This is a genomic window from Vibrio ostreae (genome assembly GCF_019226825.1).
Lineage (GTDB): Bacteria > Pseudomonadota > Gammaproteobacteria > Enterobacterales > Vibrionaceae > Vibrio > Vibrio ostreae.
Map to the genome: position 1 here is coordinate 2,651,449 of NZ_CP076643.1, position 115,343 is coordinate 2,766,791.

The 115,343-nt window shown below is 51.0% G+C and carries 95 protein-coding genes, 9 tRNA genes, 3 rRNA genes and 4 pseudogenes (2 of these 111 only partly in view); 54 read left to right on the forward strand and 57 right to left on the reverse strand.

Annotated elements, in window-relative coordinates:
- The 6 genes and pseudogenes from KNV97_RS18290 to KNV97_RS18315 form a co-directional block, all read left to right on the forward strand.
- A pseudogene (locus KNV97_RS18290) lies at window positions 1–773 on the forward strand (efflux RND transporter permease subunit); it begins 2,357 nt to the left of the window's first position.
- 177 nt (window positions 774–950) lie between these two features.
- Entirely contained in the window at window positions 951–2,288 is a 1,338-nt protein-coding gene (locus KNV97_RS18295) for a serine/threonine-protein kinase (RefSeq protein ID WP_136487244.1), read from the forward strand.
- On the forward strand, window positions 2,285–3,730 hold the full coding sequence (locus KNV97_RS18300) for a chromosome partitioning protein ParA (RefSeq protein WP_218562533.1): 1,446 nt from the start codon (window positions 2,285–2,287) through the stop codon (window positions 3,728–3,730). The genes KNV97_RS18295 and KNV97_RS18300 overlap by 4 nt, the downstream gene beginning before the upstream one ends.
- The gene (locus tag KNV97_RS18305) at window positions 3,730–4,299 is read left to right on the forward strand and encodes an ECF-type sigma factor (RefSeq protein WP_136487246.1); all 570 of its coding nucleotides are present in this window, start codon (window positions 3,730–3,732) and stop codon (window positions 4,297–4,299) included. Before KNV97_RS18300 ends, KNV97_RS18305 begins: the two co-directional genes overlap by 1 nt.
- A gap of 1 nt (window position 4,300) precedes the next feature.
- A complete protein-coding gene (locus KNV97_RS18310; protein ID WP_218562534.1) occupies window positions 4,301–5,866 on the forward strand; it encodes a hypothetical protein in 1,566 nt (521 codons plus the stop codon).
- Window positions 5,867–6,089: 223 nt separating this feature from the next.
- Window positions 6,090–8,426, forward strand: a complete 2,337-nt coding sequence (locus KNV97_RS18315) for a hypothetical protein (protein ID WP_218562535.1) — start codon at window positions 6,090–6,092, stop codon at window positions 8,424–8,426.
- 54 nt (window positions 8,427–8,480) lie between these two features.
- Here the strand turns inward: KNV97_RS18315 and KNV97_RS18320 are convergent, their stop codons facing one another.
- From KNV97_RS18320 to KNV97_RS18365, 10 genes are all read right to left on the reverse strand, one after another.
- Window positions 8,481–9,398, reverse strand: a complete 918-nt coding sequence (locus KNV97_RS18320) for an SPOR domain-containing protein (RefSeq protein WP_256613003.1) — start codon at window positions 9,396–9,398, stop codon at window positions 8,481–8,483.
- Window positions 9,399–9,544: 146 nt separating this feature from the next.
- Window positions 9,545–10,483 carry an ABC transporter permease gene (locus tag KNV97_RS18325; RefSeq protein ID WP_136487250.1) on the reverse strand — a complete coding sequence of 313 codons (939 nt, stop codon included), beginning with the start codon at window positions 10,481–10,483 and terminating at the stop codon, window positions 9,545–9,547.
- Between the two features lie 2 nt (window positions 10,484–10,485).
- The gene (locus KNV97_RS18330) at window positions 10,486–11,463 is read right to left on the reverse strand and encodes an ABC transporter permease (RefSeq protein ID WP_218562537.1); all 978 of its coding nucleotides are present in this window, start codon (window positions 11,461–11,463) and stop codon (window positions 10,486–10,488) included.
- Between the two features lie 172 nt (window positions 11,464–11,635).
- Window positions 11,636–13,192 carry an ABC transporter substrate-binding protein gene (locus KNV97_RS18335; RefSeq protein ID WP_218562538.1) on the reverse strand — a complete coding sequence of 519 codons (1,557 nt, stop codon included), beginning with the start codon at window positions 13,190–13,192 and terminating at the stop codon, window positions 11,636–11,638.
- A 92-nt stretch (window positions 13,193–13,284) separates the two neighbouring features.
- The gene (locus KNV97_RS18340) at window positions 13,285–15,000 is read right to left on the reverse strand and encodes a dipeptide ABC transporter ATP-binding protein (protein ID WP_136487253.1); all 1,716 of its coding nucleotides are present in this window, start codon (window positions 14,998–15,000) and stop codon (window positions 13,285–13,287) included.
- 1,588 nt (window positions 15,001–16,588) lie between these two features.
- A tRNA-Pro gene (locus KNV97_RS18345) sits at window positions 16,589–16,665 on the reverse strand.
- 5 nt (window positions 16,666–16,670) lie between these two features.
- Window positions 16,671–16,746 (reverse strand) — tRNA-His (locus KNV97_RS18350).
- A 72-nt stretch (window positions 16,747–16,818) separates the two neighbouring features.
- Window positions 16,819–16,895: transfer RNA gene (locus KNV97_RS18355), tRNA-Pro, on the reverse strand.
- Between the two features lie 5 nt (window positions 16,896–16,900).
- A tRNA-His gene (locus KNV97_RS18360) sits at window positions 16,901–16,976 on the reverse strand.
- A 33-nt stretch (window positions 16,977–17,009) separates the two neighbouring features.
- Window positions 17,010–17,086: transfer RNA gene (locus KNV97_RS18365), tRNA-Arg, on the reverse strand.
- 292 nt (window positions 17,087–17,378) lie between these two features.
- On the opposite strand from KNV97_RS18365, the gene KNV97_RS18370 reads away from it, so the two are divergent.
- A complete protein-coding gene (locus KNV97_RS18370) occupies window positions 17,379–17,786 on the forward strand; it encodes a c-type cytochrome (protein ID WP_136487957.1) in 408 nt (135 codons plus the stop codon).
- Window positions 17,787–17,924: 138 nt separating this feature from the next.
- Here KNV97_RS18370 and rep read toward each other — a convergent pair whose 3' ends face one another.
- Window positions 17,925–19,940 (reverse strand): DNA helicase Rep, encoded by a 2,016-nt coding sequence (gene rep, locus KNV97_RS18375; RefSeq protein ID WP_136487956.1) that lies wholly within the window; start codon window positions 19,938–19,940, stop codon window positions 17,925–17,927.
- 289 nt (window positions 19,941–20,229) lie between these two features.
- Between rep and ubiK the strand changes: the two genes are divergently transcribed.
- Complete coding sequence (ubiK, locus tag KNV97_RS18380) at window positions 20,230–20,481, forward strand: ubiquinone biosynthesis accessory factor UbiK (protein WP_136487955.1); 252 nt, start codon at window positions 20,230–20,232, stop codon at window positions 20,479–20,481.
- 138 nt (window positions 20,482–20,619) lie between these two features.
- On the opposite strand, the gene ilvC is transcribed toward ubiK, so the two are convergent.
- Window positions 20,620–22,104, reverse strand: a complete 1,485-nt coding sequence (ilvC, locus tag KNV97_RS18385) for a ketol-acid reductoisomerase (RefSeq protein ID WP_136487954.1) — start codon at window positions 22,102–22,104, stop codon at window positions 20,620–20,622.
- Between the two features lie 137 nt (window positions 22,105–22,241).
- Between ilvC and ilvY the strand changes: the two genes are divergently transcribed.
- Entirely contained in the window at window positions 22,242–23,135 is an 894-nt protein-coding gene (gene ilvY, locus KNV97_RS18390; protein ID WP_136487953.1) for an HTH-type transcriptional activator IlvY, read from the forward strand.
- A gap of 155 nt (window positions 23,136–23,290) precedes the next feature.
- Here ilvY and KNV97_RS18395 read toward each other — a convergent pair.
- The 7 genes from KNV97_RS18395 to KNV97_RS18425 form a co-directional block, all read right to left on the reverse strand.
- Window positions 23,291–23,381, reverse strand: a tRNA-Ser gene (locus KNV97_RS18395).
- Window positions 23,382–23,485: 104 nt separating this feature from the next.
- Window positions 23,486–23,601, reverse strand: a 5S ribosomal RNA gene (gene rrf / locus KNV97_RS18400).
- Between the two features lie 150 nt (window positions 23,602–23,751).
- Window positions 23,752–26,642, reverse strand: a 23S ribosomal RNA gene (locus tag KNV97_RS18405).
- Window positions 26,643–27,020: 378 nt separating this feature from the next.
- A tRNA-Val gene (locus KNV97_RS18410) sits at window positions 27,021–27,096 on the reverse strand.
- Between the two features lie 27 nt (window positions 27,097–27,123).
- Window positions 27,124–27,199, reverse strand: a tRNA-Lys gene (locus tag KNV97_RS18415).
- Window positions 27,200–27,219: 20 nt separating this feature from the next.
- Window positions 27,220–27,295: transfer RNA gene (locus KNV97_RS18420), tRNA-Glu, on the reverse strand.
- Between the two features lie 68 nt (window positions 27,296–27,363).
- Window positions 27,364–28,916: ribosomal RNA gene (locus tag KNV97_RS18425) — 16S ribosomal RNA — on the reverse strand.
- Together the 16S, 23S and 5S rRNA genes with 4 tRNA genes alongside form the textbook arrangement of a ribosomal RNA operon.
- 535 nt (window positions 28,917–29,451) lie before the next feature.
- Between KNV97_RS18425 and KNV97_RS18430 the strand changes: the two genes are divergently transcribed.
- Window positions 29,452–30,000 (forward strand): gamma carbonic anhydrase family protein, encoded by a 549-nt coding sequence (locus KNV97_RS18430; protein WP_218562539.1) that lies wholly within the window; start codon window positions 29,452–29,454, stop codon window positions 29,998–30,000.
- Here KNV97_RS18430 and KNV97_RS18435 read toward each other — a convergent pair.
- From KNV97_RS18435 to KNV97_RS18450, 4 genes are all read right to left on the reverse strand, one after another.
- Entirely contained in the window at window positions 29,993–30,259 is a 267-nt protein-coding gene (locus KNV97_RS18435; RefSeq protein ID WP_218562540.1) for a DUF1488 family protein, read from the reverse strand. The two genes, KNV97_RS18430 and KNV97_RS18435, sit on opposite strands and share 8 nt — an antisense overlap.
- Before the next feature lies 1 nt (window position 30,260).
- Entirely contained in the window at window positions 30,261–31,091 is an 831-nt protein-coding gene (gene aroE / locus KNV97_RS18440) for a shikimate dehydrogenase (RefSeq protein WP_218562541.1), read from the reverse strand.
- A gap of 83 nt (window positions 31,092–31,174) precedes the next feature.
- Entirely contained in the window at window positions 31,175–32,089 is a 915-nt protein-coding gene (gene hemF, locus KNV97_RS18445; RefSeq protein WP_218562542.1) for an oxygen-dependent coproporphyrinogen oxidase, read from the reverse strand.
- A 15-nt stretch (window positions 32,090–32,104) separates the two neighbouring features.
- The gene (locus KNV97_RS18450; protein ID WP_218562543.1) at window positions 32,105–32,662 is read right to left on the reverse strand and encodes an L-threonylcarbamoyladenylate synthase; all 558 of its coding nucleotides are present in this window, start codon (window positions 32,660–32,662) and stop codon (window positions 32,105–32,107) included.
- Between the two features lie 226 nt (window positions 32,663–32,888).
- Between KNV97_RS18450 and purE the strand changes: the two genes are divergently transcribed.
- Both purE and KNV97_RS18460 read left to right on the forward strand, forming a co-directional pair.
- Window positions 32,889–33,374: a 5-(carboxyamino)imidazole ribonucleotide mutase gene (gene purE, locus KNV97_RS18455; RefSeq protein WP_218562544.1), complete on the forward strand. Its 486-nt coding sequence runs from the start codon at window positions 32,889–32,891 to the stop codon at window positions 33,372–33,374.
- 4 nt (window positions 33,375–33,378) lie between these two features.
- Window positions 33,379–34,515: a 5-(carboxyamino)imidazole ribonucleotide synthase gene (locus KNV97_RS18460; protein WP_218562545.1), complete on the forward strand. Its 1,137-nt coding sequence runs from the start codon at window positions 33,379–33,381 to the stop codon at window positions 34,513–34,515.
- A 65-nt stretch (window positions 34,516–34,580) separates the two neighbouring features.
- Here the strand turns inward: KNV97_RS18460 and KNV97_RS18465 are convergent, their stop codons facing one another.
- From KNV97_RS18465 to KNV97_RS18480, 4 genes are read right to left on the reverse strand one after another with little or no spacing between them, the layout of a single operon-like run.
- The gene (locus tag KNV97_RS18465; protein ID WP_218562546.1) at window positions 34,581–35,168 is read right to left on the reverse strand and encodes a DNA topoisomerase family protein; all 588 of its coding nucleotides are present in this window, start codon (window positions 35,166–35,168) and stop codon (window positions 34,581–34,583) included.
- A gap of 40 nt (window positions 35,169–35,208) precedes the next feature.
- Window positions 35,209–35,685 (reverse strand): DUF494 family protein, encoded by a 477-nt coding sequence (locus tag KNV97_RS18470; RefSeq protein ID WP_322972707.1) that lies wholly within the window; start codon window positions 35,683–35,685, stop codon window positions 35,209–35,211.
- A gap of 2 nt (window positions 35,686–35,687) precedes the next feature.
- Window positions 35,688–36,821, reverse strand: a complete 1,134-nt coding sequence (gene dprA, locus KNV97_RS18475; RefSeq protein WP_218562547.1) for a DNA-processing protein DprA — start codon at window positions 36,819–36,821, stop codon at window positions 35,688–35,690.
- The gene (locus tag KNV97_RS18480; RefSeq protein ID WP_218562548.1) at window positions 36,808–37,590 is read right to left on the reverse strand and encodes a hypothetical protein; all 783 of its coding nucleotides are present in this window, start codon (window positions 37,588–37,590) and stop codon (window positions 36,808–36,810) included. Before KNV97_RS18480 ends, dprA begins: the two co-directional genes overlap by 14 nt.
- Window positions 37,591–37,728: 138 nt before the next feature.
- On the opposite strand from KNV97_RS18480, the gene def reads away from it, so the two are divergent.
- The 6 genes and pseudogenes from def to KNV97_RS18510 all read left to right on the forward strand — a co-directional run bounded on the left by def (window position 37,729) and on the right by KNV97_RS18510 (window position 44,094).
- On the forward strand, window positions 37,729–38,241 hold the full coding sequence (def, locus tag KNV97_RS18485; RefSeq protein WP_218562549.1) for a peptide deformylase: 513 nt from the start codon (window positions 37,729–37,731) through the stop codon (window positions 38,239–38,241).
- A 15-nt stretch (window positions 38,242–38,256) separates the two neighbouring features.
- On the forward strand, window positions 38,257–39,204 hold the full coding sequence (fmt, locus tag KNV97_RS18490) for a methionyl-tRNA formyltransferase (RefSeq protein WP_218562550.1): 948 nt from the start codon (window positions 38,257–38,259) through the stop codon (window positions 39,202–39,204).
- A gap of 69 nt (window positions 39,205–39,273) precedes the next feature.
- On the forward strand, window positions 39,274–40,569 hold the full coding sequence (rsmB, locus tag KNV97_RS18495) for a 16S rRNA (cytosine(967)-C(5))-methyltransferase RsmB (protein ID WP_218562551.1): 1,296 nt from the start codon (window positions 39,274–39,276) through the stop codon (window positions 40,567–40,569).
- A 62-nt stretch (window positions 40,570–40,631) separates the two neighbouring features.
- Window positions 40,632–42,008: a Trk system potassium transporter TrkA gene (gene trkA / locus KNV97_RS18500; RefSeq protein WP_136487760.1), complete on the forward strand. Its 1,377-nt coding sequence runs from the start codon at window positions 40,632–40,634 to the stop codon at window positions 42,006–42,008.
- A gap of 12 nt (window positions 42,009–42,020) precedes the next feature.
- Window positions 42,021–43,465, forward strand: a pseudogene (locus KNV97_RS18505) (TrkH family potassium uptake protein).
- 5 nt (window positions 43,466–43,470) lie between these two features.
- Window positions 43,471–44,094: a DUF3157 family protein gene (locus KNV97_RS18510; protein WP_322972709.1), complete on the forward strand. Its 624-nt coding sequence runs from the start codon at window positions 43,471–43,473 to the stop codon at window positions 44,092–44,094.
- A gap of 156 nt (window positions 44,095–44,250) precedes the next feature.
- On the opposite strand, the gene trhA is transcribed toward KNV97_RS18510, so the two are convergent.
- A complete protein-coding gene (gene trhA / locus KNV97_RS18515; protein ID WP_218562552.1) occupies window positions 44,251–44,895 on the reverse strand; it encodes a PAQR family membrane homeostasis protein TrhA in 645 nt (214 codons plus the stop codon).
- A 71-nt stretch (window positions 44,896–44,966) separates the two neighbouring features.
- Entirely contained in the window at window positions 44,967–45,758 is a 792-nt protein-coding gene (locus KNV97_RS18520; RefSeq protein ID WP_136487757.1) for a sporulation protein, read from the reverse strand.
- Window positions 45,759–46,441: 683 nt separating this feature from the next.
- On the opposite strand from KNV97_RS18520, the gene KNV97_RS18525 reads away from it, so the two are divergent.
- The 4 genes from KNV97_RS18525 (at window position 46,442) to KNV97_RS18540 (ending at window position 50,060) form a co-directional block, all read left to right on the forward strand.
- On the forward strand, window positions 46,442–46,708 hold the full coding sequence (locus KNV97_RS18525; RefSeq protein ID WP_168797067.1) for a YihD family protein: 267 nt from the start codon (window positions 46,442–46,444) through the stop codon (window positions 46,706–46,708).
- A gap of 249 nt (window positions 46,709–46,957) precedes the next feature.
- Complete coding sequence (ccoG, locus tag KNV97_RS18530) at window positions 46,958–48,382, forward strand: cytochrome c oxidase accessory protein CcoG (RefSeq protein ID WP_218562553.1); 1,425 nt, start codon at window positions 46,958–46,960, stop codon at window positions 48,380–48,382.
- A gap of 59 nt (window positions 48,383–48,441) precedes the next feature.
- Entirely contained in the window at window positions 48,442–49,428 is a 987-nt protein-coding gene (locus KNV97_RS18535; RefSeq protein ID WP_136487753.1) for a serine/threonine protein kinase, read from the forward strand.
- A gap of 32 nt (window positions 49,429–49,460) precedes the next feature.
- On the forward strand, window positions 49,461–50,060 hold the full coding sequence (locus tag KNV97_RS18540; RefSeq protein ID WP_136487752.1) for a thiol:disulfide interchange protein DsbA/DsbL: 600 nt from the start codon (window positions 49,461–49,463) through the stop codon (window positions 50,058–50,060).
- Between the two features lie 164 nt (window positions 50,061–50,224).
- On the opposite strand, the gene KNV97_RS18545 is transcribed toward KNV97_RS18540, so the two are convergent.
- Together KNV97_RS18545 and KNV97_RS18550 are read right to left on the reverse strand one after the other, a co-directional pair.
- The gene (locus tag KNV97_RS18545; protein ID WP_218562554.1) at window positions 50,225–51,163 is read right to left on the reverse strand and encodes an acyltransferase; all 939 of its coding nucleotides are present in this window, start codon (window positions 51,161–51,163) and stop codon (window positions 50,225–50,227) included.
- Between the two features lie 113 nt (window positions 51,164–51,276).
- Window positions 51,277–52,800 (reverse strand): YifB family Mg chelatase-like AAA ATPase, encoded by a 1,524-nt coding sequence (locus tag KNV97_RS18550; protein WP_218562555.1) that lies wholly within the window; start codon window positions 52,798–52,800, stop codon window positions 51,277–51,279.
- 486 nt (window positions 52,801–53,286) lie between these two features.
- On the opposite strand from KNV97_RS18550, the gene ilvG reads away from it, so the two are divergent.
- The 5 genes from ilvG (at window position 53,287) to acuI (ending at window position 59,823) form a co-directional block, all read left to right on the forward strand.
- Window positions 53,287–54,933, forward strand: a complete 1,647-nt coding sequence (ilvG, locus tag KNV97_RS18555) for an acetolactate synthase 2 catalytic subunit (RefSeq protein WP_136487749.1) — start codon at window positions 53,287–53,289, stop codon at window positions 54,931–54,933.
- A 12-nt stretch (window positions 54,934–54,945) separates the two neighbouring features.
- Window positions 54,946–55,230 (forward strand): acetolactate synthase 2 small subunit, encoded by a 285-nt coding sequence (gene ilvM / locus KNV97_RS18560; protein ID WP_136487748.1) that lies wholly within the window; start codon window positions 54,946–54,948, stop codon window positions 55,228–55,230.
- A 12-nt stretch (window positions 55,231–55,242) separates the two neighbouring features.
- The gene (ilvD, locus tag KNV97_RS18565; RefSeq protein ID WP_218562556.1) at window positions 55,243–57,084 is read left to right on the forward strand and encodes a dihydroxy-acid dehydratase; all 1,842 of its coding nucleotides are present in this window, start codon (window positions 55,243–55,245) and stop codon (window positions 57,082–57,084) included.
- 3 nt (window positions 57,085–57,087) lie between these two features.
- Window positions 57,088–58,620: a threonine ammonia-lyase, biosynthetic gene (ilvA, locus tag KNV97_RS18570; RefSeq protein WP_136487746.1), complete on the forward strand. Its 1,533-nt coding sequence runs from the start codon at window positions 57,088–57,090 to the stop codon at window positions 58,618–58,620.
- 222 nt (window positions 58,621–58,842) lie between these two features.
- Window positions 58,843–59,823, forward strand: a complete 981-nt coding sequence (gene acuI, locus KNV97_RS18575; RefSeq protein ID WP_218562557.1) for an acrylyl-CoA reductase (NADPH) — start codon at window positions 58,843–58,845, stop codon at window positions 59,821–59,823.
- Window positions 59,824–59,843: 20 nt separating this feature from the next.
- Here the strand turns inward: acuI and KNV97_RS18580 are convergent, their stop codons facing one another.
- Window positions 59,844–60,797, reverse strand: a complete 954-nt coding sequence (locus tag KNV97_RS18580) for a LysR family transcriptional regulator (protein ID WP_136487744.1) — start codon at window positions 60,795–60,797, stop codon at window positions 59,844–59,846.
- 134 nt (window positions 60,798–60,931) lie between these two features.
- Window positions 60,932–61,117, reverse strand: a complete 186-nt coding sequence (locus KNV97_RS18585) for a hypothetical protein (RefSeq protein ID WP_136487743.1) — start codon at window positions 61,115–61,117, stop codon at window positions 60,932–60,934.
- Window positions 61,118–61,254: 137 nt separating this feature from the next.
- Between KNV97_RS18585 and tusA the strand changes: the two genes are divergently transcribed.
- On the forward strand, window positions 61,255–61,503 hold the full coding sequence (gene tusA, locus KNV97_RS18590) for a sulfurtransferase TusA (RefSeq protein WP_136487742.1): 249 nt from the start codon (window positions 61,255–61,257) through the stop codon (window positions 61,501–61,503).
- Window positions 61,504–61,632: 129 nt separating this feature from the next.
- On the opposite strand, the gene KNV97_RS18595 is transcribed toward tusA, so the two are convergent.
- On the reverse strand, window positions 61,633–61,893 hold the full coding sequence (locus tag KNV97_RS18595; RefSeq protein ID WP_136487741.1) for a hypothetical protein: 261 nt from the start codon (window positions 61,891–61,893) through the stop codon (window positions 61,633–61,635).
- Window positions 61,894–61,990: 97 nt separating this feature from the next.
- Window positions 61,991–62,545: a TMEM165/GDT1 family protein gene (locus KNV97_RS18600; protein ID WP_136487740.1), complete on the reverse strand. Its 555-nt coding sequence runs from the start codon at window positions 62,543–62,545 to the stop codon at window positions 61,991–61,993.
- A gap of 415 nt (window positions 62,546–62,960) precedes the next feature.
- Between KNV97_RS18600 and glyQ the strand changes: the two genes are divergently transcribed.
- From glyQ to KNV97_RS18615, 3 genes are all read left to right on the forward strand, one after another.
- Window positions 62,961–63,878: a glycine--tRNA ligase subunit alpha gene (gene glyQ / locus KNV97_RS18605; RefSeq protein ID WP_218562558.1), complete on the forward strand. Its 918-nt coding sequence runs from the start codon at window positions 62,961–62,963 to the stop codon at window positions 63,876–63,878.
- A 14-nt stretch (window positions 63,879–63,892) separates the two neighbouring features.
- Window positions 63,893–65,959, forward strand: a complete 2,067-nt coding sequence (glyS, locus tag KNV97_RS18610; RefSeq protein WP_136487738.1) for a glycine--tRNA ligase subunit beta — start codon at window positions 63,893–63,895, stop codon at window positions 65,957–65,959.
- Between the two features lie 185 nt (window positions 65,960–66,144).
- Complete coding sequence (locus KNV97_RS18615; RefSeq protein WP_136487737.1) at window positions 66,145–67,395, forward strand: valine--pyruvate transaminase; 1,251 nt, start codon at window positions 66,145–66,147, stop codon at window positions 67,393–67,395.
- A 91-nt stretch (window positions 67,396–67,486) separates the two neighbouring features.
- On the opposite strand, the gene KNV97_RS18620 is transcribed toward KNV97_RS18615, so the two are convergent.
- The 5 genes from KNV97_RS18620 to dnaA form a co-directional block, all read right to left on the reverse strand.
- The gene (locus tag KNV97_RS18620; RefSeq protein WP_136487736.1) at window positions 67,487–67,924 is read right to left on the reverse strand and encodes an Hsp20 family protein; all 438 of its coding nucleotides are present in this window, start codon (window positions 67,922–67,924) and stop codon (window positions 67,487–67,489) included.
- Between the two features lie 420 nt (window positions 67,925–68,344).
- Window positions 68,345–70,759: a DNA topoisomerase (ATP-hydrolyzing) subunit B gene (gyrB, locus tag KNV97_RS18625; protein ID WP_136487735.1), complete on the reverse strand. Its 2,415-nt coding sequence runs from the start codon at window positions 70,757–70,759 to the stop codon at window positions 68,345–68,347.
- 18 nt (window positions 70,760–70,777) lie between these two features.
- Window positions 70,778–71,857 (reverse strand): DNA replication/repair protein RecF, encoded by a 1,080-nt coding sequence (gene recF, locus KNV97_RS18630; protein WP_136487734.1) that lies wholly within the window; start codon window positions 71,855–71,857, stop codon window positions 70,778–70,780.
- Between the two features lie 19 nt (window positions 71,858–71,876).
- Window positions 71,877–72,977, reverse strand: coding sequence for a DNA polymerase III subunit beta (gene dnaN, locus KNV97_RS18635; protein WP_136487733.1), 1,101 nt, complete (start codon window positions 72,975–72,977; stop codon window positions 71,877–71,879).
- 62 nt (window positions 72,978–73,039) lie between these two features.
- Window positions 73,040–74,446 carry a chromosomal replication initiator protein DnaA gene (gene dnaA / locus KNV97_RS18640; protein ID WP_136487732.1) on the reverse strand — a complete coding sequence of 469 codons (1,407 nt, stop codon included), beginning with the start codon at window positions 74,444–74,446 and terminating at the stop codon, window positions 73,040–73,042.
- Window positions 74,447–74,756: 310 nt separating this feature from the next.
- Between dnaA and KNV97_RS18645 the strand changes: the two genes are divergently transcribed.
- The 9 genes and pseudogenes from KNV97_RS18645 to KNV97_RS18685 all read left to right on the forward strand — a co-directional run bounded on the left by KNV97_RS18645 (window position 74,757) and on the right by KNV97_RS18685 (window position 82,378).
- Window positions 74,757–75,503 (forward strand): amino acid ABC transporter substrate-binding protein, encoded by a 747-nt coding sequence (locus tag KNV97_RS18645; RefSeq protein WP_136487731.1) that lies wholly within the window; start codon window positions 74,757–74,759, stop codon window positions 75,501–75,503.
- Between the two features lie 73 nt (window positions 75,504–75,576).
- The gene (locus KNV97_RS18650) at window positions 75,577–76,248 is read left to right on the forward strand and encodes an amino acid ABC transporter permease (RefSeq protein WP_136487730.1); all 672 of its coding nucleotides are present in this window, start codon (window positions 75,577–75,579) and stop codon (window positions 76,246–76,248) included.
- Window positions 76,245–76,981 (forward strand): annotated as a pseudogene (locus tag KNV97_RS18655) (amino acid ABC transporter ATP-binding protein). Before KNV97_RS18650 ends, KNV97_RS18655 begins: the two are co-directional and overlap by 4 nt.
- A 250-nt stretch (window positions 76,982–77,231) precedes the next feature.
- Window positions 77,232–77,366 carry a 50S ribosomal protein L34 gene (rpmH, locus tag KNV97_RS18660; protein ID WP_136487728.1) on the forward strand — a complete coding sequence of 45 codons (135 nt, stop codon included), beginning with the start codon at window positions 77,232–77,234 and terminating at the stop codon, window positions 77,364–77,366.
- Window positions 77,367–77,412: 46 nt separating this feature from the next.
- Window positions 77,413–77,736 (forward strand): ribonuclease P protein component, encoded by a 324-nt coding sequence (gene rnpA, locus KNV97_RS18665; protein WP_240798226.1) that lies wholly within the window; start codon window positions 77,413–77,415, stop codon window positions 77,734–77,736.
- Entirely contained in the window at window positions 77,703–77,960 is a 258-nt protein-coding gene (yidD, locus tag KNV97_RS18670) for a membrane protein insertion efficiency factor YidD (protein WP_136487726.1), read from the forward strand. Before rnpA ends, yidD begins: the two co-directional genes overlap by 34 nt.
- A 2-nt stretch (window positions 77,961–77,962) precedes the next feature.
- On the forward strand, window positions 77,963–79,591 hold the full coding sequence (yidC, locus tag KNV97_RS18675) for a membrane protein insertase YidC (RefSeq protein WP_136487725.1): 1,629 nt from the start codon (window positions 77,963–77,965) through the stop codon (window positions 79,589–79,591).
- Window positions 79,592–79,683: 92 nt separating this feature from the next.
- Window positions 79,684–81,045, forward strand: a complete 1,362-nt coding sequence (mnmE, locus tag KNV97_RS18680; RefSeq protein ID WP_136487724.1) for a tRNA uridine-5-carboxymethylaminomethyl(34) synthesis GTPase MnmE — start codon at window positions 79,684–79,686, stop codon at window positions 81,043–81,045.
- A 163-nt stretch (window positions 81,046–81,208) separates the two neighbouring features.
- Window positions 81,209–82,378, forward strand: coding sequence for a site-specific integrase (locus tag KNV97_RS18685; RefSeq protein ID WP_218562559.1), 1,170 nt, complete (start codon window positions 81,209–81,211; stop codon window positions 82,376–82,378).
- Window positions 82,379–82,460: 82 nt separating this feature from the next.
- On the opposite strand, the gene KNV97_RS18690 is transcribed toward KNV97_RS18685, so the two are convergent.
- Entirely contained in the window at window positions 82,461–82,610 is a 150-nt protein-coding gene (locus KNV97_RS18690) for a hypothetical protein (protein WP_014611895.1), read from the reverse strand.
- A gap of 238 nt (window positions 82,611–82,848) precedes the next feature.
- Here KNV97_RS18690 and KNV97_RS18695 point away from each other — a divergent pair, with 238 nt between their 5' ends.
- Both KNV97_RS18695 and KNV97_RS18700 read left to right on the forward strand, forming a co-directional pair.
- A complete protein-coding gene (locus KNV97_RS18695; protein WP_218562560.1) occupies window positions 82,849–85,155 on the forward strand; it encodes an AAA family ATPase in 2,307 nt (768 codons plus the stop codon).
- Window positions 85,152–87,107, forward strand: a complete 1,956-nt coding sequence (locus KNV97_RS18700) for a UvrD-helicase domain-containing protein (RefSeq protein WP_189618266.1) — start codon at window positions 85,152–85,154, stop codon at window positions 87,105–87,107. The genes KNV97_RS18695 and KNV97_RS18700 overlap by 4 nt, the downstream gene beginning before the upstream one ends.
- Before the next feature lie 92 nt (window positions 87,108–87,199).
- Here KNV97_RS18700 and KNV97_RS18705 read toward each other — a convergent pair whose 3' ends face one another.
- From KNV97_RS18705 to KNV97_RS18715, 3 genes are read right to left on the reverse strand one after another with little or no spacing between them, the layout of a single operon-like run.
- On the reverse strand, window positions 87,200–87,544 hold the full coding sequence (locus tag KNV97_RS18705) for a helix-turn-helix transcriptional regulator (protein WP_000136520.1): 345 nt from the start codon (window positions 87,542–87,544) through the stop codon (window positions 87,200–87,202).
- A gap of 59 nt (window positions 87,545–87,603) precedes the next feature.
- Window positions 87,604–89,280, reverse strand: a complete 1,677-nt coding sequence (locus KNV97_RS18710; protein ID WP_218562561.1) for a DUF927 domain-containing protein — start codon at window positions 89,278–89,280, stop codon at window positions 87,604–87,606.
- A gap of 12 nt (window positions 89,281–89,292) precedes the next feature.
- A complete protein-coding gene (locus KNV97_RS18715; RefSeq protein WP_000147416.1) occupies window positions 89,293–89,493 on the reverse strand; it encodes a helix-turn-helix transcriptional regulator in 201 nt (66 codons plus the stop codon).
- A gap of 530 nt (window positions 89,494–90,023) precedes the next feature.
- On the opposite strand from KNV97_RS18715, the gene mobI reads away from it, so the two are divergent.
- Entirely contained in the window at window positions 90,024–90,617 is a 594-nt protein-coding gene (gene mobI / locus KNV97_RS18720) for a conjugative transfer protein MobI(A/C) (RefSeq protein ID WP_218562562.1), read from the forward strand.
- Between the two features lie 262 nt (window positions 90,618–90,879).
- On the opposite strand, the gene KNV97_RS18725 is transcribed toward mobI, so the two are convergent.
- From KNV97_RS18725 to KNV97_RS18785, 13 genes are all read right to left on the reverse strand, one after another.
- Window positions 90,880–91,749 (reverse strand): HNH endonuclease, encoded by an 870-nt coding sequence (locus tag KNV97_RS18725; protein ID WP_218562563.1) that lies wholly within the window; start codon window positions 91,747–91,749, stop codon window positions 90,880–90,882.
- The gene (locus KNV97_RS18730) at window positions 91,742–93,316 is read right to left on the reverse strand and encodes an AAA family ATPase (protein WP_218562564.1); all 1,575 of its coding nucleotides are present in this window, start codon (window positions 93,314–93,316) and stop codon (window positions 91,742–91,744) included. Before KNV97_RS18730 ends, KNV97_RS18725 begins: the two co-directional genes overlap by 8 nt.
- A 1-nt stretch (window position 93,317) precedes the next feature.
- Window positions 93,318–96,380: a type I restriction endonuclease subunit R gene (locus KNV97_RS18735; protein WP_218562565.1), complete on the reverse strand. Its 3,063-nt coding sequence runs from the start codon at window positions 96,378–96,380 to the stop codon at window positions 93,318–93,320.
- 1 nt (window position 96,381) lies between these two features.
- Window positions 96,382–97,518 carry a restriction endonuclease subunit S gene (locus KNV97_RS18740; protein ID WP_218562566.1) on the reverse strand — a complete coding sequence of 379 codons (1,137 nt, stop codon included), beginning with the start codon at window positions 97,516–97,518 and terminating at the stop codon, window positions 96,382–96,384.
- Window positions 97,518–98,993 carry a type I restriction-modification system subunit M gene (locus KNV97_RS18745; protein ID WP_218562567.1) on the reverse strand — a complete coding sequence of 492 codons (1,476 nt, stop codon included), beginning with the start codon at window positions 98,991–98,993 and terminating at the stop codon, window positions 97,518–97,520. The genes KNV97_RS18740 and KNV97_RS18745 overlap by 1 nt, the downstream gene beginning before the upstream one ends.
- Window positions 98,990–100,444: an RNA-binding domain-containing protein gene (locus KNV97_RS18750; RefSeq protein ID WP_218562568.1), complete on the reverse strand. Its 1,455-nt coding sequence runs from the start codon at window positions 100,442–100,444 to the stop codon at window positions 98,990–98,992. Before KNV97_RS18750 ends, KNV97_RS18745 begins: the two co-directional genes overlap by 4 nt.
- Entirely contained in the window at window positions 100,437–101,066 is a 630-nt protein-coding gene (locus KNV97_RS18755; RefSeq protein WP_218562569.1) for a DUF4062 domain-containing protein, read from the reverse strand. Before KNV97_RS18755 ends, KNV97_RS18750 begins: the two co-directional genes overlap by 8 nt.
- Window positions 101,063–102,562 carry a type I restriction-modification system subunit M gene (locus KNV97_RS18760; RefSeq protein ID WP_000172631.1) on the reverse strand — a complete coding sequence of 500 codons (1,500 nt, stop codon included), beginning with the start codon at window positions 102,560–102,562 and terminating at the stop codon, window positions 101,063–101,065. The genes KNV97_RS18755 and KNV97_RS18760 overlap by 4 nt, the downstream gene beginning before the upstream one ends.
- Complete coding sequence (locus KNV97_RS18765; protein ID WP_001931646.1) at window positions 102,559–102,816, reverse strand: helix-turn-helix domain-containing protein; 258 nt, start codon at window positions 102,814–102,816, stop codon at window positions 102,559–102,561. Before KNV97_RS18765 ends, KNV97_RS18760 begins: the two co-directional genes overlap by 4 nt.
- Before the next feature lie 161 nt (window positions 102,817–102,977).
- A complete protein-coding gene (locus KNV97_RS18770) occupies window positions 102,978–103,604 on the reverse strand; it encodes a recombinase family protein (RefSeq protein ID WP_218562570.1) in 627 nt (208 codons plus the stop codon).
- Between the two features lie 133 nt (window positions 103,605–103,737).
- The gene (locus KNV97_RS18775; RefSeq protein WP_060579508.1) at window positions 103,738–104,151 is read right to left on the reverse strand and encodes a hypothetical protein; all 414 of its coding nucleotides are present in this window, start codon (window positions 104,149–104,151) and stop codon (window positions 103,738–103,740) included.
- 161 nt (window positions 104,152–104,312) lie between these two features.
- Window positions 104,313–104,744, reverse strand: a complete 432-nt coding sequence (locus tag KNV97_RS18780; RefSeq protein ID WP_186265182.1) for a hypothetical protein — start codon at window positions 104,742–104,744, stop codon at window positions 104,313–104,315.
- Window positions 104,741–105,583 (reverse strand): hypothetical protein, encoded by an 843-nt coding sequence (locus KNV97_RS18785; protein ID WP_186265180.1) that lies wholly within the window; start codon window positions 105,581–105,583, stop codon window positions 104,741–104,743. The genes KNV97_RS18780 and KNV97_RS18785 overlap by 4 nt, the downstream gene beginning before the upstream one ends.
- A gap of 534 nt (window positions 105,584–106,117) precedes the next feature.
- Here KNV97_RS18785 and mioC point away from each other — a divergent pair.
- The 11 genes and pseudogenes from mioC to atpA form a co-directional block, all read left to right on the forward strand.
- Entirely contained in the window at window positions 106,118–106,552 is a 435-nt protein-coding gene (gene mioC / locus KNV97_RS18790; protein WP_136487723.1) for an FMN-binding protein MioC, read from the forward strand.
- A gap of 488 nt (window positions 106,553–107,040) precedes the next feature.
- Window positions 107,041–108,935, forward strand: a pseudogene (gene mnmG / locus KNV97_RS18795) (tRNA uridine-5-carboxymethylaminomethyl(34) synthesis enzyme MnmG).
- Complete coding sequence (rsmG, locus tag KNV97_RS18800; protein ID WP_218562571.1) at window positions 108,935–109,567, forward strand: 16S rRNA (guanine(527)-N(7))-methyltransferase RsmG; 633 nt, start codon at window positions 108,935–108,937, stop codon at window positions 109,565–109,567. Before mnmG ends, rsmG begins: the two are co-directional and overlap by 1 nt.
- A 15-nt stretch (window positions 109,568–109,582) precedes the next feature.
- On the forward strand, window positions 109,583–110,356 hold the full coding sequence (locus KNV97_RS18805) for a ParA family protein (protein WP_136487720.1): 774 nt from the start codon (window positions 109,583–109,585) through the stop codon (window positions 110,354–110,356).
- A 23-nt stretch (window positions 110,357–110,379) separates the two neighbouring features.
- Window positions 110,380–111,261 (forward strand): ParB/RepB/Spo0J family partition protein, encoded by an 882-nt coding sequence (locus tag KNV97_RS18810; RefSeq protein WP_136487719.1) that lies wholly within the window; start codon window positions 110,380–110,382, stop codon window positions 111,259–111,261.
- A gap of 184 nt (window positions 111,262–111,445) precedes the next feature.
- A complete protein-coding gene (locus KNV97_RS18815; protein ID WP_136487718.1) occupies window positions 111,446–111,835 on the forward strand; it encodes a F0F1 ATP synthase subunit I in 390 nt (129 codons plus the stop codon).
- A gap of 8 nt (window positions 111,836–111,843) precedes the next feature.
- Window positions 111,844–112,656 (forward strand): F0F1 ATP synthase subunit A, encoded by an 813-nt coding sequence (gene atpB, locus KNV97_RS18820; RefSeq protein WP_136487717.1) that lies wholly within the window; start codon window positions 111,844–111,846, stop codon window positions 112,654–112,656.
- 58 nt (window positions 112,657–112,714) lie between these two features.
- The gene (gene atpE, locus KNV97_RS18825; protein WP_002540812.1) at window positions 112,715–112,969 is read left to right on the forward strand and encodes a F0F1 ATP synthase subunit C; all 255 of its coding nucleotides are present in this window, start codon (window positions 112,715–112,717) and stop codon (window positions 112,967–112,969) included.
- 78 nt (window positions 112,970–113,047) lie between these two features.
- A complete protein-coding gene (gene atpF, locus KNV97_RS18830; protein ID WP_136487716.1) occupies window positions 113,048–113,518 on the forward strand; it encodes a F0F1 ATP synthase subunit B in 471 nt (156 codons plus the stop codon).
- Between the two features lie 15 nt (window positions 113,519–113,533).
- Window positions 113,534–114,067: a F0F1 ATP synthase subunit delta gene (atpH, locus tag KNV97_RS18835; protein ID WP_136487715.1), complete on the forward strand. Its 534-nt coding sequence runs from the start codon at window positions 113,534–113,536 to the stop codon at window positions 114,065–114,067.
- Between the two features lie 13 nt (window positions 114,068–114,080).
- Window positions 114,081–115,343, forward strand: the 5' portion of a protein-coding gene (gene atpA, locus KNV97_RS18840) for a F0F1 ATP synthase subunit alpha (protein WP_136487714.1). Its footprint extends 279 nt past the window's final position; the window shows 1,263 of its 1,542 coding nt (coding positions 1–1,263); the start codon lies at window positions 114,081–114,083; its stop codon lies beyond the right edge, outside the window.

A 115,343-nucleotide genomic window follows, 5' to 3' on the forward strand; every position in this document is an offset into this window, starting at 1 on the left:
CCTGTGGCACGTGCGTAACGCCGATGGTGATATGGTGCCGTTCGATGCCTTCGCTACTACGCGCTGGTCGTTCGGTTCACCTCGTCTGGAGCGCTTTAACGGCGTACCGGCCGTCAACATTCAGGGCTCGGCGGCACCGGGTAAGAGTACCGGTGATGCGATGCAGGCGATTCTGGAAATTGTTGATCAGCTGCCGGAAGGCATTGGCCTGGAATGGACGGGGGCCTCGTACCAGGAAATTCAGACCGGTTCACAAGCGCCGTTCCTGTACGCCCTGTCTATCTTAATCGTATTCCTCAGCCTGGCTGCGTTGTACGAAAGCTGGAGTGTGCCGTTCTCCATTATCCTGGTCGTTCCGCTGGGGGGTATTTGGTGCGATTCTGGCGGCAACCACCAAGTCGCTGTCGAACGATATTTACTTCCAGGTTGGCCTGCTGACCACCATTGGTCTGTCAGCGAAAAACGCCATCCTGATCGTGGAATTCGCCAAAGACCTGTATGACGATGGCATGGATCTGGTGAAAGCGACCGTTGAAGCGTGTCGTATGCGTCTGCGTCCGATCATGATGACCTCGTTCGCGTTTATTCTTGGCGTACTGCCACTGGCTCTGAGTACCGGTGCCGGTGCCGCGAGCCGTAACGCGATCGGTTGGGGTGTTGTGGGTGGTATGCTGGCAGCAACTATCCTGGCGATTTTCTTCGTCCCGGTGTTCTTTGTGATGGTGATGAAACTATTCGGCACCAAACCGCATAAGATTCCGACCGACGCTTAATCGAGTGAACAGCCTCCAAATGCCCACCCGCCTCCGGCCGGTGGGCATTTTTTTATTCCGGTCATCCAATAATGCTTAACTCACATTCAGCAGATGTAGCAATAGTAAGAAAAGTTTCACTTTGCACATACATTTTGGATACACTACCAACGTGGTTATTCATACGATAAAAAATCCGTGCAAGCACCTGACTCTTCAACACAATTTTTTTACGACTGGCTGGATCTGAGCGAATCGGAGCAACAAGATGCGATCGCGCGTTTACAGGTCGAGCAACCCGATCTTTATCAGGAAGTGCTGCCGCTGCTGACTGCCTCAGCCGCCACCAGTTTGCATCAGGTTCTGGCCCATCATGCCTTGGCGTGGGCCGCAGACAGCGCAGATTACTCACAGCAACTGATCGACAAATACCAGCTGCACGACGAAATCGGCCGCGGCGGTATCGGCATCGTTTATGCCGCAACCCGCGCCGACAACACCTATGAACAGCAACTCGCTGTCAAGCTGATTCAGCCACACATCATTGAACAACTGGGCCAGCGAGCGCTGTTTGCCGAGGCGCAGATCCTGGCCCGCCTCAACCATCCCGGGATTGCCAAAGTGTACGATGGCGGCCTGTTTCACGACCAGGTCTATATCGTGATGGAATACATTCACGGTCCGACGCTGGACAGTTATCTGCAACAGCAGGAGTTAACCCGTCAGGACAAGCTGCGGCTGTTTATCCGTATCTGTCAGGCAGTCGAACACGCCCATGACCACCAGGTGCTGCATGCCGATCTCAAACCGGCTAACATCCTCATCTCCAGCGGAGATCAGCCCAAGCTAATCGACTTCAACCTGACCCAGAAATTCAAACCGCAGTCCGCTCAGTTGCATGACTCCTCTCTGCTCGCGTTCAGTAATCAGTACGCCAGTCCGGAGCAAAAACAAGGGGAATACCTCACCCAACAAAGTGACGTCTACTCACTGGGTAAGATATTACACGCTGTATTTCCGACGCCTAAAGCGGGCTCAGATCTGGCGTGTATCATAGCTAAAGCGACCGAGTCAGATACCGGGCAGCGCTATCTCAGCGTGGGTGACCTGCGGCATGATGTAGAGCATCTGCTCGCTCTGCGGCCGATTTCGCTACGCCAGCATCTGCCGTTTTACCTGCTCAAACGTCTGGTGCAAAGACGGCCTTTTTACTGCTTGTTACTCTCGTTACTCCTGGCATCAGCGACCAGTTTTACCATCGCGGTGATCGAGAAAAACCGCCAATTGTCGGCGGAAAAGAAGATCTCGGACAACATGTTGTTCGAGCTGACCCAACTGCTGTTTCACAGTAAGAATTCGCTCGAACAACCACTGAGTATTGATGCCATGCTTGAGATCACCCGGCGGCGGATTTTATCCAACCCGGATATCCCGCAACACATTAAACAAAAAATGTTACTGGCACTGCTTACGCCGACACCACCAAAACAGCACAATCGACCAACGGCTCAGCCAGCGACCCCGAATCAACCATGACCATCCTACGTAATCTGATCCTGACTACCGCCAGCCTGCTGGCCACCAGCCCGCTGGCCGCCGCGCCTGATACACAGCAGGGCTATTTTATTGATGCGCCGGTCACCGGCCTGTTTTACACCACCAGCTCCGGACTGAGCGGCACAACCCAGAAAGGGTCCTTTTCCTATCATCCCGGCGATGTGATCCGCTTCTATCTCGGCCTGGATGAACATGGCTATCTGCTCACCACCCTGAGTGGTCAGGAAGTGGTGACCCCAACCCTGGCCAGTACCCAGGTCAGCCGCAGTGTAAACATGACCCGTTTACTGCTGTCGCTGGATTCGACCCCACAAAACCGCGAAGAGATCACGCTGCTCAGCCAGGCACTGACTGACCAGGATTTTATTCAGCAGCTTAAACAGCTGGACTTGTCATTTCTTGACGATCATCTTGCGGCACTTAACCTGCCGCTGGTCTCGACTCAGCAAGCGGTCGAACACCTCAATCAGAGCCAGCACTATATTGAGCAGAATTTTGTATCCGACCAGGTTATTTACCGGCCAAAAGGCGTAATGTACGAAACCAGCCTGGTACCCAAAAAAGACTGGCAGGGAAAAATCTGCGCGTACAATCTCGATCGCGCTGCTCATCCCAATTACTTTGCCCCGATAGGTAAAACGCGCTTTTCAGTCGGAGCGGAAACACTGACCGAGTATCCGGCTATCGGTGATCACTTTAACGGCTGCCAGCTCAGACCTGAGCACGGGCTCACCCAGGCAGTAGAGCATCCGCTGAGCCAATTTGCCTATGAGGCCGGCCTGATTGGCTGCGCCCGGCACGGCTGTACCCGTAACGATCTCAATGGCTTCTATGTCGAGGACTTTGACGACGAAGGCGACTGGAAATACCGCACCATCGCGATGAACTTTGACCCGCTCACTGAGCTGTTTATGGAGAAATCGCAGGGACTGGGCCATAAAGCCGGCGTCAGCCACAACAACCGCAGTGAGATGATGTGGTTTACCTACCCGAACGGTAAGGGCGACCACATTCCATTACCGGGCATCTGGTTACGTACTCGCTACCTGGTCTCAGGCATTCAGCATCAGTGCCTGCACATCACCACCAACCAGGTCCTGCTCGGGCCTGAGTCGGTCAGTGAGTGTCCTTCCGAGCCACAAAACTACACCCGGGACGTCACTGCACAATACCGCGATATGTGGTGGCTGCAAAAACCGGATAACAGGATCAATGTGGGCGATCTCAATATTACCGTGACCTGGTTTGACCCGGAGCGTGGCCCACAATTTACCAGCTGGGAATACCTGCCGGCCGGCCACCACTGGGATCAGGGCATTTTGTATCGCTATCAGCAACGCAAACAGCGCGCCGTTGACGGCCAGGAATCAATGCAAACCCTGAGTGTCGATGAATTCACCAAACAGCATAAGGACAGCTAATGGTCTCTTCTCCCTTTACGCAAGTACTGCATAACTGGAAGCAGGGTGATAAGCCCGCAGAAAGTGAACTCTATCATATTGCTTACGCGCAACTGCGCCGCCTGGCGGAACAGGAACAGGCGCGTAACGCAGGCAAATATGGCGACAGTAATCCAATTCTCAATGACAGTATCCACAGCACCACCGCCCTGGTGCACGAGGCTTATCTTCGCTTATCACAAGCGGATCTGGATGATGTGCATCATCGGCGCGATTTTTATCTCAAAGCGGCCAAAATCATGCGTCAGATTTTGATCGACCATGCGCGGCATAAACAGGCACAGAAGCGCCAGCCGGTGACATCGTTACCGGATGCAGAGCCCGCCGCATCATTTGAACAACTGATCATCATGGATAAAACTCTGGATACCTTCAGTGCCCGCTATCCGCGCCAGTCGAACGCGCTAAAGCTCAAGTATCTGATCGGCATGAAAGTCGATGAGATAAGCGAGCTGCTGGAGTGCAGCCGCAGCCTGATTGAAAAGGATCTCAAATTCGCCCTGTGCTGGTTCCAGTCGAGGCTAAGTTAAGATGCGCGTTCTTGTTTCACTGAGTGCCGCAGTACTGGGGGCCTGGCTGTTGTGGCCCGCCGACTCGCGCACCGAGCAATTGGCAGTGGATGAAACCGCTCAGCGCGGGTTAACACCGGGCCATGCTTGGTGGCCGGACAGTCACAGCGCATCGCGCGCCGCAGCGTCCGCTCCCTCTCTCTCTGCAGGTACACATAGTGCCGATAACAACGCAAGCCGATCACCAGCCGACTCCACCGATGAGACGGAAAGCAGTGACGGTGAACCTGAGACAGGGCAACCATCTGAGGAAACAGCGCCTGACAGCGCGGGCGCGGAGGTGAAGACAGTCACGACGGCAGAGAGTGATACGGCCAGCGCCGCAGAAGAGAACCAGCCGCCGCAACTCAACAGCGAAGCCTATCAACGCATCAGTGACGAAATTGCGACCTGGCAACTCAGCCCGGGCAATGCTGTGCGTTATCAGGTTGATATCAGTGACCTGTTCACCGATCCGGAAGGCGACCTGATCTCCTACCGGGTATCGGTCACCAGCGCAGCCCTGCGACTCAACCTTGCTCAACTGCTGACCGTAAGCGGCACACCGGAGCCGGATAGTGGCGCCCCGACGCTGCTGATTGAAGCCAGTGACGATGCTCATGCCGAGGAGACCTGGCCAAGCACCAGTTTTGTGTTGCCGGTTGCACAGGATGACAACGAGCAGGATACCCGAGAGCTGGAAGATACCCGTTTATACCGTATCCAGACTACGCGCCAGCTGGGTGGCCAACACTATGATTATGACGTGCTGTATTGTGAACTGTTCTACCTCAGTAAAGGGGTGGTTTATTATGCCATGGGACAAACCCGCCTCGACTGCCCTGACAGCGCAGCGCTGCAGCGCGCCGGAACCTATCAGCGCAAGACGCAGCAAATCGACTTCAGCCTTGATTCTAACCATCTCTACAGCTGGATTTTTCGCCACAGCTATCCGTCACGCATCTATAACAGCAACAATTTTCTCGTCACCAGCTATGACGGTGACGAATATCAAACCGATACTCTCTCCGACACCCGCGAGGCAGCACAAGCACGTCTGAACGGTGATACCGGCCAGTACCTCTATCAAGGCGGTAACTTTGACTACCTGCTGATGGACGAGCAACAGAACTATTACTGGGTCAGCATGGGCAACTACATTTACGACCGCCGCTTCGACAACCCTAACTATTATCAACCGGCAGACTCAGATCTGAACATCGTGACCGATCAGGGCGACCTCTCCTGTCGTCAGTTTGAACCTTATTTCGCCTTTTCCTCCCTGACCGGCCCGACCCTGTATCAGCAAACCATGATGGTGTTTTCCGGCGATTATTATGGCAACTATCCGCCAGCCTGTTATGAATTTGACTCCCATCAGCGTCCGATCAGCCTTTCTTCGGATTTGGAATACTCCGAGTATGACATCCCGCTTGAGGGAGAAATTTATACCTATATTTTGCGCCCGCGTCCGGAGTACACCCAGTGGCTGGAAACCCTGAAAATCAATTTAATTTATCACCATCCGGATCCAAACATCACACCGTAAACCGCATGACTACTGGTTTCCAGCCACTAATGATAAAAAAATTAAATTAATTTACGGGTTTTATGCTGCTTTCCGTATATTGCCAGCAGGTATGGCAACAGGTAGAACGTGGCTCAGATTTGGTATTTTACGCTTTAACTCTATTTTTGCGCCGGGACAGCATACAACAGGCGCAGCAAATAAAGCATCCACGTTCTCGTTTGCAATCGACAGGGAAATAATAATGAAGAAAATGACTTTTCTGGCAGTGTCTGTGGCTTTGGCATTAACCGGCTGTGGCGGCGGTGGCGGCTCAGACAGCAGCGGACAAACCGCGGCTCAGAGCACCACCATCACAGGTTTCGACGGCTACTTTAATCAGGCTGTACTGTTTGACGATACCAACAACAACGGCCTGCTGGATATTGGTACAGATACCTTGTTTGGCCTGACCAACGAGAACGGCCAGCGGGTTCTGCCTGCCGGTACCGAGATTGCAGGCTCACTGGCGCTGCAAACCCTGACTCCGGGCGGTGCAATGCAGACCGCTCTGGCGAACCTGGAACCGGAAACCTACGCCGGTAAATACACCATCGATATGGATAACCCGGGTCAGGCTATGGCGCATGAGCTGGTGTTCCGCGCGCCGGGCTCATCGCAGGTGATCTCCCCGGTCACTGACCTGGTTGCGATTGCGATGAGCAACGACAGCACGCTGAGCGAAGATGACGCCAAACAGAGTGTGGCACTGAGTTTGGGTCTGACCGAAGAGCAGGCGGATGATGTGTACAGCGACTTTGTCGATGGTAACAAAGCTAACCGTAAGCTGCATAAAGTAGCCCAGATTCTGACCGAATCAAAAGCGGATGCCCAAACCAAAGGCAACGACTACAGTACGCACGCCAGCCAAATCGCTCTGACGGCACAAAGTACGGTCTACAACATGGATGATGCGCAGTTAGCTTCTAACACCTATAAGCCGGTGATACCGGTTAATGGTGACAGCGTCGGCACTGTCATCAGCAATAACCAGTTAATCACAGACACAGCAACCGTCGATAACATTCAGACACGCCTGACCGAACTGAACGTTGCCGAAGGTGAAAATTTTAGCGGTGCGACCCTCGATCTTAGCGGCCTGTTCCGCGACACCGACCTGGCTGACGGCATCGCACCCGTTATCACAGTCAAAGAGTCCAGCCTGGGTACCACAGGGATTGCACTCAGTATCAGCGACCAAATCCTAAGCCTGGCCGCGGTCAATCCGGTTGCGAGCGGCGGTGAGTATACGATCACTCTGCAGGCCAGCGATCGCGATGCTAATGGCGACAAGATTGGTGCGCCTGTTGCTGTAGTGCTCAACGTGACCATCGTATCCGCCAATCTGGCCCCGGTTGTCGAGTCGGGCGAGCTGAGCCGGATTCAGTCGATCATCGATGGCTGGCAACTGCAGCAGGGGACACCGTTTAACCAGACTCTGTCACTGGTCAACCTATTCAGCGATGCGGACGGTGATATCACCGAATACGAATCCGGTACCATTGCGGTCGACGGTCTGACCCTGAGTATCGATCAAAGCCAGGCCATTGCCACCATCTCAGGCACACCCACTCAGGCCTATCCGTCAGGCGTCAAGTTGCGTATCTCAGCACGTGATGATCAGGGCAGCGCTTCTGCAGCCGCCGTATTTACCCTGCCAGCAGTGCAGGAAGGTGTAGCACCACCAGCCAGCGATTTGCACACTCTGGAAGGCAAAACCTGGTACCGCCTGGAACACGGCTCTTCTAACGGCATCAACGAGCAAAACTACAGCAGCGTATGGTGTGACGCATTCCGCTTTGAAGACGGCCTGGTGTACGAAAACGTGCGAACTCCGGACAATTTAACCCAGTGTAGTGAAGCCACCCAGCAGGCTAGTGGTGCAAGCTATGTGGTAGACGGCGATAACCTGGTTGCAACCTTCTACGATCCGGATGAAGGCGGCAACGTGGACGTCACCTTAAGTGTCAGCGATGCGAGCGTTATCTCAAGCGGTGCCCAGACTCTGCTGTGGACGGTAGAGGATGACGGAGAAGCGGAGACTGAACGTTACACCTTCTTCAGCAATAAAGCTGATGCCGAAGCGCGTATTCAATTGCAGTCTGATGATGATGGCGACACCCGCTACTTCCCGATGATTCTGCCAACCCAGAACGGTGGTGAAGCGGTCGGCAAGGTTGGCCTGTCAATCAACGATCAGCCGTCAATTGGTGATGATGGCGCCATGGATGCCAACGTGGTAATGGAATTTGCCGATGAGAATTTTACCTGTAAAGATGCTCAGAACCTTTACCGCCACATGCTGTTTACCGGTGCCGACCTGAGCTGGGAATACTCATCCGGTGGCAATTATGACGATAACTTCGAGTGTTACAACAATACCCAAGACAATATCATCCATGCCAACATCGACTTTGATTTACCGTCACTGACCGCTGGCAACGTGTACAGCTTTATCGGCCGGGTGAAAGAATCCCAGGGCGCTTATGTCGAAGCCGTTAAGTTCAACATGCAATGGACAGGCGTGAGCGATAACGATTAATAACACGTCAAATCAGGCTAGGTAACCATAACCCCGCAATGCGGGGTTATTTTTTTATCCTTTCACACACAACACATTCAGCAGTGAGGTACCTTTCAGATTTGTCGTCCTGCCATTGGTAAACAGCCCTTTACGCCCCTCTCCCCAGTACGGCAGATACACCGGCCACTGTTCACGCTCCATCACTTTTGAATTGAGTAACTGCTTCCACTCCTGCTCATTAGCCAGGCGCATATTCTGGCTGCGGCACATTTTTTCCGCGCCGTCATAGCTGAGCCGGTTCCAGGCTTTGTTATGCTCCATATAAAACTGCACATTGTCGGCCAGGGTGTAAGGCACCACATAACTCACTCCGTTGAGTGACGTCTGATGGCGGAAACTGACATCGGCCCCCTGAGACGCAACGGTTGCAGGTAAAGCGCGGGTTTCGGTCAACGCAGCGGCTGGTTTAGGTTGCGGGGCTGATGTCTGAGCTTTAGCAGGCTTTGGGGCAGCTTGTAGTGCGGCTGGAGCACGCTTTACCGGCGCAGCCGTTGTCACTGACGTCGCCGTGCTTTTTGCGACTTCACGAATAAAGGCTTCCTTGTAGCCGCCCACAGTACGCACGCCGCGCAAATCTTTGCGCGCCTTGGCGAAATCATCGTAAGGCCCGATCAGACAGCGGGTGCCTTTGTCTTCCGGTTTCATCCAGACATGGGTTGAGATATGTTGATACAAACCCTGGGCCTGGGCTAACGATAAAGGCTTGGTCAACAAGCCGCACTGAATCCAGAAATCAGAATCCTTTCTTTTCGGGGCCGAGTTACCCCATAAACCTTGTCCTATCGGACACGTCTTATCCAGGACCGGCAACTGATTGCTGGCGGCCTGAGTCGCATCACAAAGAAACTCCTGAGCATGTACCGGTAATGAAAACAGGGGTACAGCGCAGCAGGACAGGCTCAACAGAACTCGATGGGTGATTTTAGGCATCACGACCACTCTCATCTCCATAGTTATCCTACTCATAGTGACAATGGTTACTGCTCAACGTTCGATTACAGATGCAAAAAAAGAGCCGCAATCACTTACGGCTCTTAGTTTAGGTATATTATTCGAACAAAATCAATCGACTCCGCTCAACCTTTGTAGATTTTCGGGTTAAACACATCGCGTAACCAGTCGCCCAGCAGGTTAATCACCAACACCAGGGTAACCAGCACCAAACCTGGGAAAATGGTAATCCACCACGAGCCGGAGAAAATGTAGTTAAAACCGATACTGATCAGTGAGCCCAGTGATGGCTGGTCCACCGGCAAACCCAGACCGAGGAAAGAAAGTGCCGCCTCCGACATGATGGCATTCGCTACCTGCACGGTTGAGATCACCAGAATCGGCGACAGACAGTTCGGCAGAATATGACGGAACATGATACGCAGTGATTTAAAGCCCATCACCCGCGCCGCTTCAACATACTCTTTTTTCTTCTCAGCCAGCACCGAGGCACGAATGGTACGCGCATATTGCGGCCATTCCGCCACACCGATGATCACCACCAGCATCAAAACCGCGTATTCACTGTAGAACTCGCTGCCAAAGCTGGCTTTAAAGATGGCCGATACAATGATAGCGACCATCATGGTCGAAAACGACAGCTGCACATCCGCAAAGCGCATCAGGAAGCTGTCGATACGGCCACCGAAATAACCGGCTGACAGGCCGATCACGATGCCAAAAAGCAGCTGCAAGGCAACGGCAAGAAAGCCGATCGTCAGTGACAAGCGGGAGCCATACAAAATGGTCGATAAAATATCGCGCCCCTGGTTATCGGTGCCGAGCAGGAAGCGCTCATCGCCGCCATCCAGCCAGGATGGCGGTAACTCCGAATCCATAATATCGATTGACGTTAAATCATACGGGTTGCTCGGGGCAATCAACGGGGACACCAGTGACGTGACCAGCACCACCATAAAGATAACAAAGCTGACCATCGCCACTTTGTCACGCAGGAAATAGTAAAGAAAATCGGACTGCTTAAAACGCTCCCAGCGTGAAGGAGCTGCGACTACCTGGCTCATGATTATGCTCCTTTTCCGGTCAGGTTAACGGTTGGGTTGATCAGACCATACATCAGATCCACGATGGTATTGGTCACGACGAAAATCAGGCCGACAAAAATCACGTACGCCGTGATAAGCGGCGTATCCACCCGGTTAATCGCCTCAAGGAACAAAAAGCCGGTACCCGGCCACTGGAACACCGTCTCGGTCAGAATGGTGTAGGCCACCATAGTCCCGATCTGCACACCACCGACGGTCAGCACCGGCAGCATGGTGTTTTTCAGCGCATGCTGGTAATAAATCTTGTTCATCGCCAGGCCCTTCGCCTTGGCAAACTTAATGTACTCCGAGCTGAGCACTTCGAGCATCTCAGACCGTACCAGACGGATAAACAGTGGCAGCATGATAGAGGCCAGCGAGACACAAGGCAGAATCAGGTGCGCGAGACCATCAAGGGTAAAGAACCCCGACTCCCAGCCGAGCCAGTTTGCGGTTTCACCGCGGCCATAGGATGGCAACCAGCCAAGCTCAATCGAGAACACATACATCAGCATAATCGCGGTCAGAAACACCGGGATCGAAATACCAATACTACTGCCGGCCATGACCAGCTTGGTAAACACGCTTTTCGGATGTATCGCTGAATACACCCCAAGCGGAATGGAACAGACAATAATGATCAGCGAGGCACCGAACACCAGTTCCAGTGTCGCGACCAGTTTGTCGAGAATCACTTCAACCGCAGGACGCTTGAAGAAATAGGAGGTACCCAGGTCGCCCTGCACCGCGGCAGTGACAAAACGGGTGTATTTAGTGACGAAGGGATCGTTGAGGCCCAGTTCATCACGCAGCGCCTGGCGCTCCGTCTCTGAAACCGACTGACCGACAAGCTCGCGCAGCGGGTCGCCCAGGTTATCCTGAATGGCAAACGCCACCAAACTGATCACAAACATCACTATCAGTGCCTGAAACAGGCGCTTGACCAGAAACGAAAACATTCCTTGCCCCTTAACTTTCCATGCTAAATCCATCCGGGTTAATGCCCTGCGATGGACCCTATTCAGCCTTTAAAACAGTCACTAACCCGACTGAAACAAGATTAATGACCTAAGGTGAGAAAAGCCCCCGCAACCGGGTTACGGAGGCTCCTGTTACCAGTTAATGCGCAACTTACTCTTTGACCACCAGATCACCGAAGTATGGGAACTCCATCGGGTTAACGATTGGTTTGACGCCCAGCGTTGATTTCGCACCCCAGGCCAGGTTCTGCCAGTGCAGAGGAACGAACGCGGCATCGTTGTACAGGGTCGTTTCTACCTGCTGCAGCATCTGGGCACGTTTAGCCGGATCGGTTTCGACGTTTGACGCTTCCACCAGTTTATCGACTTCAGGGTTTGAGTAGTGACCACAGTTGTACTGACCTTTACCGCTCTCTTCGTTACGGGTCATGGTCAGGAATTCAGAGAAGTTGGCTGAATCCTCGGTATCCGCGTGCCAGCCGATCATCAGCATGTCTGCCGCACATTTATCAAACTCAGGCCAGTACTGCGCTTTTGGCATGGTTTTCAGATCAACTTTGATGCCGATCTTCGACAGCATTGCCGCTGCAGCCTGAGCCACTTTAGCATCATTCACATAGCGGTTATTCGGTGCGATCATGGTCAGGTTAAAGCCCTTCTCATAACCCGCTTCCTTCATCAGCTCTTTGGCTTTGTTCAGGTCATAACGCGGCACCAGTTCAGGATTGTAGCCAGCATAACCTTGCGGGCTCTGCTGGCCGGCAGCCGTTGCAAAACCTTTCATGATTTTGTCCACGATACCCTGATTATTGATGGCGTAAACAATCGCCTGACGCACACGCACATCTTTCAGCGCTTCATTGCTCGACTGGTTCATTTGCAGCGTAATAATGCGGGTACCTGGCAATGTTACCAGATCGACACCTTTGGCTTCTTCGACACGTTTGTGGTCATTCGGCGCAACTGGCGCAATCATATCCACATCGCCGGACAGCAGAGCCGCAACACGGGTCGCATCTTCTTTGATAGGCACCAGAGTCAGATGGTCAACATTGCCCTTCGAGTCCTTGTCCCAATAATCTTTGAAACGTTCGAATTCAACTTTTACGCCCTGTTCACGTTGCGTAACGATAAAAGGACCGGTACCGGAAAGGTGGGTAGACGCAAATGAGTTACCGTGTTTCACGACTTCGCTTTTGTCTTTGCCGTCTTCAGTTTTACCTGAGTAGAACTTACTGTCCATCGGGAAAATGTAGGTCGCGGTTTGCAGTACCAGCGGGTAAGCGCCCTTCGATACCAGGTCAACCGTGTAGTCGTCAACTTTGACCATTTTCTCATATGGTTCAAAAATCGCTTTGAAATCCGGCGAGCTTTGCAGACGGTCAAACGTCCACACCACATCGTCGGCTGTCATCATATTACCGGAGTGGAATTTCACCCCTTCACGCAGGTGGAAACGCACGGTTTTGTCATCCAGACGTTCCCAGCTGCTCGCCAGGCGGGGTTCAAAGTCCAGATCCTGGGTGTAGCGAACCAACGGATCAAACACCATGTGAGACAGTTGCAGCGTACCACCTGACAGTTGTTCATGCGGGTCCAGTGATACCGGATCAGCGTCGTAAGCCACTGTAATATCAGCCGCGCTGGCGGCAAAGCTGAGGCCAGCTGCCATTAAAGCCACTGCAAGTTTGCTTTTCATGGTTTTCATTGCATAACTCCTTATGCGGGAATCCAAATCCCTAGTTGTTGTATTTGCTTCTGTTTCAAAACCCGGCCCCGGAAGGCCGGCAATCGGTGCGGCTAGGCCGCGCTTACACCGTCTCTCAAGCCGGTAAACTCCGGCATCAAGGAAATCAGTTGCTGGCTGTATTCATGCTGCGGCGAGGTGAACAGTTGCTCGGTCGGCGCCACTTCCAGCAAGGTACCCATTTTCATTACCCCGACCCGATCACACATCTGACGAATCACCGGCAAGTCATGACTGATGAACATCATGGTCAGGCTTAATTCATCCTGTAAATCTTTCAGCAGGTTAAGGATTTGCGCCTGAACGGAAACGTCCAGTGCCGAAGTCGGCTCATCACAGATCAGCAGGCGCGGGCGGGTAGCCAGCGCGCGCGCAATCGAAATACGCTGACGCTGACCACCGGAAAATTCATGCGGATACTTCACCCCGGCCATTTTACCCAGGCCAACATAATCGAGCAGGTCATTGACGATTTGGCGGGTTTCCCCTTCCCCACTGGTCAGTTTATGGAAGCGGATCGGCTCGGCAATAATGTCGAAAACCTTCATACGCGGGTTCATTGACGTATAAGGGTTCTGGAACACCATCTGCATCTGGCGACGCACCGGACGGCGCTCTTTCTCTGACTTCATCGCCGTCAGATCAAGACCTTCAAACGTCACCCGGCCTTCATTCGGCTGGTACAAACCGGCAATCACCCGGGCAATGGTCGATTTACCCGAACCAGACTCGCCCACCAGGCCGAAAGTCTCTCCTTCCTGCACCTCGAAGCTGACATTATTAGAAGCCTGCACGTACTCGCGGCGACTTTCAAACAGTGAATCTTTGGTCACAAAGCGCAGACTGACGTTTTCCACATTGAGCAGCGGGCCGGTGTACTCACGCTGATCCTGACTCTGTCCCAGCCAGTGATTCTTAATATCCAGCGTTTTGTGCTCAGCGGCATCTTCGATATAAGTGACCAGCGGGAAGCGATCCAGTTTGATGTCGGAGCGCGGTACTGCGGAAATCAGGCTGCGGGTATACGGATGATCCGGATCACCCAGTACTTTCGCCGTCGGACCGAATTCAACCAGATCGCCGCGGTACATCACCGCGACACGATCAGTCACGTTGGACACCACGCCCATGTCGTGGGTCACCAGCATACAGCCGACATTATTTTTAATGCACAGCTCGCGGATCAGACTCAGGATCTGGTCCTGAATGGACACATCCAGGGCCGTGGTCGGTTCATCGGCAATGATCAAATCCGGTTCGCCCGCCAGAGCGATAGCAATCACGACACGCTGACGCATACCACCGGAGAATTGGTGCGGATATTGTTTGAGACGGTTTTCCGGTTGCGGAATACCGACCTGCTTCATCAATGATAATGCGCGCTGGTAGGCTTCATCATCACTGACCTTCATGTTGGCATGAATGGTCTCTTTCAGTTGCTGCTCTACGGTGAACAGCGGATTGAGAGAGGTCATCGGGTCCTGGAAGATAAAGCCAATTTTAGACCCGCGCACGGCACGCATTTTTTCCGGAGACAGGCCAGAGATTTTCTCGCCATCCAGAAAGACTTCACCGCCGGCTATCGTGCCCGGAGGACTCAGCAAATCAATAATCGCGTTACCCACTGTCGATTTACCGGCACCGGACTCACCGACTACGCCGACAATCTCGCCGCGCTCAATGCTGAAAGACAACGATTTAACCGCTGCATGCACACCGTGGCGTGACGGATATTCAATACGAAGGTTTTTTACTTCTAAAAGTGACATCTAAACCAGACCTCTACTGCTGCGGCAGTTTTCTGCCCTGTCTGCGGCCCGCGGCGATCGATACCATCAGCGGTCGACCAACGCATGCCCAAGTGAATCCATTCAAACCAGTATAATATTCTGGCAATTTATAAGGCCATCAATATGGCGAAAACTTCACACAAAAGCAACATTAAAAGGATAAAAAATCGATAACGCACCACTTTAAAGCAGCATAATCGAATTTATATGCACTAAAACTAGATATTAGTGTGGTCCGATGTTTCGCCACATTCGGTAGATTAACTCAAACTCATAGCGTTAAACACTGATATAGCGCAAATATTACGGATATTGTAAAAAACGAGCAGATGCATATTTTAGCAAGTGTCAAGTCAAGACATCCATTAACAATAAAGAAACAATCTCACATGAAATCCATTACCTAAACCATAAAAACCAGACATTCAGCCATTAACCAGCAATTAAACCCAATAATGTAAAATTATGCAGAGCATTAAACTTATCATTTTTGTGAGCTAACTCAACTCAGATCCAAACGGACACTGAGCAGATAAATTGTTCACGTGCAAAACGTCTGTTTAAAGACTAGAAGAGGAATTGCGCACCAATCCGCATAAAAATAAAAAAAGTGATAGTACGCACACAAATGGTGAGAGAGGGCAATAAAGGTTCTAGGTTCTGGCAGAGTGGCTTAGGCAACAGGGACAGAATCAAGCCTAAAAACAGTACAAGCGATTGATAGATTATCCGAAGCTCAGGGAACCAGGCCCTAGCTCCTCGGATCCTAGGGGCATTCTCCCTGCATCACTCAGACGAAAAAGCCCCGTCATTACTGACGAGGCTTTAAATGATAGTCGGTGAAGAGGGATTCGATCGGACTGGCGCTCCAGCCCACGACCCGCGATGCTAGGGGCATTCTCCCTGCATTACTCAGATAAAAAAGCCCCGTCATTACTGACGAGACTTTAAATAGTGGTCGGTGAAGAGGGATTCGATCGGACTGGCGCTCCAGCCCACGACCCTCGATGCTAGGGGCATTCTCCCTGCATTACTCAGACGAAAAAGCCCCGTCATTACTGACGAGGCTTTAAATGGTGGTCGGTGAAGAGGGATTCGATCGGACTGGCGCTCCAGCCCACGACCCGCGATGCTAGGGGCATTCTCCCTGCATCACTCAAACGAAAAGCCCCGTCATTACTGACGAGGCTTTAAATAGTGGTCGGAGAAGAGGGACTCGATCGGACTGGCGCTCCAGCCCACGACCCGCGATGCTATGCGGCATTCTCCCTGCATTACTCAGACGAAAAAGCCCCGTCATTACTGACGAGGCTTTAAATGGTGGTCGGCGAAGAGGGATTCGATCGGACTGGCGCTCCAGCCCACGACCCGCGATGCTATGCGGCATTCTCCCTGCATTACTCAGACGAAAAAGCCCCGTCATTACTGACGAGGCTTTAAATGGTGGTCGGTGAAGAGGGATTCGATCGGACTGGCGCTCCAGCCCACGACCCACGATGCTAGGGGGCATTCTCCCTGCATCACTCAGACGAAAAAGCCCCGTCATTACTGACGAGGCTTTAAATGGTGGTCGGTGAAGAGGGATTCGAACCCCCGACCCTCTGGTCCCAAACCAGATGCGCTACCAAACTGCGCTATTCACCGACAAATGGGGTGGCTAACGGGATTCGAACCCGCGACAACCGGAATCACAATCCGGGACTCTACCAACTGAGCTATAGCCACCGCTGAATTTTGTGATAACCGCTTATCTGCCGTTATCTCAGTCTCACGCTTTACGCCTGACACTTAAATAAGTGGTCGGTGAAGAGGGATTCGAACCCCCGACCCTCTGGTCCCAAACCAGATGCGCTACCAAACTGCGCTATTCACCGACGAATGGGGTGGCTAACGGGATTCGAACCCGCGACAACCGGAATCACAATCCGGGACTCTACCAACTGAGCTATAGCCACCACTAAATTTTTACCGATATTGCTTCCGGGAATTGGCGCGCCCGAAAGGATTCGAACCTTCGACCTTTGGCTCCGGAGGCCAACGCTCTATCCAGCTGAGCTACGGGCGCATGCCCTATCGGCGGATGGGAATAATACGTAGATCCCCATGGGCCGTCTAGTACTTTTTCAACTTTTTTTGTTCGGTTGGCGTCTTTTTCATCAGATAAGGCAAATTAACGCTATTTCAAGGATGTGACTCACCCCCTGAAGATCGCAACTTGTTGTTTATTGCACCATGTTATCGATCTATAATCACCCACAGTTTACATTGATTTAACAGCCAGTCCGGCCGATAAGTCACCCTACGCTAAATAATAATTGGGTAAGCAGCACTTACCTTTGGAATGTAAAGTGAGTTAAATGGATATGTCTCGATCAGTCTTAAGCGTATTGTTCGCTGCACTAACCTTTTCTACCGCCTCCTTCGCAACCAGTTCCGCCGATGCTGATGCCATTGCAGAACGCATCAAACCTGTGGGTAATGTGTATCTGGCAGGCAGTGAACCGGTCGCTGCAGAACCAACCGGCCCGCGTGATGGCGCCTCTGTTTACGGCACATTTTGTATCGCTTGTCACGCATCCGGAGTCAGTGGCGCACCCAAAATCGGTAATGCCGCTGATTGGGCTCCGCGCATTGCCCAGGGTAAAGATGTCCTGCAGCAGCACGCCATTAACGGTCTGAATATGATGCCACCACGTGGTACTTGTATGGACTGTTCAGACGATGAAATCATGGCCGCGATTGAGCATATGATAGAAGGTCTGTGATCAGCCCGCAATGCAGTGACAGCTTGGATAATTTAATCAAAGCGTTACTAAAGCAAGAAAGGTTTGGATAAAAGAAGAAAGGCTTGGATCAACCAAGCCTTTTTCCTCTCTGCCGTCAAAGGCAGACAAGCACGCATGCTATTTTTTAAACATCGCCTTGAGATTGGCGATATGCGCCTGACCTTTAACCATTCGCTCTTCCTGTGATAGCGGCTTCTTCTTTACTTCCCATTCGACATCATCGTAAGGCAGTTCATCGAGAAAACGGCTCTGGGTCGGCTTGAGCAGCTCACCATACTGTCGGCGCTCTTTACACATCACAAAGGTCATTTCACGCTGGGCACGGGTAATCCCCACATACATCAGACGCCGCTCTTCTTCGACATTGTCTTCATCAATACTGGTCTGGTGCGGCAGAATGCCCTCTTCCGTACCAAGCATGTATACGTAGGGAAACTCGAGACCTTTAGAAGCGTGCAACGTCATCAGCTGCACCGCATCACTGTCGTCCTCATCTTCACCACGCTCCATCATGTCACGTAGCGTCAGGCGCTGCACCACCTCTTTGAGGGTTTTCTCTTCCTGATCATAATTATCTCCCTCTAGGTCAGAGACAATCCAGGAATAGAGCTCAGAGACGTTCTTCATCCGCATCTCGGCCGCTTTCGCACTGGATGAGGTTTCATACAACCAGTCTTCATAGTGAATATCGCGTACCAGAGAGCGCACAGCCTCTACGGTGTTGCCGCGCTCGGCATTATCGGAAATCGCAACCAGCCACTGGGTAAAACGGCGCAGGTTGTCCAGGCCGCGCCCGGACAGATGCTGTTCCAGCCCGAGTTCAAAACTGGACTCAAACAGGCTCTTACCACGCATATTGGCGTAACTGCCCAGTTTCTCCATGGTCGCCGGGCCGATTTCCCGTTTCGGTGTGTTAACGATACGCAGAAACGCATTGTCGTCGTCCGGGTTCACCAGCACGCGCAGGTAGGCCATGATGTCTTTGATTTCCGCGCGGGCAAAAAATGACGTCCCCCCGGAAATTTTGTACGGCACCCGGTTCTGCATCAGGGATTTTTCAATCAGACGAGACTGATGGTTACCACGATACAGAATCGCATAATCACGATAATGAGTGCGATTGAGGAATTTATGCGCCACGATTTCCGCGGTCACCCTTTCGGCTTCATGGTCATCATTCTTGGCCATGATCACTTTGAGTTTTTCACCATCCGGGATCTCGGAAAACAGCGATTTCTCGTACACGTGCGGGTTATTGGCAATCAAAATGTTGGCCGCACGCAGAATACGACTGGTCGAACGATAGTTCTGCTCCAGCTTAATCAGGCGCAGGTTGGGGAAATCCTGCCCCAGCAGCACCAGGTTTTGTGGTTTGGCGCCACGCCAGGAGTAGATCGACTGGTCATCGTCACCGACCACCGTCAGACGGCCGCGTTCACCAACCAGCAATTTCACCAGCTCATACTGACTTGAGTTGGTGTCCTGATATTCATCGACCAGCAGGTAACGAATCCTGTTCTGCCAACGCTGTCGCACCTCTTGCTGGCCACGTAACAAAAGGACTGGCAGCAGGATCAGATCATCAAAGTCGAGCGCGTTATAGGCTCGCATCTGGGTGTGGTACATCTCGTAGCAGAAGGCAAACAGCTGCTGTTGCTCGCCCTGCGCCTGTGCTTTGGCCTGATCCGGCGACAACATGTCGTTTTTCCAGTTTGAGATGGTGCTCATCAACTGACGCAATAGATCTTTATCGCCGTCGAGCTGCTTTTCGGTCAGCTCTTTCAGCAAGGCGAGCTGGTCCTGGTCATCAAACAGAGAAAAGCCGGCTTTGAGACCCAGCTGCTTGTACTCACGACGAATAATATTCAGCCCCAGGGTATGGAAGGTCGATACCATCAGACCACGGGACTCGGCTTTACCCAAAGTCTGGCCGACACGTTCTTTCATTTCACGCGCGGCTTTATTGGTAAAGGTCACCGCCGCGATATTCCGCGCTTTGTACCCACACTGCTGAACCAAATAGGCAATTTTATTGGTGATCACCCGGGTTTTGCCCGAGCCTGCACCCGCCAGTACCAGGCAGGGGCCAGATACGTATTTCACGGCTTCATCTTGTCTTGGGTTCAGCTTCATAGTGCTCTCTGATCTGCGTATTGAAGGCGCTCATGATAATGCCGCAAGCGGACACTTTCCACTCCGATACCATCCCAGCGCTAAAAATCATCCTGCAGGTCAGCGCCTGATCTTAAGCAGCGCACACGGCATCGAGCAAGGTCTGGGTGCCGCAGCAGCGTGTCTGATACCGTACTCCTTTGATCTGAGTGACAAAAGTATGCTTTCGCGCTTTTTTGTCATCGCAATTAACGACTTTCGACACTGAATTGCATAGAATGAAAGACATAAATACAGGAGTGCATAACCAATGTTTGATCCAAAGAAACTTGAGCAAATCGCGAAACAGATTCACGAATCCATGCCGCAGCCGGTCAAAGACCTGGGTACCGATGTCGAGCAGAAAGTGCGCCAGGTGATTCAGGGCCAGCTCAACAAGCTGGATGTGGTCAGCCGTGAAGAATTCGACGTGCAGACCCAGGTGCTGCTGCGCACACGTCAGAAACTGACAGAAATGGAACAGAAGCTGGCTGAGCTGGAAGCCAAACTGGCTGACAAATAATAGCGTGTTCCGGACGGCCCGGACTGGCTGGCAACACCGGTCAGCACAAATTATAAAGGGCTTAGTCTTGCGACTAAGCCCTTTTTGTTTTTATGTTGTGTTGTGTTTGCTTTTATTCTGCTTTTTAAGCCGACTTAATTAGTCACCTACCGCGATGCGCTTCATGTCTTTCATGTAGCCACGCAGCTCTTCACCGATGAACTCAACCGGGTGGTTACGGATGATGCTGTTCACTTCAATCAGAGTCGCGTTATCAACCTGGTTAGATGTTTCGCCCAGGCCTTTACCAATTACGTCAGTACCGACTTTAGGCATGAATTTCTCGCGCAGTAGCGGAGTCGCTACGTTTGCGAACAGGTAGTTACCGTATTCTGCAGTGTCAGAGATAACCACGTTCATTTCGTACAGACGCTTACGTGCGATAGTGTTGGCGATCAGTGGCAGTTCGTGCAGTGATTCATAGTAAGCCGACTCATCGATGATGCCTGACGCTGTCATGGCTTCGAATGCCAGCTCAACCCCGGCGCGAACCATAGCGATCATCAGGATACCGTTGTCGAAGTACTCTTGCTCTGCAATCTTCACATCTGACTCTGGGTAGTTCTCAAAGGCAGTTTCTGCAGTCTCTGCACGCCAGCCCAGCAGGTTCACGTCGTCGTTCGCCCAGTCAGCCATCATGGTGCTTGAGAAGTGGCCAGAGATGATGTCATCCATGTGCTTGTTGTACAGTGGACGCATCAGATCTTTCAGCTCTTCAGAAAGTTCAAACGCTTTGATTTTCGCCGGGTTAGACAGACGATCCATCATGTGCGTGATGCCACCGAATTTCAGTGCTTCCGTCACTGTTTCCCAACCGAACTGCAGCAGTTTACCGGCGTAACCCGCATCGATACCGTCAGCAATCATCTTCTCGTAACATACGATAGAGCCCGCTTGCAGCATACCACACAGGATAGTCTGCTCGCCCATCAGGTCAGATTTCACTTCAGCAACGAATGAAGACTCAAGACAACCTGCACGGTGACCGCCAGTGGCTGCTGCCCATGCTTTTGCGATTTCCAGACCGTCACCTTGAGGATCGTTCTCCGGGTGTACCGCAATCAGAGTAGGAACACCGAAACCGCGCTTGTATTCTTCACGTACTTCAGTACCTGGACACTTAGGGGCAACCATCACTACGGTCAGGTCTTTACGGATTTGCATGCCTTCTTCAACAATGTTGAAGCCGTGTGAGTAACCCAGAGCGGCACCCTGTTTCATCAGAGGCATTACTGTTTCAACAACGTTTGAGTGCTGTTTATCCGGAGTCAGGTTCACAACCAGATCAGCTTGTGGAATCAGGTCTTCATAGCTGCCTACCACAAAACCATTGTCTTTGGCGTTTTTGTAAGACTGACGCTTCTCGTCAATCGCTGCCTGGCGCAGTGCGTAAGATACGTCCAGACCAGAATCACGCATGTTCAGGCCTTGGTTCAGACCTTGAGCACCACAACCTACGATGACCACTTTTTTGCCTTTCAGGTAATCTGCTTCAGTTGCAAATTCTTCACGTGCCATAAAACGGCAACGGCCTAGTTGGTCCAGTTGCTCACGCAGGTTCAGGGTATTGAAATAGTTCGCCATGAGGGTGCTCTCCTTTAATTTGTTCCATCAGGTCGGTGGCTGTGCACCGAATGAATTCATACTAAAACAGACATTCAGTTGCTCAAAGTGATATATTCACAATTAGTTATTGCAATTAATGCAACATGGGTCCGCTTATGAACATTAAAACCTTACAACTGTTTCTCCATCTTTGCGACAGTATGAATTTCAGCAAAACCGCGACCGCGATGCATGTCAGTCCGTCGGCACTGAGCCGACAGATTCAGAAACTGGAAGATGAGGTCGGTCATCCTCTGTTCGTGCGTGATAACCGCAGTGTCGAGCTGACTCCGGCCGGCAGCAAGCTACTGCCGGTCGCCATGCGCATCACCAGTGAATGGCGCCAGTTCCACACCTTGCTCAATGAGCAGGAAGCCGAGCTGAAAGGTGAAATCCGCCTGTTTTGCTCAGTGACAGCCAGCTACAGCCATTTACCGGAGCTACTCAACGCGTTCCGGCTTAAACATCCGTCGATTGAATTTAAACTGTTGACCGGGGATCCGGCCCAGGCGATCGATAAAATATTGAATGATGAAGCGGATATTGCGATTTCCGCAATGCCGGAGCATCTGCCATCCCGGGTGGAATTCACCACCATCAGCGAATTGCCGCTGTCAGTGATTGCACCGATAGGGATCAGCAGTTTTGTCGAAGAGGTACAGAAAGAGCATCCGGACTGGTCTCAGGTGCCGTTTATCGTGCCTGAAGTCGGCACGGCGCGCGACCGAGCCAACAGCTGGTTTAAGCGTATGAAGATCAAACCTAACATCTACGCTCAGATTGCCGGTCATGAGGCGATTGTCAGCATGGTCGCGCTGGGTTGCGGGGTGGGCATCGCTCCCGATGTGGTGATCAATAACAGTCCGGTGCGGGAAAAAGTACAACGCCTCTCTTTCTCACCGATTAAGCCATTTAAACTTGGGGTGTGCTGCAAACGCTCGCAGCTGGATGATCCGCTGGTCAGAGCGCTATGGCGAGTGGTATCGGCCAAACGCAGTATTGTTGATTAAACTCTGGGGTCTAGGGTCTAGGGTCTAGGGTCTAGGGTCTAGGGTCTAGGGTCTAGGGTCTAGGGTCTAGGGTCTAGGGTCTAGGGTCTATAATTCTAGGCCTTGATCCTATAAACGCAAAAAACCCGCTGATTGCTCAGCGGGTTTTTTAATAGTGGCGGAGAGATAGGGATTTGAACCCTAGGTACGCTATTAACGTACGCCGGTTTTCAAGACCGGTGCTTTCAACCACTCAGCCATCTCTCCGCAAATTGTCACTAAAAATCGAGTCTTACACTTACGACGCTGGATATTTAGCTGTGTTTCCAGGATCTTCTCTCAACAAAGAGAGTTCTGAAAACGATATTAAAGCCTGGCGATGTTCTACTCTCACATGGGGAGGCCCCACACTACCATCGACGCTGTTTCGTTTCACTTCTGAGTTCGGAATGGAATCAGGTGGGTCCAAAACGCTATGGTCGCCAAGCAAATTCTGTTTAACTACCGCATTACGCAGTAATTACCTTTTATTTTCACTTTTTTAAAAGTGAAGACAAAAGATTGGAAAGCTGTTTTCGTTCTCACACACATTCAATGTACTGGTCATTGAGTCCAATCAAAACCCCTTGGGTGTTGTATGGTTAAGCCTCACGGGCAATTAGTACAGGTTAGCTCAACGCCTCACAACGCTTACACACCCTGCCTATCAACGTTCTAGTCTCGAACAACCCTTTAGGACACTTAAAGTGTCAGGGAAGACTCATCTCAGGGCTCGCTTCCCGCTTAGATGCTTTCAGCGGTTATCGATTCCGAACTTAGCTACCGGGCAATGCGTCTGGCGACACAACCCGAACACCAGAGGTTCGTCCACTCCGGTCCTCTCGTACTAGGAGCAGCCCCCTTCAATCTTCCAACGCCCACGGCAGATAGGGACCGAACTGTCTCACGACGTTCTAAACCCAGCTCGCGTACCACTTTAAATGGCGAACAGCCATACCCTTGGGACCGACTTCAGCCCCAGGATGTGATGAGCCGACATCGAGGTGCCAAACACCGCCGTCGATATGAACTCTTGGGCGGTATCAGCCTGTTATCCCCGGAGTACCTTTTATCCGTTGAGCGATGGCCCTTCCATTCAGAACCACCGGATCACTATGACCTGCTTTCGCACCTGCTCGAATTGTCATTCTCGCAGTCAAGCGGGCTTATGCCATTGCACTAACCTCACGATGTCCAACCGTGATTAGCCCACCTTCGTGCTCCTCCGTTACTCTTTGGGAGGAGACCGCCCCAGTCAAACTACCCACCAGGCACTGTCCTCGAACCGGATAACGGTCCAGAGTTAGAACATCAAACATACAAGGGTGGTATTTCAAGGACGGCTCCAACGCAACTGGCGTCACGTCTTCAAAGCCTCCCACCTATCCTACACATGTAGGTTCAATGTTCAGTGCCAAGCTGTAGTAAAGGTTCACGGGGTCTTTCCGTCTAGCCGCGGGTACACTGCATCTTCACAGCGATTTCAATTTCACTGAGTCTCGGGTGGAGACAGCGTGGCCATCATTACGCCATTCGTGCAGGTCGGAACTTACCCGACAAGGAATTTCGCTACCTTAGGACCGTTATAGTTACGGCCGCCGTTTACCGGGGCTTCGATCAAGAGCGTCGACCGAAGTCTAACCCCATCAATTAACCTTCCGGCACCGGGCAGGCGTCACACCGTATACGTCATCTTACGATTTTGCACAGTGCTGTGTTTTTAATAAACAGTTGCAGCCACCTGGTATCTGCGACTTCCAATAGCTCCATCCGCGAGGGACTTCACCGTCAGAAGCGTACCTTCTCCCGAAGTTACGGTACCATTTTGCCTAGTTCCTTCACCCGAGTTCTCTCAAGCGCCTTGGTATTCTCTACCCGACCACCTGTGTCGGTTTGGGGTACGATTCCTTACAATCTGAAGCTTAGAGGCTTTTCCTGGAAGCATGGCATCAATGACTTCATCACCGTAGTGACTCGACATCGTGTCTCAGCCTTATAGAGAGCCGGATTTACCTAACTCTCAAGCCTACGCACTTGAACCTGGACAACCGTCGCCAGGCCCACCTAGCCTTCTCCGTCCCCCCCATCGCAATTGTAAGAAGTACGGGAATATTAACCCGTTTCCCATCGACTACGCCTTTCGGCCTCGCCTTAGGGGTCGACTTACCCTGCCCCGATTAACGTTGGACAGGAACCCTTGGTCTTCCGGCGAGGAGGTTTTTCACCCCCTTTATCGTTACTCATGTCAGCATTCGCACTTCTGATACCTCCAGCATGCCTTACAGCACACCTTCAACGGCTTACAGAACGCTCCCCTACCCAATGCGATAAATCGCATTGCCGCAGCTTCGGTTTACAGCTTAGCCCCGTTACATCTTCCGCGCAGGCCGACTCGACTAGTGAGCTATTACGCTTTCTTTAAATGATGGCTGCTTCTAAGCCAACATCCTAGCTGTCTGAGCCTTCCCACATCGTTTCCCACTTAGCTGTAATTTGGGACCTTAGCTGGCGGTCTGGGTTGTTTCCCTCTCCACGACGGACGTTAGCACCCGCCGTGTGTCTCCCGGATAGTACTTACTGGTATTCGGAGTTTGCAAAGGGTTGGTAAGTCGGGATGACCCCCTAGCCTTAACAGTGCTCTACCCCCAGTAGAATTCGTCCGAGGCGCTACCTAAATAGCTTTCGGGGAGAACCAGCTATCTCCGAGTTTGATTGGCCTTTCACCCCTAGCCACAAGTCATCCGCTAATTTTTCAACATTAGTCGGTTCGGTCCTCCAATTGATGTTACTCAATCTTCAACCTGCCCATGGCTAGATCACTCGGTTTCGGGTCTATATCCAGAGACTGTGCGCCCAGTTAAGACTCGGTTTCCCTACGGCTCCCCTAAATGGTTAACCTTGCCACTGAATATAAGTCGCTGACCCATTATACAAAAGGTACGCAGTCACACCACGAAGGTGCTCCTACTGCTTGTACGTACACGGTTTCAGGTTCTATTTCACTCCCCTCACAGGGGTTCTTTTCGCCTTTCCCTCACGGTACTGGTTCACTATCGGTCAGTCAGGAGTATTTAGCCTTGGAGGATGGTCCCCCCATGTTCAGACAGGATAACACGTGTCCCGCCCTACTCGATTTCACTGAACATACGCTGCCGGTTACGGGGCTATCACCCTGTTTCGCGGTCCTTTCCAGAACCTTCACCTGACGCATATAAAGCTTAAGGGCTAATCCAATTTCGCTCGCCGCTACTTTCGGAATCTCAATTGATTTCTTTTCCTCGGGGTACTTAGATGTTTCAGTTCCCCCGGTTCGCCTCATTAACCTATGTATTCAGTTAATGATACCTGCTTATGCAGGTGGGTTTCCCCATTCGGAAATCGTAGACTCAAGTGGCTCTTACTGCCTCATCTACGCTTATCGCAAGTTAGTACGTCCTTCATCGCCTCTGACTGCCAAGGCATCCACCGTGTACGCTTAGTCACTTAACCATACAACCCGAAGGAGTTTCGAGTTGATGAACCAAGTCACCAAGGTTTCGTTGTCTCTCATTATTTGAATGAGCGAGAGACTTTTCGATTTTGCCGGACTCAATTTTGAAACTTGTTAAACAAGTTTCTACCAAGCACACTTGAATGTGTTGTTGGTGTATTCCATTTCGGAATACATTGAGAACTTTACAAATAATGTTTCGTTTACGAATAAACAAAAGATTATTTTGTCAGCTTTCCAAATTGTTAAAGAGCGTTGTTTCTTTCGAAACAGAGTACCTGTTTGGCACTTTCTAAAGATTCTCAGCGTCAGAAATCCGAACCACGTACGTTTTACTGAAGTGGTTTGGAATTTGAAATCCAAAAATACTTAGAGAGTGGTGGGCGATACCGGGTTCGAACCAGTGACCCCCTGCTTGTAAGGCAGGTGCTCTCCCAACTGAGCTAATCGCCCATCTTATTTTAATTCCCATGGAAGGAATGGTGGGTCGTGCAGGATTCGAACCTGCGACCAATTGATTAAAAGTCAACTGCTCTACCAACTGAGCTAACGACCCCTTTTTATTTCACAAGGAAATGGTATCCCGTAGGGGAGTCGAACCCCTGTTACCGCCGTGAAAGGGCGGTGTCCTAGGCCTCTAGACGAACGGGACACTATGATACTCTTCTTTATCTAAACCGTATCAATCTGTGTGAACACTCATCGCAATAATCATTCGTATAAGGAGGTGATCCAGCGCCAGGTTCCCCTAGCGCTACCTTGTTACGACTTCACCCCAGTCATGAACCACAAAGTGGCAAGCGTCCTCCCGAAGGTTAAACTACCTGCTTCTTTTGCAGCCCACTCCCATGGTGTGACGGGCGGTGTGTACAAGGCCCGGGAACGTATTCACCGTGGCATTCTGATCCACGATTACTAGCGATTCCGACTTCATGGAGTCGAGTTGCAGACTCCAATCCGGACTACGACGCACTTTTTGGGATTCGCTCACTTTCGCAAGTTGGCCGCCCTCTGTATGCGCCATTGTAGCACGTGTGTAGCCCTACTCGTAAGGGCCATGATGACTTGACGTCGTCCCCACCTTCCTCCGGTTTATCACCGGCAGTCTCCCTGGAGTTCCCGACTTTACTCGCTGGCAAACAAGGATAAGGGTTGCGCTCGTTGCGGGACTTAACCCAACATTTCACAACACGAGCTGACGACAGCCATGCAGCACCTGTCTCAGAGTTCCCGAAGGCACCAAAGCATCTCTGCTAAGTTCTCTGGATGTCAAGAGTAGGTAAGGTTCTTCGCGTTGCATCGAATTAAACCACATGCTCCACCGCTTGTGCGGGCCCCCGTCAATTCATTTGAGTTTTAATCTTGCGACCGTACTCCCCAGGCGGTCTACTTAACGCGTTAGCTCCGAAAGCCACGGCTCAAGGCCACAACCTCCAAGTAGACATCGTTGACGGCGTGGACTACCAGGGTATCTAATCCTGTTTGCTCCCCACGCTTTCGCATCTGAGTGTCAGTATCTGTCCAGGGGGCCGCCTTCGCCACCGGTATTCCTTCAGATCTCTACGCATTTCACCGCTACACCTGAAATTCTACCCCCCTCTACAGTACTCTAGCCTGCCAGTTTCAAATGCAATTCCGAGGTTGAGCCCCGGGCTTTCACATCTGACTTAACAAACCACCTGCATGCGCTTTACGCCCAGTAATTCCGATTAACGCTCGCACCCTCCGTATTACCGCGGCTGCTGGCACGGAGTTAGCCGGTGCTTCTTCTGCAGCTAACGTCAAACGAATGTGCTATTAACACACCCGCCTTCCTCACTGCTGAAAGTACTTTACAACCCGAAGGCCTTCTTCATACACGCGGCATGGCTGCATCAGGCTTGCGCCCATTGTGCAATATTCCCCACTGCTGCCTCCCGTAGGAGTCTGGACCGTGTCTCAGTTCCAGTGTGGCTGATCATCCTCTCAGACCAGCTAGGGATCGTCGCCTTGGTGAGCCCTTACCTCACCAACTAGCTAATCCCACCTGGGCATATCCTGACGCGAGAGGCCCGAAGGTCCCCCTCTTTGAGCCGAAGCTATTATGCGGTATTAGCCATCGTTTCCAATGGTTATCCCCCACATCAGGGCAATTTCCCAGGCATTACTCACCCGTCCGCCGCTCGCCGCCCTTAACGTTCCCCGAAGGTTCAGTTAAGTCGCTGCCGCTCGACTTGCATGTGTTAGGCCTGCCGCCAGCGTTCAATCTGAGCCATGATCAAACTCTTCAATTTAAGATTTTGTGGCTCAATGAATACTGACTTCAAATTACCTTAGTAATTCAAAGCTATTATCATTCCAACAGAATGATAATGAATTGACTGTGCTCGATACCGAAGTATCAAATTGGTCACTCAGTTCATTGATACCTAAGTTGATTCTCTAGAATCATCTTCGATTATCATCAACGAGTGCCCACACAGATTGATAGGTTTATATTGTTAAAGAGCTTCTCTTCCGACTGCAGTGACTGAGTCACCGTGGAAGAGGCGGCCATTTTAGCGAGATAAATTTTCGTGTCAAACACTTTTTAAATTTATTTTCGCAAGCTTTTCAGCTTTTAAAATGAACCTGACTGACCGCTTGGTTTCTTTCGAAGCTTTGCCGTGTCAGCGAGGGGGCATTATAGAGATCGCGTTCACGTTGGCAAGGGCTTTTTGTCGTTTTTTTCGTTTTTTTTGTCGTTTGACGTTTTTTTACTCACAAAGGGCTATTTCTTACACTCTTTCACTTCTAAACTGGCCTTTACAGCCTAAATAAGGAGGCGTCATGAGCGCAATTCGTAGTTATAAAGGAATCATTCCCCAATTGGGAGAGCGGGTTTATGTCGATAGCAGCGCCGTCATTGTCGGCGATATCACCTTAGGTGACGACGCCAGTGTCTGGCCACTGGTCGCAGCACGCGGCGATGTTAACCATATACAGATCGGCGCCCGATCCAATATTCAGGACGGCAGCGTATTGCATGTGACCCATAAAAACGCGGAGAACCCGGATGGCTATCCGCTTTTGATTGGTGATGATGTGACTGTCGGCCATAAAGTGATGCTGCACGGCTGCACCATAGGCGACCGGGTACTGGTCGGCATGGGGGCGATTGTCTTAGACGGCGTGGTAGTAGAAAGCGATGTCATGATCGGGGCCGGTAGTCTGGTACCGCCAGGCAAAGTCTTACAAAGTGGCTATTTGTATGTCGGCAGCCCGGTTAAACAAGCCCGCGAACTGACCGACAAAGAGAAAGCCTTTTTAGTCAAATCTGCCCAAAACTATGTGCAGAACAAAAATGACTATATGAATGAAGTCGAAGTCGTCAGCTGACGACTTCAATTTGTCCGTACTGATTGAAGGCTTCATCTTCAATCAGTGCCTCAGCACTCTCTTCAAGATCAAAGCGCAACTCGGCAAAAGTATCCAGCGCTTGCTGGCTATCCTCGACCACCCGGCCGCTTAAACGACTCAGTTCAGTTAATGGCACCACACATTGGATCAGAGCACCGGACTGCTGAGCCGGAAAAACCACCGCCTGCAGCGCTTCATCCCAACTTTGTATATCAGGAAATAAAATTGACTGATTCATTTTACGCTTCCAGGTTGTTACGTAACTCGCGCAGAATTTGCTTTGTTCCGGGACGTAAACCGCGCCATAACATAAAGCTCTCCGCCGCCTGACCAACCAGCATACCCAGCCCGTCGTAAACATGAGCAGCACTGTTGTCCAGCGCCCATTGGTTAAAGACGGTCAGACCTTTGCCATACATCATGTCATACGCCACGCTGTGCGAACCGAAGATCGCACCACTGACCTCAGGCAGTTTGCCTTCCAGACTGGCCGAGGTGGAGTTGATGACCACATCGTAACCGCTGGCGACCTGATCCATCGCTACCGCCTGCACCCGCTCATCACCGGCAAAATTCGCCACCAGCTGCTCAGCTTTACTCAGCGTCCGGTTAGTCACAGTAATAGAACGAGGATTTTTATCCAGCAAAGGTTTGATCACCCCGCGTGCGGCACCACCGGCACCAATCAGTAAAATGTTGGCATCCTGCAGTACCACCTGATGCAGCATCAGATCCTGAACCAGACCTTCACCATCGGTGTTGTCCCCGAGGATAATGCCGTCATCGAGCTTTTTCAGCGTATTGACCGCGCCCGCCAGACGGGCACGCTCAGTGAGCCGGGTGGCAAAGTGAAATGCCTCTTCTTTAAAAGGGACAGTCACATTACAGCCTTTACCGCCAGTGGCGAAAAACTGTGTGGCTGCCGTAACAAAACCATCGACCGGTGCAAGCTGCGCCGTGTACGTCATTGACTGGTTAGTCTGACGGGCAAACAGAGTGTGTATAAAAGGGGATTTGCTGTGCCCGATAGGGTTGCCGAACACTGCATAATGATCGTTTTGAAAAGCCATATCCATGCCTGAAGTATTTTTGCCTGAATCCTGAATAGAAAATAGGGTCGCTGATGCGACCCTACCACCGACACGAAATTCTGTCACCACTCACGCGGTACTAAAAACTCACCCAGTTGTGCCTCGGCGCTGCCTTCCTGAGGCTGATAGCGATATTCCCAGCGAGCCAGGGGAGGCATCGACATCAGAATCGACTCAGTACGGCCTCCTGACTGCAGGCCAAACAAGGTGCCGCGGTCAAAGACCAGATTGAATTCGACGTAACGGCCGCGACGATAGAGCTGGAAGTCACGCTCACGCTCGCCGTAGGGTGTCTGCTTACGACGTTCAACAATCGGCAGATAGGCCTGGGTATAGCCTTCTCCCACTGCTTTAATATAATCGAAGCACTGCGCGAAACTCCACTGATTCAGATCATCGAAAAACAGACCGCCAATACCACGCGTCTCTTCACGGTGCGGCAGGTAGAAATAGTCATCACACCAGGCTTTATGCTCACGATAGACATCCGGACCAAATGGCTGACACAGATCCTTTGCCGTCTGGTGCCAGTGCTGACAGTCTTGTTCAAACGGATAAAACGGCGTTAAGTCAAAGCCACCACCAAACCACCAGATCGGTGCTTCACCCTCTTTCTCGGCGATAAAGAAACGCACATTAGCATGCGAAGTCGGCACATAAGGGTTGTTAGGATGCATCACCAGTGACACCCCCATGGCCTCAAAGCGACGCCCGGCCAATTCAGGACGATGCGCCGTTGCAGAGGCCGGCATTTGTTTACCCGCAACATGAGAAAAGTTCACGCCGCCCTGCTCAAACACCTGACCATTGCGCATCACCCGGGTACGGCCACCACCGCCCAGACGTTCACCCTGCTCACGCTGCCAGGCATCTTCTTCAAATAGGGCCGCGCCATCGACGGCTTCCAGCTGCTGACAGATAGAGTCCTGTAATTCGAGCAGGAACTGTTTGACCGCTTCTTTATCTATACTCGGCATGGTGGTGTCCTTGTGTTAACCCTGTCTTAATACCTGAAGTGTTTTCGCGTCACGAATTTCGCTTGGCTTGTTACGTCCGCCGGTTTCACCGTGCAGAATCGCCACCAGCTTGTCGCCAAGTTGCTGCTCGACTTCTGCCGTCGTCATACATGGTGGCAGCCCGGACAAGTTAGCACTGGTTGATGTCAGCGGTTTACCATACGCCTGGCACAGCTGCTGCACCAGCGGATGATCGGTCACCCGTACCGCGATGGTATCGAACTGGCCGCTGACCCAGGATGAGACCCGCTCACTGGCCGGCATGATCCAGGTCACCGGACCAGGCCAGGTTGACTGAACCCGCTCCAGCTGTTCAGCGGTCAGCTGCGCTTCGTCAATATAAGGCAGCAGCTGCTGATAAGAAGCCGCAATCAGAATCAGACCTTTCTCCACCGGGCGCTGCTTAAGCTGCAGCAGTTTTTCAATCGCCTGCGGGTTATCCGGATCGCAACCGACCCCGAATACACCTTCGGTCGGATAAGCAATCACTTCACCAGACTGCAATGCCTGCAGTGTATGTTCGAAATTATTCACCTGAGATTCCTACTATTTAGCTGACTTGTACTTGCCAGGCTCTGTTGACCTGCTCTGTATTTGCCGCTTAGTGTACAAATTATCCGGCGTGACAGCTAAATCTAATTATTGCTAATTTAGCTGTCGAGAAACACCCCGTTGGCGCAAACGTTTGCTTGCGAGAAAAATCCTCGTATAATGCGCCAACGATCGCTCACCCAAATTAAAACGCTTGAAGGAGTTTGAGATGAAAGTCGGCATTATCATGGGATCAAAATCGGATTGGCCAACCATGAAGCTAGCAGCAGAGATGCTGGATCAGTTTGGTGTTCCTTACGAAACTAAAGTGGTTTCAGCGCACCGTACCCCTCAACTTCTGGCCGATTATGCCTCAAGCGCAAAAGAGCGTGGCCTGAAAGTCATTATTGCCGGCGCAGGCGGCGCGGCTCACCTGCCAGGTATGGCAGCAGCCTTTACCAGCCTGCCGGTCCTTGGCGTACCAGTACAGTCGCGTGCTCTGTCGGGCATCGATTCACTATACTCTATCGTACAAATGCCAAAAGGTGTTGCGGTAGGCACACTGGCCATCGGTGAAGCCGGTGCGGCGAACGCCGGTCTGCTGGCAGCGCAAATCCTCGGCACTCATGATGAAACCATCATGGCTAAGGTAGAAGCGTTCCGTGCCGCGCAAACCGAAACGGTTCTGGCTAACCCGAATCCGGCTGAGGAGTAATCCTATGCACGTTCTGGTATTAGGTTCCGGCCAGCTGGCGCGCATGATGTCGCTGGCAGGCGCGCCACTCAATATTGCCATTACCGCTTTTGATGTGACCAGCGGTAATGTGGTGCATCCGCTCACCCAGGCTGTGGTCGGTCACGGCCTGGAGCAGGCAATTGAACAAGCGGATGTGATCACCGCAGAATTCGAACATATCCCGCATGACGTGCTGGCCGTATGCGAGCGCAGCGGGAAATTCCTGCCAAGCACACAAGCCATCAAAGCCGGTGGCGATCGCCGGGTAGAAAAAGCCCTGCTGGATAATGCCGGTGTCCGTAACGCCAAATACGCGGTTATTAACAGCCGGGCCGATTTTGATGCCGCGATCGAAAAAATCGGTATTCCTATGGTACTGAAAAGTGCTCTGGGTGGTTACGATGGCAAAGGCCAGTGGCGTCTTAAGCAAGCGGCTGATGCCGATGCAATCTGGGCTGAAATGGCACAATGTATCGCTGCATCAGACAACCAGGCGATAGTCGCTGAGCAATTTGTCCCGTTTGACCGTGAGGTTTCCCTGGTAGGTGCGCGTGGCAGCAATGGCGAAATTGCGGTGTATCCGCTGGCCGAAAACGTCCATGTTAACGGCGTACTCAGCCTGTCGACCGCGATTGATGCGCCGCAGTTGCAAGAACAAGCGAAACAGATGTTCAGCGCGGTGGCCGACAGCCTGGATTACGTCGGCGTACTGGCACTGGAGTTCTTTGATGTGCAGGGCGAACTGCTGGTCAATGAAATCGCACCACGTGTGCATAACTCTGGTCACTGGACCCAGCAGGGTGCAGAAACCTGTCAGTTTGAAAATCATCTGCGCGCGGTATGCGGCCTGCCTCTGGGCAGCACCAAGCTGATCCGTGAAACCGCCATGATCAACATCCTGGGTGAAGATACTCTGCCAACACAATTGCTGGCGATGGAAGGTTGCCATATTCACTGGTACGGCAAAGAAAAACGTCCGGGCCGCAAAATGGGCCATATCAACGTGACGGCCGACTACAGCGGTGAGCTGCAGCGCAAGCTGTGTGAACTGGCCGCAGTGCTCGACGCCGATGCCTTCCCTGCCGTGCAAGAAGTGGCGCGTCAGATTCAGCCACAATAATTACCGCTGAACCCAAACAGCAACGGCGCCCTGTGGCGCCGTTTTTTTATGGTGCGGATTGCGAGTTATTGTGCCGGTGACGAGTCACTGCTCTGCGTATGGCCGCATTTTCGGTCCGCACACTGATAACGGGTGCCGCTGGCGAGCTTCTTCTCGATCAGCAAGCCAAAACCACACGCTTCACACTGCCCGGCCACCGGTGGCTGGTTAACGGCAAACTTACACTTAGGGTAAGCATCACAAGCAAAAAAGGTTTTACCAAATCGGGTTTTACGTTCAACCAGATGACCGGTTGCACACTCAGGACAAGCCAGAGCCTGCCGCTGCGGAGAGGCGTCTGCCGGCTGATCCGGCGATTCAATATGGTGACAAGCCGGGTAGTGACTGCAACCGATAAACATGCCGTAGCGTCCCTGGCGTAAAACCAGCTCATGCCCGCATTCCGGACAAGGCACACCGAGCTCTTTGATGATGTGACCATCGTTGTGATGAAGTGGTTTGATATAGTCGCAGACCGGATACTGGCTGCAGCCCATAAAAGGGCCGTGTTTGCCATGGCGCAGCGCAAGCGCCCCGCCACATTGAGGACAAGGTTCGTGATTCAGGGCCTGCTCATGGGCCGAGAACAACTGGTGATCGATTTTACTGCTCATAACCGCGCTACAGTGGAAACTCTGATGGGTTCAGAGTGGATTAATGCAGGATACCCTGCTCTTTGCTGTACAGCAGCTCTTCCATTAGCGTATACGCATTCTCATTGCCCGGTACATTAAACAGCACCATGAGGATGATCCATTTAAGGTCGTCGAGCTCAAACTCATTGGTTTCCAGCCCCATGACCCGATCAATCACCATCTCGCGCGTTTCAGGCGTCAGCACCTTAAGCTGCTCGAGAAACATCAGAAAACCGCGTGATTCACGATCGAGGCGTTCCATCTCCTGCGCAGCATAAATACGCACCGACGTTGGCGAACTGGTTGCGATTGCCGATTGCGCATCAGTCTGCTGCAACGCGGCCAGCTCTTCCAACCAGTGAAGGGCTTTATAGATGTCTTTCTGGTGAAATCCGGCCCGAACCAGTTCTTCTTCCAGTTCGTCTTGGTCCACTTGCAACTCTGCATCGCTATGGATATACGTTTCAAACAGATACATCAAAATATCCATCATCATAGCTAGCCCCTCCCCTTTCGAATATAGCCACCGGAAACTGCAACAACATGCCCTGAAAGCTCAAGCTCCAGGAGCTGCGTCATGACATCCTGGACAGGTATATGGGTCCTGCTTGCAAGAATATCAACTGGTGTAGCTTCTTCCCCTACGTTAGCTAACAGCTCGGGAAATGGCAATTGTTCTTGCTGATTTGGGTGAGAAAAAAGTTCAGACTGCACCGTTTGCTGCGACTTAAGTGACCAATCGAGCAAATTCGCGACTTCATCGAGGATCTGCCCGACATTCTGCACCAGACAAGCCCCCTGGCGAATCAACTGATTACTGCCGGTACTGTGCGCGTTGTGAATTGAACCGGGAATAACAAACACATCGCGGTTCTGCTCACTGGCATAACGCGCGGTGATAAGGGAACCGCTTTTTTCCGCCGCTTCCACCACCAGCACCCCGAGCGACAAACCACTGATAATCCGGTTGCGACGCGGAAAGTGTTCAGCCCGAGCCCGGGCAGAGGGCCGAAATTCGGAGACCAAGGCGCCTTGTTCAGCAATTCGCCCGGCCAGGCGACGATGGCGGGCCGGATAAATATGCTCTAAACCGCAGCCCAGTACGGCCACGCTGTCGCCACCGGCATTCAATGCGCCGTCATGGGCATAGCCGTCAATCCCGAGCGCCAGGCCGCTGGTCACCACCAACCCCTGCTCGGCCAGTTGGGCACCGAACTGGGCCGCAATCTCCAGCCCGCTGCTGCTGGCATTACGGCTGCCGACAATGGCGATCTGCGGTTGCAGCAGTACACCGGCATCACCTTCGACAAACAGCACCGGCGGCGCAGCCGAAATTTCACTGAGCAAAGGCGGATACGTGGCGCAACGGGCGGTGATAATCGCGCGCTGCGATGACTGTTCACGCCAGCGCAGGCACGCCTCCACATCCTTTGCGGCCTGAGTGCACAGATAAGCAAGCTGACTGGCATTCAGGCCGGGACCACCCCCTCGTTTTTGAATATCACGCAGCTGAACACTGAGCGCATCACGCGCCGCCAGACGCTGCACGGCACGCAGACCAAAGCCGGGCACACAAGCAAAGGCCAGCCAGGCTTTGAACTCTTCCTCATTCCACTCTTCATGGTGACTCATTCAACACACTCCCGCTCACTGCGTCGGTGTCGTCAGCCAGCGCACGCAGTACCACTTTATTATCAATCACCTGACTGCTGGCGGTTATCCGCGCCAGACTCAAGTGAGGGTACACCTGCTCAACCACCAGACTGCCAACCGCTAAATCCGTCATCAGGGTGCCGGTGACAATGTCAGCGCCCGGCGCCGCGCGCTGAAACAGTGCAAAACGTTGACCGGCCACCAGCTTCTCCTCGGCACCTTTATCCAGCACCAGCCAGTCATTACGCACCGCGTAGTGCAAGCCTTGCGGGGTGCCGAGAACAGAGACTGCAGCCGGTTCGGCATGCTGGGTGGGAACGCGGATGTCCGCTCGCCTTGCGGCCGGCAAAGCGATATCTAGAGGGCGAATTTCCTGGCTCTGGCTGGTCACATGCAGCGTGCTGCGCGCGCCACCGCTGGCCGTCAGCGAGGCGCGAGCGACCAACCGCAGTGCCTGCATAGATTGCTGATGTGGCGAGAACAGAGCCAGCGGGCGGTAGATCCCCCAGCTTTGTTCGGTATGGGCTCCGCTGATGTATATCGGCTGCGGCTGCGTGAAATAAGCGCGCGTCCGCGAAGAACCCAGGACACGGCTGACCTTTGCTAACGCCATCTGGTCGAGCAGACGAATCTCAGGCAGAACCTGTCCGGACTCATTCAGCTCACGATCAGCGGCTGACGCGCCGTACAAGAAGCAATAACAGAGCAGGGCAAAAACAGAGCTAAAACGACACAGCAGTCTCAACATGAGCGTGTTTTCCGGAGCAGACTAGGGACCAGGATCTGGAGAAATCACGCAGGATGCTGTCATTTAGGTCATAAAATGTCTAGAATTGAGCCAACAAGCGTTTAGCTGATTCGGCACAGTTCAATTTTTCGAGTGTATATGTCTGTATTACAAGTATTAACATTCCCGGATGATCGTCTTCGCACCGTTGCCAAGCCGGTTGAGAAAGTCACCCCTGAGATTCAGAAAATCGTCGATGACATGATTGATACCATGTACGACGAGGAAGGTATCGGTCTGGCTGCGACTCAGGTCGATGTGCACCAGCGCATCGTCGTGATCGACATTTCTGACACCCGTGATCAGCCGATGGTGCTGATTAACCCTGAAATTCTGGAAAAACGCGGTGAAGACGGCATTGAAGAAGGCTGTCTGTCTGTACCTGGCGCGCGCGCCCTGGTGCCACGCGCAGCGGAAGTGACGGTCAAAGCACTCAACCGTGATGGTGAAGAGTACACCTTTGAAGCGGACGACCTGCTGGCCATTTGTGTACAGCACGAGCTCGACCATCTGGAAGGTAAGTTGTTTGTCGACTACCTGTCGCCGCTCAAACGTAAGCGCATCAAAGAGAAGCTGGAAAAAATCAAACGCTTCAACGAGAAAAATCAATAATTTAGTGAGGTTACCTTGAGCCAATCATTACGTATTGTGTTTGCAGGTACTCCGGATTTCGCCGCCCGTCACCTGGCGGCGTTATTGTCTTCGGAGCACGAAGTCATCGCGGTGTACACTCAGCCGGATCGCCCGGCCGGACGCGGTAAAAAACTGACCGCAAGCCCGGTAAAAAATATCGCCCTTGAGCATAACATTCCGGTCTATCAGCCGGAAAACTTCAAATCGGATCAAGCCAAGCAGCAGTTAGCCGAGCTCAATGCCGATCTGATGGTGGTGGTCGCTTACGGCCTGCTGCTGCCAAAATCTGTGCTGGATACGCCAAAACTGGGCTGTATCAACGTGCACGGTTCCATCCTGCCACGCTGGCGTGGCGCAGCACCTATCCAGCGCTCGATCTGGGCCGGTGACGCCGAAACCGGCGTGACCATCATGCAGATGGATGTCGGTCTGGATACCGGTGATATGCTGAAAATAGCCACCCTGCCGATTGATACGACCGATACCAGTGCTTCCATGTATGACAAACTGGCTGATCTTGGTCCGCAGGCTCTGATTGACTGCCTGGCCGACATCAAGGCCGGTCAGGCCGTACCCGTCAAACAAGATGATGAGCTGGCTAACTACGCCAAGAAACTGAGCAAAGAAGAAGCTCGCATTAACTGGCAGGACAGCGCCGAGCATATCGAGCGCTGCGTACGTGCGTTCAATCCATGGCCGATGAGCCACTTTGACGCCGCGGACAACGGCATCAAAGTATGGAAAAGTTGTGTTGCGGATCAAAGCACTGACCAGCCGGCCGGGACCATAATTCAGGCGGATAAAACCGGTATCTATGTAGCAACCGGTACCGGTGTGCTGGTGTTGGAGCAACTGCAGATCCCGGGCAAAAAAGCCCTGCCGGTACAGGACATTCTCAATGCCAGAGCCGACTGGTTCCAGGTTGGGACACAACTGAGCTAATCTCTGTTTACCATCACAGTACATTAACCGGGGGCAGAGATGTCCCCATTGAATTTTAAGGGTTTCACCATGAATGTTCGCGCTGCGGCTGCCAACGTCCTTTTCCAGGTGGTCGACAAAGGTCAATCACTTTCCCACGCTCTTCCTGCGGCTCAAAAAACCATTCGCCCGAGAGACCACGCCCTGTTGCAGGAAATCTGCTACGGCGCGCTGCGCTACTTACCGCGTCTGGAGTCGATTGCCAATGAACTGATGGATAACCCGCTCAAAGGTAAAAAGCGAGTGTTCCACCATCTGATCCTGGTCGGTATTTACCAGCTCAGCTTTATGCGCATTCCTTCTCATGCAGCGGTGGCCGAAACAGTCGAAGGGACCAAAACCCTGCGTGGTACTAACCTGAGCGGCCTGATCAATGCGGTATTGCGCAGCTATCTGCGTAACCAGGAAGAGCTCGATGCCGTGGCAGTCAGTCACAATGCCGGTAAATACGGTCATCCGAGCTGGATTTTGAAACTATTGCAGGAAAGCTACCCTCAGCAATGGGAAGCCATTGTTGAAGCCAACAACAGCAAGGCGCCGATGTGGCTGCGTGTCAACCGCCAGCACCATACCCGGGCTGAGTACCAGCAGTTGCTCGATGCAGCTGAGATCAGCTACACCCTGCACCCAGAGGCCGCGGATGCGATCAAGCTCGATGCACCGTGCGATGTCACCCTGCTGCCTGGCTTTGAGAAAGGCTGGGTTTCAGTGCAGGATGCTGCCGCGCAGTTAGCGGTTGATTATCTGACCCCACAGGAAGATGAGCTGATCCTCGATTGCTGCGCCGCGCCGGGCGGCAAAACCGCACATATTCTGGAGCACACCGAGAATACCGAAGTGGTCGCATTAGACAGCGATCCGACCCGCCTCAACCGGGTACACGATAATCTGCAGCGCCTGCAACTGCGCGCTGATGTCATCTGTGGCGATGCCCGCTACCCGCAACAGTGGTGGCCGGGAGCGCAGTTTGACCGCATCCTGCTCGACGCACCGTGTTCAGCCACCGGCGTTATCCGCCGCCATCCGGACATCAAATGGTTACGCCGCGCCAATGATATCGAAGCATTAGCGGAGCTACAGCGCGAAATTCTCGATGCGATGTGGCAACAGCTTAAGCCGGGTGGTACTTTGGTGTACGCAACCTGTTCAATTACCCCGCAAGAAAACGTACTGCAGGTCAAAGACTTCCTGCTCCGTACCGCGGATGCGCAATTGCAAGGCTCAGATCCTGAGCAGCCGGGACGTCAGATCCTGCCGGGTGAAGAGGACATGGACGGCTTCTACTACGCCGTGATCCGCAAAAGCGTGACACCTGCTCAGGCATAAAGGACGAGACCGGGGCAGCCGACAGGCTGCCTTTGGCGTGTAATCACAAGAGACATTTAGGTATGAAAATCATCATTCTTGGCGCAGGTCAGGTCGGCGGTACGCTGGCGGAAAACCTGGTTGGTGAAAACAACGACATCACCATCGTCGATAAAAGCAGCGAGCGATTGCGCGGCCTGCAGGATAAATATGATTTACGGGTGGTCAATGGCCACGCCAGTCACCCGGACGTACTGCGCGAAGCAGGGGCTCAGGATGCCGACATGCTGGTCGCGGTGACCAATACCGACGAAACCAATATGGCCGCCTGCCAGGTGGCCTTTACTCTGTTTAATACGCCCAACCGTATCGCCCGCATCCGCTCGCCGGAATATCTGGCTGAAAAAGAAGCCCTGTTCCAGTCCGGCGCCGTTCCGGTCGACCATCTGATTGCCCCGGAAGAGCTGGTCACCAGCTACATTGAACGCCTGGTGCAATACCCGGGCGCGCTGCAGGTGGTGAGCTTTGCCGAAGAGAAAGTCAGCCTGGTCGCGGTCAAAGCCTATTACGGCGGCCCACTGGTTGGTAACGCCCTGTCCGCCCTGCGCGAGCATATGCCGCACATCGATACCCGAGTGGCGGCGATTTTCCGTCAGGGACGGCCAATCCGCCCGCAGGGCACCACCATTATCGAAGCCGATGATGAAGTGTTCTTCGTTGCCGCCAGCAACCACATCCGCTCGGTGATGAGTGAGCTGCAGCGCCTTGAAAAACCGTATCGCCGCATCATGATTGTCGGTGGCGGTAACATCGGTGCCAGCCTGGCTAAACGCCTCGAACACAGCTACAGCGTCAAGCTGATTGAACGCAATTATCAGCGCGCCGAACAGCTGTCGGAACAGCTGGAAAACAGCATTGTCTTCTGCGGCGATGCCGCCGATCAGGAGCTGCTGACCGAAGAGAATATCGATCAGGTCGATGTGTTTATCGCCCTGACCAACGAAGATGAAACCAACATCATGTCAGCCATGCTGGCCAAACGCATGGGTGCCAAAAAAGTGATGGTGCTTATCCAGCGCGGCGCTTATGTCGACCTGGTGCAGGGCGGCGTGATTGACGTGGCGATTTCACCGCAGCAGGCGACCATTTCAGCCCTGCTAACCCACGTACGCCGCGCTGATATCGTGAACGTGTCTTCGCTGCGCCGCGGTGCAGCCGAAGCAATTGAAGCGATTGCCCATGGTGACGAAACCACCTCCAAAGTGGTCGGCCGCGCGGTCGGTGATATTCGCCTGCCGCCGGGCACCACAATTGGTGCGATTGTGCGTGGTGAAGAGGTCCTGATTGCCCACGACCGCACTGTGATTGAACAAGATGATCACGTGGTGATGTTTCTGGTTGATAAAAAATACGTGCCCGACGTGGAAGCTCTGTTCCAACCCAGCCCGTTTTTCTTGTAGGTATACGGCGTCATGCTCAATTTACGCCCGATAATGTTCGTGATCGGCCTGGTTTTGTCCAAACTGGCGCTGTTCATGTACGTCCCCACTCTGGTGGCTTTTTTTACCGGTACCGGTGGCTTTCTCGACTTTGCCAAGGCGGTGATCATCACCCATGTGGCCGCGTTCCTGTGCCTGACGCTGGGACGCACTGCCGATTTTCGCCTCAGTGTGCGTGACATGTTTCTGATCACCAGTCTGGTGTGGACCATCGCCAGCGCGTTTGCCGCCCTGCCGTTCGTGTTCATTAACCACATCAGCTTCACTGACGCCTATTTTGAAACCATGTCCGGCATTACCACCACCGGCTCAACCGTACTGAGCGGCTTAGACGACATGGCACCCAGCATTCTGTTGTGGCGCTCGATTCTACAGTGGCTGGGCGGGGTTGGCTTTATCGTGATGGCGGTAGCGGTGCTGCCGATGCTTAACGTCGGTGGTATGCGCCTGTTCCAGACCGAATCCTCCGACTGGTCGGATAAAAGCAGTCCGCGCGCCAAAACCGTAGCTAAAAACATTGTGATTGTTTATCTGGTGCTGACCGGCTTGTGTATTCTCGGCTATATGCTGACCGGGATGGGCATGTTTGACGCCATCAACCATGCCTTTACTACCTTATCGACGGGCGGCTACTCCACTTCCGATGGCTCAATGAACCACTTCTCGCACGGTTCACACTGGGTCGCGACCCTGTTTATGTTCCTCGGCGGCTTACCGTTCCTGCTGTTTGTGACCGCACTGCGTAAACGTCAGCCACAGGAGCTGCTGCAGGATGCCCAGGTTCGTGGCTTCTTTGTGCTGTTTGTCGTTGCCAGCCTGATTGTCGCGGCCTGGTTGCACTGGCATAACGGCTACAGCATACTTGATGCGCTGCGGGTCTCAATGTTTAACATCGTTTCCGTGGTGACCACCACAGGTTTTGGCCTGGATGATTTCACCGCCTGGGGGCGCTGCCAAGCACCCTGTTTGCCTTCCTGATGATGGCGGGAGCCTGCTCCGGCTCAACTGCCGGCGGGATTAAGATTTTCCGTTTTCAGATCTGTTTTACCCTGCTTAATAACCAGATGATGCGCCTTGTTCATCCGTCCGGTGTATTCGTGCAGCGCTATAATCAACGCCCGGTTAACGAAGATATCGTGCGCTCCGTCGTGGCATTCGGCCTGACGTTTGTGATTACTATTGTCCTGATTGCCGGCACATTGTCGGCGATGGGACTGGATACCATTACCAGTATTTCCGGCGCAGTCACTGCGGTGGCCAACGTCGGTCCGGGCATGGGTAGTGTGATTGGCCCGACCGGTAATTTTGCTTCCCTGTCTGACGGTGCGAAGTGGATTTTAAGTTTTGGTATGCTGATGGGACGCCTGGAAATCCTCACCATTCTGGTGCTGTTTTTCCCTGCGTTCTGGAAACGTTGAGGATAATGATGAAATACCTGCAGACTCTGTTAGCGACCGCTTGTGTCGCCGCGCTGACAGCGCCAGTCGTTCAGGCTGCGCAAAGAGTGACTCTGGATGACGGTCGCCAGGTCGAACTGAATGACGACTTCACCTGGCACTATGTACAGCCGGCCGCGCCAGCAAAACCAAAACCTGCGGCCGAAAACCGTACCGAAACCAGTCCGGTCACCACGGCAGCACCAGCCGCAGCAGCGGCCCCGCTCATCGCCGCACCGCTGGTACCACGCCAGCGCGGCACTCTGGTTGAAGTAGGCAGCACCAAACCGACGCTGCAACTGAGCCAGTCCGGCGTGGATATCGTGCTCGGCAGCGCCCGTTACGAAGACGGACACCTGATCATACCGACCGCGATCACTAACCAAAGCCTGCAGTCGGTGATCAGCATTGCACTCAATGTTGAACTGATGGACGAACAGGGCAAGGTACTGAATCACGACAGCGCAACCATCTGGCAGTCAATCAAGCGCATGGCGGAAACTTACCTGCGCCCGCAGACCGCAGTAGCCGGTAAAGAAATTAAGCTGGCAACTGACCAGGCCGAACGTTACCAGATCCGGGTTAGCGTCGAAAATCTGCAAACCCGCTAGTCGATCGCCGGGCAGCGTATTCCCGGACGGGACAGCCAAAACAAAAGCACTCCACAACCGGAGTGCTTTTTTGTTGGTTATCACCCACAATGCTGAGTGCAGCTGATCGATAACCACTCTACCGTAGTGATATCAATGACATCAGGTCAATATCCGTTACACCGGCTCGATATACAGATAAATCGCCATAAAATGACACGCACAGCCACCGAGCACAAAACCGTGCCAGATGGCGTGGTTATACGGAATGCGCTGCGCGACATAAAAAATCACCCCCAGTGAATACACCACACCACCCAGCGCCAGCAACGTCAGGCCACCGATATCGAGATTCAGCGCCAACTGATAAATCACCACCAGCGACAGCCAACCCATCGCCAGATAAGTCACCAGCGACAACTTCTCAAAACGGTAAATGAACGCCACCTTAAATAAGATACCAAGCAGGGCAATCGACCAGATCACTATCATCAGGCTGATCGCCAGCGGGGTGCGCAGGCTGACCAGCAAAAAAGGCGTGTAACTACCGGCAATCAGCAGGTAGATAGCACAGTGGTCGAAGGTTTTCAGCCAGCGTTTAGCACGCTGATGAGGAATGGCATGGTACAGGGTGGAGGCCAGAAACAGCGCTATCATACTGCCGCCGTAAACGCTCATACTGGTGATGGTCAGCGCATCTGCGCTGTGGGCAAACGCTTTGAGCAGCAGCAGCACTAAACCGACAATCCCTAAAATCAGGCCAATGCCGTGGCTGATGGCATTGGCCACTTCCTCTTTGACACTGTAATCACTCACTGACATATATCAATCCATACTAAAGAATTCACATCCAGTATGGCACATTGAGCGAACATGTGTAAGCCAGAATCGTGTCAGGAAGAGGTATCGAGAAAATCAACAATCTGCTGACCGGCCCTCTCCGGCGGGGTATCGGCCGCAATGGTGAGCTGACGTTTCAGCTCTCCGCGCCCGAGCAGACTGGCCAGCATGCCGCGCGCACCGCGTTGAAAACGATCAATCTCGAACCACATCTGCAGCTTATCCGCATCGCGGTAAGCCACAATCTCCAGCTCGCGCCAGCGGCCGTGAAACGGGCCATCAGTTGGCACAAATTCAAACTCCTGCACAAACGGCAGTGCGAAGCCTTGCGCTGCTTCACACTCAACCTGACGCAGACGCAGGCCCTGCTCTTCCAGTGCAGTAAAAATACCGTCCATCAGAGGATCAGGACGCACAGTGAGAATATCCTTGTCAGCCGGGTCGAGCGCCATGGCAATATCAAGGCCCGTCTCAAGCCATACTTTGGCATCCCCAATGGTGACCGGTGTATGCCATGGCACATCCAGCTCGACTTCAAAATCACGCGTTTCACCACTGGCGATGGTAAATGCATACGGCAGCGACCAGCTGGCCAGGACATAAGTCTGGGCGATGCGGCGGGTCTGACTATCCGCTTGCTCCCCCTGCCCGCTGTGCACCTCTTCGATATAACGGCAACATAATTTCAGCTCGATATTATCGATCGCCTGCTCGGTGGCACCGCCATAGACGTGAATCGTCACTTTGACTTTGTGGCCGGGAAACAGCGTCTCCTGTTGCAGGACTGAATCGACTTTCGCGGATCCGATACCGAAACTGGCGAGGGTTTTCTTCAGAAACGACATACGTACCTCCTGTTGATGAACTCCCAGTGTAAAGCGGAAAAGATCCCGATCACAATGGGACTTTCATACTATTGCTCACACTCTTACCGAAAGGCTGCCCCTCAGCGATGCAAAAAAATTGTGTAGAATCTCTGCTCAACTATCGACCAAATCCTGGCATGGTGCTACTCTATTTTCGATATGCATGCATATCGTTATTCCTGAGCAAAGATTTGGATTGGCGAGTGCCAGAAGAGCGCCCCTTCTGCCCCGGCGGAAGTTCAGCTCATCCTTGTTCAGGCCATTTGACCGGCAATGGATATGCCTGACCGTTAGGTTAATAATGCGCCCAACATCCGTCAGGTTTTCGCACACGAATACCAGTGCAATGCGCCGTCGTAGTGGTTTTACTGCTGCGCCGGTTGCGAAAAAAGTCGCGCCCGCTCCAACTCTTGTCGAGAAAAATGCAGCTTCTGCATCGCCGGAAACAAAAGTGGTTAAGGCCGCTTAAATAGAAAAGCGCAGTTTTCACTGCGCTTTTTTCTTTTCCGTTTCCCTACACCGTTCACCACTCACTTATAACGAGTGGTTTGCGCGTAACGCTTGTATTTGTACATATCGATTGTCTTTACACATATCAATTGTATTCCCGCCCTGTTTTGATAACTTAGCTGCATACCATTACAAAAAATATGGAGAAAGCCATGCAATGCCATCGTATTGAAGAACTGCTGCAATTGCTTGAGCCCGAGTGGCAAAAAGAGTCTGATTTCAACCTAGTGGCCTTTATCGCCAAACTGGCGGCAGAAGCGGGCTATCAGGGACAGCTACAGGATTTGACCGATGATGTGCTGATTTACCATCTCAAAATGCGCAACAGCAGCAAAGACGAAGTAATACCGGGCATCAAGAAGGATTACGAGCCGGATTTTAAAACCGCCATATTGCGCGCACGCGGCATCATCGACTAAGCGACCCTCTCATCCCCAGGAGCGGCCCACGGCCGCTCTTCTTTTTGCATCCGTTTTGTTGTTAAAGATTGATAGCGGTAAAAAAAGCCTGGCTGAATTGACGCTATAATCACCAGGTTACATAGAAAAGAGCCTCTCCAGCCCGGTTGCCCGAGCAATCAGTGTTGGTGAACAGCGATGAGCCCGCTGCAATGTCAAAACAGAGTGCGAACGACAGAAATCGCACCCGCTGCCCAAAAGGATAGTTTGATGAGTAAGGATAAGATTGACGTCAAAGACGTCACTCCGAAAGTCTTTAACCCCAAAACCCACAAAGGTCAGGAAGGAGACCGTTTCAATCCGGGTAACCGCATTTACGTGCGTGAAAGCAAAGGCGTCTATCAGCAACTGCGCCGTTACGGCGGCTGGTTTTTGTTGCTGTTATTCGGCCTGGTGCCCTGGATCTCTTACGGTGAACGCCAGGCGATTTTGCTCGATATCGGTAATCAGCAGTTTAACTTTTTTGGTACCACCCTTTACCCGCAGGATCTCACCCTGCTCGCCCTGCTGTTTATGATCGCCGCCTTTGGCCTGTTCTTTATTACCACCTTTTTAGGCCGGGTGTGGTGTGGCTATCTGTGTCCGCAAACCGTATGGACCTTTATGTACATCTGGTTTGAGGAAAAACTGGAAGGCAGCGCCAACAAACGGCGTAAGCAGGACAGCGGCAAACTGAATGCGAATCTCGCTGTGCGCAAAACCGCCAAGCACTTTGCCTGGCTGGCAATTGCCCTGCTGACCGGTTTTACCTTTGTCGGCTATTTTGTTCCGGTGCGCGCGCTGGTGATCGATTTCTTCACCCTCAATGCCAGCTTCTGGCCGGTATTCTGGGTGCTGTTTTTTGCCGCCTGCACTTACGGTAACGCGGGCTGGATGCGATCTATCATGTGTATCCACATGTGCCCTTATGCCCGCTTTCAGTCTGCGATGTTCGATAAAGACACCTTTATTGTCGGCTATGACGCCAAGCGCGGTGAGCAGCGCGGCCCGCGGCCGCGTAAAGCCGACCCGAAGGCGCTCGGTCTGGGTGACTGTATCGACTGCGACCTGTGTGTCCAGGTTTGTCCGACCGGGATTGATATTCGCGACGGGCTGCAATATGAATGCATTAACTGCGGCGCCTGCATCGATGCCTGTGACACCACCATGGAACGCATGGGCTATCCGAAAGGACTGATCAGCTACACCACAGAACACCGTCTGTCCGGCAAACATACCAAGGTGATGCGGCCAAAACTGCTCGGCTACGGTGCGGTAATGCTGCTGATGATCGGTCTGTTTGTTGCTCAGGTGGCGAGTGTCGATCCGGCCGGACTAAGCGTAATTCGCGATCGCAATCAGCTGTTTCGCACCAACAGTGCCGGTGAAGTCGAAAATACCTATACCCTTAAAATCATTAACAAAACCCAGCAAGCTCACACCTATCGTCTCGATGTGTCCGGTCTGAATGATGTCACCTGGTACGGCAAGCAGACGGTGCAGGTTCAGCCCGGTGAAGTGCTCAATCTGCCGATGAGTCTGGGCATCAAAGCGGAAAATCTCAGTTCTCCGGTCACGACAATTCAGTTTATACTGACCGAAGACAGTCAACAATTCACGCTGCAGGTAGAAAGCCGCTTTATCAAAAAGTTATAGCTGCATTTTCCCGCCGCAACAGATGGCAAAGGGCTCAGTAATGAGCCCTTTTTATAACCATGACACAAGCAAGCTTCCATTTTGACGCCCTGACTCCGGACCTGATGTGGTACGCGCTGGAAAGTATCGGCGTGCGCGCCGAGTCCGGCTTTCTGGCGCTGAACAGTTACGAAAACCGGGTCTACCAATTCACCGATGAAGAACGACGCCGCTTTGTGGTTAAGTTTTACCGTCCGCAACGCTGGAGCGTGGAGCAGATTCAGGAAGAACACGATTTTGCCCTGCAACTGGCTGAAGCCGAAATTCCGCTGGCCGCACCGCTGGTGATTAACGGTATGACCTTGCACCACTATCAGGGCTATCACTTTGCCCTGTTCAACAGTGTCGGCGGTCGCCAGTTCGAAGTCGATAACCAAGAACAACTGGAGTGGGTCGGACGTTTTCTCGGCCGTATCCACAAAGTCGGCGCCAGCCAGACCTTCCGCCATCGTCCGACCATCGGCCTGGACGAATATCTCTATCAACCGCGTACCCTGCTGCAACAGTCACAATGTATACCGGCTCACCTGGAAACCAGCTTCTTCAATGATCTCGATTTGCTGATCACGCGTATCGAACAACACTGGCAACCCGACTACCGCTCGATTCGTCTGCATGGCGACTGCCATCCGGGTAATATTCTGTGGCGTGACGGGCCGATGTTTGTCGACCTTGATGACGCACGCAACGGTCCGGCGGTGCAGGATTTGTGGATGTTACTCAGTGGCGAGCGGCAGGAAAAACTGCTGCAACTGGATATTGTGCTTGAAGGCTACCAGGAGTTCTGCGATTTTAACCACAGTCAGTTGAAACTAATCGAGCCCCTGCGTGGTCTACGAATGGTGCACTATATGGCGTGGTTGGCAAAGCGCTGGCAGGATCCGGCCTTTCCATTGGCCTTCCCCTGGTTCAATGACCCGAAATACTGGGAGAGTCAGGTACTGGCATTTAAAGAACAACTCGCCGCATTGGAAGAGCCGGCGCTCTCTCTGATGCCACAATGGTAAATTGCAATTCAATAAGAATCATGGAGTCACGAATGAAAAAGCTGTTTGCACTGGTTGCAACCCTGATGTTAAGCCTGTCAGCACATGCTGCACAGTTCAAAGAAGGTGTGCATTACAAAGTGCTGGACCTGGAACCTTCGAGCAAACCGAGCGTAGTCGAATATTTCTCATTTTACTGCCCGCACTGTAATGCGTTCGAACCGATTGTAAAACAATTGCAGGCCGGCCTGCCCGAAGGCGTGAAACTGCAAAAGAACCATGTCTCTTTCATGGGTGGCAACATGGGCCAGTCAATGAGCAAAGCTTACGCGACCATGGTCTCTCTGGGCGTGGAAAACACAATGATTCCGGTCATGTTTAACCGCATCCATAACCTGCGCAAACCACCAAAAGACGACGCTGAGCTACGCCAGATCTTCACTGATGAAGGCATCAGCGGCGAGAAATTTGATGCAGCGTTCAACGGCTTTGCGGTTGACTCTATGGTGCGTCGTTTTGATAAACAGTTCCAGGCCAGCGGCCTGCGCGGGGTACCGTCAGTTGTGGTCAACAACCACTATCTGGTTCAGGCTCAGGACATCAAAACCGTTGATGAGTACATCGAACTGGTCAACTTCCTGCTGGCGAAATAACCTGCTGACAAAATAAATGGTGGCCCGCACGGGCGGGGGACACCCCATACACAAAAGGGAGCTGCGGCTCCCTTTTGTGACTCTGTTGCTAAAGGTTAGTCTTACTACCCTGAATGCCAGACCATCCCCAGAATGGGAAGGTACTGCCCTCAGGCCCGGTCGTCCTACTTACCGACAGAGACGCTGGGCTCTTGCACCTGCGGGGTGCTGTCATGCTCAGCGCGCACGGCATGAATCTGGGCCAGGCGCTGGTCCTTAGCCTGCCATACACTACCCAGCCAACGCTGAAACTGACGCTTGTACCGCTTGTCATTAAAGTAGTCGCCACGGACCTGCTCATCGACCGGCAGTACTTCAATCTGGACCACAATACGCTTCATGCGTCCCATCAGCATGTCACGAAACGGCTTAGCACTATTGTCCGGATAAGCCAGGGTCACATCGATAATATTGGAGAACTGCTCCCCCATCGCCGCCAGAGTATAAGCAATGCCGCCGGATTTCGGCGTCAGTAAATGCTGATAAGGCGAACGGCTGCGCTGCTGCTTGTCACTGGTAAAGCGAGTGCCTTCAACATAGTTCACCACCGTGGTCGGGTTATGTTTGAATTTTTCGCACGAACGGCGCGTGGTGGCCAGATCCTGTCCGCGCTTGTGCGGATGGCGGATCAGGTATTCACGTGAGTAGCGGCGCATAAACGGCATATCCAGCGCCCAGCAACCCATGCCGATAAACGGCACATACAGCAGTTGCTGCTTAAGGAAAAATTTCGGCATCGGGATGCGATCTTTAAACACGCTGCACAACACGACAATATCGGTCCAGCTGAGATGATTACTCATTATCAGATACCAGCCCTGCTTATGCAGTTGCTCTCCGCCTTCAATCTGCCACTCCACCCGGTTCGACACGGTCAGAATCACCAGATTCAAACTGGCCCACAGCCACATCACTTTATCGGCTATGCACGTCGCCGCCGTTTTCAGCCTGACGCTCGGCAGCAGCATCTTGACCAGCGCAATGGCACAGATCAACACAGACGCAAACATGGTGTTCAGCACCACCAGCAGCACATTAAGTATCAGTAAAGGGTAAGCCAGCATAATCGGAACCGGGGTCAGATATTTGAATAAAAAAACAGCGCGCTATTATACCCGCTCACCCAGTGAATGAAATATCCGCGCCAATGGTCAGAGTAGCCGTGCTGACAGACTATCTACACCGATTGCGCAGTGAGTTGTTTCAGTAACCGGTCCATAGCGCGGTAACCGAGCGCTTCCGCCAAATGCACGCGCTGAATGTGCGCTTCTCCCTGCAGATCGGCAATGGTGCGCGCCACTTTAATGATACGGTGATAAGCCCGGATCGACAGCCCTAACTGATGCAGCGCGTTTTCGAGAAATTCCGCATCCGCCTGGTTAAGCGGACAAAATTGCTCGATTTCGCGACTCTGCAGCAAAGCATTGACCTTGCCGCTGCGCGCCAGCATCACTTCACGCGCCTGCTGCACGCGCTGTTTGACCATAGCGGTCGCTTCACCGCGATCGCCACCATGCGCCAGCGTACCTTTGGGCAGCGCCGGAATTTCAATCGACATATCAAAGCGGTCCAGCAGCGGACCGGACAGACGACTCAGATAACGCAGGATCATCTGCGGATTGGCACGGGCCTGATTGCCTTCGTAATAACCGGTCGGGCTGGGATTGAGCGCTCCGACCAGCTGAAAGCGGGCCGGAAAGCGGGTCTTACCCTGCGCGCGGGAAATAATGATTTCGCCCGACTCGAGCGGCTCACGCAGCGAGTCGAGCACTTTACGTTCAAACTCCGGCATTTCATCTAAAAACAGCAGGCCGTTATGCGCCAGCGAGATTTCGCCCGGACGCGGAATCGTGCCGCCGCCGACCAACGCTGCCATCGAGCTCGAGTGATGCGGGGCGCGAAACGGCCGCAGTTTCCAATTATGCTGATTGATCTCCTGCTGGGTCAGCGACGCCACCGATGCCGTCTCCATTGCTTCAGCATCGCTCATCTGCGGCAGCAGATCGCACAAGCGCGAAGCCAGCATGGTTTTGCCAGTGCCGGGCGGGCCGAGGAACAGTAAATTATGATTACCGGCTGCCGCTATCTCCAGCGCGCGCTTCCCCTGATGCTGACCAATTATATCCTGCAGGTCGCGACTCGCTTGCGGGACACTCTCGGTCGCCTCACTCTGAAACAGTGACAAGCTCTGCTGACCGCACAAATCCGCGCACACCTCCAGCAGAGTCTGCGCCGAGCGATGGCGATCCGCGCCGACTAAGGCCGCCTGATCGCCATTATAATGCGGCACCACCAAATGACGCCGGGCCTGATTAGCCGCGAGCGCCGCCGGCAGGACACCTTTTACGCTGCGGATTTCTCCCGATAGCGCCAGTTCACCGATAAATTCATGTTCATTCAGCTTACTGTCCGGGATCTGCTCTGAGGCCGCGAGAATACCGAGCGCAATCGGCAGGTCAAAACGGCCGCCCTCTTTAGGCAGGTCCGCCGGGGCCAGATTGACGGTAATCCGCTTGGCCGGAAATTCAAATTTGGAATTGATGATCGCACTGCGTACCCGGTCGCGCGACTCTTTAACAGTGGTCTCTGGCAGTCCGACCAGAGTAAAACCCGGCATACCGTTACTGATGTGCACTTCCACAGTCACCTCCGGAGCCTGAACGCCGATACTGGCCCGGCTGTGAATAATCGCAAGTCCCATGTCTATCCTTAGTGATTGATTAAAAACCATTCAGCCCGGCTATTCGCTTGCTTACTCCGCGCCTGACTGGTTATATAACCCGGCGCACAAAAATCGGAATATGAAAAAAGAATGAGTTTTTGCTTGTCAGATAACGGAAATGTGTGTTACCACTAAGGACGCAAACACTTTCGTACTCAGGTACGACAATTATTCAGAATAAGTAAGATGAATTTATACGCCCGTTTCAACTCTCTGATTAGCCTTATTATCGTGGTCCTGATTATGACCGCGCGGGGGCTTGTGGGCGCAAAATAAAGACCAGATTCAAACAACCCCCGCACTGAAAAGTCCGGGGGTTTTTTTTGCAACTGAATAGACTTAAAAAAGCACATACTGATGATAGTTTACTCAGTATAATAGGAAGAATGGGAGCCCGCACATGACGTGCAAGCACAACACAACAACACAAAACAGCGAGTCGGATCGCTGCCAGGGAGGCCTACGATGACAGGTGCACAATTAGTCGTAGCCGCATTAAGACAGCAGGGAATCAAAACCGTTTTTGGTTACCCCGGCGGCGCCATCATGCCCATCTATGATGCATTGTATGATGGTGGTGTTGAGCACATTCTGTGCCGACACGAGCAGGGAGCAGCTATGGCCGCTATCGGCATGGCAAGAGCCACACAGGACGTGGCAGTATGTATGGCCACTTCCGGCCCAGGCGCCACCAACTTAGTCACCGGCCTGGCCGATGCTTTCCTTGATTCCGTTCCTCTCGTTGCTATTACCGGTCAGGTTGCCAGTTCCCACATCGGCACCGACGCCTTCCAGGAAATGGATGTGATCGGTATGTCTCTGTCCTGTACCAAACACAGTTACCTCGTTACCGATATTAATGAACTGGCACCAACGCTGGCTGAAGCGTTCGAAGTGGCCAAAACCGGCCGCCCTGGCCCGGTCATCGTTGATATCGCTAAGGATGTGCAACTGGCTCAGGCGCCGACCACCGTCCTGCCTGCCTTTACTCCACCAGCCATGCCACAAGTCACCGCAGACCAGCTGAGCGAAGCTCAGGCACTGCTGGCACAGAGCAAGCGTCCGGTGCTGTATGTCGGCGGCGGCGTACAACTGGCGCACGCCACGGAAACGGTACGCGAATTCCTGCGCTTAAACCCGATGCCTTCGGTCAGCACCCTGAAGGGCCTTGGCACCATCGAACGTCACGACCCGCACTACCTCGGTATGCTGGGCATGCACGGTACTAAAGCCGCTAACCTGGTGGTCCAGGAAAGCGATCTGCTGATCGTGGTCGGCGCCCGTTTTGATGACCGCGTGACCGGTAAACTGGATACGTTCGCCCCGCACGCTAAAGTGATTCACATCGACATCGATGCGGCTGAATTCAACAAACTGCGTCAGGCGCACGCCGCGCTGCGTGGTGACATCAATGTCATCCTGCCACAGCTGGAGCTGAGCCACGACATTTCACCCTGGGTTCACCACAGTGAAAGTCTGCGCAGTGGGTTTAAGTGGCGTTACGACCACCCGGGCGAGCCGATTTTCGCTCCGCTGCTGCTTAAGCAGTTGTCTGACATGATGCCGGACAGCACGATGGTCTCAACCGACGTCGGCCAGCACCAGATGTGGGCTGCGCAGCATATTCAGCCGCGTCAGCCACAAAACTTTATCTCTTCCTCGGGCCTTGGCACCATGGGCTTCGGTCTGCCGGCCGCGATGGGCGCGGCAGTAGCCCGTCCTGACGACCAATCCGTTCTGGTGACCGGTGACGGTTCATTTATGATGAACATCCAGGAGCTGGGTACGCTGAAACGCCGCCAGATCCCGGTCAAGATGGTACTGCTCAATAACCAGCGTCTGGGCATGGTACGTCAGTGGCAGTCACTGTTCTTTGACGGCCGCCACAGCGAAACCATTCTCGATGACAACCCGGATTTCATCATGCTGGCTAAAGCTTTTGATATCCCTGGTAAAACCATCACCCGTAAACAAGAAGTGGAACCGGCACTGCAAGAAATGCTGGCCAGTAAAACCGCTTACCTGCTGCATGTTGCCATCGACGAAGAAGAAAACGTCTGGCCGTTGGTACCGCCGGGCGCGTCCAACAATGACATGTTAGAGAACACCTAGGAGACGCTCACTATGCAAAGATATCTACTCGACATTAAAGCAGACGACAAACCGGTCCTGCTGGAGCGTGTACTGCGTGTCGTGCGTCACCGCGGGTTCATCATTCGTCAGGTTGCCGCCACTCAGAACCATGAAAGCAGAATTGCCAGCGTGGAGATCATCGTCGACAGTGATCGACCAATCACCACCCTGACCAACCAGATTGAAAAATTATGGGACATTCGCAGCGTCGACGTTACGCCGATCAAAAGCAACGAACTCCCAAACAACAATTTACAGCAAAAAATTTGCGCTTAAGGAAGAGACAATATGCCTAAGTATCGTTCGGCGACCACCACTCACGGTCGCAACATGGCAGGTGCCCGTGCACTGTGGCGCGCCACTGGCGTTAAAGATGAAGATTTCGGCAAGCCGATCATCGCCGTGGTGAACTCGTTCACCCAGTTCGTCCCCGGCCACGTTCACCTGAAAGACCTGGGTCAGATGGTGGCACGTGAAATCGAAGCGGCTGGCGGTATCGCCAAAGAGTTCAACACCATTGCGGTCGATGACGGCATTGCGATGGGTCACGGCGGCATGCTGTACTCACTGCCATCACGTGAACTGATTGCCGACTCAGTGGAATACATGGTCAACGCGCACTGTGCCGATGCCATGGTGTGTATCTCCAACTGTGACAAAATCACTCCGGGCATGCTGATGGCGTCGATGCGCCTCAACATTCCGACCATTTTCGTGTCCGGTGGTCCGATGGAAGCGGGTAAAACCAAGCTGTCTGATCAAATCATCAAGCTCGACCTGGTCGATGCCATGATTCAGGGCGCCGACCCGAAAGTATCCGATGAGCAGAGCGAACAGATTGAACGTTCAGCGTGTCCGACCTGTGGTTCATGTTCCGGTATGTTTACCGCCAACTCGATGAACTGCCTGACCGAAGCGCTGGGCCTGTCCCAGCCGGGTAACGGTTCACTGCTGGCCACCCACGCCGACCGTCAAGAGCTGTTTTTGAGCGCTGGTCGCCGCATCGTCGAGCTGACCAAGCGTTACTACCTGCAGGATGACGAAACTGCCCTGCCGCGTAATATCGCCACCAAAGATGCGTTTGAGAACGCGATGGCACTGGATATCGCCATGGGCGGTTCAACCAACACGGTACTGCACCTGCTGGCCGCAGCACAAGAAGGTGAAGTGGACTTCGACATGACGGATATCGACCGCATGTCACGCCTGGTTCCGCACCTGTGTAAAGTGGCGCCGTCGACGCAGAAATACCATATGGAAGATGTGCACCGCGCCGGTGGCGTAATGGGCATTCTGGGCGAGCTGCAACGTGCCGGCCTGCTGCACGATGACACCCGCACTGTACTTGGCCTGTCGCTGGCTGAGCAGCTGGCGCAGTACGATGTGATTCAGACCAACGCTGAAGAGATCAAAACCTTCTTCCGCGCTGGTCCGGCCGGGATCCGTACCACGCAGGCATTCTCACAAGACTGCCGCTGGGACACGCTGGATGACGACCGTGAGCAAGGTTGTATCCGCACCAAAGAACACGCCTTTAGTCAGGATGGCGGTCTGGCGGTGCTGAAGGGCAACATCGCCCTGGACGGTTGTATTGTTAAAACCGCCGGTGTAGATGAAAGTATCCTGAAATTCGAAGGCCCGGCGGTGGTATTCGAAAGCCAGGAAGATGCGGTTGAAGGCATCCTGGGCGGTAAAGTGAAATCCGGTGACGTGGTGGTGATCCGCTACGAAGGACCAAAAGGCGGCCCGGGCATGCAGGAAATGCTCTACCCGACCACTTACCTCAAATCCATGGGGCTGGGTAAAGAGTGTGCGCTGCTGACTGATGGCCGCTTCTCCGGCGGTACCTCTGGCCTGTCGATTGGTCACGCTTCACCGGAAGCCGCCAACGGAGGTGCCATTGGCCTGGTGAAACAGGGCGATCGTATCGCGATCGACATTCCGAACCGCTCGATTTCACTGCTGATCTCAGATCAGGAACTGGAACAGCGTCGCAAGCAGCAGGATCAAATCGGCTGGCAGCCGGTTGACCGCCAGCGTGAAGTTTCATTTGCACTCAAAGCTTATGCCAGCATGGCAACCAGTGCTGACAAAGGTGCGGTGCGAGATAAATCTAAGCTAGGAGGCTAGCTTATGACGCTCACCCAACAAACCGGCGCAGATTATCTGCGCCAGGTATTGCGTGCTCCGGTCTACGAAGTGGCCACGGTCACGCCGTTGCAGGATATGCCGCGTTTGTCAGCGCGTATCGGCAACCAGGTACAAATTAAACGTGAAGACCGTCAGCCGGTGCACTCGTTTAAGCTGCGTGGTGCCTACAACATGCTGGCCAACCTGACCGAAGAGCAGAGAAACGCCGGGGTGATCGCTGCTTCAGCCGGTAACCATGCCCAGGGCATGGCTCTGTCCGGCACCAAACTGGGCGTACCAGCCACGATCGTGATGCCGCGCACCACACCCGATATCAAAGTGGCGGCCGTACGCGGCTTCGGTGGTAACGTGGTCCTGCACGGCAGTAACTTCGACGAAGCCAAAGCGGAAGCGGAGCGCCTGTCGGCCGAATTCGGCTACACCTTCGTGCCACCGTTCGATCACCCGCTGGTGATCGCCGGGCAAGGCACCATCGGCATGGAAATGCTGCAGCAGAACGGCCACCTCAACTACATTTTTGTCCCGGTAGGCGGCGGCGGTCTGGCGGCTGGTGTCGCAGTGCTGGTCAAACAGCTGATGCCGGAAGTGAAAGTGATTGCGGTTGAACCGGAAGATTCGGCCTGCCTGAAAGCTGCGCTGGATGCCGGAGAGCCTGTGGTGCTGGATCAGGTCAGCATGTTTGCTGACGGTGTTGCAGTAAAACGGATCGGCGATGAAACCTTCCGTCTGTGTCAGCAGTATCTGGATGGCCACATTACCGTATCAAGCGATGAAATCTGTGCCGCAGTGAAAGATATTTTCGAAGACACCCGTGCGATTGCTGAACCTTCGGGCGCACTGGCGCTGGCTGGTCTGAAAAAATACGCCGAGCAGTATGAGCTCAAAGATCAGAAGCTGGCCACCGTGCTGTCTGGTGCTAACACCAACTTCCACGGCCTGCGTTATGTGTCAGAACGCTGTGAACTGGGCGAAAAACGCGAAGGCTTGCTGGCAGTCACAATTCCGGAGCGCAAAGGCGCGTTCTTTGAGTTCTGCCAGATCATCGGCGGCCGGGCGGTGACCGAGTTCAACTATCGCTACAGCGATGACGAACTGGCTAACGTATTTGTCGGTATCCGCCTGCTCGGCGGTCCGGAAGAGCTGAAAACCATCATCAGCGAACTACGCCAGTCCGGCTATCCGGTTCAGGACTTGTCCGATGATGAAATGGCCAAGCTGCACATTCGCTACATGATTGGCGGACGTCCGTCCAAGCCACTCAAAGAGCGCTTGTACAGTTTTGAGTTTCCGGAATACCCGGGCGCGCTGCTTAAATTCCTCAGTACCCTCGGTACCCACTGGAACATCAGCCTGTTCAACTACCGTAACCACGGGGCCGATTACGGCCGTGTACTGTGTGGTTTTGAACTCGATGCTGACGATCTGAGCCGCTTCTCGGCGCACCTGGTCGAACTGGGCTATCAATATAAAGACGAGACCGATAACCCGGCCTATCGTTTCTTCCTCGCCAAATAGCGATGTCACCCTGCCTGCAGCCACCGCCCGCGGTGGCTGTTTTTTTTACCATGCTCCACTCTTTATTCTCCCAGGACAGAAACCTCCCGCACATCCCCCTCAGATATAACCACACTATTATTATGCTTTTGATGCATAGATATAATGCTAAAGTTTCATTTAATTCATCAACCTATCAGGTCTACACTTAGCGGTATCTTTTATCCACCAGTGGAGAGCTCCATGTTTCAAGCTTTGATTCTCAACCAGGAAGACAAACGTACCATCGCCACTATCGAACAAATCGATGAAGCGCAGCTACCACCAGGCGAAGTGCTGATCGCGGTCGATTACTCTTCATTGAACTATAAAGATGGCCTGGCCATCACTGGCAAAGGCAAAATCATTCGTGAGTTCCCCATGGTACCGGGCATCGATCTGGCTGGGACTGTGCTGGAATCTGCTGATGAGCGCTATCAACCCGGCGATGCCGTGGTACTGACCGGTTGGGGTGTGGGTGAAAATCACTGGGGCGGCATGGCGCAAAAAGCGCGCCTCAAAGCCGACTGGCTGGTGCCACTGCCTGCAGGTCTGGAAACCCGCCAAGCGATGATGGTCGGCACCGCAGGCCTGACTGCCATGTTGTGTGTGCAGGCCCTGATTGACGCTGGCGTGCAACCCGACGCCGGCGAAGTGCTGGTGACCGGTGCCAGCGGCGGCGTGGGTTCCGTGGCAGTCACGCTGCTGTCCGCACTTGGTTATCAGGTTGCCGCAGTGACCGGACGCAGCGAGCAAAACAGTCCGCTGCTGCAACAGCTGGGTGCCAAGCGCATTATTGACCGCAATGAATTTGCCCAGCCGGCACGTCCGCTGGAGAAACAGTTGTGGGCTGGTGCGATTGATACTGTCGGCAGCCAGGTACTGGCCAAAGTGCTGTCGCAGATGGATTACAACAGCGCGGTCGCCGCCTGCGGCCTGGCCGGTGGCTTTGATCTGCCGACCACGGTAATGCCGTTTATCCTGCGTAACGTGCGTCTGCAAGGGGTGGATTCGGTGCAGTGCCCGCGTGACAAACGTATCGCCGCCTGGCAACAGCTGGTGGATCTGCTGCCAAGCCGCTATTTCGACCAGGCGTGCCATGAAATCACTCTCGAACAGGCACCGCAGTTCGCCGAAGAGATCACCAATGGCCAGATCACCGGCCGCGTGGTCATCAAGCTGTAATTCTCTCTACCGGAGCCTGCTCAGGGCTCCGGACTTTCCAGCCCCATCTCTGTCACCCGTGTGGCAATCAGTTTACTGCACTCCTGCTTGACCACTGCCCGCAGCCACTCCTGGGCCGGCGAATGGTGGCAGCGCGGATGCCAGATCATCGAGTAATCAAAAGGGGTAAAGGCAAACGGCAGCGGTTTCACCACCAAATTATGCCGTTCGGCGACCAGATACGCCAAATCGGCCGGCACGGTGATGATCAGCGGCATGGTGTCGATAATCGCCAGGGCCGCTTCCAGATGATAAGCGCGCAACACCATACGACGTGGCGGCAACCCTTGCAGCGCCTGCTCGAGCAGTGCTTTTACCCCGTCACTAATGGCGATCATCGCATGCGGCGCCGCCTGATAATCCGCCAGCGTCATAGTTTTCCGGGCCAGCGGATGCTGGCGCGACATCAGGCACAACACTCCGACCCGGCCGAGAATCTCACTGTGCAGCGGTTCAATCGAGTGGGTCGGACGGCAAATCGCCAGATCGGCCCCCTCGTAAGTTAGCTGATCGAGCAGCCTTTCATGCTGCAACGGCAGCAGCTCTATCGCGACCTGTGGCGCCTGCTGGTAAATACGCGGCAAGGCAAACGGCAAAATGGTCTGCATCGCATAATCGGTAGTAGCAATGGTAAAAGTCTGAGTGCAAGATGCGGGGTCAAACTCAAGCGGCGACAGCAACTGACGCAGCGACTCCAGCGGATCTCCCAGTGCCTGATTGATAATCAGAGCCTTTTCAGTTGGGATCAGATGCTGACCATGACGGGTAAACAGGGGATCGTCGAGTAGACTACGCAGCCGCCCCAGCACCCGGCTCATCGCCGACTGACTCAGGCTGAGGCGCTCAGCCGCCTTGCTGACACTGCACTCTTCCACCAGAACCCGCAGCGCCACTAACAGATTCAAATCACGACGGTAAATATCTTCAAGTTCCACGCATAATCCCGGGTTGAAAAGCAATAAAGCAGAGTGTAACTAATAAACAAAAAAAAATCCCGCCTTTCAGCGGGGAAGCCCAAGAAAACTGGGGATAGTGTCGGAATGTATCTGAGCGTAGTTTGACAAGTGTGTTAGTTTTCCTGCTCTTCCGATGTGCCTTGCCAGCGGCGCATCTCGAGCCAGATTCCAAAAAGCGAAGCACTCACACCAAATAATGGCATTAATGAGGTCTCAACCGGAGACCGCATAACGAGGGCGCAGAACGAAATAAAACACAGAACCGAATAGATGGTCAGTCTGTCTAGTGCTGTTAACATCTTGCACCCCTTCGATTTTTGTTACCAACTTGTTAACTAAATTAAAACAAAAAGATCACTTTGCCAAGTGGTTATTGAATATTTTTTCCTCACCAGTATCATCTGAGTCTGATTTGTGACATCAATTAGGTTTGACCATGACATTTAATCCTGAATTAGCCACGTTAACGTTAGAAGCGCAAGGATTACGCTGCCCCGAGCCAGTGATGATGGTCAGGAAGACAATGCGCACCATGCAAGACGGCGACGTACTGCTGATTAAAGCAGACGACCCGTCCACCACGCGCGATATCCCGAGTTTCTGCCGTTTTATGGACCACCAGTTGCTGGCAGCCAAGACCGATGAACTGCCCTACCAGTTCCTGATAAAGAAAGGCCTGGCGTGACGGCTGCTCCGGCCTGATTTAAAGCTCCGCTGCTGGTTTAAACCAGCAGCGCGGGAATCCCTCATCATCCACAATGATGGCTGGATACGGGTTAACGATCAAAAAAGGCTGCCTGAGGCAGCCTTTTGTTTAATCTTGTTGTTCCAGTGTGCGGATTTCGGCCTGCAGCCTATATAGCTGTTGCTGCATGGCACGCATCTCTTCATGCAGCGGAATGATGTGCGCGACGCGAATCCAGGACTCGACGGTTAAACCTGTCATGATAATGGCCCCCACCACCATGGGTAGCCACATATCGGTTAACGACATCCCCAGTAACGTCAGTGCCAGACCAAAGCTAAACAGATAACTCTGACTCTTGGCGCTCATTCCCATATAACGTGTCAGCATAAACCTTCCCTCTTGCGGTGATGGTTATCCTTACCCTAGCATGCTCTGCGGCCGACAAGTTTGGCCTCTGTCACGCTCTGAATCAGCTCACTCGGAATCAGAAAAAGGCCGCAGCCAGCGCCAGCACTAGGAACAGCGCCGCTGTCACTTTACGGATCAGGCCAAGCGGCATTTTATCCGCCGACAATTTACCGATCAGCACCACAGGCACGTTAGCCAGCAGCATACCAATCGTCGTCCCCAGCACCACCCAGGTCAGCGCATCAGCATACTGCGCGCCGAGAATCGAGGTCGCAATTTGAGTTTTGTCACCGATTTCCGCCACAAAGAAAGCAATAAAGCTGGCAACAAAGGGACCACGGTTGGAGATCTCTTCATCATCATCGAGTTTATCCGGGATCAGCACCCAACCCGCCATCGCCAGGAAGCTGGCCACCAGCACCCATTTAAGAACTTCCGGCGCCAGGTAATCCGCTACGACAACACCGAGCCAGGCAGCTAACGCATGGTTGGCGATGGTAGCAGCAAAAATAGCGGCAATAATAGGAATAGGTTTACGGTACCGGCTGGCCAGTAACAGAGATAGCAGCTGGGTCTTATCCCCGATTTCTGCCAGCGCAACGGTAGTAATTGAAATAGCTAAAACGCTCACGACTTGCTCAATGGGGCGGGATTATTATAAAACCATAGACAAACGCCACGCCCCACCCCGGTTCGTGTTGTTTGTCTAAGGTCTTGCTAAACACAGCGTGTGCCGTGTCTCGAACGCCATGGTGATTTGGCACCAATTATGTTGACGGACGAACCGAACTGCGTGGCTGCAGGTTCGATAAGCTACTCCCCAAAGACGAACCGGATTCTATCCAGCCCAGACGCAGAGTACAAGCCTTGGGTGGCAAAAAAGCGACAAGTGGGAAATTTAAGCAGCTTAAACGACAAAAACTCCATTAAAAGAGATTTTTGCCGATTAATTAAGCAAGATTTCCTCTACTTTGTCGGGGCAGAACTCGGTATACTTGATTGTTATTTTTTATCACTTCAGACAAAAGAATCGCGCGAACCTGACTATGCAAAAATACGACATCAAAACCTTTCAGGGTATGATCCTCGCGCTGCAGGATTATTGGGCCCAACAAGGCTGTACCATCGTTCAACCACTGGATATGGAAGTGGGGGCAGGTACTTCTCACCCAATGACTTGCTTGCGTGCTATCGGTCCTGAGCCGATGGCAACAGCGTACGTTCAACCATCCCGCCGTCCGACTGACGGCCGCTACGGTGAGAACCCGAACCGCCTGCAGCACTACTACCAATTCCAGGTAGTGATCAAACCTTCTCCGGATAATCTGCAGGAACTGTACCTGGGCTCACTGGAAGTGCTGGGAATGGACCCGCGTGTCCACGATATCCGCTTTGTGGAAGACAACTGGGAAAACCCGACTCTGGGTGCCTGGGGTCTGGGCTGGGAAGTCTGGTTAAACGGCATGGAAGTCACCCAGTTTACGTACTTCCAGCAAGTGGGCGGCCTGGAATGTAAACCGGTCACCGGCGAAATCACGTACGGTATTGAACGTCTGGCGATGTACATTCAGGGCGTCGATTCTGTGTATGACCTGGTCTGGACTGACGGTCCGCTGGGTAAAGTGACTTACGGCGACATCTTCCACCAGAACGAAGTAGAACAGTCGACCTACAACTTTGAACACGCCGACGTCGACTTTCTGTTTGGTTTCTTTGATCAGTGTGAAAAAGAGTGTCAGCACCTGATCGCGCTGGAAAAACCACTTCCTCTGCCGGCTTACGAGCGCATTCTGAAAGCGGGCCACGCTTTCAACCTGCTCGATGCGCGTAAAGCCATTTCGGTCACCGAGCGTCAGCGTTACATTCTGCGTATCCGTAACCTGACCAAATCGGTAGCCGAGGCATACTACGCCTCACGTGAAGCTCTGGGCTTCCCGATGTGCAAACCATCCGACCAGAAGTAAGGGGAAGACGTCACATGGCAAAAGAATTTTTAATTGAGCTGGGTACCGAAGAGCTGCCACCAACGCAACTGCGTACTCTGGCTGAAGCGTTTGCAGCCAACTTCGAAGCCGAGCTGCAAACAGCTGATATCGCCCACCAGGGTGTAAAATGGTATGCAGCACCACGCCGTCTGGCCCTGAAAGTGGCCGACCTGGCCGAGCGTCAGGCCGACAAAGTGGTTGAAAAACGTGGTCCGGCAGTCAGTGCGGCATTCGATGCTGACGGCAACCCGACTAAAGCCGCTCAGGGCTGGGCACGCGGTTGTGGTATCACGGTTGAACAGGCTGAGCGTCTGACCACCGACAAAGGTGAATGGCTGCTGTTCAAACAGGAAGTCATCGGTCAGAGCACCAGTGAAATCCTGGCTGAGCTGGCTGACAAAGCACTCAACAATCTGCCGATTGCCAAGCCGATGCGCTGGGCCGACAAAGAAACCCAGTTTATCCGTCCGGTCAAAACCCTGACCATGCTGTTTGGCAGCGACCTGATCGAAGGTGAAATCCTCGGCGTGCAATCGGCACGCACTATCCGCGGTCACCGTTTCATGGGCGAAGCCGAATTCACTATCGACTCAGCTGATCAGTACCCGCAGATCCTCAAAGAGCGCGGTAAAGTGATGGCCGATTACGATGAACGTAAAGCGATCATCCTGGCCGACGCACAAAAAGCGGCCGCGGCGGTTGGCGGTGTCGCCGATCTGGAAGATGATCTGGTCGAAGAAGTGGCATCACTGGTCGAATGGCCGGTAGTACTGACGGCAAAATTCGAGCAGGAATTCCTGAAAGTTCCGGCTGAAGCCCTGGTATACACCATGAAGGGTGACCAGAAGTACTTCCCGGTTTACGACGAAAATCGCCAGCTGCTGCCGAACTTCATCTTCGTCTCCAACATCGAATCGAAACAACCACGTTTCGTGATTGAAGGTAACGAGAAAGTGGTTCGTCCGCGTCTGGCCGATGCCGAGTTCTTTTTCAACACTGACCGGAAGCGTCCGCTGATTGACCGTCTGCCACAACTGGAGCAAGCCATTTTCCAGAAGCAGCTCGGGACCATTAAAGACAAAACCGATCGCATCACCGAACTGGCTGGCTACATTGCTGACCAGATTGGCGCCGATGTGGAAAAATCTAAACGTGCCGGCCTGCTGGCGAAATGTGACCTGATGACCTCGATGGTGTTCGAGTTCACCGACACCCAGGGTGTCATGGGTATGCACTACGCACGTCACGACGGCGAAGCCGAAGAAGTAGCCGTAGCGCTGAATGAGCAGTACATGCCGCGTTTCGCCGGTGATGATCTGCCAGGCAACGGTGTCTCCTCTGCGCTGGCCATGGCTGACAAGCTGGATACCATTGTCGGTATCTTCGGTATCGGTCAGGCACCAAAAGGCAGCGACCCGTTCGCTTTGCGTCGCGCTTCACTGGGTGTACTGCGTATCATCGTTGAATACGGCTACAACCTGGATCTGGTTGACCTGGTAGCAAAAGCGAAATCTCTGTTCGCTGACCGCCTGACCAACGCCAACGTTGAGCAGGATGTGATTGAATTCATGCTCGGCCGCTTCCGTGCCTGGTACCAGGATGAAGGCTTTAGTGTCGACATCATCCAGGCGGTGCTGGCGCGTAACCCGACCAAACCGGCTGATTTCGACCAGCGCGTGAAAGCCGTCTCGCACTTCCGTGCTCTGGAAGCAGCAGAATCACTGGCGGCAGCCAACAAACGGGTAGGTAATATTCTGGCTAAGTTCGACGGTGAACTGGCGCAAGAGATTGACCTGGCTCTGCTGCAGGAAGACGCTGAGAAGACGCTGGCGGAAAGTGTTGAAATCATGACCGAAGCGCTGGAGCCGGCGTTTGCGACCGGTAACTACCAGCAAGCGCTGAGCCAGCTGGCTGAACTGCGTGAGCCGGTCGATGCGTTCTTTGATAACGTCATGGTGATGGCAGACGATGAAGCGCTGAAGAAAAACCGCCTCACCCTGCTTAATAACCTGCGTAACCTGTTCCTGCAAGTGGCGGACATCTCACTGCTGCAGAAATAAGTTCAGCGTTACTATCCCCTGTTAACAAGGCCAACTCCCCGGAGTTGGCCTTGTTTTTTGATCTAAAACAAAATAGTACTTTGCCTGCCAAAAGCATTGCGGTATGTTCAAGAATCAAGCGAAATGGCGGATATTCTTCCCGCTAAACTAAAATATACAAACACAACTCATCAGGTAGTCGAGCAATGCAGTTTTCAACTTTTGGCGAAAAATTTAACCGGTACTCCGGTATTACCCAGTTAATGGACGATTTAAACGATGGTCTGCGCACGCCAGGCGCGATCATGCTGGGTGGCGGTAACCCGGCGGCCATTCCGGCCATGCTCGATTACTTCAAACTCGCCAGCCAGGACATGCTCGAAGACGGCTCGCTGATTGCCGCGATGACCAACTATGACGGCCCGCAGGGCAAAGACGTCTTTATTAAGGCGCTGGCTAAACTGCTGCGTGACACCTACGGCTGGGATATCAGCGAGCAAAACATCAGCCTGACCAACGGCAGTCAGAGCGGTTTTTTCTACCTGTTCAACCTGTTGGCCGGGAAACAGCAAGATGGCAGCCATAAGAAGATTCTGCTGCCGCTGGCACCGGAATACATCGGTTATGGCGATGCGGGGATCGATGAAGATATCTTCGTGTCCTACCATCCGGAAATCGAGCTGCTTGATAACGGCCTGTTCAAATATCACGTTGACTTCGAACAGCTGCAGGTGGATGAGTCGGTCGCCGCTATCTGTGCCTCGCGCCCGACTAACCCGACCGGCAATGTCCTGACCGATGAAGAAGTGCATAAACTGGATCAGCTGGCTCGCGCCAATAACATTCCGCTGATTATTGATAATGCTTACGGTCTGCCGTTCCCGAATATCATTTTTGAAGATGTGCAGCCATTCTGGAACGACAACACCATTCTGTGCATGAGCCTGTCGAAACTCGGCCTGCCGGGTGTACGCTGCGGGATCATTATTGCCAGCGAGGAAGTGACTAAAGCCCTGGCCAACATGAATGGCATCATCAGCCTGGCACCAGGCAGTGTCGGCCCGGCTCTAGCGCATCGTATGATCGAAAAAGGCGATCTGTTGCGCGTCAGTCAGGACATCATCAAGCCGTTCTACCGCCAGAAATCACAACGTGCGGTTGAACTGTTGCAACAGGCCATGCCGGATCCGCGCTTCCGTATTCATAAACCGGAAGGTGCGATTTTCCTGTGGCTGTGGTTTGATGAACTGCCGATCACCACCATGGAGCTGTACCGCCGTCTCAAAGCACGCGGCGTGCTGATTGTGCCGGGAGAGTATTTCTTTATCGGCCAGAAAGAAGACTGGGATCATGCGCACCAGTGCCTGCGCATGAACTATGTGCAAAGTGATGAAGCGATGCAACAAGGCATTGCCATCATCGCTGAAGAAGTGGCCAAAGCCTACCAGCAAGGCTGATAGCCCTGCGCCAGACAGCAAAAGGCCCGCATCTGCGGGCCATCGTGTTATTTGCCTGTCACAACCACACGCTGAGTATCAGCGCTCGCGGTTACTCGTCGCCAATCAGTTGCTGGCCGTTGATGGCGATTTTACGTGGCTGCATCGCCTGCGGAATTTCCCGCTCCAGATCAATGTGCAGCAGACCTTTTTCCATCTGCGCACCCACCACTTTGACATAATCCGCCAGTTGGAACTTACGCTCAAAGTCGCGTTCCGCAATGCCCTGATAGATATAGTTTTTGTTCTCTTCCGGTGCCCGCTCACCACGCACAATCAGAGTATTTTCGTGCTGGGTAATATCCAGATCCTGCTCGGCGAAACCGGCCACCGCCATGGTGATACGGTATTTATTCTCTTGCTGCTGCTCGATGTTGTACGGAGGGTAACCGCCCTGGGTGTTTTTGGCGCCGCCTGCTTCCATCATGTTCAGCAGGCGATCAAAACCAATCGCATTACGGTACAGCGGAGTAAAATCAACAGTTCTCATATCCTATCCTCTTTCTTAAGCAATAGTCTTAACAGTGTGTTAAGTGGCATCACTCACTCATATGACCTGAGCATGCCCGGTTGGGTTGAGCAGCCGGCCTTTTCCTCTCAAGAGCGAAAAGGTGGGTGGCTGCGGGAGACCCGTCTGGCATCTCCCTACAACACAGATATAAGGACGCAAAATTCACTTTCAAGCGCGCAGATTAAAATTTTTTGCATTGTCTGCCGCACCTACTCGCCTTCCTCTGCGCAAACCGTTTGCCGCTCATCAAAAATGCCGCAATGTTTTTTGCGTAGCAGCCTGGGGAATATCAGCGCGCCGAATTGGCGGAAAACACGGCAAAAAAAAGCAGCGCTCAAGGCGCTGCTTTCTTATGCTTGGGTGGTTAACTCTTGCTGTATCGGTTAACCAAGCTGGCAACTAGACATCCAGGTTCGCCACTTTCAGGGCGTTGTTTTCAATGAACGCGCGACGCGGTTCAACCTGATCACCCATCAGTGTGGTAAACAGTTCATCAGCACCGACGGCATCCTCAATCGTCACCTGCATCATGCGGCGCGTTTCCGGATCCATGGTGGTTTCCCACAACTGATCAGGGTTCATCTCGCCCAGACCTTTATAGCGCTGACGGCTCAGACCACGCTGTGACTCTTTAATCAGCCAGTCGAGCGCTTCAACAAAGCTGCTCACCGGTTGAGTCCGCTCACCACGTTGAATGTAAGCGCCCTCTTCAATCAGACCATTCATCGCTTCTGACAGATCCGCCAGTTTGGCGTACTCTTTCGAGTTCAGCAGATCAACACTCAGCAGATAATCATGAGTCACACCATGGGTACGCACTTTCACTTTTGGTGAGTACGCACCTGTGGTTTCATTGTGCTCGACCACAAAGCTGTACTGGTTAGCGCCAGACTCTTTGTCATTGAGCTGAGTCACCAGTTGCTCAGTCCAGGTCTGAACCTCAGCCTGGTTCTGACACTGCTGCGCGGTCAGGCGCGGAGTGTAGATAAACTCATGAATCAGTGCATACGGGTAACGGCGGCTCATGCGCTCCACCAGCTTGATACCGGCGTGGTAATCCTGCACCAGTTTTTCCAGTGACGCCCCCGCCATGGCCGGTGCTTCAGGGTTAACATGCAGCGCAGCGTTATCCAGCGCCAGAGCGATCTGGTACTGGTTCATCGCTTCTTCATCTTTGATGTACTGCTCTTGTTTGCCTTTTTTCACTTTAAATAGTGGTGGCTGAGCAATGTAGATGTAACCACGCTCAATCAGCTCCGGCATCTGACGGTAGAAGAAGGTCAGCAGCAGAGTACGGATGTGTGAACCATCAACGTCCGCATCGGTCATGATGATGATGTTGTGGTAACGCAGTTTATCCGGATTGTACTCATCACGGCCGATACCACAGCCGAGCGCGGTGATCAGCGTTGCCACTTCCTGAGAAGAGAGCATTTTGTCGAAGCGTGCTTTCTCAACGTTAAGGATTTTACCCTTCAGCGGCAGAATCGCCTGGTTCTTACGGTTACGGCCCTGCTTGGCGGAACCGCCCGCAGAGTCACCCTCCACTATGTAGAGTTCAGACAGCGCAGGATCTTTCTCCTGGCAATCGGCAAGTTTACCCGGCAGACCGGCCAGATCCAGCGCACCTTTACGGCGTGTCATCTCACGTGCTTTACGCGCCGCTTCACGGGCACGGGCCGCATCGATGATCTTGCTACATACGGTTTTCGCTTCATTCGGGTGCTCGGCCAGGAAATCGTTCAGCTTCTCGCCCATCGCCGATTCCACCGCCGATTTCACTTCCGACGAAACCAGTTTATCTTTGGTCTGGCTGGAGAATTTCGGATCCGGAACTTTAACCGAAACCACAGCCGTCAGGCCTTCACGCGCATCATCCCCCGAGGTCGCCGTCTTGGCTTTCTTGCTGTAACCCTCTTTATCCATGTAGGTATTCAGGGTACGGGTCAGCGCCGCACGGAAACCGGCCAGGTGGGTACCACCATCGCGCTGTGGGATGTTGTTGGTGAAACAGAAAATGCTTTCCTGGAAGCTGTCATTCCACTGCATCGCCACTTCCACACTGATCCCGTCTTCACGCTCCTGCACAAAGTGGAATACTTTCTCATGAATCGGGGTTTTGTTGCGGTTAAGGTGGCTGACAAACGCCTGGATACCGCCTTCATACATGAAGTGGTCCTGCTTGCTGTCACGCTCATCCACCAGCTTGATAGACACGCCGGAGTTCAGGAAAGAGAGCTCGCGTAGACGCTTAGCCAGAATATCGTAGTGGAATTCAATGTTGGTAAAGGTTTCCGCACTTGGCCAGAAACGGACTTTGGTACCGCTCAGATCAGTGTCGCCTACCACGGTCAGTGGATTTTGCGGTACACCGTGGTGATAGGTTTGGGTATGGATATGGCCACCACGGTGAATGGTCAGCTCCACCTTCTCAGACAGCGCGTTCACCACCGACACACCTACCCCGTGCAAACCACCGGATACTTTGTAGGAGTTATCGTCAAACTTACCGCCGGCGTGCAGTACTGTCATGATCACTTCTGCCGCGGAAACATTCTCTTCCTCGTGAAGTTCGGTTGGAATACCACGACCATCATCGCTGACCGATACTGAGTTATCTTCGTGAATCGTCACGATGATATCTTTACAGTAACCCGCTAACGCTTCATCAATCGAGTTATCCACCACCTCAAATACCATGTGGTGCAGACCGGTGCCATCATCAGTGTCGCCGATGTACATCCCCGGACGCTTACGTACCGCGTCGAGACCCTTCAGTACTTTAATACTCGATGAATCGTAATTATTCGACATGAGTTACTCTCTCACTATTTATCCTTGCCCTATTGTGCCATGTTCCACATGAAACATCTTGCTATTTGACTCGATCATGTCGGCAACCTGGCTTTCAGTAATAGAACTTACAAAAACTTGTGCCCCCGTCGCTTTTAAGCAGTCAGCAAGGCGCTTACGACGTTGGCTATCGAGTTCGGAAGCAAAATCATCAATCAAATAGATGCATTGCTTCCCGGTCAGTTCGGTCAGATGCTGCCCTTGTGCAACACGCAGGGCGCAGACCATGAGTTTCAGCTGACCGCGTGACAGAACATCCTCTACCGGCGTCCCGTTCACCTTGATTTTTAAATCGGCTTTGTTCGGACCACTGAACGTGTAGCCCAGAGACTGGTCACGTTCAAAGTTCTTCTCCAGTATCTGGTGATACGGAGTGTCTTTGTCCCAGCCCCGGTAATACTTGAGGCTGATGTCAAATTCGGGCAGAAAGGTGCGGCACAGCTCTTCGGCCACGCCTTTCATCTGCTCGATGTACGCCGCACGCCACTGGTCAATATTGTGTGCCAACCGGGCCAACTCCTGATCCCAGTAACTGAGTTCACGGTAGCGGGTCGCGGTTTTCAGCAGTGCATTGCGCTGTTTATTGAGCCGCTTGAAACGCCCCCAGGCATCAAAGAATCCTTTTTCGCTGTGGAAGACGCCCCAGTCGATAAAGGCACGGCGATTTTTCGGCCCGTCCGTCAGCAAATCAAACCCCTCCGGATGAATGAGTTGCAGCGGCAGAACCTGCGCCAACTGAGCGAGCTTCTGCCCAGACTGACCGCCTATTTTAACCTCTGTCGAGCCATCACGCTGCTTATTAATGCCAATGGGTAGCTCAAATTGATCCGAGGTCAAAAAACGCCCGTGCACAAACAGTTCCGGGCAGTCATTCTGAATAACCCGGCCAGTCAGTGAGCTTTTAAAAGAGCGGCCGTGACCGAGTAGATAAATCGCTTCCAGTACACTGGTTTTACCACTGCCGTTGGGGCCAATAAGAAAGTTAAAGCCTGATGATAAATCGATATCACAGGCTTTAATATTGCGAAACTGCTGAACAATCAGACGAGTAAGAGGCATGATGTATGTGAGCCGAGCACTAGAGGCGAATTGGCATTACCACGTACATGGCGCTGTCGTCATCGACGTTTTCAATCAGCGCACTGGCGTTAGCATCCGACATCGACACCCGCACATTGTCACAGCGCAGCGTATTGAGCACGTCCAGTACATAGCTGACGTTGAAGCCGATTTCAATTGCATCGCCTTCAAAGCCGACATCCAGCATCTCTTCCGCTTCTTCCTGCTCCGGGTTATTGGCGGTAATGCGCATTTCGCTGTCGGCCAGGTTAACCCGTACGCCACGGAATTTTTCATTGGAAAGAATCGCCGCACGGGAAAATGCCTGACGCAGCTCATCACAGCCGGCGGTCAGCGTTTTGTTGGTACTTTGCGGCAATACGCGGCGATAATCAGGGAAACGGCCGTCAACCAGCTTTGAAGTAAAGATAAAATTGTTCACTTCTGCACGCAGGTTAGCCGCACCAATCTGAATCGTCACTGGCTGTTCCGGCGCATCCAGCAGCTTGACCAGCTCCAGAACACCTTTGCGCGGTACGATGATCTGCTTGTGGGCAAAATCACCCGCCAGCGGGGTCTGGGAGACCGCCATACGGTGGCCATCCGTCGCTACGCTGCGCAGGGTACTGCCGTCGATTTCAAACAGCATACCATTGAGGTAGTAACGCACATCCTGGTTAGCCATCGAAAACTGGGTTTTCTCAATCAGGCTGCGCAGATCGCCCTGGCTTAAAGTCAGCTCGACCTCGCTCTGCCAGTCTTCGATATTAGGGAAATCATTGGCCGGTAAGGTTGCCAGCGAGAAGCGGCTGCGGCCGGAGCGAACCTGAACCCGGTCACCTTCCAGCAGCACAGTGATCACCGCCGCATCCGGCAAGCCGCGACAAATGTCGAGAAACTTACGCGCCGGTACAGTAATACTGCCCGCTTCAAAGTCCCCTTCCAGCGTCACGCGGCTGATCAGCTCCGCTTCCAGATCGGTCGCGGTCATCGACAACTGATTGTCTGCCACTTTTAGCAACAGGTTACCCAAAATCGGCAACGTGGCCCGGCCGCCAATGGTTCCCGACACTTGTTGCAGTGGTTTAATGAAGTGACTACGTTCAATCGTAAATTTCATAGTGTGCTCTTAAACGATATTGGATATACGACGCGAAAAATCAGCGCTAAGCATAGCGCGAATCAGGAAGAAAGCGTACGAATCAGGTTGGAGTAATCTTCCTTAATATCGTGGCTCTCTTCACGCAGCTGTTCGATTTTACGACAGGCGTGTAACACCGTGGTGTGGTCACGGCCACCAAACGCATCGCCGATTTCCGGCAGGCTGTGGTTGGTGAGTTCTTTCGATAACGCCATGGCCAGTTGACGCGGACGGGCAACCGAACGCGAGCGGCGTTTTGACAGCAGATCCGCGACTTTAATCTTGTAGTACTCGGCAACGGTCTTTTGAATATTGTCGATGGTGACCAGTTTTTCCTGCAGTGCGAGCAGATCGCGCAGCGCTTCGCGCACGAAATCAATCGTGATCGGACGGCCGGTAAAGTTGGCGTTGGCGATCACCCGGTTGAGTGCGCCTTCCAGCTCACGCACGTTGGAGCGCAGACGCTTAGCGATAAAGAACGCCACTTCGTCGGGCAGATGAATCTGGTGATCTTCCGCCTTTTTCATCAGAATCGCGACCCGGGTTTCCAGCTCCGGCGGCTCAATGGCCACCGTCAGACCCCAGCCAAAACGCGATTTGAGGCGATCTTCCACCCCGTTAATCTCTTTCGGATAACGGTCAGAAGTGAGGATAATTTGCTGGTTGCCTTCCAGCAGCGCGTTAAAGGTGTGGAAGAACTCTTCCTGCGAACGCTCTTTGTTGGCAAAAAACTGAATATCATCGATCAGCAGTGCATCGACACTGCGGTAGTAGCGTTTGAACTCTTCAATCGCGTTATTCTGCAGCGCTTTCACCATGTCCTGCACGAAACGCTCAGAGTGCATGTACACCACTTTAGCGTTCGGGTTGTTATCCACGATAGCATTGCCGACCGCATGCAGCAGGTGAGTTTTACCCAGGCCGGTACCACCGTACAGAAACAGCGGGTTATACGCCGCGCCCGGATTGTCCGACACCTGACGTGCCGCCGCCAGACCAAGCTGATTCGACTTACCTTCCACGAAGTTATTGAACTTGTGTTTCGGGTTCACGTTAGAGCGGTGCATGATGTCGGCCGCTGCCGCAGCATCATCATCCCAGGTTTTATTGATCGGCTGACGACGCGCCAGTTGAGCAGGAGCTGAAGATTCGGCCGCCACGTCGGCCGCAGTACGGACCGGTGCCGGTTTGGGTGCTTGCACCCGGCGGCTGCCCACTTCAAAACGCAGGCTTGGTACATCCTGACCGCAATGCTCTTTCAGCAGTCGGTTGATGTTGTTGATGTACTTGTCGCGTACCCAGTCGAGTACGAAGCGGTTAGGCGCAAACAAAGTGAGAGTATTGTCATTGAGCTCCGCTTGTAACGGACGGACCCACATGCTGTATTCTGCGGCTGGCAGCTCTTCTTGTAGCTGTTGCAGACACTGCAACCATAGCGAAGATGACACAATTCCCTCACTCTAAATCAATGATCGGTAAAGACTGGCAATTCTACCTGTTGATAACTCAGATCGCCAGCGATTGATCCACGATCCAGTGAATAAGATCCAAGTTATTCACAATGTTTTCGAGCCAATCTGCCGGATCCTGGCAATTAGTCCTATATTTACCCACATAATGATCCACATGCTGGAAAATTCATCCAAGTTATCCCCAAAATAGCGGCATAATATAGTTATGGCTAATAACCACTAGTTATTTCTTCTATTGAGAAATTCAACAGTAAAATGAGACACTAAAATAATGAGGAGTCACAAGATGAAAAACTGGATTAAACTGGCAGTGGCCGCACTGGCGCTTTCTGCCGCCACCGTACAGGCAGCAACGGACATCAAAGTCGGCATGTCAGGCCGTTACTTCCCGTTTACTTTCGTTAAGCAGGATCAACTGCAAGGTTTTGAAGTCGATGTCTGGAACGAAATCGGTCAACGTAACGATTATCATGTCGAATATGTGACTTCGAACTTCTCCGGCCTGTTTGGTCTGCTGGAAACCGGTCGTATCGATACCATCTCAAACCAGATCACCATCACCAAAGAGCGCCAGGCCAAATACCTGTTCTCTGACCCGTACGTGATTGATGGTGCTCAAATTGCAGTGCGCAAGGGTAACGACAGCATTCAGGGCATTAAAGATCTGGCCGGCAAAACCGTGGCGGTTAATCTGGGCTCTAACTTTGAACAACTGCTGCGCAAATACGATACCGACGGCAAAATCAACATTAAAACCTATGACACCGGTTTTGAGCGTGACGTCGCGATGGGCCGTGCCGATGCATTTGTCATGGACCGTCTGTCAGTACTGGAAGTGATTGATAAAACAGGGCTGCCACTGCAACTGGCCGGTTCACCATTTGAAACCATCGAGAACGCCTGGCCGTTTGTGAACAACGAAAAAGGCCAAAAACTGCAAGCTGAAGTGAACCAGGCACTTGCTGCGATGCGCGCAGACGGTACACTGAGCCAGATTTCAGAAAAATGGTTTGGTACCGATATTACTCAATAATCGTCATCAACCGACCAATCTAAAAAGGTGGAATCGCAGGATTCCGCCTTTTGCTGTCTTTGAGGGGAAGTAAATGGGCTTTGATTTTCAATACATGCTGGGGCTGATGCCGATACTGCTCAAGTATCTCAGCACCACGATGGAAATGGCCGCACTGGGCATGATTTTCGCGCTGATTCTGTCGGTGCTGCTGGCCAATATTCGCGTCTTCAAGATCCCGGTACTGGAACCGCTCTGTCAGCTGTACATCAGTTTCTTCCGCGGAACACCACTGCTGGTACAAATGTTCCTGCTTTATTATGGTCTGCCACAGATTTTTCCGATCCTGGTCGGCATTGACGCGTTCAGCGCCGCGGTGATTGGCCTCACTCTGCACTTTGCGGCCTATATGGCTGAAACCATTCGCGCCGCCATCATAGGTATTGACCGAACCCAGATGGAAGCCAGTCTGTCAGTCGGTATGACCACCGGTCAGGCGATGCGCCGTATCATTCTGCCTCAGGCCAGTCGCGTCGCCCTGCCTTCGCTGATGAACTACTTTATCGACATGATCAAATCGACTTCACTGGCGTTTACCTTTGGTGTGGCCGAAATCATGGCCAAGGCACAAATGGAAGCCTCGTCCAGTTTCCGCTTCTTTGAAGCCTTCCTGGCCGTAGCACTGATCTACTGGGGTGTGGTCGTGATTCTGACCCGCATTCAGACCTGGGCCGAAAACAAACTCAATAAGGCGTATGCACGATGATCAAACTGAGCAATATTCACAAACGCTTTGGCCAGAGTGAAGTCCTGAAAGGGATTGATATCTCGATCGAACAAGGCGAAATCATCGTCATTATCGGCTCCAGCGGTACCGGGAAATCGACCCTGCTGCGCTGCGTCAACTTCCTTGAGCAGGCCGATCGCGGCACCATCACCATCGATGATGTCAGCGTCGACAGCCAGAACCACAGTAAGGCGGAAGTGCTGGCCCTGCGCCGCAAAACCGGCTTCGTATTTCAGAACTACGCCCTGTTTGCCCACCAGACTGCGCGCCAGAACATTGCTGAAGGCCTTATCACGGTGCGCGGCTGGAAAAAGATCAGGCGCTTGGCCGTGCCCAGCAAATTCTGGAAGACATAGGTCTGGGTGACAAAGGCGACAGCTATCCGGCCGCCCTGTCCGGCGGCCAGCAGCAGCGGGTCGGTATCGGCCGCGCCATGGCGCTGCAGCCGGAACTGCTGCTGTTTGATGAACCGACCTCAGCGCTGGATCCGGAGTGGGTCGGTGAAGTACTGAACCTGATGAAAAAGCTCGCCACCCAGCACCAGACCATGCTGGTGGTGACCCATGAAATGCAATTTGCCAAAGAAGTAGCGGACCGGGTGATCTTCATGGCCGAGGGTAATATCGTTGAACAGGGTTCTCCACAGGATATTTTTAATCATCCACAGGATCCGCGCCTGAAAAAGTTCCTCAATCAGGTCGGGATCGACTAAGGATCCTTGAGATTTCAGCGAGACTCCGTATAATCGCCCGACCGGAAAGTATGAAGCGCAGAGTAAACCGAATTCGGACTTGCTTTACGCTTTCGGCAAACCGAATCATTGACACCTTTTGTGACTGTGATTACAATTCCGCCTCTTTGTTGAGAGGCGTCGGAATGTCCTTTCTTTATATAAAGAGAAGATATATTGCCCACGCCGGGTTTTATGAACCTAGAAACTACTGATCAGTAAGGTACTAACAATGAAACGCACTTTTCAACCTACAGTTCTAAAGCGCAAACGTACTCACGGTTTCCGTGCACGTATGGCGACAGCGAACGGTCGTAAAGTAATCAATGCACGTCGTGCAAAAGGCCGTAAGCGCCTGTCAAAATAATCGTAAGCTTATTTTGAGTACGTACGCATTTAATCGGGAGTTACGTTTGTTAACTCCCGAGCATTACCAAACCGTCTTCCAGCAAGCTCACCGAGCAGGCTCCCCTCATTTCACTATCATTGCACGCAATAATAACCTTTCTCATCCTCGTTTAGGGTTAGCGGTACCAAAAAAGCAAATCAAAACGGCCGTTGGTCGAAATCGCTTTAAACGTCTCGCCCGCGAAAGCTTCCGCCTCAATCAGCATCAGTTACCCAACAAAGATTTTGTTGTGATTGCCAAAAAAAGCGCGCAAGATTTGAGCAATGAAGAAATGTTTACTTTGTTCGAAAAGTTATGGCAGCGCCTATCTCGCCCTTCTCGTGGTTAGCCATTGGTTTAGTCAAACTATACCAGTGGTTCATTAGTCCACTCATCGGCCCTCGCTGCCGATTTACACCCTCTTGCTCCAATTATGCGTTAGAAGCGCTGAGAGCTCACGGATTTGTAAAAGGGTGTTGGTTATCCGGCAAACGTCTATTAAAATGCCACCCTTTGAACGAAGGGGGATTTGACCCCGTTCCACCAGTCCAAAAACAAGACAGAGATAAATAACGATGGATTCTCAACGTAATATCCTGCTGATCGCTTTGGCGCTGGTTTCTTTTTTACTTTTCCAACAGTGGCAAGTAGCAAAGAACCCGGCACCTGAAGCGGTTGAACAGGCGCAAACCAGCAGCAGTGCTCCGGCACCTTCTTTGGCCGATGAGTTCGATCCGGTACCATCACCAACCAATGCTGCGGCAAAAGTGATTACAGTCACCACGGATGTACTGACTCTGTCTATTGACACGGTTGGTGGTGATGTCGTTCTGGCAAAACTGAACAAATACGCTGAAGAGCTGAACTCCGACAAGGCTTTTGTTCTGCTGAAAAACACCCAAGGTCACCAATTCATCGCCCAGAGTGGCCTGATTGGCCCGCAAGGTATTGACCTGAGCAGCAACAGCCGCCCGACTTACACTGTTGACGGCGACAGCTTTGCTCTGGCCGATGGTCAGGATGAACTGCGTATTCCGATGACTTACCAGTCAAACGGTATCGAGTACACCAAAACCTTTATTTTCAAACGCGGCGATTATGCAATCGACGTGACTTACGATGTCGCCAACAACTCTGGCGACAACGCAACCATGGGGATGTACGCACACCTGCGTCAGAACCTGCTTGATTCAGGCGGCAGCCTGGCAATGCCAACTTACCGTGGCGGCGCTTACTCAAGTGAAAATACCCGTTACCAGAAATACAGCTTCGATGACATGCAGGATCGCAACCTGGCTATCAACCTGCCAAACGGCCAGGGTTGGGCAGCGATGATCCAGCACTACTTTGCGACCGCGTGGATTCCACGTGACGCAGCGGGGACGAACCTGTACTCACGCGTGATCGGCAATCTGGGCGACATCGGTATCCGTATCCCGAATCAAACCATTGCTAACGGCCAGCACCAAGAGTTCAAAGCTACGCTGTGGGTTGGTCCTAAGCTGCAAGACCAGATGGCGGCTACCGCACCAAACCTGGATCTGGTTGTAGACTACGGCTGGTTATGGTTCATCGCTAAGCCTCTGCACTGGCTGCTGTCGACCATTCAGGGTCTGGTCAGCAACTGGGGTCTGGCGATCATCTGTCTGACCTTTATCGTGCGTGGTGCCATGTACCCGCTGACTAAAGCACAGTACACCTCAATGGCGAAGATGCGCATGCTGCAACCAAAACTGCAGGAAATGCGTGAGCGTATCGGTGATGACCGTCAGCGCATGAGCCAGGAGATGATGGCACTGTACAAGAAAGAGAAAGTGAACCCGCTGGGCGGCTGTCTGCCTATCTTCCTGCAGATGCCTATCTTCATTGCACTGTACTGGGCACTGATGGAATCGGTCGAACTGCGTCATTCGCCGTTCTTCGGCTGGATTCACGATCTGTCGGCACAAGACCCGTACTACATCCTGCCACTGCTGATGGGTGTCAGCATGTTCTTCATCCAGAAGATGAGCCCGAGCACGATTACCGATCCAATGCAGCAGAAGATCATGACCTTTATGCCGGTGATGTTTACCTTCTTCTTCCTGTTCTTCCCTTCAGGTTTGGTTCTGTACTGGCTGGTATCGAACATTGTGACTCTGATTCAACAGAATCTGATTTACAAAGGTCTGGAGAAAAAAGGCTTACACAGCAAAACCAAGTAAGCACTCAGGATAAGCAAAGGCGACCGGATGGTCGCCTTTTTGTTGCTCGCTGATTACAATAACACTCATCCGATTCTGTAACAGGTAAGGTTATGACTACCGAAACTATCGTCGCGCAGGCTACGGCACCAGGTCGTGGCGGCGTCGGCATTATCCGGGTATCCGGCCCGAAAGCGGCGGACGTCGCACTGGCGGTGACCGGACGCCCCCTTAAACCGCGTTATGCGGAGTATCTGCCATTTAAAGATGCCAATGGCTTAGAGCTCGATCAGGGCATCGCGCTGTTCTTCCCCAACCCGAACTCGTTTACCGGTGAAGATGTGCTTGAGCTGCAGGGTCACGGCGGTCCGGTAGTGATGGACATGCTGATTAAACGCATCCTGACGCTGCCGGGCATCCGCCCGGCTCGTCCGGGTGAGTTTTCCGAGCGTGCTTTCCTCAATGACAAGCTGGACTTAACCCAGGCCGAAGCCATTGCTGACCTGATTGATGCCAGTTCGGAAGAAGCGGCTAAATCCGCGCTGCAATCGCTACAGGGCCAGTTTTCGAAGCGGATTAATACCCTGGTCGAGTCTCTGATTCATCTGCGTATCTACGTTGAAGCCGCGATTGATTTTCCTGAGGAAGAGATCGACTTTCTCGCCGACGGCAAAGTCTCCGCCGATCTGCAGGCCATCATCGACAACCTCAGCGCAGTGCGTCAGGAAGCCAACCAGGGCGCCATCATGCGTGAAGGGATGAAGGTGGTGATTGCCGGTCGCCCTAATGCCGGTAAATCCAGCCTGCTCAACGCGCTGTCCGGTAAAGAATCCGCGATTGTGACCGATATCGCCGGGACCACCCGGGACGTGCTGCGTGAACACATCCATATTGATGGCATGCCGCTGCACATCATCGATACCGCCGGTCTGCGTGAAGCGTCCGATGCGGTCGAGAAAATCGGTATCGAACGCGCCTGGGAAGAAATTAAACAGGCTGACCGGGTGCTGTTTATGGTCGATGGCACCACCACCGATGCCACCGACCCGAAAGATATCTGGCCCGATTTTGTCGACCGTCTGCCGGATCATATGGGCATGACCGTCATCCGTAACAAGGTCGATCAAACCAGTGAAGCGCTGGGGATCTGCCACGTCAGTCAGCCGACCCTGATCCGCTTGTCAGCCAAGACAGGTCAGGGCGTCGATGCGCTGCGTACCCACCTCAAAGAGTGCATGGGCTTCTCCGGCAATCAGGAAGGTGGCTTTATGGCCCGTCGCCGCCATCTGGATGCGCTGGAACGCGCCGCTGAGCACCTCGACATCGGTCAGCAGCAGCTTGAAGGCTACATGGCAGGAGAAATCCTGGCCGAAGAACTGCGCATCGCCCAGCAGCATCTCAATGAGATCACCGGCGAATTCAGCTCCGATGATCTGCTTGGCCGCATCTTTTCGTCGTTCTGTATCGGGAAGTAAAATAGTAAAACGCATCAAACCAAATCAAAACAACATTATGATTTTAAAATAATTTTGTTTTACTTGGTGGGAAGTGATTTGAAGGGTTTTGTCGATTCTTGCGCCACGTGTGCGCCACAGATAAATTCTGGCGCACATATGGCGCACAAGATGAGAAAAACCTATGAAAATCAGCATACATAAACGAGATCCAGATAAAAATGGCCTGCGAGCTATCAGGCTTGTTTACTATTATGGATCAAAGACCTCGGAAGACGGCTCAAGAGCTCAAAAACGCTCATACGAGACGTTAAACCTATTTCTCTACGCCAAGCCCAAAAACGCAGTTGAGCGCGAGCACAACAAAACCACATTGCAAAAAGCCGAAGCTATTCGTGCCAAGCGTCTACTGGAAATGGAATCAGCCAAACACGGCTTAGATGACCGCACAAAACTCAATGCCAGCTTCTTTGACTATTTCGACCAAATTACAGCGAGTAAAGCATCCGGTAGCAAATCCAACTACTCAATTTGGGTTTCTGCGGGCATTCATCTCCACCGTTATCACCGCCACGCAGAACTCACTTTTGAACAGGTAGATAAATACTTTTTGGAAGGATTCCGCCATTACCTACAGCATGAGGCAATGACAAAATCAGATACTGGCCTCTCCAGGAATACCGCCTGTAGCTACTTCAATAAAATTCGGGCAGCACTCAACCAAGCACAACGAGACCGAATCATCAGAGATAACCCTGTTGAACAAGTCAAATCCATCAAAGCAGAGAGGACACAGCGCACTTACCTCACTCTGGATGAGGTAAAGGCCCTTACCAAGGCTGAATGCCGTTACGATGTGCTACGGAGAGCATTTCTGTTCTCCTGCACTACGGGTCTACGCTGGTCGGACATTCATAAACTGGTGTGGGGTGAAATTGAACTATTTGCTAATGGGCACTACCGAATAATCTTTTCCCAGATAAAGCTCAAAAACTCGGGAAATGGTCTGCAATACTTGGATTTACCGGATTCTGCAGTACGTTTGCTAAACTTGGAAAACAGGGGTAAACCTACTGAACGGGTTTTTAAGGGTTTACGTTACGACAGTTACAGCAATGTCGCGCTAGTACAGTGGGCCATACGTGCCGGGATAACCAAACACGTGACCTTTCATGCTGGACGACACACCTTTGCAGTAAACCAACTTGCCCGTGGCCTGGACATCTATTCCCTTTCCAGATTGCTTGGCCACAGCGAACTCAGAACAACAGAAATCTACGCAGATATTCTGGAAACCCGTCGCACAGAGGCCATGCGGACCTTTCCTAATATCTTCGATGAGTCATCAAACTAAGAGCATTATTAAGACCAAAAGACGACATCTTTACAAAGAAAAGGGCACCTAGACAGTGCCCTCCATCAACCACATAAGATCGTTAGTTTTTACAGCCGTTCTTATCGCATGTGATTTTCTCGTGGGAATTAACCCAGTGATCAGCATTTTTCTTTGTGTCAGTGCCGCAGCCAGTGGTGCCGCCTTTAGCACCGCTGTGTACAACACCTGTTGGTGTATGTTTAACAGACATTTTTACCTTCCCTAGCTATTGATGTGTTGTTGGTGTCAAATGACACAATAAGGAATAGTAGTCCAAAGCTCATATGTCAAAACAATACGATTACTTTAAGCATAGGCCTGTTATTTGGGTGACTAAATGCACATCGATATATATAAAAGTAACTTATTATACTGAAGTGCAACAGAACACTTCACCAATGAAGTCTTTTAATCTCATAATTTTATAACATTCGCATGGAGGCGTATCAATGCCAGACATCCCCCCTGAGACCGAAGTATCCAAAGGTATTAAGCTTCGATTTGTCGAACTTAGTAATTTCCGTCGGCTAGGAAAAGTGCAGCTGAACATTGATGAAAAAACCACAATTTTGGTTGGCGCCAATAATAGTGGAAAAACATCTATTCTTGCGGCGCTACGACATTTCCTTGCTGATGGGTCTCCCTTTAGTGCTTTCGACATCAGTATTTCCAAATGGTCAAAGCTGCGAGCCCTTGGCAAAGTTTGGGAAGAACTGACTGAAGACCCTTTAACTGTTACCGAACCAGAAGAAAAGTGGAAAGAGCAACTCCAGATACTGCTAGAAACCATGCCAGTATTGGACCTCTGGTTTGATGCAGATGTCGGAATGTATCACTATGTTGCTCCATTTCTATCCAAATTTAGCTGGAAAGGTGGCGCTGTTGGTATTCGCCTTCGACTGGAGCCGGTCACCAATATTGAAGAGCTCAAGCAATTAGCATGGACTTACTGCTCTGCACGTTCACCAGTTAAAGATATGGGACAAGATTCATTAGCGTGGCCCATAGACCTACTTGATTTTTTTCTGCGTGAGCCATTGAAGCTTGGGCGCGTTCGTGCATACAAATTAGATACCGATAACAACCCGATTACAGGACTGGTATCCTATGAAACTCAGACACTTGATGTCCAAACAAGTCCGATTGACCGAAAGCATCTATCGAGATTGATTCGTGTTGATTTCATCGCAGCTCAGCGTGGATTCGGAAGTGAAGAAACTGAGTCGCGGCCATCATCCGCTCTTCAACGAGTTGGCATGTTTTCAAACCAGCTAATCAAGTTTGCTCAACAACACTTAAACGTTGCTAGCTCCGGACATAGCCAGCGTGTAGACCTTATTAAGGCAGTGGCACTTGCTCAGAAAGAGTTAGACAGTAAGATTCAAGAAGCCATAGCCGATTCAGTTCAGGAAGTGCAAGAGCTTGGCTATCCAGGGTTGCATGACCCTCAAGAGATTCGTTTTCGTACACGTATCCAAACTGCTGACCTTCTCGATCACAGTACTGCGGTCCAGTACAGTATGCAGAAGGATTCAATAGAAGAACTCCTACCAGAATATTCTATTGGACTTGGTTACCAGAATCTCCAATCTCTCAGCTACCAACTAGTTTCATTTAGATCTGCACGACTTAAGCCTGAAAAAGGCTCCCCTGTCCCCGTACACATAGTAATGATTGAGGAGCCTGAAGCCCACCTACATGTTCAGGTGCAGCGTATATTTCCAAGCAAAGCACATAAACTAATTAGTCCGACTGAGAAAGAAGCTTCAAGCCTAAATAGCCAATTGATCATAAGCACTCATTCAAGTCATCTAGCTCATTCGGAGAATTTTGACCGGCTCAGATATGTTCGCCGTGTGGCTAAGAGCGATACGATTCCAATGCCGACGACAGAAGTTGTCAATCTAGCCGAAGTCTTTGGTGATGATAAAAAAACACGCCAATTCGCTGAGCGTTACTTCCGTGTTCAACATACGGACCTTTTGTTTGCTAACGCAGCTATTTTTGTGGAAGGAGTCGCGGAGCGAATGTTGGTGCCACTTTTCATAGAGCGTTATTTCAATGAACTGAACAGTCGTTACATTTCCTTTGTCGATATAGGTGGAAGCCATGCCCATCGACTCAAACCTCTCATCGAAAAGCTCCGGATCCCTACAGTAATAATTACAGATATCGATCCTTGCGAAGAAAAGGAAGGCAAGCCTAAGAAAAATGGTGACCCGACCAAGAAACTAGTCGCTGTTGCAAACACCGGGCAACCCGAACTTCAGTGTGGTAACCCTACCTTACGTGGCTGGCATCCGAAACTGCAAAAACTTGATGATTTCAAAACCCCGACTGAAGGTCAGTTGGTATGGAATGAAATCGAAGATTGCCATGTATATTTCGCTTGGCAGTTACCTATAGCCAAAGCTAACAATTGTTGGCCCAGCACATTTGAGGATTCACTGGTTCTTACGAATGTCTCTTGGTTCAAAGGGTTGATGGATGAGAAATTCGATGAAAATGGAGTAGAGATTGAAGTTCCCAAAGGGGCTCTTGGCTCTGTTGCAAAAAAGGCGGTAGAAACCGAAGATTTTCAACAGCTACTTAGTGAACTGCACTATCTGATGCACAGCTCTTTTAATAAAGGCGACTTCTCTGCCAGCATCTTTGAATTAGTATCTTCAGGCGAGGATATTGAATGTCCGGGGTACATTGCCAATGCATTAACTTGGTTGCAGAAGCAACTTGAACCAAGCGGAGTGATGGAATGAGCAAACAAAGTATCATCACTGACAACGACAGAGATGCGGGAGTAGTCGAAGAAATTTGCGGCTACCTTACTGAAGTTCCTCCTCGCAGCTACTTTCTTTTCGCTGGAGCTGGTTCTGGGAAGACGAGAACTCTCGTAGAGGTCTTGCGGCGGATTACTGGAGTCGTAAAACACGAAAAAGGGGAGCTCCTTGCAAGAAACTTGCGTTTGTATGGGCGTTCAATTCGAGTGATCACATACACGAAAAACGCGGTTGGGGTCATTAACGGGCGCCTAGGGGAGAATGACCTCGTAAAGGTATCTACGATACACGCATTTTGCTGGGAGCTCATTAGTGGATTCAACGATGATATCAAGGCGGCTCTTATTGCAATCAAAGAAGCTCAGCTTGAAAAGGAAACCGAGGAAGCACTTGCAAAACCAAAGGGCATCACTCCTGCTAAACAACGGGATTTGGATGAGATAAGAGAAGATATCGAGGGATTTAGAAACACAGACCTATTTATCTACCACCCGGATCGTATGACATATGGTCCAGGAGCGCTTGCCCACAATCATGTGCTTGACGTAACAGCATGGCTTTTAAAAAACCGACCAACCTTAACGAGGATCCTAAAAGATCAACATCCAATTGTGCTGATTGATGAATCTCAGGACACAATGAAAGGTATGCTGGATGCCTTATTGACTATTGCAGAACCGAGAGGAAGTGGTCTAACTATAGGACTTCTAGGAGATCACCGACAGCGAATATATATGGATGGGCATGCCGATCTTCCGAGTTTAGTTCCTGATAGCTGGGCGATGCCAGAGCTGAAAATGAATCATCGTAGCCAACGCAGAATTGTTGACCTAATTAATACAATTTGGGAAGCGAAGCTAGAAGGACGAACCCAACCTGCTAATGGAATAAGGCAGCATTCAAGAACCGAGAAAGCTGGCGGTTTTGTACGAATTTATATAGGTGATACAAAGATATCTCCAGAAGATAAAGCTATCGGTGAACGTTGGTGTGCAGATCAGATGTGTAGCGCAAGTGGCGTTGAGGCTTGGTCAAAAGGAGAATTTCAACTGCTCGCACTTGAGCATAAGCTTGTTGCTACGCGTGGATCTTTTCTTGATATATTTAATGCAATGGTTCTACTAGATCCAAATGCGGCAGCACCCAGTGGCAGTGGAGAGAATAAAGGTCCGGCTATTGTGCAAGCCTTATTGAACGAAATTATCGATTTAGAGGGGTGTATCAATCCCAATGGGACAATTGATGAGTTTAAAGTCACTGAGGTTTTTAGGCGCTATGACTGTCTTGATGGGATACCGGAAGATACAGTAGAGCGAGCAAAGCGTGTTGAAGAAATACTTAGAGCAATTGAAACTTTCGCCGCAGCTTGTGCAAGTCCTCTTGCGACCGTGGGAGAGGTGCTCGAACCAATCTTGAGTGCCAAATTGTTTAACGTTGATACTCGCTTAGCTGTTGGGTATGCAGACAAATCACCTCCACCTTCTGTGCCAGCGAGAGGTGAAGAAGAATCCAAACAAGATAGGTTGCGTCGCGGATTGTGTGCACTATTTTCAGCCCCTTGGAATCAATTAAAAAAATACTGCAACTATCTATCTGGCAATTCAGTTTTAGCTACTCACCAAGTAGTAAAAGGTTCAGAATTTCCACATGTGATGGTTGTCATGGATGATAAGTTGGCTGGTGGCAACCTTTTTTGTTACGACAAGATTTTTGGTGGTGTTAATCTAAGCAAAAGCGACAGCGAAAACATAAATAAAGGCAAAGAAACAACCATTGATCGAACACTACGTTTACTTTACGTAACATGCAGTAGAGCTGAAGAGTCTCTCGCTCTTGTGCTTTGGTCATCAGATCCAACAGCAGCCCTAGAAAGAGTAAAGAATAGTGGTTGGTTTATTGGCAAAGAAGTTGAGGCGATACCATCCCCGTAAAAACATCATATCGTTACATGTCACGATAGCATAGTCGTGACATGTAACGCCCAATTCTACGAATTTTTACTTTCATAAAGTTAAAGCAATATTTAGTATCTCCGGCCATACAATTTTCGGTTAGCAACTAGATGATCAGCAGCGGCTTTATCAATCTCATCAGAAGACGCCACACGATTACTCTGCAGCCAAGCCAAGATATCTGCTCGCCTGAAGAACACCCGATTGCCATTAGGTTTGAAAAATGGGATCTTGCGTTCGTGAGTCAACCGGTACAAAGTGCTTTTCTTTAACCCTGTCAGCTCAGCACATTCCTCAACTGTCAGGATTTCCTTTGTTGTGTCAGGACGTTGCTCGTTTTTGATATGATCGGTAATCAGTTTTTTAAGCAATGACATATCCATCAGCATGCGCTGAAGCATCTCTTTTTCAGTCATGTTGATACTCCTTTACCTCAAAATCGAACAGGGAAATGTGGGAAAGTGGGAACACTGAGCTAGTCGTCATGTTCAACCCTCTCTAAATCTTCAAGATGGCGCCTAACTTGGTCAGGTTTGAGCGCAAAAAAACGTTGAAACTCACCATTAATCCGCGTCTTATAGGTTCCCCTAGAGCGCTCATTCGTTACCAAGCAATTGCGTTGTAACAGCACCTCCACTTCCCTCATGTAATGGGTCGGCAGTCCGAGCCGCTTCAGGAAGTGCGATTTATAAATCAACCACAACTCACATCCCTCGTGCGAGCGTCGAAAACCAGCGACCCCATGACCTCTCGCTTGCTCAATATCACTGAGACTGCGCTCCCAGACTTTCATTGCTCGTTCCAGCGCTTTGAGAAGCCGGAATTCCTCGGAATTTCTGGAGTGGCCTCGATTGTCCAGCCAAGCCTTCAAGGTTCGGTGGACGGCTGCCAAGGACTCTTCCTCGCTCCAAGGGAGAATAAAATTCCTACTACCGAGACAAAGTGCCGCCCCGATGAGGGCAAACCGCCTGATGACTCGTTGCACCTGCGATGCCATCTGGTCGCTTATCCAAATACCGCTTAGGCGACCAATTTCGTGACTCAGGTAGCTATTCAGCTCGTCATGACGCTCGGTCAGTAACGAAATCCACTCGCGAATTACGGTGCCATGGTAGTGCTGACAAGACGATTTAAGCTCGTCCACAAATTGCTGAGAATGCTTGTGACCATGCAATTCGTCGAACGCACCGTAGGTCCCAAACACAGGGAGCTCCACCAGGCGTATCTGCTGGCCAGCGCGTAACGGTTTACCGATCTGCTGAAGTAGCTCTGCAATCCAGACTTCTCCACTACTTAACACCAGCGTTCGCCAATGAGAAGTCATGGCCAGCTCGCCGGAAACGTTGGCGCGTAGCTTCCCAGAGCCGTTCATGATCTGATAAATGGCTGTATCGATGTCTTCCGGGCGTGCCATTCCGATTTCGTCCAACGGCAACAACATGTCGTTATGCTCTGAAGAGACTGCCGCTAGTCCGTTACTGGTTGAAATCCAACTGCGGACATAGCGGTTGCTCCCATAGACGCTGGCCGCCAATTGCAACAAGGTCGTTTTCCCAGTCGACGATGCCCCAACCAGATGAATGGCGCCATTTTCCATACCAGAAGATGCGATTAGTGGGGCAGCCAGCGCCGTTCCAATACTGAATATTGCTAACGGGTTGCCTCGGCATAGCTGACCGACATAAGTCTGCCAATCGCTGAGACTTCCGGATTCCTCTAACGTTGTAGAACCAGATAGCTGACCTACGAAATGGTGCGGTTCGTCAGCTGAACCGATAGTCCAGTTACTGGTTGCAAACACTGAACCATGCCAGCCTGTTCGATTAACCACTGTCGCCGGAGCAGCAAGAGCCATCTGCTCTATTAGATAATGTTGAAGCCTACTCCAACTTGACTGGCCAGGAGTTAAGGGATACCCAGTATCGACCAGCATATCCCTGATCTGACGTGCATTATCACTATTCAGGTCTCTGGCATACACAACTTCACGTAACCTAACCCCATCAAAATTTTGCCACTCTAGCAGCGCTCCATGCCCATGTCGTTTGTCAGTTAAACGAGTGCGAGCCAACACCTGAATCCAACCACCTATTCGCAGCCACCGATCAGAGGACAAGCAATAGAGCCCATCATCCTGCAACTTATATTGCATCACTAACCCCCATCACAAATCACTCAACCAAGCTGTGATGTCGCTGTACCGAAAGCGAACAGTACGACCATTGGGATTGGGTTTTATTGGAGGAGGAAAACGTCCATCGCGCACGTAACGGCGAAGTGTGGCTTGTGACGTTTGCAAAACGTCACACACTTCAGCATAAGTCAGTAACCGTTCTTCTTGTTTAGGTTGGTTATTACCCGTCATGATGACTCCTGTTTATTATCTAACTTGCAGGAGCAATCATCTCGAAAAAGACAAACTAAGCAGACCGCTGGAACTGCCCTTTTTTGGAACTTCAATAATAAACTTCAAGATGCTGATATTTAATGACATTTATTCAACATGTAGATTAAAAACAGCCACTGAAGAGCAAAAATCTAAGCCACTGATGAGTTGGCCGACATTACCGTATCAATTTGTGCGCCAGTGAATACTCAGAGAAAACTTTCACATGTGAAAGTTTAGAGACCTAGTGATTTACACCTCTTAACGCCATGTCCCCCATTAAAAATGAATCATTTAGCTCAGGTCTTTTGAAGACGATGTCGCTTGTATGGAATAAACCAGTCTAGGTCCCCCATCAGATAATTATCTGGATAGGAATTGGCTAGGTCTCCTGGCTAGGGCGTCATACCAAAAAGACCTAAGTGCCCAAAAAGGGCATGAAGACGGCGGATGAAAGAAGGCATGCAGCAATAGACTGACTATGTATTTACGACACAGAGGATAATTCTATGACTGACACTTCTAATCCATTTACGACTTTGGAAAAACAAATTGCTGCTTGGAATACTTTTGTCTCAAGCGATGACAAGAAGATAGATCACGACGAGGCAATGCTTTTCACCCATTCGTCATCACAACAGTATTTACGTTACGTACACAAGTCTGTTGAGCTGGAACAACTGCGTTATTACTACATAGCACGCCGGATTTCAGATCTATTTTGGCAACATAACAAAGTTCATCGAGGTAAGGAAACACCCGGTTATCCGGGACACTACGGCTGCAGAGTACGACTACGAGATAGAAAGTTTGAAATGTACTGGTTCTACAATGAGTTCACTCGTAAAAAAGGAACTGATGGCTATAACGTCATCAGCCATTATTTGTCTCGTGGCGACCAGTATCGCTATCTACGATCAACCTTTTCCCTTGCTCAAGACTGGGAAAAACCTGTGATTGAGGTAGTTGAGGACGCTTTTGCCATCATCCGTAGAGCTAACGCTAATCTGATGAGAATGCGCCAGCTATGTAAGTGGAATGACACTAACCTCTTCCAAATGGCAGGCAATATCGACGATATCAAGAATGAAAACCCTTTATAGTCAATACATTAAAAAGGTGTGATACTGTTTGGTCTGAAGAGCTCGACTAGTCTCTTGATTGAATGGTTCATAATCAGCCCCAGATTTCAGATAATAACTGCACCACTTATGGTTAAACGGTTTACCTCGTTTAGAACCAACCCTGTAGCCTACAGACAAAATTGCATCGAACTTGTAGTGGCCAAGTACCTTCTAATCCAACTATCCGGAATTTCCGGATAGTTGCGTTTTGTACAAACTATCTCTTTTAACCAAAGGCCATTCATTCAGTTAAAAACCGTATCAGTCCCTGATACATTGCATACTGCCAATGATTCACAAACTCACACTCATCTAAAACTGGCTCTAGTAAGTCTTCGATAATCTCTTCGACAGGGACATTTTTATTTAAATTTCGATTAATTTGCGCGAGTACAGTTTTCAAATGTTTCGCAGCTTGCGTAGCGTATCTAGTAGCTAAATCAAAATCCTTAAAATACTTTTCAACTCTCTTTTTATCAGTTTCAGACCATGTGACTGGCGGCACAACACAGTATTCAAAAAAACCAGGATCATCGTCACCGGTCCCAGCTGAATAATTTGCGAAGATCCACTGCTCATTAAAGAAATGTGCAGCTTCAAAGTATGGGTGGATTATTTGCTCTTCTTCTTTTATCGCGTAACCATGCCCTTTACTCTCCATATTGCAATCCCTGCATGCTGGAACAAGGTTAAAAGGCAAAACAGAAAATTGCGGAAAATGAGCTTTAGGTAGAAAGTGATCAACATTTTTGGGCGTCCCTATCCCACCACAAAATGGACAACTTTCTTTGGCTGAATTTTTAATTGCATCATACACCTTCCTGGCAGGCTTATTTTTATCTGCAAAATACTGAGTGTAGAGCCTCTCAAGATCATTTTTTTTCAAAGGGCCAATAACATTAGGGTTTTGTGTTGTGCTTGTATCTATTGACGGTATAGAAAAGAGCTGGGATTTGGTTGCTGCTTGTTCATATTCGTCTTTAAATGGCAAGAAGTTTGCGCGCTCATTATAAACTTGCTTTCTTAACTGAGCGTTGCCGGTTATACCCTCTGCACACAGTTCCAAAACATCATTGTAACTATAGTCTTCTGATAGTTTTATCTTAATCATCAGAGCGTCCCTTATCACGATCTGAAATTAGCGCCTTTAAGATAGCCCGACCTTCATACCCAATTTGATTCCCATAACCCTGGAGAATTTCTTGGTATGAGGCGCCGTTGTCTACGGACTTCTTAAGCATGTTATGAAAACCTGATAGCTCAACCTCTAGGCTAAAAACTTCGCTGGTCAAGACACCTAGATTCTCAGCAAAGGTTTCAACTTTAGGCCGATCAACTATCGTATTGTCACCTTGACGATAAACCTTCCACACACACTTTCTCGGTATTTCTTGAAGTACAACAGGTGAGTGCGTCGCAATGATTGATACTCCATTCATTGCCAATAGCAACTCTGAAAGCGCACGAACAAAAGCCGCTAGCAACGGAGGGTGAAGATGACTTTCTGGCTCATCGATTAAAACTAAGGTTTTCTCCTGAACTGTTGCAACTAATCTAGTTATAGTTAGCAATACAATAGCGTGCCCAGAGCTTAGTCCGTCTAGGATTGGCTTGATTTCACCAAGATAACTTTCTTTAAAATCATTTGAATCAATCTGCTTTTTCATTGTCTGTTTAGTTTTGAAAAAGCACTCCCTCAAATTCAGTAAATCAGCAGAAGAAAAATTCTCATCATAACCAAGATCTTCAATGGCATTGCACCACAATTTATCTTTGTCAGGATCGTTGAAACAAGTCGTTAGCGCTTTGCAACAATCAGCCTGCAATGAGTCTATATCTCTATGATATCCTTTCGTGCGAACGTCCTTTAAACCAATGTAATAGTAACAAGTACCCTTTGCTGGGTCTGGTTGTTCATTTGGAGGTACAAATGGGTCAAATGCACTAAAAGAAACAGACACTAAGCTACTAAAATATTCGTCATCTATATCACTCTCGCGCCACCCAGATCGATCTATAAATTTCCCCATAGAAGCGGAGGAATTGGTCACTGCGTTGATCATGTCATTGAGCAACGTTGTCTTACCAACGCCATTTCTCCCGATAATCGCATGGATATTAGTACTAGGCTTTGACTCGACGGCCACATCAAAATCGAGTGTAATACTACTAAACTTTTCAGAACCTTCTCTGACATAGGAAAACTCAAAATCGGTAAGCTCTTTGCCTCCGTTTAAGACTCTTTGATACTGTCCTTTAATCACCGATAGGCTTGTATCTCTTAACAGCGATACACTAAAGACATCCTCCTCTCTAATACTTTCAATAAGAGCTGGGGTACTGGCTAGATCGTTCAACTTCTTTAATATGTTACGCCCTTCATCACCAAGTGCTGAGATAGCTTTATAAAAGCCGATAGACTCTCCCAGTGAGAAATACTCGTCATCAAGCTCTGTAAATACATCGCCAAGCTTTTCATAGGTAGCTGTTTCAATTGTTTGGCCTTTAAAGCCAATTTTGACGTCACCAATATCATGGCTAGTACCATGTTTGTCATACACAACCATGTGAAACTGCGTCACGAAGGAATAATCATTCCAATGATCAATACGCAGGAAAACAACGTTGCAGTGCGCCCCAGATATCCTGGTATCGCGCTTAATTACTCTAAATTCCATTTTAATAATGCTCTTCTATGTACCCATACGCCTTATTAAACAGCTCTTTGTCTTTGCCCAAGCCAAACTGAGCCAGTGTCACCAATAGTGCCTTCTGGATTTCGCGCGGACCACTGTTGGAGTTTTGCCAGCCTTCAAACCGGGTGGCTTTAACGATTTTGTCGATCTGCTCTACCACATCGCCGATTAGCTTTGGCGTGGTTTCTGGGCGAGTTTCCAGAAAGAGCTTGGTTAAGGCCTGTTTGTTGTCCTCTTCCGTAACGACATGCTCGCCGGTTTCACGCTCGGCCTGCACCGTGTCTTTAGCGGCATCTAACAGGCCTTTTAACCAGTCGATGGCTTTGATGACACCGGCTTCGTAGTCTTGGCGTAACTTTTCTAGGCGTTCACCTAACTCGACAAACTTAGGGTCGTTACTGCCACGCAGGCGGCCCATCAAGTCAATTTCCAGGCGTTTGGCGCGTTGCTCTTGTTCTTTGTCGGTCAGGGTGAATATGGCGTGCTCATCCATGATCAGCTCGTCGATATCGTCGCGGATACGATTGATGTCGGTATGCTCATGGATCATCTTGATGGTTTCAGGGCCAAGCGCCGCCCACACCAAAGCACCGGTCTGGCCGACTGGGCGCACCGATTCATAGATCTGTGCCAGCCATTTATAGTCTTTGCGATACGGGGCTAAGAAGGTGTCTGGGTTAATGGCCGACCATAGCTTGGCTAGTACGCCAAAGCTGGCGGCAAATTCATCGCGCTTTTCATTGGTTGGCAAGCACTCTTGTGCCGCCATAATGCCTTCGAAACCTTCCAAGGTACGGTCAACACCCGGGAAGAAGGACAAACATTTATCTAACTGGGCGGGTAATAATTCTTTAAAGGCTTCAATGCCTTCTACCACGCCATCGATTTCTTCCGGGTTGTAGGCCAGCGCGGTGCGCAGGTTTTCAAACACACCGAGGTAATCAATGATCAGGCCCATGTCTTTGCGCACTTCGTCTGTTTCGTACAAACGGTTGGTACGGCACATGGCCTGCAACAGCGTGTGGTCACGCAGCGGCTTATCTAAGTACATGCAATAGCAGATAGGTGCGTCAAAGCCAGTAAGTAACTTGGCGGTGACGATGATCAGCTGCAACGGATGCTTGGGGTCTTTAAAGCTTTCGATTAAGTCTTTCTGGGTTTGGTCTTCGGCATCAATCTGCTGCCAACGCTCAAAATCTGCCTGTTTAATCGGCAACTCTAGATCGTCGTGCCATTTACGCCAGTCTTTATTGAGCTTGTCTTTTTTACCGCCTTCTTCGGCTTTTACGGGTGCCTGGTCGACGTTCATCACTACTTCAACGGCATCAAAGCCGAGCTTTTCACCCAACAAGTAGTACATCTGCACACAGGCTTCGCGGTCGTACACGACCACCATGCCTTTCATCTTTTTCGGCATTACGTGGCTGGTAAAATGTTCAGCAATATCATTGCTGACGGCGGCCATGCGTTTAGGCGCTTTGAGCATCACCGCTAGCTTACCGGCGCGTTTTGAGAGTGCAGCCTTTTCTTCGTCGTCCAAGTTATTTTCTTTGGCAAGTTTTTCAAACTCTTCGTTAATCGCATCCCTATCAACCCGCAATTCCGCCAAGCGAGGTTCAAACTTCACTGGGTTAGTGGCGCCATCGCGGATCGACTGCTTGTAGCTGTAGCGATTCATGTAGCGACCGGGGTCTTCCTCGGCACCGAATAGCTTGAAGGTATTGCGGTCGATACCCGAAATCGGTGTACCGGTTAAACCATAGAAGTGCGCATTGGGAAGGGCCCAGCGCATTTTCTCGCCCAAGCCACCTTCCTGCGTGCGGTGGGCTTCGTCCACCAACACAATAATGTTGTCGCGGCTGTTGAGGCCGTTGGGGTTGCTATCGTCTATCTCGACATCTTTAAACTTAAAGATGGTGGTAATTAAAATGCCACGGCTGTCTTGCTCGATATGTTCGCCGAGCTTTTTGCAGCTTTGTACCTTGATAAGGTTTTTAACATCCGCACCACCAAAAGTCTCGTTGATTTGGCTATCCAGGTCGCGGCGGTCTACCACGATCAATACGGTGGGGTTTTTCAGGGCATTGTCACTGCGCAGCATCTTGGCGGCGTAGAGCATCAATAACGATTTACCCGAGCCCTGGAAATGCCAGATCAGTCCTTTCTTCGGGTAGCCTTTGCGCACACGGTCTACAATTTGCTTGGCCGCTTCAAACTGGGGGTAACGCGGCAGAATTTTAATGCGCTTGGGTGGTGTGTTCTTACCGGTTTTAACCGTTGAAAACAGCGCGAAAGATTCCAGCAACTGCAATAAGGTTTGCGGGTTTAACAAACCCTCACAGCTGTCCAGCACCGATGCCAAGCCGGGCAGAATGTCATCGCGCAGGTCGGTATTGTGCCAAGGGCCCCAATCTTTTACCCGAGCGTTAATCGCGCCATAAGCAAAGGTTTTGCCTTCACTGGCAAAACACAGCAGGTTGGGTACAAAATAGGGTTCAACATTCTTCCAGTAGTGCTTTTTGCCGCCCATAAAATCAGCGGCGCCGTCTTGCCAGGTCACACTCGGGCGGGTGGCAGTTTTCACTTCGCCCACCACCAGTGGAATACCGTTTACATAGAGCACAATATCAAAATAGACTTCGGTCGCCGCGATATAGTGCACCTGTTGCGACACCACAAAGTGGTTATTACTGATATTGTCGAAATCAATCAGGTTGATAGTGATATGGTCGCCATTCTCACCAAAGGGCAAGGTCTTTTCGGCCATTAACCATTCATGAAAGTTCTCATTAGCTTTTACCAAGCCGGTGTGACGCACTTCCAGCACCACACCACGCAGCTTATAAATCACTTCATCGGCGTAATCCGGCTGCTTGGCAATATCAGGGTTTAACGAACACAACGCGTCTTTGAACCACTCATCGACGAAGATATCCTGCGCTTGCTTAGGCAGGTTCTCACCGTGGCAGTAAGTCCACTTTATGCCGCTTAAAACTTTTAAGCGGTCGATAATTCCATTTTCTGTGACGGTCTGTTCGTTAAACATATTAACCTACCAATTCCTCTACAACACTTTTTCTAAGCTGAATCAATCTATCCTTCTTGGAACATGACTCCTCATGAGATAGGCGTAAATTTGATACGACCTTACAATAAGCTTTTCCTATTGAGGTATCTATTTTCGGAACCATAATTGATGCGAAACCAGCTTTGTTTATTTTCTTCATGCTGCCACTTGTTCCAGCTGCTAACTTCTGAATTGATAGCCTTCCTTGCGGCGATAGTAGAAAATTTAAAATTAGCTCTTTATCAACACCCTGCTTAAAATTTAGTCTCCACATGGTGTCGGGAAAGATAATGTCATTTCGAGCCAAATCGAAAATTCCACACAGCCCAACAAGCTCAAATGTATTAGCTCTTGAGATTAAAAAGTCTCCCTTAGATAAGGCTTTTCCAGCAGAAAAGTCAGCCTCAAGAATTGGTTTTAACTTTGAAAATTTATATCCAGACTTTGTTAAACAGCTAAGATTTAATACGTATTTTTTAGTGTCTTCCCAGTGCTCATTTGGTGAGTACCCACTTTCTGGTACCCCTTCTAGAATAGAAGACATCTTAACAAAACTCTTCGCGTTACTACTGAAGAAATCATAAGAAATCTTTCTTTCAAGAATGTTCAAGCTATCCGTGAAATATTCTAAATTCTTTAAATTATCCTCAATTTTATTTAACAGAATAAGAAGCTCTCGTTGCCGAGTCTCATTGGGTGGAATGAATTCAAACTCTTTCAAATCCCGCCATTTAGTAAATGGGTTTGTTGACCCAACTTGGACTGACTTTGCATATTCATGAAATTTATTTGAACTAAGCACATACTTAGCCATTCCCGGTATCAGCGTCTCAGAATTTTTAATCTCGTTTAGAACAAGCGTTGTATTTGCCGCAACCCCCTCAAAATCTGGTTGAGCAACCTTTCTCAATCTGGGGTTTCTCGTCATATACAGAATTTCGTAAGGTTTGAAGTGCCTGTGAAAAGTCGGCCCAGCTTCATGCAAAGGAGTTTTTCTTCTGAAGAACAAATAATCAGTATCAAAATCTTCATCCCTAACACAAAACTCTATGTTTTCACTTTCCGGATTGAAGTTTTTTCTGGGCTGCTCAAACAAGACATCTTTTAACTTTACCATTACAAGCCCACCTCATAACCTATTGAAGACAAACCCGAAAGAGCATCAGAAACGTGGCGTTTTGATTTAACCTTTGATGCAAAATACATTTCAACGACTTCTTGTGTTGATATATCTTCATTTTTTCCAAAATCAAAATACAAGGCTAAATTCAAGCTGTACTGATTTCTTGCAACCTCTTCAATAGAGACATCCACAACTTGGTTTTCTGCCCCTTCACCTCTATACAGCTCAAGAATTTTGCTTATGTTTGACTCGGACAAGAAGCTATAATTTTTGGACTTCGCGAGCTCATCTTTACAGCTAACCAGCCGAATAAAACCTTTTCGATTTTTATTTGCACTCAGAATAATTACACATGATTCCATCGGCGAGTTGTAAAACAAGTTTGGCCCAAGGCCAATCACCGCCTCGATAATATCCGACTCAATCACTTGTTTACGAATGCTTTGCTCGGAATCACGGAACAACACGCCGTGTGGCCAGAGCATGGCGGCGCGGCCAGTGTCGGGTTTCAGACTTTTTATGATATGGGTGTAAAACGCATAATCGGCACAGCCCTGCGGTGGTACGCCGTAGAGGTTGCGGCCGTAAGGGTCGGCGGCAAACTTATCGCGGTTCCACTTTTTGATGGAATAAGGCGGGTTAGCGAATATCACATCAAACTGCTTGAGTTGATCGTTTTCAATAAACTTGGGTTCGGCCAGAGTATCGCCGCGCAGCACATCGAACTCTTCGATGTCGTGCAGGAACATATTCATTCGGGCGATGGCTGAGGTGAGCAGGTTTACTTCTTGGCCATAGAGATGCACTGATCTCCATTCTTTGCCCTGAGAGCGTAAATCCATTACCGCATTAAGTAACATGCCGCCGGTGCCGCAGGTGGGGTCATAAGCTGTTTCACCGGGTTTTAGACCCATGATGCGCGTCATTAGATGTACGACGGTGCGGTTGGTATAAAACTCGGCGGCGGTATGGCCTGAGTCGTCGGCGAATTTTTTGATTAGGTATTCGTAGGCCTCACCCAGGTCATCCTGAGCGACCGATTTAATCCCCAGCGGAATTTTACTGAAGTGCTCAATCAGATCAGACAGCAGGTGATCGGGTAAACGCTCTTTGTTAGTCCACTGGGCATCACCAAACACCCCATGTAAGCGCGGGTTGTTGGCTTCAATTAAACGCAGTGCGTTTTGAATGGCTTCACCAATGTTTTTGCTGGTGTGGCGCACCTTTTCCCAGCGGGCTTCCTTGGGAATATCAAAACGGTGGAACATGGGCATGGCAGCGTATTCGGCATCGCCTTCATGGATCTCCAATGCTTCGGTGTATTCTTCCAAATACACATCCGACAAGCGCTTATAAAATAGTAGCGGGAATATGTACTGCTTGTAGTCTGAGGCGTCGATTTGGCCGCGTAAAAATTCGGCTGCGCCCCAGAGTAAGTCCTCTAATTTTTTCTTATTTAATGCGCTCATGATGTCTTCTTATCGCTTAGTTGCTGCTTTAGCTGCTGACCAAGCGCGGTTAAACGGTATTTTTGGTTACGGCTGGTTGGCTTGTCTGGAATGGTCATTTCTACCAAGGCTGGGGTGATCTCCAGCGCCGGTTTTAAGTAGTGCTTACGGAAATGCTCAGCGTTTTTCAGTGCCATTAATGCCATTAATTCGTCGCGGCTGTGCTCTTGGCTCATGAGGCTGATCATCCGTGCGACTTCCGTGGTGACTTCCGTGGTGACTTCCGTGGTGACTTCCGTGGTGACTTCCGTGGCGAACAGGGTCAAAGTCACGCCGGTGCTGCTGTCGGAGTGCCATTTTGGCGCGGGTAGGCCCGCTGCTTTGCAAGCATCTTGGATCACCACACTGCCGCGGCCAAGCTTTTCCATATAGCCTTGCAGGTATAAACCGTGGGCGATGTCGGGGTTACGCAGTACCGAGATATGGCCTTGCTGAATTTTGTGCTCGTCGATGCCTTGCGGAAACGCACCGGCGTTCCATATTTGCAGGTGCGCAGGGCTAACTTCAACCTTAATGCCGCCGGCAAAGTTGCTGTAATCGCGGTGGGCAAAGGCATTGACAATGGCTTCGCGTACCGCTTGTTCTGGGTACATGGGGATGTCTTCGCGCTGATTATTAGCGCTGCTAAAGCGTGCGCGCGATGGCGTATTGCGCATCACAAAGGTAATCAGCTGCTCGATCACCTCGGCCATTGGACCATCGAGGTGCTGTAAATCCTGATATTCGTCGTCGGCCTTATGGCGATAACACACAGCACGCACGCGGGCTTGCGGATGGCGTTTACCCGGTGCACTGGCCAATAACACATCGGCGGCATTGGTTAAGCGGCCGTATTTGGCCAAAGATAACAATTGCAACTGGTGCAGTAAGCCTTGTTCGGCTTGCGCGACTTCTTTGGGAATGCGTTTGGCGGATAGCAGTTTTTTACAAGCGCTGGCTGATAAACCTTGTTCGTCGAGTTCAGACGAGAACAAACGCTCCCAGCGGGTAGGCTCTACTTGCTTGCGCATGACCATGTCGCGGATGGTATCGACATCGGCTTTTTGGGTTTGTTCGCCAGCACGTATGTAGATGTCACTGTTAAAGGCGTAGGGGATGTCTTTTCCGGCCGGGACTTCAACCACTAATAACTGTTTATTTTCAACTTGCTGTACTTCTACCGAAAACAGTACTGGCGGTTGAATGGCCGATTTAAGCTGGCTTTCGAGCTGTTCAGCTACTTGTTCGGCATGCTCTACGCCCTTGATTTGGCCATTGTCATCGACTCCACATAGCAGGTAACCACCTTGGGTATTTAAAAAGGCACATACTTGCGGACCGCAGTGTTTTAACTCGCAGCTTGTAAGGTATTCAAGGGTTTGATTTTCGCCCAGCGACAATAGTTGCTTGAGTTGTGCGGCCGTTTTACTCATTGCTTGCTCCTACTGAGGCGCTCACTTGACTGACATTTTGAAAATGTTCGGTCAGGCGCTGCTCTACGTCTTGATAGCGAGAGAATTGCGCGACCACAAAAAGGTTGGCGTCGTCGTCACGATCGAACTTTTGTACCCAGTTGCCTTGGCGATCATCCAGTGGCAGTTGTTCCATGGTGGCGTCTTCGTATAAGTCGATCACCTTAATATTGGAAATGGACGCTGCGCCTTTGCGCAGTGTCAATTCTGAGCGCTGTTCTTGGGTTTTGTAACCTAAATCCATTAATAGGCGGCGGGCAAAGACGACTTGATCGTGCGCTAAAAACCAGCGAGGTTTATTGAGCTCGATGGCTTTTTTCATCTCTTTATGGGTTATGGATAGGCCAGTTGCATCAACGCCACTACCGTATTGCGGGGTAATAATGCCTAAAAATAGGTCGCATTTTTCTACTGCTTTTAAGCAGCTTTCAAAGGCGGTTTCGTTAGACGATACCGGTACTGTGCCTTTATGCGACATCCAAACTTCATAACCAAAGGCGGTTAGCAGTGAATATACGCGGTCGAGCAGCTCTTCTACGCCATAAACTGTGGATGACACCATCACCGTGAGCTTTTTGCTCATAGTTCAAACCCTTCCTTGATCAGCAGTGCTTCCAGTTCATTTTCGGCTTGCTCCAGGGCGGCTAGTTTTTGTTGGAAGTCTTTTAGCGCTTCTTCCACTGTGATGGTTTCTTCTTCCAGTGGTTTTTGTACATAACGCGCGATATTGAGGTTGAAGTCGTTTTCTTCAATCTCAGTTAACGCGACCCAGCGCGCAACGCCTTCGATTTCTTCGGCTTTAGGGCCTAAGGTTTCTTGCTGACGATAGATGTTAAAAATTTTGTCTGCTTGCTCATTAGACAGGGTATTTTGCGCACGGCCTTTGGTGAAGATTTCTTCTGCATTAATGATCAGCACGTGGTCTTGATGATCGGCTGGGCGTGATTTGCGCAGCACTAAAATACAGGCAGGAATGCCTGTGCCATAAAACAGGTTTGACGCTACGCCGATGATGGCTTCGATGCGGTTTTCTTGCAGCAGCTTGGTGCGGATTGCACCTTCGGCCCCACCACGAAATAGTACGCCATGGGGCAATACCACTGCCATACGACCTTGATCGTTTAACGAGGCAAACATATGTTGCACCCAAGCAAAATCACCGTTGGTTTTAGGTGCTAAACCATATTGTTTACGGCCATAAGGGTCGGCAGACCAGAGATCATAGCCCCATTCTTTGAGGCTAAATGGCGGGTTGGCGATTACACAATCAAAGGTTTCTAGGCGATCATTCACCAAAAACTTAGGCTCGCGCAGCGTGTCGCCACGAACGATGTCGAAATCTTCCTGTCCATGTAAAAACAGGTTCATGCGGGCAATGGCTTCGGTGGTGAGGTTCTTTTCTTGGCCTTTAATTTTTAACAGGCGTGGGTCTCCGCCGTTTTCTTTTACGTGATGGATGGTTTCAAGCAACATCCCGCCCGTACCGCAGGCTGGGTCGTAGACGCTTTCACCGGCTTGCGGGTCGAGGATATTAACCATTAAACGAACAATGGTGCGCGGGGTATAGAATTCCCCGGCTTTTTTGTTAGCTTTGTCTGCAAAGCGCTTGATGAGGTACTCGTATGCTCGGCCCATATCATCGTCGCGAACAGACGCCACCCCCAGGTTCACTTTGTTGAAATGGTTAAGCAGGGTAGCTAAGAGTTCATCCGACAGGCGTTCTTTGTTGGTCCAACTGGCATCACCGAATATGCCGTGTAGCTTTGGGTTAGCCAGTTCAATACCGCGAAACGCATCTTTTAAGGCTTGGCCTATGTCTTTGGTTTCGGCAAAAACGTCTTTCCAGTGGCACTCTTGTGGAATTTGAATGCGGTGAAACATGTCGCCTTTAGCAAGCTCTTCATCCCCCACTTGCTCCATGGCGTCGATAAATTCCTCGTCGTACACATCGCAAATGCGCTTAAAAAAGAGGATCGGGAAAATGTAAGTCTTGTAGTCCGATGCATCGATAGGCCCGGTAATAATGTGGGCTGCATGCCAGAGATGTGCTTCGAGGTCTTTGATGTTAATTAGGGTCATTTTGTATTCTCATTCACAGCGGAGGCCGCGGGCGATTTTTCGAGTAGTTCGTGTATATCGCAGTTAAACAAATCGCACAGTTTATCTAATGCCTCTAAGTCCACCTTAAGCGCAGTTTCTTTGTACAGTAGCGTGACGGTGGTACGGCTGAGGCCGGTTTCTCGCATCACGTCGCTAATGCGCATTTTTCTCTCACCCATTAATCGGGCTAGGTGGCAGCGGATCATGCTCTCTCCACGGTGTTTTTTAACCATAAAATTGGGGAATTATCACGGTTGCATACCTTATCACTATTATGGTTTTTCTCAACTTATTTGAGTTGAAACCAAATTTTTGGAGAAGTGATAACAGATTGTCAATGTGAGGAAGTTAGATTGCCGTAATCAAGGAAATGATACGGCAGAAAGTCGTGGAATTACTGCCCTGTACTACCGAGATTCTTCGAGATAGTTGCAATCAGGTGCCGCGAACATCCCAGCATGTCCTGAATGTCACTATAGCTATGGCCAGTCTTCAATAGACTGGCTATGTGCTGATGACGTTTCAGATCTGGTTGACGCCCATTATATTTACCATCGGATTTCGCCTTTGCGATCCCCTGAGATTGACGGCGTCGCCGGTCATCATAATCTTTACGAGCAACGGCAGCGAGCATGTCCAACATCATGGCATTGACCGCCTGTAAAATAGCGCCGGTAAAGTCAGTTTCGCTATGTTGTTGCAAAGCCAGCCAACTGGTAGGAAGTTCCGGTGAAACAATGGCTAGACGTTTGCTGGCCAGCTTTTGTTTCAACGTATCCCAATCACTTTGCTTGAGCCGCGCCAGACGGTCGATTTGTTCAACCAGCACAATGTCACCCTCACCTGACTCGACAATCAAACGCATCAACTCAGGCCTATACAACGTGGCCCCAGAAACATTCTCTATATAAAAGGCAGCAATTCGCTGGCCATGCTGAGCAGCAAACTGAATGAGTGATTCACGTGCCCGTTCTGCATTTTGTTCTTTGGTTGATGCGCGAAGGTAAGCTCGAATGAACATCTAAGTCTCCACAGTCTGTTATAAGTAGTGCTTTATCTCTGGTCTGGTTTAGGTGGTTCTGTTGGTAGTAAAACCAGTATGATGGCTAGTTCCATTGATGTGTACTCAAAAGGAACCAGCTAAGGACCAAAAATCAATCATCAAACCTAATATGGTTTCGGTAGTCGTAATCAAAGCTATCAGGAATGCCAATACCAGTACCTAAATGCCCGCGTTTATCTATATCTATTGAGGTGTAATCACCATAGAACTCTGAATCGTGCTTACGACTTTTCACCTTTTTACGATTCTTTATTTGGTAATTACTATTTAAATCAATTGGATATTTAAAAATTGCAACCACTATATATCCAATCCAAAGCGCTAAAGACATTTGCCAACACAAATAAGTAAGTGCACACCAAAATGGAACGGCTAGCCACCATTTGCGTTGGATAAATGCGAAAGCTTTAAAACACCAAATAGCTAATGGCAAACCTGCAAGCAAGAATCCCCATCCAGAGTCTTGAGCCAGCATCAATCCGAATAGCAGAACACCAAGCAACATTATATTTACTAAATCATTTTTGAGATTTTGACTCATGTTTTCCCTCCCACTCTTCAGCTTGAGATTTGCCTTGGCCTGACAATTTCTGGTTGGCCCTATAGCTGTAAAGACACCAGAAGGTGACCAAACTAAAAAATAGGAATAGCCCAAGCATTCCCCACTCAAATGCAGTCATAGCAACCTCCGCTCACTCGAGTATCCAGTCCTTGCACACTGAATAACTTGGAAAACATAAAATCAGTCATTTCATCGAGTTCAGATGGTTCGAATTCGGGCACGGTAAGGGGCATACCGAAATACTGAAGGTTCCGGTAGGATGATGGCTCGAAAATGCCTTGCGGATAACGGTCGAACGTGTTGAAAGCCTGATTCAGTCTAAGATCAACAGTCCAACCACCTGAAAGCTCAATCCAGCTATGGGGATAGACTAATTCTCCCGTGCTCTTGCATTTGACACATCCAACTCTAGGCTGATGAAACACCGAATTTCTCGTCAATAGATGACTGATCAGGTAAGTAAGAATTGTGGGATCCGTTTGGACTTCATCCATCGCCAAAACAATATTGTCTAGATCCTGATATTCACTTTTCATAATGCAGGCTCCTTAAACAGCAGTTGTTCCCCTTGCTCATACAACACTGGATATGGGAGAGATTGGCCATTCTTCACCACATGGTTTGGTGGAAAATAGATCACCATCCACGATGGCAATGCAGCACTGACGGCTCTATAAAACTCATCAATTGGAAAGTCTTGTGATCCTGACTGACGGAACACAAAGCGAGAATAGTTCTTCAGGTGATTAGCGGCGATGTTATAGCTTTCGGACTCACCATCTTTAATGTAGAGCGGGCTCTTCCAGAGATAAGGAGTAGTAATGTTGTAAGCAACCACACATTGACCAATACCGCATCCATGCTCAGCGCTTTCAACAGACCAAAGAATCATGGGATGACCATCAATTTCTGGCGTTTCTACATTACTCAGTTTAGTGACATTCAATGCCATATCATCGGCCACATGCTGGATAGCCTGATCGACAAGATGCACATATTTCTCATAAGCCTGAGATTCTGAGGTAGCAGCAGATGCGGGCATCCATCCCATTAGACTTGGTCTAGCCGAGGGATTGTCTGGTGTAATCATTATATCGGTAGCGTTAAACGCGAACGTCTGCGTACCAGAAAGACGCCGAAGCGGATCATCAAATGAAGTAGTTAGCCTAGCGAGATCAAGCAATGGAACCAACATCCCCTTGCTATAAGAGTGGGTACCATCGTGGGAATCTCTCAAATCCAAATCGTAGATGCCCCCGGCTCGCGCTAAATTCAAAGCCCGAGATTCGTCTTGAGCATAATGACGAGGTCCAGCTGCACAACCTGACAAGGACACACATAAAGCAATTAATGATAAAGACGGGTATTTTTTCATGATTACCTCCTGCTTTATAAAGATTCGCATGGAGGAAGAAAAACGCAAGAAGATTTACTATTTTATTATTTAAAATCAATAGTTTGTACTGATAGAACAAACTTCAAAATGAGTAACAATAAAGATAATAATTTTGTCCCACTTTCCCAGATATCCCACTTTAAAAATGCTGCAAATCGCCTAGAATGGGTTCTTCCATGGCAAAACCTAACAAAAGGTTGCACTCCATATGTGCGCCAATAGCTTTCTAACACTTTGAGTGGTTTTACATTTTTAGTTTCTGTATCGGCAAGTAAAGCGGCGACATACCCACAGCGGGCCTGACGTTAACGCGTCAGGCCCGTTTTTTTTTGTGGATCCCACATCGCCCCCACCCTGGCCGTTATGCATTGTGGATAACTCTGCCCACCGCAAGGATCCTTTTCTATTCATGGACAAAACATGATCTTGCCCTTTACTATCCACAACTTACCCTAGTATTCTGCTAGCCTGAATTACCATGTTTCCATCTTATGACCACATACCGGGGTTCTTATGATTCATATCATCACAGGCAGTACTTTAGGCAGCGCGGAATATGTTGGCGATCACCTCAGCGATCTGCTTGAACAACAGGGCAAAGAGACCACCATTCACAATCAACCCGATCTGAACGACATTCCGGCGCAAGGTATCTGGCTGATCATTACGTCCACCCATGGTGCCGGTGAGTATCCGGATAACATCCAGCCTTTCATCATGGCGCTGCAAAATACCCCGCCCAATACCCGGGATCTCCAGTTCGCCGTGATCGCCATCGGTGATTCCAGCTACGATACGTTCTGCGCGGCAGGACAACACGCGTATGACCTGTTGGAAGATATCGGCGCCACCCCGCTGACAGACTGCCTGCTGATTGATGTGCAGAAGCATCCGGTACCGGAAGATGCCGCCGAAGAGTGGCTGAATGACGTGATTGAGCGTTTTTAACCTCTGGCGAGCGGCTGTCACGGCCGCTGCCACCGTATTTGGCCCTACTCATTTCCAATCGGCCATGTTCCGTCGGGATAAAAACCCCGAACAATTGAACGTTTATTGACCACTTAGCCTGTGCATAAGTCTGAACTTATCCGGTGATCAACCTATAGTTATCCATAGAACAAGTTTGATCACTGCGAGGCCCTGTGTATAACTACCCATTTTGATCCCAGCTAATCCTCGTACTGATCAGTTGATGATCACAAGTTGCGATCCAGAAAAGATCCATGATCTTGTTGATCATTTCCTGGTTATCCACAGAGATCGTCGATCCTAATAATAGATCCAATAAAAGATCTCTATATAGATCTTTATATATTATTTACTTGAAAGTCCTTTGCGTAAAAAAGCACAAAAGCGATTTTCTAGCCAGTGGAAAGAAGGTAGAATACGCCTCCTTTTATTTTTCCCGTAGTCTCATTGAATACCTGAGGTCGTTCATGCTTTATCACGAAACATTTGACGTCATTGTGGTTGGTGGCGGTCATGCAGGAACGGAAGCCGCACTCGCAGCCGCTCGTACAGGCCAACGCACATTACTTCTCACGCACAATATCGATACCCTGGGCCAGATGTCCTGTAACCCGGCCATTGGTGGTATTGGTAAAGGCCACTTAGTTAAAGAAGTGGATGCAATGGGTGGTCTGATGGCACAAGCTATCGATCACGCAGGTATTCAATTTCGCACCCTGAATGCGTCTAAAGGGCCGGCAGTACGTGCCACCCGCGCTCAGGCTGACCGTGCGTTATACAAAGCGTACGTACGCAACGCGCTGGAAAATACGCCCAATCTGACGTTGTTCCAGCAAGCCGCCGATGATTTGATCGTCGAAAACGATCAAGTGCGTGGTGTGGTGACTCAAATGGGCCTTAAATTCCACGCCAAAGCCGTGGTGCTGACGGTAGGAACTTTCCTGGGTGGTAAGATCCACATCGGGATGGAAAACTTTTCTGGTGGCCGTGCCGGGGATCCTCCATCGATCGCTCTGGCTCAGCGCCTGCGTGAACTGCCGTTCCGGGTTGATCGTCTCAAAACCGGAACCCCCCACGTATCGATGCCAACAGCGTGGATTTTTCTGTGCTGGAAACGCAGCACGGTGATAATCCGACGCCGGTGTTTTCTTTCATGGGTAACCGTGAACAACATCCGCATCAAATTCCGTGTTACATCACTCATACCAATGAGAAAACTCATGATGTGATCCGTGCCAACCTGGATCGTAGCCCGATGTATGCCGGTGTGATTGAAGGGATTGGCCCGCGTTACTGTCCGTCGATTGAAGACAAGGTGATGCGTTTTGCGGATAAGAACAGCCATCAGATCTTCATTGAGCCGGAAGGCCTGACATCAACAGAACTGTATCCGAACGGTATTTCCACCAGCCTGCCATTTGATGTGCAGCTGCAGATTGTTCGTTCGATGAAAGGGTTTGAAAACGCCCATATCGTGCGTCCGGGCTATGCGATTGAATACGATTTCTTCGATCCGCGTGACCTGAAACAGACCTATGAAACCAAATTTATCCAAGGCCTGTTCTTTGCCGGTCAAATCAACGGCACCACAGGCTATGAAGAAGCCGCGGCACAGGGGCTGATGGCCGGTCTTAACGCTAGCCTGTACAGCCAGGACAAAGAGGGCTGGAGCCCTCGTCGTGACCAGGCATACATGGGCGTGTTGATTGATGATCTGTCCACCATGGGCACTCAGGAACCGTACCGTATGTTTACCTCACGTGCTGAGTACCGTCTGCTGCTGCGCGAAGACAATGCCGACCTGCGCCTGACCGAAAAAGCCCGTGAACTGGGTCTGGTCAGTGATGAGCGCTGGGCTCGCTTTAACCATAAAATCGACAATATGGAAACCGAGCGCCAGCGACTGAAAGAGACCTGGATGAATCCGAAATCGGACGGTGTTGAAGCACTCAACGCGCTGCTGAAAACCCCGATGTCGCGCGAAGCGAGCGGTGAAGATCTGCTGCGTCGTCCGGAGATGACCTACGAACTGGTCACTTCTCTGCCAGCGTTTGCGCCGGCCCTGGAGGATCGCGAAGCGGCGGAACAGGTGGAAATTCAGGTTAAATACGAAGGTTACATCCAGCGTCAGCAGGAAGAGATTGAAAAATCGCTGCGCCATGAGCACACCAAGCTGCCGGTGGATCTGGATTACCAGGACGTTAAAGGCCTGTCGAATGAAGTGGTGTTGAAACTGAACAACGCTAAACCGGAAAGCATCGGTATTGCATCACGCATTTCCGGTGTTACTCCGGCCGCGATCTCGATTCTGCTGGTGCATCTGAAAAAACATGGCCTGTTGAAGAAAGGGGAAGCCGCCTGATGAACCCATTGCGCATCAAACTCGATGCGCTGATTGCTCAGACGACCCTGGAGGTTTCTGAGCAACAGCGTCAACAACTGGTCGGCTACGTCGAAATGCTCAACAAATGGAATAAAGCCTACAATCTGACTTCAGTGCGTGATCCGCTGGAGATGCTGGTCAAGCATATCCTCGACAGCATGGTGGTCAGCCCGCATCTGAGCGGCGAGCGCTTTATCGATGTCGGCACCGGCCCTGGCCTGCCGGGGATTCCGCTGGCGATCATGAATCCGGACAAATCGTTTGTCCTGCTCGATAGCCTGGGTAAGCGGATTCGCTTTATCAAACAGGTGATTCACGAGCTGAAAATCTGCAACGTCACTGCGGTGCAGAGCCGGGTGGAAGAGTTCGATCCACAAGGCGGATTCGACGGCGTGCTAAGTCGTGCGTTTGCTTCTATCACAGATATGGTAGAGTGGTGTCATCACCTGCCTTGTGCAGACAGCGGCGTATTTCTGGCATTGAAAGGCCTGCTGCCCCAAGACGAACTCGCTCAGTTACCTGAATGGTGTTCTGTGACCGACATCAAAGCTTTGAAAGTTCCTGAGTTGGAAGGTGAGCGTCATCTTGTAATCTTATCTCGCAAGGGATAACAGCGAGGCATTACCGTGGGTAAAATCGTAGCGATCGCCAACCAGAAAGGTGGCGTAGGAAAAACAACAACTTGTATTAATTTGGCAGCGTCAATGGCGGCCACCAAGCGTAAAGTGCTGGTGATCGATCTTGACCCGCAGGGTAACGCCACCATGGCGAGCGGCATCGACAAATACCAGGTTGATGCAACCGCGTACGAGTTGTTGGTTGAAGATGCGCCATTTGAAGAAGTGGTGTGCCGCACAACCACGGGCCATTATGATTTGATTGCCGCTAATGGTGATGTGACCGCCGCGGAAATCAAACTGATGGAAGTGTTTGCCCGCGAAGTTCGTCTCAAGAATGCTATCGCGTCAGTTCGTGATAACTATGATTTCATCTTTATCGATTGTCCACCGGCTTTAAACCTTCTTACAATCAATGCGATGGCTGCGGCCGATTCGGTACTGGTACCGATGCAATGTGAGTACTTTGCCCTGGAAGGTTTAACGGCTTTGATGGATACGATCAGTAAGCTGGCGGCAGTGGTGAACGAGAATCTTAAGATCGAAGGTCTGCTCAGGACCATGTACGATCCTCGTAACCGCCTCGCGAATGAAGTCTCTGATCAGTTGAAAAAGCACTTTGGCAACAAAGTGTACCGCACCGTTATCCCTCGTAATGTACGCCTCGCCGAGGCGCCTAGTCATGGCAAGCCTGCCATGTACTACGACAAGTATTCTGCCGGAGCCAAAGCGTATTTAGCGTTAGCTGGCGAGATGCTGCGTCGTGAAGAAGTACCTGCATAACTCCAACTAAAGGATTCGTTTACATGTCTAAACGTGGTTTAGGAAAAGGGCTGGATGCACTTTTGTCAACCAGCTCTGTAGCGCGTGAAAAACAACAGCTGGCCACGCACAGTCAGGCCCTGTCCAGCGACGGTCAGTTGACTGATCTCGCGATCACCAGCCTCAAACCGGGCATTTACCAACCCCGTAAAGATATGTCAGCAGAAGCGCTGGAAGAACTGGCGGCTTCGATTCAGTCCCAGGGTATTATCCAGCCGATTGTTGTGCGTCCGCTGACCATGGGCGGGTATGAAATTATTGCCGGCGAACGTCGCTGGCGCGCCGCACGTCAGGCTGGGTTGAAACAGGTGCCGTGTTTGATCAAAGCGGTCGAGGATCGTGCCGCGATCGCGATGGCCCTGATCGAAAACATCCAACGTGAAGATCTGAATGTGATCGAAGAAGCCCAGGCGCTGGAGCGACTGCAGGACGAATTCAAACTGACCCACCAGCAGGTGGCGGATGTGATCGGTAAGTCGCGCGCGACCGTGAGTAACCTGCTGCGTCTCAACCAGCTCGACGACAGCGTGAAGCGCCTGGTTGAAACCAAGCAGCTGGAAATGGGTCATGCCCGTGCGCTGTTGATGCTGGAAGGTGAACAGCAGGCCGAAGTGGCAGAGCGGGTCGCTAAAAAGCAACTCACCGTACGCCAGACAGAACAACTGGTGAAAAAGTGCCTTTCTGAGACTTCTGATGCAAAAAATGTCGTGGAAGACGAAGAAATACAACAAATGTCACAAAATCTAAGTGAAAAACTCGGCGCTAAAGTGTCAATTAGCCGCTCGAAGAATGGTAAGTCGAAGATAACGATAAATCTTGATGAACCTCATAAATTCGAGCAATTGATTGCCAAGCTACAGGGCTAAGTGAGATAATTGATTTAAATCAATTGTGCAAAATAAGTTTTCTTGAGCGAAATATGTCGATGTGTGAACAAAATTGTAACTTTTTGCAGCGTTGTAATTGCAATCAGTTGCCGTCACCGTATAATTTTCGCCAATTTCCGGCCCTTAATAAAAAAGCGTTGGATATTACTAGAGGTACGAATACATGGTAGCTGCGTTAGCTAGGCCAGGACGAGAGCTTGCAAAGCGATTGTTAATGATCCAGTTTGGCGCGGCTATAGTTGTGGCAGCAGGGATGGCGATTGCCGTAAATGCTGAATGGGGAATTTCAGCGCTAATTGGCGGGGGCATATTTGTCATCGCCAATGCAGTGTTTGCGCTGTGTGCTTTTATGTTTAGTGGAGCTCGGGCTGCAAAACGCATCACGGCCTCTTTCTACACGGGTGAAGCACTCAAAATCCTCATCACTATCGCACTGTTCTCTGCAGCCTACATGTATATGCAGGTGGAACTTGTTCCCCTAAAACTAACCTATTTGCTGGTTCTGGGTATTAATATCTTTGCACCAGTGCTTTTCATTAACAACAAAAAATAGGATGAGTTATGGCTGCGCCAGGTGAAGCGCTAACATCGTCCGGATACATTGAACACCACCTTTCCAACCTATCGTTATACAAGCTAGGTATGGTCGCGGAGGAAACAAGTTTCTGGAACGTACATATCGATAGCCTGTTTTTTTCTTTGTTTACCGGACTGATCTTCCTGTGTGTGTTCCGTTCTGTGGCGAAGAAAGCAACAGTAGGTGTACCAGGCAAGCTACAGTGTTTTGTTGAAATAGTGGTTGAATTTGTCGATACCAACGTCAAAGACACCTTCCATGGACGCAATCCGCTAATAGCACCGCTGGCACTGACTATCTTTTGTTGGGTATTGCTAATGAATATCATGGACTTAGTGCCAATTGATTTCTTACCTTATCCAGCAGAACATTGGCTAGGTATCCCTTATCTTAAGGTGGTTCCTTCTGCTGATGTGAACATCACCATGGCTATGGCCCTGGGCGTATTTGCTCTGATGATTTACTACAGCATCAAAGTAAAAGGCCTGGGAGGGTTTGCGAAAGAATTGGCGTTACATCCATTCAATCACCCAGTTATGATTCCGTTTAACCTGCTTATTGAAGTGGTATCGCTGCTTGCTAAACCACTGTCACTAGGTATGCGTCTATTCGGTAACATGTTCGCGGGTGAGGTTGTATTCATTCTTATCGCAGCAATGCTACCATGGTGGCTACAATGGATGGGTTCACTACCGTGGGCTATTTTCCATATTCTGGTAATTCTGATTCAGTCTTTCGTGTTCATGATGTTGACAATCGTATATCTGTCAATGGCACACGAAGACAGTGATCATTAATAAAAATATTTAGCTTTTATTTGGGCTCATAAGCCAACAACAATAATTGGAGATAGTAATGGAAACTTTACTGAGCTTTTCTGCAATCGCCGTAGGTATCATCGTCGGTCTTGCTTCTCTTGGTACTGCGATTGGTTTCGCACTTCTGGGCGGTAAATTCCTGGAAGGCGCTGCACGTCAACCAGAAATGGCTCCTATGCTGCAAGTTAAAATGTTCATCATTGCAGGTCTGCTGGATGCGGTTCCAATGATCGGTATCGTAATCGCACTGCTATTCACTTTTGCGAACCCATTTGTTGGTCAACTAGGTTAATCACTTTTTGCCAGAGACAAACCGCGTCACGTGGTTTGTCATTGATTAACACTAAGTCCATATAGAGGGGTAGCTGTTGTGAATATGAACGCAACTCTGCTAGGTCAAGCAATTTCATTCGCACTGTTTGTGTGGTTCTGCATGAAGTATGTGTGGCCGCCAATCATGAACGCAATTGAAGAGCGTCAGAAGAAAATTGCTGACGGTTTGCAAGCTGCTGAGCGTGCAAAGAAAGATTTGGACCTAGCACAAGCCAACGCTTCTGATCAAATGAAAGAAGCGAAGCGCACAGCAACTGAGGTCATTGAGGCAGCGAATAAACGTAAAGCCATGATTTTGGAAGAAGCACGCGAGGAAGCTCAGGCAGAACGCCAGAAAATCCTTGCTCAAGCTGACGCCGAAATCGAAGCTGAACGTAACCGCGCCCGCGATGAGCTGCGCAAACAAGTTGCAACTCTGGCGATTGCTGGTGCTGAGAAGATCCTTGAGCGTTCTATCGATAAAGATGCGCACAAAGACATTCTCGACAACATTACTGCAAAACTTTAAGTCTGGGGGCGCCGAATGTCTGATATGACTACAATTGCACGCCCCTATGCTAAAGCAGCATTTGAATTTGCGGCGGACAAACAGCAACTGGCCCAATGGGGTGAGATGCTGGGTTTCGCTGCTGAAGTCGCGAATAACGACCAGATTAAAGAGCTGTTAACCAGCTCTACCTCTGCCGATAAACTGGCAGAAATCTTTGTCGCAATTTGTGGTGAACAGTTTGATGCACATGGCCAGAACCTGTTACGGGTGATGGCAGAGAACGGCCGTTTACAGGCCCTTCCGGATGTTTGCGCTCAATTCCATATCCTGAAACAGGAATATGAGAAAGAGATCAACGTTGAAGTGATTTCAGCGACTGAGCTTACTGAGCAACAAAAAGCAGACATTAGCAGCAAACTTGAGCAGCGTCTTGAACGCAAAGTTCAGCTGAATTGCAGTGTAGATGAGACCCTACTTGGTGGGGTTGTAATTCGAGCCGGAGACCTGGTCATCGATAACTCAGCGCGTGGTCGTTTAAAACGCCTGGGCGATGCCATGCAGTCTTGATGGGGATTGGAGCATGCAACTTAATTCCACGGAAATTAGCGATCTAATTAAACAGCGTATTGAATCTTTCAACGTTGTTAGTGAAGCTCGCAACGAAGGTACTATCGTTTCGGTAAGCGATGGTATTATCCGAATTCACGGCCTAGCGGACGTGATGCAGGGTGAAATGATTGAATTACCGGGTGGCCTTTTCGCACTAGCACTTAACCTTGAGCGTGACTCGGTAGGTGCGGTAGTAATGGGCCCGTACGCCAACCTGAAGGAAGGCGATAAAGTAACTGGTACTGGTCGTATTCTTGAAGTACCGGTAGGTCCTGAACTGCTGGGTCGTGTGGTTAACACTCTGGGTGAACCAATCGACGGTAAAGGTCCGATTGATGCGAAACTGACTTCTCCAGTAGAAGTGATTGCACCTGGTGTAATCGACCGTCAATCTGTTGACCAGCCAGTTCAAACTGGTTACAAATCAGTGGACTCGATGATTCCAATCGGCCGTGGTCAGCGTGAGCTGGTTATCGGTGACCGCCAGACTGGTAAAACAGCGATGGCGATCGATGCGATCATCAACCAAAAAAATTCAGGTATTTACTCTATCTACGTAGCGATCGGTCAGAAAGCATCGACTATCGCCAACGTGGTACGTAAACTGGAAGAGCACGGCGCACTGCAAAACACTATCGTGGTTGTCGCGTCTGCTTCTGAATCTGCTGCACTGCAATACCTGGCGCCTTACGCGGGTTGTGCAATGGGTGAATACTTCCGCGATCGCGGCGAAGACGCACTGATTGTTTATGATGATCTATCTAAACAAGCGGTAGCTTACCGTCAGATCTCTCTACTGCTACGTCGTCCACCGGGCCGTGAAGCTTTCCCTGGTGACGTATTCTACCTCCACTCACGTCTGCTAGAGCGTGCTGCTCGTGTCAGTGCTGAGTACGTAGAACGTTTCACTAACGGTGAAGTGAAAGGTAAGACCGGTTCTTTGACTGCTCTGCCTATCATCGAAACTCAAGCTGGTGACGTATCTGCATTCGTACCGACCAACGTTATCTCTATCACCGATGGTCAGATCTTCCTGCAAACTGAACTGTTCAACGCGGGTGTTCGCCCGGCGGTTGACCCAGGTATTTCAGTTTCGCGTGTAGGTGGTGCGGCGCAAACGAAAATCGTTAAGAAGCTGTCTGGTGGTATCCGTACCGCTCTGGCTGCATACCGTGAGCTGGCGGCATTCGCACAGTTCTCATCGGATCTTGACGATGCGACTAAACGTCAGCTG

Coding starts and splice junctions, on each gene's coding strand:
- tusA (WP_136487742.1), top strand. CDS start 61,255: ATGACATTTAATCCTGAATTAGCCACGTTAACGTTAGAAGCGCAAGGA.
- atpE (WP_002540812.1), top strand. CDS start 112,715: ATGGAAACTTTACTGAGCTTTTCTGCAATCGCCGTAGGTATCATCGTC.
- KNV97_RS18750 (WP_218562568.1), bottom strand. CDS start 100,444: ATGAGTAAAACGGCCGCACAACTCAAGCAACTATTGTCGCTGGGCGAA.
- glyQ (WP_218562558.1), top strand. CDS start 62,961: ATGCAAAAATACGACATCAAAACCTTTCAGGGTATGATCCTCGCGCTG.
- KNV97_RS18370 (WP_136487957.1), top strand. CDS start 17,379: ATGGATATGTCTCGATCAGTCTTAAGCGTATTGTTCGCTGCACTAACC.
- KNV97_RS18620 (WP_136487736.1), bottom strand. CDS start 67,924: ATGAGAACTGTTGATTTTACTCCGCTGTACCGTAATGCGATTGGTTTT.
- gyrB (WP_136487735.1), bottom strand. CDS start 70,759: ATGTCGAATAATTACGATTCATCGAGTATTAAAGTACTGAAGGGTCTC.
- KNV97_RS18755 (WP_218562569.1), bottom strand. CDS start 101,066: ATGAGCAAAAAGCTCACGGTGATGGTGTCATCCACAGTTTATGGCGTA.
- ccoG (WP_218562553.1), top strand. CDS start 46,958: ATGAGTAAGGATAAGATTGACGTCAAAGACGTCACTCCGAAAGTCTTT.
- dprA (WP_218562547.1), bottom strand. CDS start 36,821: ATGAGTCACCATGAAGAGTGGAATGAGGAAGAGTTCAAAGCCTGGCTG.
- rpmH (WP_136487728.1), top strand. CDS start 77,232: ATGAAACGCACTTTTCAACCTACAGTTCTAAAGCGCAAACGTACTCAC.
- yidD (WP_136487726.1), top strand. CDS start 77,703: ATGGCAGCGCCTATCTCGCCCTTCTCGTGGTTAGCCATTGGTTTAGTC.
- mioC (WP_136487723.1), top strand. CDS start 106,118: ATGATTCATATCATCACAGGCAGTACTTTAGGCAGCGCGGAATATGTT.
- KNV97_RS18330 (WP_218562537.1), bottom strand. CDS start 11,463: ATGTTTTCGTTTCTGGTCAAGCGCCTGTTTCAGGCACTGATAGTGATG.
- KNV97_RS18430 (WP_218562539.1), top strand. CDS start 29,452: ATGAGCGCAATTCGTAGTTATAAAGGAATCATTCCCCAATTGGGAGAG.
- KNV97_RS18460 (WP_218562545.1), top strand. CDS start 33,379: ATGCACGTTCTGGTATTAGGTTCCGGCCAGCTGGCGCGCATGATGTCG.
- ilvG (WP_136487749.1), top strand. CDS start 53,287: ATGACAGGTGCACAATTAGTCGTAGCCGCATTAAGACAGCAGGGAATC.
- KNV97_RS18510 (WP_322972709.1), top strand. CDS start 43,471: ATGATGAAATACCTGCAGACTCTGTTAGCGACCGCTTGTGTCGCCGCG.
- KNV97_RS18550 (WP_218562555.1), bottom strand. CDS start 52,800: ATGGGACTTGCGATTATTCACAGCCGGGCCAGTATCGGCGTTCAGGCT.
- KNV97_RS18760 (WP_000172631.1), bottom strand. CDS start 102,562: ATGACCCTAATTAACATCAAAGACCTCGAAGCACATCTCTGGCATGCA.
- KNV97_RS18695 (WP_218562560.1), top strand. CDS start 82,849: ATGCCAGACATCCCCCCTGAGACCGAAGTATCCAAAGGTATTAAGCTT.
- rsmG (WP_218562571.1), top strand. CDS start 108,935: ATGAACCCATTGCGCATCAAACTCGATGCGCTGATTGCTCAGACGACC.
- KNV97_RS18785 (WP_186265180.1), bottom strand. CDS start 105,583: ATGAAAAAATACCCGTCTTTATCATTAATTGCTTTATGTGTGTCCTTG.
- KNV97_RS18325 (WP_136487250.1), bottom strand. CDS start 10,483: ATGAGCCAGGTAGTCGCAGCTCCTTCACGCTGGGAGCGTTTTAAGCAG.
- KNV97_RS18725 (WP_218562563.1), bottom strand. CDS start 91,749: ATGATTAAGATAAAACTATCAGAAGACTATAGTTACAATGATGTTTTG.
- KNV97_RS18705 (WP_000136520.1), bottom strand. CDS start 87,544: ATGACTGAAAAAGAGATGCTTCAGCGCATGCTGATGGATATGTCATTG.
- KNV97_RS18770 (WP_218562570.1), bottom strand. CDS start 103,604: ATGTTCATTCGAGCTTACCTTCGCGCATCAACCAAAGAACAAAATGCA.
- KNV97_RS18810 (WP_136487719.1), top strand. CDS start 110,380: ATGTCTAAACGTGGTTTAGGAAAAGGGCTGGATGCACTTTTGTCAACC.
- KNV97_RS18650 (WP_136487730.1), top strand. CDS start 75,577: ATGGGCTTTGATTTTCAATACATGCTGGGGCTGATGCCGATACTGCTC.
- KNV97_RS18690 (WP_014611895.1), bottom strand. CDS start 82,610: ATGTCTGTTAAACATACACCAACAGGTGTTGTACACAGCGGTGCTAAA.
- ilvD (WP_218562556.1), top strand. CDS start 55,243: ATGCCTAAGTATCGTTCGGCGACCACCACTCACGGTCGCAACATGGCA.
- KNV97_RS18730 (WP_218562564.1), bottom strand. CDS start 93,316: ATGGAATTTAGAGTAATTAAGCGCGATACCAGGATATCTGGGGCGCAC.
- ilvY (WP_136487953.1), top strand. CDS start 22,242: ATGAACATTAAAACCTTACAACTGTTTCTCCATCTTTGCGACAGTATG.
- atpH (WP_136487715.1), top strand. CDS start 113,534: ATGTCTGATATGACTACAATTGCACGCCCCTATGCTAAAGCAGCATTT.
- ilvA (WP_136487746.1), top strand. CDS start 57,088: ATGACGCTCACCCAACAAACCGGCGCAGATTATCTGCGCCAGGTATTG.
- KNV97_RS18310 (WP_218562534.1), top strand. CDS start 4,301: ATGCGCGTTCTTGTTTCACTGAGTGCCGCAGTACTGGGGGCCTGGCTG.
- KNV97_RS18740 (WP_218562566.1), bottom strand. CDS start 97,518: ATGGTAAAGTTAAAAGATGTCTTGTTTGAGCAGCCCAGAAAAAACTTC.
- KNV97_RS18585 (WP_136487743.1), bottom strand. CDS start 61,117: ATGTTAACAGCACTAGACAGACTGACCATCTATTCGGTTCTGTGTTTT.
- KNV97_RS18540 (WP_136487752.1), top strand. CDS start 49,461: ATGAAAAAGCTGTTTGCACTGGTTGCAACCCTGATGTTAAGCCTGTCA.
- KNV97_RS18645 (WP_136487731.1), top strand. CDS start 74,757: ATGAAAAACTGGATTAAACTGGCAGTGGCCGCACTGGCGCTTTCTGCC.
- ilvM (WP_136487748.1), top strand. CDS start 54,946: ATGCAAAGATATCTACTCGACATTAAAGCAGACGACAAACCGGTCCTG.
- KNV97_RS18700 (WP_189618266.1), top strand. CDS start 85,152: ATGAGCAAACAAAGTATCATCACTGACAACGACAGAGATGCGGGAGTA.
- glyS (WP_136487738.1), top strand. CDS start 63,893: ATGGCAAAAGAATTTTTAATTGAGCTGGGTACCGAAGAGCTGCCACCA.
- KNV97_RS18595 (WP_136487741.1), bottom strand. CDS start 61,893: ATGCTGACACGTTATATGGGAATGAGCGCCAAGAGTCAGAGTTATCTG.
- KNV97_RS18435 (WP_218562540.1), bottom strand. CDS start 30,259: ATGAATCAGTCAATTTTATTTCCTGATATACAAAGTTGGGATGAAGCG.
- KNV97_RS18535 (WP_136487753.1), top strand. CDS start 48,442: ATGACACAAGCAAGCTTCCATTTTGACGCCCTGACTCCGGACCTGATG.
- KNV97_RS18615 (WP_136487737.1), top strand. CDS start 66,145: ATGCAGTTTTCAACTTTTGGCGAAAAATTTAACCGGTACTCCGGTATT.
- KNV97_RS18745 (WP_218562567.1), bottom strand. CDS start 98,993: ATGAGCGCATTAAATAAGAAAAAATTAGAGGACTTACTCTGGGGCGCA.
- mnmE (WP_136487724.1), top strand. CDS start 79,684: ATGACTACCGAAACTATCGTCGCGCAGGCTACGGCACCAGGTCGTGGC.
- KNV97_RS18685 (WP_218562559.1), top strand. CDS start 81,209: ATGAAAATCAGCATACATAAACGAGATCCAGATAAAAATGGCCTGCGA.
- KNV97_RS18765 (WP_001931646.1), bottom strand. CDS start 102,816: ATGGTTAAAAAACACCGTGGAGAGAGCATGATCCGCTGCCACCTAGCC.
- KNV97_RS18320 (WP_256613003.1), bottom strand. CDS start 9,398: ATGCCTAAAATCACCCATCGAGTTCTGTTGAGCCTGTCCTGCTGCGCT.
- mobI (WP_218562562.1), top strand. CDS start 90,024: ATGACTGACACTTCTAATCCATTTACGACTTTGGAAAAACAAATTGCT.
- recF (WP_136487734.1), bottom strand. CDS start 71,857: ATGCCTCTTACTCGTCTGATTGTTCAGCAGTTTCGCAATATTAAAGCC.
- KNV97_RS18340 (WP_136487253.1), bottom strand. CDS start 15,000: ATGTCACTTTTAGAAGTAAAAAACCTTCGTATTGAATATCCGTCACGC.
- trkA (WP_136487760.1), top strand. CDS start 40,632: ATGAAAATCATCATTCTTGGCGCAGGTCAGGTCGGCGGTACGCTGGCG.
- KNV97_RS18470 (WP_322972707.1), bottom strand. CDS start 35,685: ATGATGATGGATATTTTGATGTATCTGTTTGAAACGTATATCCATAGC.
- KNV97_RS18305 (WP_136487246.1), top strand. CDS start 3,730: ATGGTCTCTTCTCCCTTTACGCAAGTACTGCATAACTGGAAGCAGGGT.
- def (WP_218562549.1), top strand. CDS start 37,729: ATGTCTGTATTACAAGTATTAACATTCCCGGATGATCGTCTTCGCACC.
- ilvC (WP_136487954.1), bottom strand. CDS start 22,104: ATGGCGAACTATTTCAATACCCTGAACCTGCGTGAGCAACTGGACCAA.
- KNV97_RS18735 (WP_218562565.1), bottom strand. CDS start 96,380: ATGTTTAACGAACAGACCGTCACAGAAAATGGAATTATCGACCGCTTA.
- hemF (WP_218562542.1), bottom strand. CDS start 32,089: ATGCCGAGTATAGATAAAGAAGCGGTCAAACAGTTCCTGCTCGAATTA.
- KNV97_RS18465 (WP_218562546.1), bottom strand. CDS start 35,168: ATGAGCAGTAAAATCGATCACCAGTTGTTCTCGGCCCATGAGCAGGCC.
- KNV97_RS18780 (WP_186265182.1), bottom strand. CDS start 104,744: ATGAAAAGTGAATATCAGGATCTAGACAATATTGTTTTGGCGATGGAT.
- atpB (WP_136487717.1), top strand. CDS start 111,844: ATGGCTGCGCCAGGTGAAGCGCTAACATCGTCCGGATACATTGAACAC.
- KNV97_RS18525 (WP_168797067.1), top strand. CDS start 46,442: ATGCAATGCCATCGTATTGAAGAACTGCTGCAATTGCTTGAGCCCGAG.
- trhA (WP_218562552.1), bottom strand. CDS start 44,895: ATGTCAGTGAGTGATTACAGTGTCAAAGAGGAAGTGGCCAATGCCATC.
- KNV97_RS18315 (WP_218562535.1), top strand. CDS start 6,090: ATGAAGAAAATGACTTTTCTGGCAGTGTCTGTGGCTTTGGCATTAACC.
- rsmB (WP_218562551.1), top strand. CDS start 39,274: ATGAATGTTCGCGCTGCGGCTGCCAACGTCCTTTTCCAGGTGGTCGAC.
- aroE (WP_218562541.1), bottom strand. CDS start 31,091: ATGGCTTTTCAAAACGATCATTATGCAGTGTTCGGCAACCCTATCGGG.
- KNV97_RS18480 (WP_218562548.1), bottom strand. CDS start 37,590: ATGTTGAGACTGCTGTGTCGTTTTAGCTCTGTTTTTGCCCTGCTCTGT.
- dnaN (WP_136487733.1), bottom strand. CDS start 72,977: ATGAAATTTACGATTGAACGTAGTCACTTCATTAAACCACTGCAACAA.
- KNV97_RS18710 (WP_218562561.1), bottom strand. CDS start 89,280: ATGCAATATAAGTTGCAGGATGATGGGCTCTATTGCTTGTCCTCTGAT.
- KNV97_RS18715 (WP_000147416.1), bottom strand. CDS start 89,493: ATGACGGGTAATAACCAACCTAAACAAGAAGAACGGTTACTGACTTAT.
- ubiK (WP_136487955.1), top strand. CDS start 20,230: ATGTTTGATCCAAAGAAACTTGAGCAAATCGCGAAACAGATTCACGAA.
- KNV97_RS18520 (WP_136487757.1), bottom strand. CDS start 45,758: ATGTCGTTTCTGAAGAAAACCCTCGCCAGTTTCGGTATCGGATCCGCG.
- KNV97_RS18775 (WP_060579508.1), bottom strand. CDS start 104,151: ATGTTGCTTGGTGTTCTGCTATTCGGATTGATGCTGGCTCAAGACTCT.
- KNV97_RS18545 (WP_218562554.1), bottom strand. CDS start 51,163: ATGCTGGCTTACCCTTTACTGATACTTAATGTGCTGCTGGTGGTGCTG.
- purE (WP_218562544.1), top strand. CDS start 32,889: ATGAAAGTCGGCATTATCATGGGATCAAAATCGGATTGGCCAACCATG.
- KNV97_RS18335 (WP_218562538.1), bottom strand. CDS start 13,192: ATGAAAACCATGAAAAGCAAACTTGCAGTGGCTTTAATGGCAGCTGGC.
- KNV97_RS18815 (WP_136487718.1), top strand. CDS start 111,446: ATGGTAGCTGCGTTAGCTAGGCCAGGACGAGAGCTTGCAAAGCGATTG.
- yidC (WP_136487725.1), top strand. CDS start 77,963: ATGGATTCTCAACGTAATATCCTGCTGATCGCTTTGGCGCTGGTTTCT.
- KNV97_RS18300 (WP_218562533.1), top strand. CDS start 2,285: ATGACCATCCTACGTAATCTGATCCTGACTACCGCCAGCCTGCTGGCC.
- rep (WP_136487956.1), bottom strand. CDS start 19,940: ATGAAGCTGAACCCAAGACAAGATGAAGCCGTGAAATACGTATCTGGC.
- acuI (WP_218562557.1), top strand. CDS start 58,843: ATGTTTCAAGCTTTGATTCTCAACCAGGAAGACAAACGTACCATCGCC.